Genomic DNA, 115,070 nt, shown 5'->3' with positions numbered 1-115,070 from the left:
AAATCAAGGTCAAGTCGGGTCCAGTCAATCTGACGCAGATTGGCAATGCGGACGTTATGGGGTTTTCCCATGATATTGACCGTCAGGCTGTCCCCCACCGCTGCACCGATTGCCTGTGCGACACCGGCGTCGATGGATGCCAGACCTTCGTTAACGCTCTCTGGCGGCCACCACTGGCCATCTGTAAGCGTGCTTTCGGTCATGTATGCTGTCGGACGATCCGTCCATGACATGCCCCGGTCGCCGCGCAGGAACCAGTGATAGCGCCGTGGTACTTGGGCCTGCGTCAATGGCACGCCGTTCAGATGCGTGACCCGACCGTGCAGAAACGGCATCTGGGTGATGCTTTGAACACCATCAGCGCGCAAAATATCCGCCTGAAAGGCGTCTTGTTCTGTGGGCGGGATATCGAAAAACACCACATCCGGGGTCTGGAACGGCAAGACAGATTTCAAATGCTGACTCGCCAAGCTGCCAAATAGCATAACCGCGGTCAGGCATGCCATCGCCAGGCCAAAGGACGCGGTGATGGTCACGGTCGGCGCAGATGGTCGGGCGATATTGCGCAATGCCAAACGAAGGGTGGGGGAAAGGCGATGTCGTGTTGATAACTTTCCTGCGATGGCCCGGATTATCCGCCCGAGACCGACGAAAAGAAGCTGACATCCGACAAGAACCGCCAACAAGACAAGCGAAAACCAGCCAAGGTCAATCAGGGCACTGGCAATGCCAAGCAAGCAGGCTGCAATGAGGGCCTTTATGATCATGAGTTTGGTTGAACGGCGTTTTATGGTGCCCTGCGTTTCACGGCGATCCTGATGGCGAAACAGGCAGGCCGGCGAAGCTTCACTGGCATCGCGGATCGGGTTGATAGCAACAAGGGCAACAAAGCCGAAAACAAAGCCCGCAATCAACGGGCCATTCTCGAAAGTTGGCCTTGCGTCAAAGCCAAGCATTTCGGCGAACAACGGACCAAGCATCTCGCCCGCGATTACAGTTAAAACAACCGCAATCAGGATAGCCAACGCAGTAACAAGTCCCATTTGCCAGATAATGCTGGTGGCAACTTCCTGTGGCCGGGCGCCCAGACTGCGCAGGGTCGCAAAGCGAGGGCGTCGGGCGGCAAGATCGGCTGTCAGGGCATTTCGGATCGCACTTGTCGCGATGGCAAAGATCGCAATTCCCATCAGGCTGACGAAGGCAGACGCGAAATCCCCGATGCGTTCGAGCCCGGGGACGCCGTCCGCAGCACTGACAATCCGCCATCCGCTGTCAGGGAATTGGTCCTCGATGATCGCAATAATCTGATCCGGCGATCTCGTGTTATCCGGTGGCAGCTTGATCCGCAAATACCAGTAAACCTGCTTGCCCGGTACCAAAAGTGGGCTGTTGCGATACGCATCTAGCCCGACAATCACGCGGGGGCCGAGCGAGAACAGCCTGAATTTGCGTTCGGGCTCGGCGGCGATGCCCGCGCGGATCTGATAAGGCTGACCCCCAAGATAAAGAGTATCGCCAACCCTGTACCCACCGCCTTCAATCAGTTCGGGGCCAACAACAATACCGGGTTTGCCATCGCGGGTGCCAAGGGCTTCTGAAAGGGGAATGTCTGGCGACAGTTTCAGATGACCAAAAAGCGGATAGGCGGCATCAACCGCCTTCAGTTCGGAAAGCACTGCCGGTTGATTACCGGATGGCTGAACCATCACCCTTTGTTCGATTGTCAGGCTGAGCGTGCCAAGCGTTTCAAGAAAGGCAACTTCATCTGTCGTCGGTGCCCGGTGAAACAGACGCAGCGAGATATCCCCGCCGATGGTCTGTTGTGCAGACTGGCGCAACCCATCGCGAACCGACTGGGTCAGACTGACGGTCAGCACCAGAATGGTCGCGGCAAACACAAGGGTTGCGAACAGGGTAACAATGCCGATACCGGGCTTGCGCAATTCACGCAGCGCAAGCCGCAGGCTGGTCGGGATGGACTGGGATGTCAAAAGCAGAGATGTCGAGCGGCGCACGGCAGTCTCTCTGGCAGGGGGTTACGGCGTGGGGGTCAACGCCAGTCCCAGCCAGAAGGATTCGATCATTTTCATCAGTTCGATGAATTCTGTCACATCAACCGGTTTGCGCAAATAACAGTTTGCCCCGGCAGCATAGCACAGATCGACATCATGCTCGGCACCGGACGTTGTCAGGACGATTACCGGAATGGATGCGCAATTGGGATCATTGCGGATATCGCGCAACATTTCGCGGCCATCCTTGCGCGGCATGTTGAGGTCCAGAAGAATCAGGCGTGGGCGCGGTGAATTGCGATACGGACCATCTTGCTGCAAAAACTGCAGTGCAGTCATCGCATCCTTTACGTGATGCAATTCAACCGGTTGTTTGAATTCCCGAAGTGCTTCGCGCACCAGGCGCGCATCACCAGGATTATCTTCAATCAACAACAGGTTGTTTATTGAACCGTTCTTTTGATCCGGCATGCTGATCCGCTATCCTTAGGGATGAGCTTTTGGTGCGCATGGTCATCCCTGATCTTTTGTTTTGTGAGCCTGTCAATATATTGATCCTAAAGAAAAAGATGGCCCCCACCATCGAAAGGTATTCTTTGGAATCACATATATGAGGTATTTCTTATCTATTCTTAAGTCTTAATTTCATACCTCAGCACGAACTTCAATTCAATAAGACTTCAGTAAAGTTGCAGATATTATCCGACTGTATGGGATATAATGGTTCAAAAGTGCAGGGAAAAGAGTTTCCGCAAAACAATTTTTATCGGCAATATTACCGATAAATGCCTGCTCAGTTCGCCGAGATGCCGATTTCCTGTGCCAGCGAGTCGAATCGGGCAATCAACTCCGGCTGGTCGGCAAACACCGTGCTGGCCTTCTCGAACGCCGCCTTGGCATCGTCTTCCCGGCCCAGCACCATATAGGCCTGCATCAGGCGGGCCCATCCGTCGGGATTGTTCGGCTCAGCCTCCAGCCGTTCGGCCAATCCATTGACCATCGACTTGATCATTTGCTGTTGCTCTTCAGGTGTCATTTCCTGCGCGGCGGCAATATCTTCCTGACTTGGGCCGGGGGACGTGTTTTCGGCAAGGTTCAGGCGTCCTTCAATGTCGATCCCCTGGGCAAGGGCGGCTTCGTTGATCCGGCCAACCACCATCGGCAACCACGGGGCATCGCCCGGTGCCTCATTGGCAAGTGCGATCCAGCGATCAACCGCGGCACCGACATTGCCTTCCTGCGCATCGGCAAGGCCAAGATAAAACTGGATGCGCGGATCGGTACTGTCAGTTTTTTCGGCTTCGCGCAGCACGCCGCGCGCGGTTGTGTTGATTTGGCCATTATTGCTGCGGATCAGGCTTTCGGCATACATGGCCAGATAATCACCGTCACGTCCCGATCGCTTGACGGTTTCAAGAAACGCGGTTTGTGCTTCTTCCGGGCGACCAAGCGCCATCAGGCTGGCGCCCAGCAATTCCCACGCCCGCAGATCATCTGGATTTTCCAAAAGCCTTTGCGACAGGTCGCTAACGGCACGATTAAGCACCGACTGGCGGTCTTCATCCGCCGTCTGGGCCATCCGCACGGCATTGATTTCATCGGTGCGGCTGGTGATCGGGCGGTCTGGCATGGTCGGATTGCCAAGATCAAGATAAAGCCCGAACCCGCCTGCGATGAACAGCACGATAAAGCCGGCGGCAATGGCCCGGACCGGCTTGTTTGCCGATGTCTGCTCGATGGTATCCGTGGGTTGTTGCTTTTTGATGCGCTGATCGGCCGCCAGAATACGGCGCTGAACTTCGGTGCGCGCGGCATCGGCCTGCTCGGCGCTTAGAACCCCGCGCTCAATGTCCCGGTCAATCTCGGAAAGCTGATCACGATAAACCGCCAAGTCGCGCGAAAGCTCGTTTTCCGGGCTGCCATCTTCAAGCTCCGATGCAGAGGACGCATCGCTTGTCTCATCCGACGCCGCTTTACGGTTACCGCCAAAAATCGGCCACAGAATGAACCCCGCAAGCAGCAGGGTAATCGCGCCAAGAACAATCCAGATGGTCATTATTTAGGTATCCTGTCCTTGGCTTATTCTGCGGGCACTGCTTTGGCGGCAGTCTTGTGGGAACGGGTCGGTGCCCCGATGCGATAACGACGATCCGAAAGCGACATCAAACCGCCAAACACCATGACAAGTCCGCCAAACCACATCCATGGGATCAGCGGTTTGACGTAAAACCGCGTGATCCATTTGCCGCTTTCATCCTGATCACCGATCACGGCATAGATGTCACCGGTGAAGCTTGACTGAATGCCGGCTTCTGTCGTTGGCATGCCTTCGACCGTATAGACGCGTTTTTCCGGCGTCAGGACAACGGTGCGTTCGCCCGGTGTGGTGATGGTGATTTCCGCTTCACGGGCGGCATAGTTCGGGCCCTGATATTCACGGATACCAGACAGGATAAAGGTATGCCCGGCAAGTTCGGTGCTTTCGCCAACGGCAAGTGACTGAACGGCTTCTTCGGTCCAGGCCTGTGATCCGGTGATACCGGCCACCACGATTGCCACACCGGCATGGGCCAGCATCGTCCCATGGGCCGACCGCGGCAGATTGCGCATGCGGCGCAGGCTGGTGCTAATTGGCTCGCGGAACAATTTGATGCGGCCCGACCATTCAAGGATCGATCCGACAAACAGCCAGGCTGCCAGCCCCATCCCGAACAGGGCAAAGGCCGGGCCACCCGAAAGCCAAAGTGTCACCAGCACGACACCGGCGGCAACCGCAAGGGCGATCTTGAGCTTGTTAAACACGCCCAAAAGGTCGGCACGTTTCCACGGCATCAATGGCCCAAAGGCCATCGCGACAATCACCGGCGTGATGATCGGAACGAAGGTCGCATTAAAGAACGGTGCACCGACTGAGATTTTTTCGCCAGTCAGGGTTTCAAGCAGCAACGGATAAAGCGTGCCGAGCAACACCATGGCTGCGGCAATCGACAAAAGGACATTGTTAAAAATAAGCGCCCCTTCGCGCGAGATCGGCTGAAACAGCCCGCCGCCCTTCAATGTCGGTGCCCGCCAGGCATAAAGTGTTAGCGACCCGCCAACGGCAATGAACAGCAGGAACAGGATAAACACCCCGCGCGTCGGATCGGTGGCAAAGGCATGCACCGAGGTCAGCGCACCCGACCGCACAAGAAAGGTCCCCAGAAGCGAGAAGGAAAACGCCAGGATCGCCAGAAAAATGGTCCAGCTTTTAAGCGCGTCACGCTTTTCCACTACGATGGCCGAATGCAAAAGCGCGGTTCCCGCAAGCCATGGCATGAAGGATGCGTTTTCAACCGGGTCCCAGAACCACCAGCCGCCCCAGCCAAGCTCGTAATAGGCCCACCAGGAACCAAGCCCGATGCCGGCGGTCAAAAATACCCAGGCTGCCAGCGTCCAGGGGCGCACCCAACGTGCCCAGGCCGGATCAACCCGGCCTTCAATCAGGGCTGCCACCGCAAAGGCAAAGGCGACTGAAAAGCCGACATAGCCGAGATAGAGGAACGGCGGATGAATGGCGATGCCCGGGTCCTGCAACAGCGGGTTCATGCCTTCGCCGTCAAGCGGCGGGTTCAAGACGCGCTCAAACGGGTTCGACGTCAGAACAATAAACAGGATAAAGCCAGCCCCGATCAGCCCCATCACACCCAGCACACGGGCCAGTAGCGTCGGTGGCAAATTGCGACCAAATGCCGCAACCGCCCCACCAAACAGGGTCAGGATCAGCACCCAAAGCAGCATTGATCCTTCGTGATTGGCCCAAACCCCGGTGATCTTGTAGATCATCGGTTTGGAGGTGTGGCTGTTAGCCAGAACGTTAAGGACCGAGAAATCAGAACTGACATAGGCATAGGTCAGCGCAAGGAAACTCGCCGCGACCAGTGCAAAGCATGCCAAAGCCAACCGTGGTGCGACGGCCAGAAGTGCGGCGTCACGCCGCGATGCCGCCAGAAACGGTACGGTGGATTGGGCAACTGCCATCACCAATGACAGTATCAGCGCGTAATGTCCGATCTCTACAATCATATTATCGTTTCTCGTCCCTAGCAGGCTTTACAGTATCAATTATGTGCCCAGATGCGACATATAATCCCTTTAAAAAGGCTTGGAAACCTTGCGGAATATCAAATATGCGCTATTTGCTGCCCTAGGACGGGCGAAAATATGGCAATAGACATTACATATTGTACGCAAACAGGCTATAAAACGGTGGTCAGTAAGCGTATTGGTAGGCCAGAGGTTGACAGCTGATGAGTCAATGTCCCGTCATTGACATAGCACAGAAAGAGACTTGGGCGCGTCGTGCAACGACGGCCTCCATTGTCATTGCTGCGACACTGATCCTGATCAAGGCTGTCGGCTGGTTCCTGACCGATTCCGTCAGCCTTCTATCTTCCATGATTGATAGCATGCTTGATGTTGGTACCTCTGTGATCAACTTCATGGCGGTGCGTTCGGCCTGGCGTCCGGCCGATTACGATCACCGCTTTGGCCATGGTAAGGCAGAACCGCTGGCGGGGCTTTTCCAATCGGCCTTCATGATTGGCGCGGCGATCCTGGTTCTGGCAGAGGCGGCATCGCGCATCACCGAACCCATGCCGATTTCATTTGCCGTTGAAGGCCTTTGGATCATGGGCGTTTCGCTGATCATGACCATTGGCCTGGTTTTGCTTCAGCGCAAGGCGGTGCGGATTTCAGGCTCGGCCGCGGTCGAGGCGGACTCGCTTCATTACAGCAGCGATATTCTGTCCAATCTGGCGGTGATGATTGCCCTGTTTGGCGGGATGTCTGGCCTAGCCTGGGCCGATCCGGCGATTGGTGGACTGGTTGCGATCTTCCTCCTCTATTCCGCGGTCAAGGTTGGTCGGACCTCGGTCAAGGTTCTGATGGATGCGGAACTGCCCGAATCTGATAGCCAGCGCATCATCGAACTGACGATGAAAAACCCCGATGTCATCGGTATCCACCGTCTGCGGACCCGTTCATCGGGCGTGCATCGCTTTGCCGAGATCGAATTGATCATGGATGGTGGCATGCTGATGCGCGAATCGCACACCATCTGTCATCAGGTGATGGACAGCATCCGTGCCGAATATCCCGATCTCGATATCACCATCCATCCGGAACCGCCCGAAGACATCCATCTTGATGAATTCAGCGGCTATACCGAGGATCCGGAATTCTGGCACACCGGCCGCGCCAAACGTGCTGGCCAACATGACATCCCGGTCAATAACAGTGGCGGCGAAGTTGCGGCCATGGGGCGCTAGGCGCCAGCCGGTTTCACAGATGATCACAAAAAAATGGCGGACCCGCTCGGGCCCGCCTTTGTTTTATGCAGTGTTTTTGCAGTTTGCTGTGTTGAAACCTAAAGAACGGTCAACATGCTTGCGACCAGCGGGTGACGGACAATGTCCTTGTCACGCAGCTGGACACAGGCGACATCCTCGACATTTTCAAGACGTTCGGACATTTCCGAAAGACCCGACATTTCAGGCAGAAGGTCGGTCTGGTCCGGGTCGCCGGTCAGGATCATGGTGGAGTTCCAGCCAAGGCGGGTGACCAGCATCTTAAGCTGTCCGTATGTGCAGTTCTGCGCCTCGTCGATCACCACAAAGGCGTTGTTGAGTGTTCGACCCCGCATATAGCCGATCGGTGCAATTTCGATCGTGCCGTCCGAGATATAAGTCTTAAGGCGCTTCGCACCCAGTCGGTCATTGAGCGCATCATAAAGCGGGCGCAGATACGGGGCCATTTTGGCTTCGACGTCGCCTGGCAGGAAGCCGATATTTTCCCCGGCCTCAACCGCCGGGCGGGCCAGAACGATGCGGGCGATGTCGCCGTTATCAAGCGCTTCGACTGCCTTGGATACAGCGATATAGGTCTTGCCGGTGCCGGCCGGGCCAAGGGCCATGACCAGATTGTAATTGTCGATGGCATCCATCAGGGCTGCCTGATTTTCACTTTTCGGGCGGATGTTGCGGCGGTAGCTTTGATCGCGTTGTCCTTTCTGTTCTGTTCCGGTCTGATCCGACCCGCCAAGCGGGTGCCAATCAGCATTGTTTTCATCAAACAGTTCATGAACATTGTTATTAGACTGCTGCGGACGGTTACGACGACGTGCTGCGCGCTTACCCATGACAATCACCTCAACAAAGTGGCCAAAAAAGCAAAACGCGCCATTCCGTTATGGAAAGGCGCGCATTCAATTTTCATCTCGCGATGGAAGTGGCGGTAGGAGTTTCCGCCGGTCACAGCATGTTGCATGTGCGATCCGGGGGGCGAAAATTCTCGGTTTAAGACGCTTTTTCGCGGCACTCGGGAACTCCTCCTGCGGTCCAGTTATTGACCGTTAATTGGAATCGTACCCCTATATGCAGTGTCTTGTCACGGCTTTTTGCGCGATTAAAGTTTCATGAATTCGCTTTATGAGTCTTTTCAGGTATTTATCCCGCATCTGCGAAGGAAGTTTTTTCCAATCAACCGTGCGTTGGTGTCGCTGAGCGCGATGGCAGGGCGCTACTGATCACCCAGGCGAGCGTTAAAAACGCGATTGATGTCACAAGGCATCCGACCAACCCGCCATAAAGATACGCCACCCCCGAAAGCACCGTTCCGGTCAAACGCCCGATGGCGTTCGACATATAATAGAACCCGACATTCATCGCGACCTTGTCGCCCTCGGCATAGGCAAGGATCAGGTAGGAATGCAGCGATGAATTGATCGCAAAGACAATCCCGAACACCAATAATCCACCCAGAACGGCAAGTTCCGGGGCAAAGTCCTGTGTGATGGCGATGGCAATAGCAGCAGACACGGCAATAAGGGCGGCGATCCAGATTTGCGCGGTGCGGCCATCCGGTTCGCGGGTTTTGGCACGCAGCATCTTCGGCGCAATGGCCTGAATAAAGCCATATCCGATCACCCAAAGAGCCATGTAACTGCCGACCTCGATATGGCCCCAGCCAAGCTCGGACGCCAGAAACACCGGCAGGCCCACGACAAACCAGATATCGCGCGATCCAAACAAAAACAGACGGGCGGCGGACAGCACATTGATCTTGCTATCACGCGAAAAGACATCGCGAAATTTCGGCTTCATCGCGCCGGCCGGGCCTGCCATCGCAGAGCCGAGCGATATCGCAACCGCAATCAGGGTCAGGGCAAGGCCCGCGGCCATCGCCAAAAGCGCACCTGAAAAACCAAGCCAGGACAGCAACGCACCACCCATGAAAAAGCCCACACCCTTAAGCGCGTTCTTTGACCCGGTCAAAAGTGCGACCCAGCGGAAAAGCGCCCCTTCGGCATGGGCAGGCACCAGAACCTTGATCGCCGATTTGCTCGACATCTTGGTCAGATCCTTGGCCACCCCCGATGCCGCCTGAAGCCCCATGACATAGGCGACCGAAATCGCGGGGAGCCAATCGGGGTTGGTAAATGAAAGCGCGGTCAGCGATGCGATTTGCAATGCCAGTCCGGCAAACAGGGTAAAACGCAATCCGCGTGCCTGCGCCAGCCATCCACCGACCAGATTGGTGACGATCCCGGCCACTTCATACAGGATGAACAACAGCGCGATTTCAAATGCCGAATAGCCCAGCGCATGAAAGTGCAACAGCACCAGCATACGAAGCGCCCCGTCGGTCAACGTAAAGCCCCAATAGGCCCCGGTGACCAGCGCATAGTTGCGGATTGCGGCCGACATTTTTGCTATTTCCCCAACAGGTGTTGCGCGACTTTGGCCGCCAAATCCGCCATCCGGCAGACATATCCCCATTCATTGTCATACCAGGCCAGGATTTTGACCTGCCGCTTGTCGATCACCATGGTCGATCCGGCATCGATAATCGAAGAACGGCTGTCATTAAGGTAATCGGCACTGACCAGCGGGCGTTCTTCATAGCCAAGAATACCCGCAAGATAGGTTTCAGATGCCTCGCGCATCAGGCGATTGATGGTTTCGACATCGGTGTCTTCTGCGACTTCAAACACGCAATCGGTCAGCGACGCATTGAGCAACGGGACACGCACGGCAATACCGTTCAGCTTGCCCTTGAGTTCCGGGTAAATCATTGTGATCGCGGTCGCCGACCCGGTGCTAGTCGGGATTAGCGATTGCAGGCAGGACCGCGCACGGCGCAAATCCTTGTGCGGCAGATCGACAATCGTCTGGGTGTTGGTCACATCATGAATGGTGGTGATCGATCCATGCACGATGCCAAGTTTCTCATGCATGACCTTGACCACCGGCGCCAGACAGTTGGTCGTGCAGCTCGCCGCGGTCAAAAGGTGATGCTGCGTTGGGTCATAAAGATCATCATTCACGCCATAGACGATATTAAGCGCACCTTCTTTGACCGGGGCGGCAACGATGACTTTCTTAACCCCCTGATCAAAATAGGGCTGCAATGTCTCGGGCGTTTTGAACTTGCCGGTGCATTCCAGGACAATGTCACATCCCATGCCGACCCAATCGGTTTCTCCGGGGGTGGCATTTTCGCTAAAACTGATTTTGTGCGTTTGATCGATCACGACGTGATCATCGATGCTGGCAACTCCATTGCCCCAGCGGCCATGGACCGAATCAAATTCCAGCAAGTGGGCTGCGGTAACAGCCCCGCCCTTGATTTCGTTGATATGGACAAACTCAAGGTCCGGGTGCCCCCATCCTGCGCGCAGAACCAGACGGCCCATGCGGCCGAAACCATTGATGCCAATGCGGATTTTGCGGCTCATATTAGGGCTCCGTTAGTTTGCAATTTTTGATGGGGTGAACCAGCCACGGGTGCGGTTGGCAATGGCGACAAGTGACAGCATCACCGGCACTTCGACCAGCACACCGACCACGGTGGCAAGGGCCGCACCCGACGAAAAGCCAAACAACCCGATGGCGGTCGCCACAGCCAGTTCAAAGAAGTTCGAGGCCCCGATCATAGAAGACGGGGCGGCGATCTTGTGTTCCACACCCAGCACCTTGTTGGCGACATAGGCGATGGCGGCGATGAAATAGGTCTGCAAAATGATCGGCACCGCCAGAAGGGCAATGATCATCGGCTGCGCAATGATCTGCTGCCCCTGAAAGGCAAACAGCAGAACCAGCGTGCTGAGCAACGCAATCATCGATACGGGTTTGAGCCTGGCGTCAAAGCTGTTGAACGCCGCGACCCCGCCTTTCATGATGCGGTTTCGGATGATCTGCCCGGCAATCACCGGAATAACGATAAACGCCACAACCGAAATGGTCAGCGTTTCCCACGGAATGGTGATTGCCGAAATGCCGAGCAACAGGGCCACAATCGGCGCAAAGGCAAAGATCATGATCGTGTCATTCAGTGCCACCTGGGTCAGCGTAAAGTTCGCATCCCCCTTGGTCAGGTGTGACCAGACAAACACCATCGCTGTGCAGGGGGCTGCCCCCAACAGGATCAGACCCGCGATATAACTTTCGATTTGTGCCTCGGGCAAAAGCGGACGGAAAAGAAAGCCGATAAACAACCAGCCAAGGGCTGCCATGGTAAACGGTTTGATCAGCCAGTTCACACCAAGCGTGACACCGATCCCGCGCCATTGCCGACCGACCTCATGAAGCGCACCAAAATCGACCTTCATTAGCATTGGCACAATCATCAGCCAGATCAGTACCGTCACTGGCAGATTGATCTCATAGGCGGTCAGGTTGCCAATCGCCTGAAACACGCCGGGGAACATTTCGCCCAAGACGATGCCGACCACGATGCTGACAGCAACCCAGATGGTCAGAAAACGTTCGAAAATACCCATCTAGCAGCATCCTTTTTTATTATCGACGGTGGCAGAACGGCTTGGCAGCCCGCACAGTTCGGGGTGCCCCTGACAGCAGTCATCGGCAAGAAACCCCAGAAGATCACGCATGGCATCGGGAACGATCCGGTAAATGATCGACCGGCCTTCGCGGGTGCTGGTAATCAGCCCGGCCTGACTAAGTGTGGTCAGGTGTGATGACATGGTGTTGTGCGGAATGGATATCTGCCGGGCCAGTTCGCCTGCGGCAATACCGTCATTCCCGGCCCGGACCAGCAAGCGGAATGCTGCCAGTCTGTGTTCCTGTGCCAGGGCGCCAAGGGCGCTGATTGCGTGTTTTGTTTCCATATGTCGGGAAATATCGACATATATTGGCGCTGGCAAGTGACATTTGTATTGCAGTGGTGGTCATGCTCAAGCCTGATGCCAAAAAGGATATTTGAATCAGCCAGATACGGGAGCTGTAGAAAATGTATTTAAATAACTAGAAATATAGTTATAATGACGGCATGAGCGAAAAAACCATTGCACCGGCCTTTGCCGCACTGGGCCACGAAGCCCGTCTGAAAATCTATCGTCTGCTGGTCAAGGCCGGGGACGAGGGACTTAATATCGGCGATATCGGGCGGGTGCTTGGCCTTCCGGCATCGACCCTTTCCCATCATCTGGGCACCCTGGTTCAGGCTGGTCTGGTCAAACAGGAAAAACTGGGGCGCGAAACCCGTAATCGGGCGGATTTCGATGTCATGCGCGATCTTGTCGGCTTCATCACCGACGAATGCTGCAGCGGTGTCGATCTTGATGTCGCCGGTGAAACGGAAAAGGCCTGCTAGGTAGGGTCTCTTTTTTTGGATCAATATAACTAATTTTCTAGGGATATAGATATGAGTGCCCGGACATTTCAATTGCGCCGCATCGGCATTTCTGCCCGACAAACAGATCGGGTTTTGCTGGCAGCCTGCATCATCCTTGCTGCGATCTTTATCTTTGACGCGCCGCAATTTGTCCCAAGTTTGCAGTTCACGGCTGAGTCCTTTGTAAGCACGGCACCGTTTCTGGTGCTCTCAATCGGTATTGCCGCCTATGCGACGGCAACCGGGGCCGATAACCTGATTTCGCGCGCCTTTGCCGGGCGGCCTGTGCGAATGGTGTTTACCGCGGCCGCCTTCGGGGCACTGTCGCCATTTTGCTCCTGCGGGGTGATCCCGCTGATTGCGGCCCTGCTTGCCATGGGGGTTCCACTGGCGCCGGTCATGGCGTTCTGGTTGGCGTCACCCGTGATTGATCCGGCGATGTTTGTTTTGACTGCGGGCACGCTTGGGACCGAATTCGCGGTGATTAAAATGATCTCGGCGATTGGTCTTGGTCTGATGGGCGGCTTTGTCACCCTATGGCTGGGGTCGCGGGGCTTCCTTGCCGATCCGTTGCGTGACGGGGTTGGCAATGGTGGCTGCGGCGGGGCAAAGGTCCGCTCCCACAAGGCGGTTGTCTGGGCGTTCTGGCACGATGATGAACGGATCAAAAAGTTCAGATCGTCTGCGATTGCCAACATGATCTTTTTGGGCAAGTGGATCGCCTTTGCCTTCCTGCTTGAAAGCATCATGGTCGCCTATGTCCCGGCTGAAAATGTCAGTGGTCTGCTTGGTGGGGACGGGATTGGCCCGATTGCCATTGCCACCCTTGTCGGGGTTCCGGCCTATTTGAATGGCTATGCCGCCCTTCCAATCATGGAAGGCCTGATTGCGCAGGGTATGCAATCGGGGGCGGCAATGGCGTTTCTGGTGGCTGGCGGGGTATCGTCCATCCCGGCGGCGATTGCCGTTTTTGCGCTGGTCAAAAAGCCGGTCTTTGCGCTGTATCTGGTTTATGCGCTGGTCGGTTCGTTCGCAATTGGCGTTATTTCGCAAGCCTGGCTGGGTTAAACCGCCTGCTTCATGTCCGATATGATGATTTCACGGTGGCAATGACGTTAAAAATCGCTACATTGCGCGCCAAGAAATTCATATCGGATTAAAGTTGATAACCATGTCGATGATTGACAAGCAGGTATCGCGTCGCCGTACCTTCGCTATCATTGCTCACCCGGATGCGGGTAAAACCACCCTGACCGAAAAACTGCTTCTTTTCGGGGGTGCCATCCAGATGGCTGGTGCAGTGAAGGCGAAAAAGGAACAAAAGGGTGCCCGTTCGGACTTCATGAAGATCGAACAGGATCGCGGTATTTCCGTGTCCTCTGCCGTCATGACGTTCGAGTTCGAAGAAAATATCTTCAACCTGCTTGATACGCCGGGCCACGAAGACTTTTCCGAGGATACCTATCGCGTGCTGACCGCCGTTGACTCCGCTGTCATGGTGATTGACGGTGCGAAGGGCATCGAGGCCCAGACGCGCAAGCTGTTTGAGGTCTGCCGCCTGCGTGACGTGCCGATCACGACATTCGTTAACAAGCTTGACCGTGAAGCACGTGATTCGTTCGAACTGATCGATCAGATCGAACAGGATCTTGCCCTTGATGTGTCGCCGGTTACCTGGCCGATTGGCTCGGGCCGTGATTTCCATGGCTGCTATGATCTGGTCAATGATCAGCTTCTGTTCATGGAAAAAGGCGGCAATGTCGTCAAGGAAGCCATCCCGATCAAGGGGCTTGATGATCCAAAGCTTGATGAATTGATCCCGGATTACCTTCTGGAAAAGCTGCGCGAAGAAGTCGAAATGGTGCGCGAAATCTGCCCGCCATTTGATTTGCAAAGCTACCGCGAAGGGCATCTGACTCCGGTCTTCTTTGGGTCGGCGGTCAATAACTTTGGCGTGCGTGAATTGTTGCGCGGCATTGGCGAAATCGCCCCGACCCCGCGCCCGCAAGAAGCGGCAACGCGTCTGGTCGAAGCGGTCGAGCCAAAGGTTGCCGGCTTCGTGTTCAAGGTACAAGCCAACATCGACCCGAACCATCGTGACCGCATTGCGTTCATTCGTCTGTGCTCGGGCCATTTCAAACGCGGCATGAAGCTTAAGCATGTGCGTGCTGGCAAACTGATGGCGGTGCATAACCCGATGCTGTTCTTTGCCAACGAACGTGACATTGCCGAAGAAGCCTGGCCGGGCGATATCATCGGTATTCCGAACCACGGCACCTTGCGCATTGGCGATACCCTGACCGAGGGCGAAGATCTTCGCTTCCGCGGGGTTCCGGCCTTTGCCCCGGAATTGCTGCAAAAAGTCCGTCTTGATGACCCGCTCAAGGGCAAGCACCTTCAGCGCGCCCTTGAACAGCTCGCCGAAGAAGGCGCATCGCAGGTCTTCAAGCCGATGATGGGCGCGGACTGGATCGTTGGCGTGGTCGGACAGCTTCAGTTCGAGGTCTTGAAAGAACGCATCTCGGCCGAATACGGCATCAAGGTGCATTTCGAACCGACGCCTGCCTATGCCGCCCGCTGGGTGGTGGGCGATGATCCGCTTGAAATCAAGAAATTCCGGGATGCCAACCAGTCGGCGCTGTTTGAAGACCATGACGAAACACTGGTCTTTATTGCGCGCAACGCCTGGCATCTTGAAACCACACAACGCGACTGGCCGAACCTCAAGTTCGAGGCCACCCGCGAACAGAACCTGATTGCTGCGTAAGTTTCGCACGCAGCCAAACGCAAAAAGCCGCCTTCATCCGAGGGCGGCTTTTTCTTGTGGGTCTTCGGCGGTTGTCTAGTTGCCGATAAAATATCGGCCAACACCGACCAGAACCATGCCCACCGCCATGGCGGCAAACAGGTTGCGGGCAACAGCCATGGTAATCACTGTGGCTGCCGCCCCGGCAATGCCGATGGCCCCTGCCGAAAGCGCGCTTGGTACCCAGACGGAAATCAAAACCGCACCGGGCAGGCGTTCCAGCACATGCGCCCAGCGGCCATGTTGCGGCAAACGATCGGCCATCAAAAGCCCACCCAGACGCATGCCATAGGTCACCGCCGCCATGCCAAGGATGGTCAGAACGGCCTCGAAGCTGAAACTTGTCAGATCAGGGAATTGGGTCATTGGCCCGTCTCCGTCGCAGGTTTGACGGATGTGCTGTTGGCGATGCCTTCGGGCGCGCCATAGGCATCGCGGCCCTCCACGGCAAACTCGGCCTCAAGGCTGTCATCATCCATGTCTTCGCGCCATGTCAGGGCGGCGACAAGGACACCCGCACCCGCACCGGCCAGGATCGACCAGGTGCCGGGCAGGGTGTAGTGGCCAATGACGGATCCGATCGCGGCGGCAATCCATGGCAAAAGGTCAACCTTGCCCTTCCACATGCCAATGGTCAGCGCGGCAAAGACGGCGGTGAAGGCGAAATCAAGCGCATAGACTTCCGGATCGGGAATGCCCCCACCCAGAAGGTAGCCCACCGTATTGCCGGTCGCCCAGACCACCCCCAGGAAAATCCCGCCGCCCAGCAAAAAGCCCGGATTGGCCAGATCCTTTTGCGTCATGGACACGGCCCAGTTTTCATCGGCGACCATATGCATACCGGTCACCTTGACCCACAGCGGGCGACCGCGAAACACCGGGCGCAGCGACGCCCCGATCAGGATATAGCGCATATTGATCACTGCCGTTGCGATGATGATGGTCGCACTCGGAATGGTTTCGCGCCAAAGATCGACCGACACGAACTGTGCCGATCCAGCAAACACCGCCAGGCTCATGAACAACAGCTCGCCAAGTGACAAGCCGCGCTGTGCGGCCAGCACACCAAGCACCGCACCAAAGATGATGGTGCTGGGCAAAAGCGGCAGGCAGGCAAGGGCACCGCGCCGGATGGTGTCCGCGTCGAAATGCCCGGTCTGGGTATGGGGCTGGTTTTGGGTCTGGTTCTCGGTCTGACTTTCGGTCTGTCCGGGGCGTGACATTTCCGACGTTTCCTGTGGTTGTTGGTGCCGGTTCGTTTTGGCGACCTGCACTTTCATGGGCGTAAACGGGTGGGCGAGGAGCCATCATTTCAGGCGCCATACTGCCCGATATCAAATAGGCGGTATTGGACGATATTGCTATCGGTTGTTGCTGCCGGTTTTGGGCCTGCGGCTCAGGCCGGGGCGGTGGCGAAATCGGCGATCAGCATATCAAGGAACAGCTTGGTGATCGGATCGGGTTGTTTGCTGTCATCAAGGCTTGCCTGAAAGGTGACTTTGACCTTCAACCGATCGGGCAGGACCATGCGCATGCGCCCGGCCTCGACAAACTGCCTGGCGTAATGTTCGGGCAGATAGCCCAAAAATGCGCCTGACAGGATCAGGCGTGCCTCGGCCTCCATGTCCGAGACGGTGGCATGCGGGCGGGAAATCGCGAATTCCTTCAAATCCCGACCCAGCCATGATTTGCGCCCGATCAGGCGATAGCGCCGGATTTCATCAATATCGATGTCCGCATCATCCAGCGCAAAAAGCGGATGGTCTGATCCGCAATAAAACCGGTGGATCTCGTCATAAAGCGGGATATAGCGCAGACCCAGCACGGTCTTTGGAAAGCTGCAAATACCGATCTGGATATTGTCGGTCACCACTTCGCGCAGCAGGTCATTGGGCGGAAAGGTCACGACATTTAGCGTCACATCCGGTGCGCGTTCCATAAACCGCGCGATGGTCTTTTCGATCCGCCGCGCCCCCGGATCGGTTATGGTATTATCGGTAAGCCCGATGGTCAGTGTGCCGCTCAGCTTGTCACGCAACGCCCGCATCTTGGTTTCATATTGCGCGACCGATTTGAAAAGCCGGTGGGCTTCTTCAAACACCACCTGGCCTTCGCGTGTCAGGGCAAAACCACCCCGCCCGCGTTTGCAAAGCGTAAAGCCCAGCCGTGTTTCAAGGGCGGTGACATAGCTTGAAATTGTTGAAAGTGACAGATTGAGATCACTTTGAGCCGCGGCAAATCCCCCGGCCTCAACAATGGTCAGGAAGATGCGCAAAAGCTTGAGATCGGCCTGTTCCGTGATCATCGGGCGGGGTCCATGGGTAAGCGGTCATTACTTTGGGAATTACCAAAGTAAAGTTCAGAGATACGTGATTTTTAACGGCCGCGCAATTTGATCTGATCGGGCCAACAAAAACATCCGGCCATTGGTTCAGATCGTATCGAACCGATGTGCCACTTCAGGAGGTCCCATGTTCACCGACGACAAGCTTACAAAACTGCGTGAAAAATACGGCAACGCCAAGGGTGCCGACATCTTTGATCCGCATTTCCGCGAAGTGGCGGCATCGCAGTTTTCAGAAAGTGGCGGGCGCAAATGGCCGTTTGCCGGGGTGCCGACTTTCCTCGATGCGCCATTTGCCGCCGATGCCGAGAAAGATAATTTTGCAGACCTCGACATCGCACTCGTTGGCGTGCCGATGGATCTTGGTGTCAGCAACCGTGCCGGTGCCCGTCTGGGCCCACGCGCGGTGCGTAATATCGAACGCATCGGGCCGTATGAACATGTCCTGCGTATGGTGCCCGGTGCCATGGCGCGCATTGCCGATATTGGCGATGTCCCGTTCAGAAGCCGCTATTCGCTTGAAAGCTGCCACGAAGATATCGAGGCCTATTTCAGCAAGATTGTCGGCGCAGGCGTTATTCCGATTGCGGTCGGCGGTGATCATTCGATCAGCTATTCGATCCAGAAGGCGGTGGGTAAGGATCGCCCCGTTGGCATGATCCATCTTGATGCCCATTGCGATACCTGCGGTGCCTATGACGGGTCGCGTTTCCATCATGGCGGCCCGTTCCGCGAGGCGGTGATGGATGGCGTGCTTGATCCGGAACGCACCATTCAGATCGGTATTCGCGGCGCGTCAGAATATGTTTGGGAATTTTCCTATGACAGCGGCATGACCGTGATCCACGCCGAAGAAGTACCGAAAATGGGCATTGATGCCGTGATCGCCAAGGCCCGCGAAGTGGTTGGCGATGGCCCGGTTTATCTGTCCTTTGATGTGGACTGCCTGGACCCGTCCTTCGCACCAGGCACCGGCACGCCGGAAGTCGGTGGCCTCACCTCGCGCGAGGCACTGGCGATTTTACGCGGGCTCAAGGGCCTTGATTTTGTCGGTGCCGACGTTGTCGAAGTCGCCCCGCAATATGATGCCACCACCAACACCGCCCATATCGCCGCACAGGTCCTGTTCGAAGAACTGTGTTTGGTGGTCGATGCGATGAAGCGTCGCGGCGCTGGCGCGTAAATACAACTGATGTCGCCTGCCCATGCCATTGGTCTGATGGGCAGGCGACGTCGGCTTTGTGCCCGATTAGGGATCAAGACTTGCGATAAACGCACCGGGGCTGACGCCCCACATCGCCTTGAAATGCCGGTTCAGATGACTTTGATCGGCAAAGCCGGTGGCCGCCGCCGCATCGGCAATGCTTGCCCCGTCAAACAGCAGCCGCTTGGCACGCCGTAACCGCATGTGGTTGAAATAGGTATGCGGTGGAAGCCCGGTTGCGGCGCGAAACACGCGCAGCAAATGAAACCGGCTGAGCCCGGTAATCATCGCAAGATCATCAAGCGATATGTTCGCATCCAAGTGCGCTGCCATATAGTCAATCACCGCCCGAACACGTTTGTCCTCTGACCCCGGCTGATAGAGATAAGGCGGGGCATCGGCATGGCGCAGTGCAAGGCGGGCAGCACTGTAAAGAAGCTGACTGTCGCGTTCCAACAAGCTGTTGCTGCCGTTGCTACCATCGTCATTCGGGCGAAACAGGCGGTGCAGGCCTTGCAGTTGCAAATGCAATTCCGGGTCGTTGACGACACAGGATCCGAAAAACGGCAGGCCGCTGTTTTTGGGCGAAAGCTCCGTCACCAGATCGCCAAACACCTTCGGATCGATGAACATGATCTGGTATTGATAGCCATCATCGGATGCCGGGCTACCATCATGCACCTGCATCGGGTTCATCATCAAAAGCTGCCCACGGGCGGCGACGTAATTTGTCCCGCGGGTGGTAAACCGCTCCGCCCCGTTCAAGACAGTGCCAAAGGCGTAATAATCGTGGCTGTGTTTTGGGAAAGAGAAATTCTTGTAATCGGCTTCGAACATATCAATGCCGTCGGCTGCTCGCCAGTGGCGGGCAATCTCGCGGGGGCGGCCGGTCGCCGGTCGCGATGACGTCTGGCGACGCTGGGCTGCCGTGTTCTGTCGCGCAGCACTGTTCATAAGGCCATTATAGCGCCAAGGCCGGGTGCCAGCTTGTACAATATTGTCATCGTGACATTTTAGTTGGCATCATTCCAAAAAATCACCGGACACCTGCGTAACCTTGCGGCGGAGGGTCGAGTCGCGGTCGATTTTCGGAAATCTGCCGGTTTGAAGCCCTTCGAAACGGATAATGACCTTCGTCCAATTGTATAATGCGATGTTCATATGAACATTTTCGGGTGGCCGGAATGTTGTTTTGCGCAGCGCAAATCACCATCCGGCACCTTGTTTGATCGACAAATGCGGGTTTCATCCAACTGTTACAAAACCGCGCCCTGCACACATGTATGAATCGCGCCAAACGTAAATTTTGCTGTTTGGATGTCCCATGTTTCTTGATCGCATTCGTATCGGATCGCGCATCTTCGCCGGTTTCTTTGTTCTGGTTGTTCTGCTGGTTGGCCTGTCTGCCCTGTCATCAACATATCTTCTGGGCTTTGGCGCACATGCAGACCGCATTGCCAAAAGTACTGGTCTGGTCGGGCTTGCCAATGACTATGCACTGCGTCTGGAACGTCTTTCCAACCAGGTCCTGTTGTTTGCCCAGACGGTTGATCCGCTTGACCGCGAAGGCATCACCACCATGCGCCAGGCCGCCGAGCAAAGCGGTGCCACCCTTGTGACCCAGCTGCGTCAAAATGGCGATACGGGCCGTGCAGATGCGCTTGAAAGCCTCAGTGCTGATTACATCGCAACGCTGGAACCGCTTGTGCTGCGGGCGGAAAACCTGTCGGCAGCATCGGAAACCATGCTGCTTGGTGCCAATCAGCTTGGCAAATCCGCAAGCCAGCTTGAAGATTTCATCGCCAAACGCGATCCGGTGATCGCAGAGAAATACGCAGACAAGCTTGGCGCGGCCAACTTGGCGGCCATCGTCAATTCCCTGCAATTCCCGATCCTGCGCACCGCGGACTCACTTGATGCCGCCCGCACGCAGACCTCGGCCCTGACCGATCTTCAGGAAGAAATCAAAGCGTCCTTTGACGGTCTGACCCGGAACGAGAAAAAGCTGTTCTCCTACGCGATCCGCGACAATGATTTGCTAAAACAGGGTGCGAACCAGCTCGAAGCCTCCATCGCCGGGTTCCGTCAATCGATGGACGACTTCAAATCGGCCGTCCGTGAAGTCCAGACCATCACCCAGAATATCCGAACAGACGCCATGACCAATCAAACCGCCCTAGTCGAGGCCGCCCATAATCAGTCTGAAAACTCGGCCCTTACCAACATCGTGGTTGCCGCCATCGGGGTTCTGATTGCCGTCGCCCTTGCCCTTGGTATCGCGATGAGCATCCTGCGTCCGCTGCGCCGGGTGAATGGTGACATGACGAGGCTGAGTGAAAACGACACTGATATCGCGCTTGCCGATATCAAGCGCCGCGATGAATTCGGCGCGATGTCGCGCACCGTTGCGATCTTCCGCGAAAACGCGCTCAAGATCGAAAAAATGGCCGAGGAACGCATCACCCTTCAGCGCATCGAAGAAGAAAAACGTCGTGCATCGCTAGGTGCAATGGCCGAAACGATTGAGGGCGAGACCACCGGTCTTGTCAAATCGGTCAATCATCAGGTGACCCGCATGCGCGAAGCCGTGGTCGAAGTCGCCGCCGCCGCCGAACGCGTCACCGGTCAAACCGAAACCGCAACCAGTGCCGCACATGACAGCCAGTCACATTCCAATGCCATCGGCGATGCAGCCAACCGTCTGCGCGAAGCCATCGTCTCAATCGCCAATCGCGTCGAACATCAACGTGAAATCGCCCAAAGTGCTGTCGGCTCCACCGAGGAATCGGCAAAGGCAGTCGATGATCTGCGCGAAGTCGCCACCAGCATCGAACAGATTGTCGACCTGATCCGGGGCATTGCCGGACAGACCAACATGCTGGCTCTGAATGCCACCATCGAGGCCGCCCGTGCGGGGGATGCTGGCAAGGGCTTTGCCGTTGTCGCGGCAGAGGTCAAAAACCTTGCCAGCCAGACCGAACGCGCAACCGAACAGATCACCGAACATGTCAACGCCATGGGCGCTGTTACGGATCGGTGTGTTGCCTCCATGGAGGATGTCGGCGTCACGGTGCGGTCGATGATGTCAATTTCCGAAGAGGTCGCAGGCGATGTTGAACATCAACGCCGCGAGACCGAGGAAATTACCGGTGCCATCGCCCTTGCCGGCGATGCGGTGCGCAATGTTGCGACCGCCATCGGTGCGGTATCCGAAGACATCGAAGTCACCCGCAAGCTCAGCCTTGATCTTAACCGTCGTGCCGACGAGGTTGATCGAAATGTGACCGAACTCACAGCATCCCTTGACCGTGCGGTGGCGTCTGCGGCTGGCAACGAAGACGCAGATGCCGCTGACGACAACGCCGAAGACACCACCATATGGCACGATGATAATCTGGTGGTCTTCCCGCAAACGCAACAGCGCGGTGCCGCCTGATTTGTCGGCATCAGCCCGCGGTTTCGTTGCTGAAATTCAAAATTGAACAACAAAGGCCTGCACACCGTATAGAGGGTGTGCAGGCCTAATGCATTTGCTCAGTGCTATCGGCGCAAAACGCAGGAATTGTCAGCAGTTAAGATACAAACTGCGACGTTTCTGATACACTTTTTGTGTGGTTCTCACTGGCGGGTTGCAATATCGTTCGGGGCAACGGTATTTCATCAAAAGCATAAAGCCTACTATTCGGTACTGAATTGAAATACCGGCACTTTCCCGGCGCGGGAACAGTGTCATTTGCAGTAAGGTTGTTTGGTCAGCCCGACTTGGAAGTATCAATGTAATGGCGCGTAAATCAACGCTTCTGATCGCAGGTGTTGCACTGATTGTTGTTGCGGCCTCTGCCTATATCTTTGCCAAAGACGACATCACGGCGTTGATCGCGCCCGATGCGCAACCCACAAGCACCGGGCAGCGCGGTGGCGGCGAACGCAGTCTTCCGGTGATTGCCGAATATGCCAGCCTGATGGATGAAAAGACCGTTGTCGAAGCGGTCGGCACGGGCAAATCGGCCCTGGGTGTTTCAATCTATCCGGCGGTGTCGGGCGAAGTTGCAGATGTGCTTGTGCGCGCCGGTGACAAGGTGACCAAAGGACAGGTTCTTGTCATTCTGGACTCTGATCGCGAACGCCTTGCCCGCGATCTTGCCGCTGTTCAGGCCCGCGATGCCGAACAACTTCTTGCCCGCTATGAAAAGGCCCGTCCGCTGGGTGCCGTTGCCGAAAGCGAAGTCGACAGTGCCCGCACCGCCCTGGCCGAGGCCCGCATCGCCCTTGATCAGGCAGAGGTCAATTTGGCCGATCGCACCATTCTGGCCCCGTTTGATGGCATCGTCGGCATCCCGCAGGTCGAGGCCGGCGACCGTGTTGACAGTTCCACCGCCATCGTGACGCTTGATAACATCGATAGCATTCTGGTCGATTTCGAAGTTGCCGAAACCCGGTTTGACAATGTCCGTCCCGGCCAGTCGGTCCGGGTTGAAACCTGGAGCCTGCCGGGCGAAGAATTCACCGGTGTGGTTGAATCTATTGGCAGCCGTATCGATCCCGAAAGCCGCACCTTTGCTGTGCGCGCCCGGGTGCCAAACCCCAATAGTCGCTTGCTCGCCGGGATGTCCTTTGCGGTTTATGTCGACATCGAAGGCAAACAATATCCCGCAGTTGCCGAAATCTCGGTGCTTTGGGGTGATGAAGGCACCTATGTCTGGCGGATTGATGATGAAGACAAGGTCTCGCGCGTTCCCGTCCGTGTTGTGAAACGCACCAATGGCCGGATCCTTCTGGATGGCGGTATTGCCGAGGGCGATCTGGTCGTGGTCGAGGGTGTCTTGCGTCTGCGTCCGGGCCGGACTGTTTCGGCAACCATTCGCGGTGATAACCCCGCGCCTGAAAATGCGCCGTCTGATGCGGGCGGCGTTGCCACCCGCGAAGGCGCTGGCGAGGGGTCCTGATCATGACGACAGGAAGCGAAAATCACGATCATAACGACCTTGCGTCGCTAAGTATCCGCCGCCCTGTTCTGATCAGTGTGGTGTCGATGCTGATCATCCTGGCCGGTCTTGCCGCGATGCTGGGTGTCGAAATTCGCGAACTGCCCAACGTTGACCGCCCAACCATTACGGTGACCGCGGACTATGACGGCGCATCGCCGGAAACGGTCGATTCCGAAGTTACCGGGATCATCGAAAGTGCGGCATCGCGTGTCAGTGGCATCAAGGAAATCAGTTCGCAAAGCGAAGAAGCCAACGCCCGCATTCGCATCGAATTCTACCCCGATGTTGAAATCAACGATGCCGCCAGTGACATCCGCGAAGCCATCAGCCGTGCGGAACGCAGCCTGCCCGACGGGGTGGAAAACGTCCGCGTGGTCAAGGCCGATGCCGATGCCAGTGCGATCATGCGCATTGCGGTTGTCAGCAACAGCCTGACCGAGGAAGAACTCGCCAACATCGTCGAAGACCAGATCAGCCCGTCCTTGCTGTCTGTGCCCGGCGTGGCCGAGGTCGGGGTCAACGGGGATCGCGAACGTGTTTTGCATGTGCGCATCGACCCGCTGCGCATGGCAAGTTATGGCCTGTCGGTTCAGGATGTCGCCGACCTTCTGCGCACCGCCCAGTTTGATATTCCCGCCGGCAGTTTTGAATCATCCGATCAGAAACTGTTTGTCCGTGCCGATGCATCCGTCTGGGAAGTTGACAGACTGAACCAGATGCTGGTGCGCGACGGTGTCCAGATGGGCGACGTTGCCGATATCTATTACGGCCCGGATGATGCGACGTCCTATGTACGCCTCAATGGTCGCACCGTGATCGGGCTGAGTATTACCCGACAGGCACAATCCAACACCATTGCGATTTCCAATGGCGTGCGCGATGTCGTTGAACGTCTTAACGATCAATATGACGATCTTGATGTTTTCGTGAACTCCGATGATGCGGTCTTTATCGAAGGCGCGCTGTGGGAAGTGATCTTTAGTCTCGGTCTTGCCATCGCGATTGTGATCGGGGTGCTTTATCTGTTCCTCAGATCCTTTACCGCGACGCTGATCCCGACCATCACCATTCCGATTGCCCTGATCGGCACGGTTGCCGCCATCTGGGCGATGGGCTTTTCGATCAACATCCTGACCCTTTTGGCACTGGTTCTCGCAACCGGCATGATTGTCGATGACGCGATTGTTGTGCTCGAAAATATCCAGCGCCGCCGTCATCAGGGGCTTGGGTCGATGGCCGCCGCAGTGCTTGGCTCGCGCCAGGTGTTCTTTGCCGTGATCGCCACGACGCTGACACTGATTTCGGTGTTCGTTCCGATTTCTTTCCTGCCAAGCACGGCCGGGCGTCTGTTCCGTGAATTCGGTTTTGTGCTGGCCTTTGCGGTGGTGGTGTCATCCTTTGTCGCACTGTCGCTGTGTCCGATGCTGGCATCGCGCCTGAAACATATCGATCCGCATGATGGTAAGGTCGATGATGCCCCCAACATGCTGGAACGTTTCGGCTTTTTCTGTGCCGGGATTTATCGCCGCATTCTCGAAGCCGCCCTTGGCAGCCCGATCATTACGGTAATGATTTGTGTCGTTGCCGGTGGGCTTGCCTTTGGCGTCTATACCAATGTGACGCAGGAATTGCTGCCCGATGAGGATCGCGGACGTATTCTTGTTTCCATGCGGGGCCCGGACGGGGTCGGCATCGACTATATGGACCGTCAGGTCGAGGCGGTTGAAGATATCCTGCGCCCGGTGGTCGAGGCCGGTGATGCCTATAACATCTACACCATTGTCGGCCTGTGGGATCCGAACCGCGCCCTTGTGATCGCCCCGCTAAAACCGTGGGAAGAACGGTCCCGCTCGCAACAGGAAATTACCGCATCCATCCGTGGGGATCTTAATGCGCTACCGGGTGTGCAGGCCTATGTCTGGCAACCCAACAGTCTCGGCTTGCGCGGTGGTACGGGCGAGGGACTTGAATTTGCCCTGACCGGGACAAGCTATCGCACGCTTGCCGAAAATGCCCGCGCCATGCAGCAGGAGATCGAGGCAAACTATCCCGGCCTCACCGGCCTTCGGGTATCCTATCAAACCACCCAGCCGCAGCTTCTGGTCAATATTGATCGCAAGCGCGCCTTTGATCTCGGCATCCCGATCGAAGAACTTGATACCACGCTGCGTGCGATGATCGAGGGTTATGAAGTCACCGAAATCAATGTCGATGACCAGAACGTCCCGATCAAGCTGCGCAGTGCGCTGGGCAGCATCAACGACCCGTCGGACCTCGAAAACCTTTTCGTCACCGGTACCAATGGCCGCATCCTGCCGCTGTCTTCTGTCATCACCTTGACCGAGGAAGCCGTTGCCTCCGAACTTGAACGCGAAGGCCAGCAACGCGCCGTCACCATTTCGGCCAACCTGGCACCGGGCTATACCCTGGCCGAGGCGGTCGCGGATGTGAACACGGTCGGCGATCAGTTGCTGCCACCCGGTGTCGGTATCCTGTTCCTGGGTAATGCTGCAGCGTTGGGTGAAACCGCCAACGATGTGCAGATCACTTTCCTGATTGCCGTTCTGGTTGTGTTGTTGGTTCTGGCTGCCCAGTTCGAAAGCTTTACCTCCGCCCTTGTGGTGGTTTTGACCGTGCCGTTTGGTCTGGCGGCTGCGATCTATGCGCTGGCGCTGAGTGGCACCTCGATCAATATCTACAGCCAGATCGGGTTGGTGATGCTGGTCGGGCTGATGGCCAAGAACGGGATTCTGGTTGTCGAATTTGCCGATCAGTTGCGTGATGCCGGTAAATCCGTGCGCGATGCCGTGCATGATGCCGCAATGGTGCGTTTGCGCCCGATCATGATGACCATGATTTCCACCGTACTGGGTGGCTTGCCGCTTGTCCTTGGCACGGGTGCCGGGGCAGAGGCGCGTGCGGCCATCGGTTGGGTGGTGTTCGGCGGTCTTGGCTTTGCCACGGTCTTTACATTGTTCCTGACCCCGGTGCTGTATTTGTTGCTCGCCCCCTTGGTGTCGGCCCGTGCCGATGGCGGCAAGAAACTGCAATCGCAACTGCGTGCCGCCGAAGCCATTCCCGATCACGGCGAGGCGGCATCACATGTTGCGGCGGAGCCCGGAAGTGGCGGTCTGCAAGGAAGTGCGAAGTAATATGAATAATCCTCACATTTCTGCGATTTCGGGAATTGCCCTTCTGGTCGCACTGGCCGGGTGTCAGTCTGTCGGGCCGGATTATACCGCGCCGAACTTCGACCTTGTCGGGGCCTACACCCCGGAAATCCCGGTGATTGCCGCCAATCAAAGCAAACAGGACCGCTGGTGGGAAAGCACCACTGACCCGGTTTTAAATGGTCTGATTAATGAAGGGGTCGAAAACAATATCGATCTTCAGATCGCAATCAGTCGCATCCGTGCGGCTGCGGCGACTGCACGTGGCGTTGCCGGGGCCAATGGGCCGCAGGTTGGCGCGTCGGTTAACGGATCGGCCAGCCGGTCGACCTCCAGCCGCGCCAATGGCGATCAGGTGACCGATATGGGCTATGGCGCGGGCATTGATTTGTCCTGGACCGCCGATATCTGGGGCGGTCAGTCCCGCGAGGAAGAAGTCGCCGAGGCAGATTACCTGCAACAGGTTTACCTGCGTGAAGACGTCTATCGCACGATGATTGCGGATATCATCCGCAACTATATCGAACTGCGCGGGGCGCAGCGGCGTCTCGCCCTTTTGCGGGACTCGCTTGATCTGCAACGCCAGACCAGCAACATCGTGCAGGTCCGTTTGCAAACCGGCCTGGGTTCCGAGCTTGATCTGTCGCGTGCACGCGCCGAAGTCGCCGATCTTGAGGCAACAGTTCCGATCCTGCAAACCACGATTGACCGGTCGATCAATGCGATCTCCATTCTGGTCGGCGCACAGCCGGGAACCCATCGTGATCTGTTGCTTGATGCATCGCCACTGCCCGAATTTCAAAGCAGCCCGCCAATTGGCATCCCGGCCGATTTGCTGCGCCGTCGGCCAGATGTCCGTGCGGCCGAGCTGGCGCTGATTTCCGCGACCTCGCAAATCGGGGTGGAAACCGCAACGCTGTATCCGGAATTGACCCTTGATGGGTCACTTGCCCTTGGGGTCACCGGCTATGGCACCGGGCCGATTGTCCGAACGGCCATGGCGGCCATTGGGGCACTGATTGATGCGACGCTTTATGATGGCGGCGAACGGCGTGCGAATATCACCGTTGCCGAGGAAGAGGCTGAACAAGCCTTCCTCACCTACCGCCAGACGCTTCTGAGCGCGATTGAAGAAGTCGAAAGCGCGATCTACGGCTATGTCGGGGCGGTGGCACAGCGCGATTCCCTGATCGCATCGGTGCAATATCATCGCGATGCCTTTGAACAGTCCCGTGTGCGTTATGTACAGGGCCTTTCAGACTTCCTTGATGTGCTCGATTCCCAACGCAGCCTGACCACATCCCTGCAATCATTGGCCGATTCCGAGACCGATCTGGAACTTGAAACCATCAATCTTTATAGCGCGGCCGGGCTGAGTGTTGAGGATGTCGAACGTTATGCCAATGAGGCCGGTGTGGCGTTGGTAAACGGCTAGAACCTGTTGCGGCAAAGCACATATAAGCAAACTGTGGCTTGAGTTTCGGCGCCGTTCATCCTAGGTCTTTGGCAATCTGCATTCCGGGGAAAACCATGACCGGCGATCTGTTTGCCAATGAACCACCACGCAACCTTTTGCCCTTTGATGGCGAAGTGTTGTTGCTGCGTGACATCATGGATGTTGATGAAGCCGACAAAACCTTTGCCCGGCTTCAAAGCAACATCGTCTGGCAACAGGAAATCGCCAAACTCCATGGCAAGGAAATTCCGGTTCCGCGCCTGACCGCATGGTATGGCGAAGTCGCCTATCGCTATAGCGGGGTGTACCACCCGGCAAGTCCGTTCCCCTCTATCGTCGCCCCTTTGCGCAGCTTGGCCGAAGAACTGGCAGGGGCGTCGTTTAACACCGTGTTGCTTAACCAGTATCGTGATGGGCGTGACAGCGTGTCCTGGCACGCCGATGATGAGGAAGTGCTGGGCGAAAACCCGGTGATTGCCAGCCTGACCTTCGGGCAGGAACGCCGGTTTCATTTCCGCCATAAGAAAACCGGTGATCGCCTCAGCATCGATTTGCCGCATAACTCGGCCCTGATCATGTCCGGCGCGACCCAGCATTGCTGGCTGCATCAATTGCCAAAGACCGCCCGGCAAGTAGGACCACGGATCAACCTGACCTTCCGCAGTACCCGCCCCGAAAGCCGATAAGTGATCGTGTCCTGACGTGGTAATGCGTTCTGGTAGTATCGTGCTGGTTCTGGCTATAGTGTCGGCAATTCAACTGGGTAAAGATCACACACGACAGCTTCGGGGATAAGGCACGCATGGCAAAACGCGTAAAACTTCTGGATGTCGCCAAGGCGGCCGGGGTTTCGCAAGGGACAGCCTCCAATGCGTTTGGCAAGCCTGATCTGGTCCGCCCGGAAGTCCGCGAACGCATCTTCGAAGCCGCGCGCGAACTGGGCTATCGCGGGCCGCATGTGATGGCGCGCATGCTGCGCACCGGTAAGGCAGGCGCGCTGGGTGTCGTTTTCCCTGACAATCTTGAATATGCCTTTACCGATCCGGTGGCGATTGAATTGCTGCGCGGGATCGGGCGCGAATGCGCGCGCCATGGGGTCAATGTCATGATCATTTCGGCGGAAAACCCCGAACAGGCGATTGCGGCGGTCAATAATGCTGCGGTCGATGCCTTTCTAGTGCATTGCTATTCCGATAATAACGACATCATCGCGGCCATCCAGCGTCGCAATCAGCCACTGATCAGTATTGATACCGACATTGCCGGGGCGGCGGGCACAGTGGTGCTCGATGACTTCTCGGCGGCGAAAAATGCGGCCCAGCATTTACTTGATTGCGGCGCCACGAAATTCGCCATTTTGTCGCTTCAGGCAACCGAGCACGATCATTTCGGCCCGATGAGCCCCAACCGACTGGGCGCGGCCAGCCACCGGGTGGTGCGCGAACGGCTGGCGGGCTATCACGCGGCGCTTGAGGCCGCCGGAATTGCCGCAAGTGATGTTGTGCATATCGAATGCGACAACCAGTCCGAACAAAGCGCGCAAATGACGACAGAGCTTCTGTCAAACCATCCCGAAATCAACGGCATTCTCGCCATGTCGGACGTGATTGCCATCGGCGCAATTGACGCTGCGCGTGCTATCGGGCGCAACGTGCCGGGCGATCTCAAGGTCATTGGCATTGATGGTATTGTCGCTGGCGAACGCACCGACCCGCCACTCACCACCATGCATCAGGATTCGGTGGAAAAAGGAAGGCTTGCTGCCGAAATGGCGCTGTCCGATGAACCGGGCAAAACCATCACTCTTCAAACCAGCCTGTTGCTGCGCGGTTCTACTCAGGCCCCGAACTAGGAGAGCTCGGCATAGCGATAACAATCCTTGGTGTGGTCCATCACGATACCGGTGGCCTGCAGGAAGGAATAGATGATCGTGGTGCCGACAAATTTCATGCCGCGTTTTTTCAGATCTTTGGAGATTTTGTCACTGAGGTCGGTCGAAACCGGTACGTCTGACATCTTCTTCCAATGATTGATCACAGGCATTCCTCCTACAAATGACCAGATGTAGGAATCGAAGCTTCCGAACTCTTTTTGGATGGCGATGAATGTTTGCGCATTTTGAATAGACGCCGCGACTTTTAATTTATTTCGAATAATCCCGGGATCGGCCAGAAGGGCTTCCTGCTTGGCCGCGTCATAGGCCGCGACCTTGTTCACATCGAAATTGTCATAAGCCGCGCGATAGGTATCGCGCCGTGCCAGAATGGTCAGCCAACTCAGGCCCGCCTGCGCCCCTTCAAGGATCAGCATTTCAAAGAAATGTCGGTCATCATGCACCGGCACACCCCATTCCGTGTCGTGATAATCGACATAGAACGGCTTGTCGGCATGGCTCAGGGCCCAGCCGCAGCGCGGGTGGTGCTGGTGGCGCAGGTGATCTTGGTTCTGCATGCTAAATCCTCCTTGTGGCGTGCGCATTCTGGCCGTGGAGCACGCGAACCCGCAAGCTGTAATCGGGGTGCGCCTGACATCTCCTGACAGTTTCTGGCAAGGGTTTTGGCAAGCCGGTTGGTGAGCATGATCACAAAGCGATGAAAACTTCCCCTCATTTGCGGCAAAATCAACGCTGTGTGCTTGCGTTGGGGGCAATTGCCGACTAGGTTTTGCTGCGTGCAAACATCTTTCCGGGCCCAAAGCATCCGTGCGCCCGGCGATTGTAAGGAGCGGCGATGCTGGCGATTTTTTGGCTTATTGACACTGTGGTGGGAATCTACATTTTCATGCTGATTGCATCTGCAATCCTGTCATGGCTTGTGGCGTTCAACGTGATCAATACCAGCAACCGGTTTGTTTATTTGGTTGGTGATTTCCTGTATCGGGTTACCGAACCGGTATTGCGCCCGATCCGGCGGATCATGCCCGATCTTGGCGGCATTGATATTTCGCCGATCATCCTGATCCTGATTTTGCAGTTCGCCAACATGCTGATCCAGACCGATGTCCGGATGGCGCTTGTCGGCTATTGATGTCTCATTTCGCCTAGTAAAATGTCTCATTTAGACAATGTCTGATCACTCGCCCGTGTTACGGTCCGAGCCATCAGGGGTTCGGCTGTTTGTTCGGTTAACACCAAAGGCATCGCGGAACGCGATTGGCGATGTGGTGGCCGACGCTGACGGGCAGCAGTGGCTTAAGGTGTCGGTGACGGCCGTGCCGGAAAACGGCAAGGCCAATCAGGCGCTGATAAAACTTTTGGCAAAAGCGGCCAAATGTCCTAAATCGTCGGTCAGGATTGTTTCCGGGCAAACTGATCGCACCAAAACGCTGCTGATCGACGGAAATCCCGAAGAGCTGATGGCGAAAATATCCCAACTCACGGGGCGGACAGACATATGAGTGACGCGAAAATCATCGACGGCAAGGCATTCGCAGCCAAACTGCGCACCGACATCACAGCCGAAGTGTCGAAACTTAAATCCGAACATGGCGTAACACCGGGTCTGGCCGTCATTCTGGTCGGCGAAGACCCCGCCAGTCAGGTCTATGTCCGCAACAAGGGCAAACAGACCCTTGAATGCGGCATGAATTCCTATGAGCACAAGCTCCCGGCGGAAACCAGCGAGGCAGACCTTCTTGCCCTGATCGCCAAGCTGAATGCCGATGAAAATGTTCATGGCATCCTGTGTCAGCTTCCAGTGCCCAAGCACATCAACGAACAGGCCATTCTGGCCGCCATTGACCCGGCCAAGGATGTTGACGGCTTCCACGTTGTAAATGCTGGCGCACTGGCGACGGGCGGCGAAGGTTTCGCGCCTTGCACGCCGTATGGCTGCCTGATGTTGCTCAAAGACACCCTTGGGGATCTGTCGGGCAAACGTGCCGTCGTGGTGGGCCGTTCAAACATCGTTGGCAAGCCGATGGCGCAGCTTTTACTCAAGGAAAGCTGCACGGTCACCATCGCGCATTCGCGTACCCGCGACCTGCCTGAGGAAGTCCGCCGTGCCGATATCGTCGTTGCCGCTGTTGGCCGCCCGAACATGATCAAGGGTGACTGGATCGCCCCGGGTGCCACCGTGATTGATGTTGGCATCAACCGCGTTGAAGGTGCTGAAGGCAAAATGAAGCTGGTCGGCGATGTCGAGTTTGAAACCGCATCCAAAGTCGCCGGTGCCATCACCCCGGTTCCGGGCGGTGTCGGCCCGATGACCATTGCGTGTCTTCTGAACAACACCCTGATTTCGGCTTGTCGTGCCAATGGCCTTGAAGTGCCGAACCTTGGTTTTGACAGCTAAGCCACGTGAGCAAATTGAAACTCAAAAGGGCAGCCATCGGCTGCCCTTTTTTCGTGGTATTTTTGCAAGCTACTCCGGCTTGACGAAAGCATCAACAACGTTTGAAATATGGTAAGCGACTGGGGTGTTTTCCGACATTATTACCTTTCCATCCACTATAAAGATGAGATGAAAAACGTTTTCTTCTGTTTCCATAACCTCGTTACGTACTTCGTCGTTAGCAAACAGAAGTTTTAGGGCCTTTCTCGAAAAACGATCAATACGGCCCATGTTGCCGGAGTCAGAATTATCTCGTGCTTGGTAAACAGTGAGGGCCTCATCGGTAAACCGCTGCTCGTCTTCTATTGGCTTTTTAACGAGATCATATGAAACGGCTCTGACCAGCTTCTCTGCTTCAGATGATGTTATATTGAACTGTTGAATAACTACACCACCGTCTTGAACGATGTTGTTTATTTGGGAGCCTGTGTCTTTCGCGATGGGCTTGAAAATATTCAGATAGTTTTTTAATTGCGGTTTTGAAGCGGAGAAATTTTCAATCTTTTTGTTGCCTAGATAGTGGTGTGCGATTTCACTAAGATGAGAGGCAAAGCCAGCTAAAACTTCTCGATGCTCCAGAATTATTGATGCTTGTTCTGCAAGACTTATGAAGTCGGCGATTATGCTACCTGTTCGTATTTCCTGAACATATAGCTGTACATTCTCGCCCGCGGTATCGTGGCCTGCTGACTGCGCAAATCGTTGGTACTCTTCTGCATACGCGGAAAAAGATGCAGTTAATTCAAGCAACTGGACTGGGCGTTTGTTCTTGATTTCGACTGTTAAGCGTAGTGAGTCCGGCTTTGACATGCAACTTAACCTCAAAGGCTATAGAGTGTTTATCTAATACAACCTTATATGGAATAAGTTTTGGTAGGAAATATTTTCGACAGCGTTTTCCTGTGGTTTATTTGCTGCCGTGATTGCTAAAGCGGCCAGACCCACAGCAGCATCGGCACCCCAACAGCGACAACGATGATTTCAATCGGCAGGCCGAGGCGCCAGTAGTCGCTGAAGCGGAAGCCGCCGGGGCCGAGGATGAGGGTGTTGTTCTGATGGCCGATGGGGGTGAGGAAGGCGCAGGATGCGCCGATGGCAACCGCCATCAGGAACGGGTCGGAGCTGGCATCGAGTTGGGCGGCACTGCCAATCGCAATCGGGCACATGACGGCGGCGGTGGCGGCATTGTTCATGAAATCCGAGAGCGTCATGGTGACAATAAGGATCAGGGCAAGGGCAACTGGCGCGCTTCTTTGTGCGACGGTATCGAGCAGGAAGCGCGCAATCAGATCGGCACTGCCGGTACTTTCCATGGCGTTGGCGACCGGGATCAGGGCGGCCAGCAACACCACCACCGGCCAGTCGACCGCGTCATAAAGTGTGCGCGGCGAGACCACACCCACCAGCAAAGTGGCAAGCACGCCAAGTGCGAACGAAATGGCGGCAGGCAGGATGCCAAAGGCCGCAAGCGCAATCGCAACGGCCATGATGGCGGTGGCCTTAAGGGCCTGTGTCTTGTCGCCCAAGTTGAGCGACCGTTCGGCCAGCGGCGCGCAGCCCAGGCGATTGCCAAATTCGTTAATGGCCGCAGGCGTGCCTTGCATCAAAAGCACGTCCCCGGCCTGCATTTTCATGGTGCGCAAGCGTGACATCGAACGGTGTCCCTGACGAGACAGGGCCAGCAAGTTGATGCCATAGCGGCTGCGAATGCGGATATCGGCCGCAGATCGCCCGATGAAGGAGGCGTTTGGCAGGACCACGACCTCGATCAGGGAGATATCGTCGGACTGAAGGGCTCCTTTCTTTGTATCAGACTCCTTCTTGTCCGATTTGGAGGCGTCTTCCTTTTCGGCGTCAGCCTTTGGTGCGTCGCCGGATTTTTCGGCTGCCTTTTGCGCCTTTTGCGCGCGGACCTGTTCCTTGGCTTCTTCCTTTTGTTCGGCGTTGGCTTCTTCGCTGCGGAGTTCGGCTTCAAGGGTCAGTTCAAGACCAGACAGGGCACTTGCCAGTCCTTCGGGTTCGGCTTCGATCAGCAGAATGTCGTCTTGTTGCAGTTCGCGATAGGGGCTTGGTGCCGGAATGCGGCGTTCGTTGCGGATCAGGCCGATCACCTGCGCGTCCGACTTTTCAAGCTCGTCATTGATGTCGCGCATGAACATGCCGATGGCCTTGCTGCCCTCGGTGATGCGGGCCTCGGTCAAATAGGATCCGGTCTCGAACCCTTCTGCCCCGGCGCGTTGGCGGGTCGGCACCAGAAAGCGGCCCAGCAGAATGACAAATAGCAGTCCGGCAAGGGCGATGGCAACGCCGACCGGGCTGTAATCAAACATCGAAAAGCCTGCCCCGTTTACCTCGGCCCGAAAGCCCGAAACGATCAGGTTGGGGGGCGTGCCGATAAGCGTCGTCATGCCGCCAAGGATTGAGCCAAAGGCAAGCGGCATCAGGATTTTGCCCGGTGGCAGGTCCTGTTTGTTGGCGATCTGAAGCGCAATCGGCATCAAAAGGGCCAGTGCCCCGACATTGTTCATGAAGGCTGAGAGGATGGCGGCCAGAAGACTGAGCGCTGCCATGGTGACAAACGGCCCGGCCGATTGCGGCAGAACGGTGCGCGACAGGGTATCAACCGCCCCTGACCTTTGCAGGGCGGAAGACAAGATCAGGATACAGGCGACCGTGATCACAGCGGGATGGCCAAATCCGACAAAGGCACCGTCGGTCGGAACCAACCCCAGAACCACACAGACCAGAAGGGATGCCATCGCCACCATATCATGGCGCCAGCGCCCCCATAAAAACAGCACGACGGTGCCAAGCAGCACGGCCAGAATCATGATTTGCGGGGTGGTCATTCGGGCTGTCCTGTTTGTTGGGGCGCTTTTGTCGCGATCAGGATTGAAGCCTATGAGGGCGGTGATGCGTGGTCAAGTTCGTCCGTACGAACGACGGCAAAATCATCCTGCCAGAATTGTCAGGAGCCTGTGTTAGCATGCACCTGTTTTTATTCGATTTTCCAAGTGTGTCCTGATGCCGATTGACAGTGCTGCCACCCCGTCCCCGACCGTTTCGATATCTGCCAAACAGGCGCGTAATCTGGCACTTGTCGGGCAGGGCTTTGCCGCCAATCCTGACTGGGATGTGACCAAGCGCCAGATCCTTAAAACCATCCGCGCGACCAATATGTTGCAGGTCGATAGTGTCAATGTCCTGACACGGGCGCATTACATGCCGATCTTCTCGCGGTTGGGCGTTTATGACCCGAAGATGCTTGATGAAATGGTCTGGGGAACGGCGCGCCAGCGCAAGCTTTTTGAATATTGGGGCCATGAAGCATCGATGATCCCGGTTGAGGATTATCCGCTTTATCGTTGGCGGATGCGAGATGCCGAACGGGGCATGGGGACGTGGGGACGGATCGCGCGGGTTCAGCGCGAACAACCCGATCTGATTGACAACATCCTGCGCCATATTGACCAAGAGGGCGCGGTCGCGGCCAGTTCCCTTGAGACCGAGGGGCGCAGCAGCGAGAAATGGTGGGGCTGGTCGAATACCAAAACCGCGATGGAATACCTGTTCTGGAGCGGACAGGTGATGGCGCGCAAACGGCGCAGCAGTTTTGAGCGCGAATATGATTTGCCGCATCGGATCATTGGCGACGCAGCACACGAACCCGACCGGGATCGACAGGATGCGATGTGCGATCTGATCTGTCAGGGGATTGCTGCCATGGGGGTCGCCGCCGAGATTGATTTGCGCAAATATTTCCGTCTGCCAACCGATGAAACCAAGGCCTGTCTGGCGCGACTGGTCGAGGAGGGCCGGTTGGTGCAGGCCGACGTCGAAGGCTGGAAACAGCCGGGTTATCTGTGCCCGAAGGTTAATCCGCGGTCACGTGCCAAGCCGACATGCCTGATGGTGCCGTTTGATCCGGTGATGTGGGAACGTGATCGGGTGGAGCGGATTTTTGGCTTCAACTACCGGATCGAGATTTATGTTCCGGCCGAGAAACGCCAATACGGCTATTACGTTTTGCCATTCATGTTAAATGGCGAGTTTGTTGCCCGGGTGGATTTGAAATCAGATCGGCAGGCCGGGTTGCTCAGAGTGCAGAGTGCGCATCTTGAAGACCATGTGAGGGCCGCCGATGTTGCCGGGCCGTTGATGGAAAACCTGCAACGGCTGGCGGTCTTTCTGGGACTGGGCGGGGTCGAGGTGATGCCCGCCAATGACTTTTCAAAGTATATAGGGTCAGCACCCATTAATTTGGTTTAAATGGTTAAACAGATTTGTGTGGATACGCGGAGCAAAGCCGCAGGAAGATATGCATCTTTCAAGGTTTTGCGACAAAGTAGCCCGTGCAAATCCGTTTAATCCTTAGGACAGGCGTTAAATTTGCAAACTCCTGCGTCAAAATCCTTGCGCGGGATACCAACCCGCTCGGCGGACTTTTCCTTGGATTTCGCAAATTTAACGTCTGCCATTCAAATCAAATTAATGGCTGCTGACCCTATCCAGTGTACCCATAAGGTAAACGGGGCGCAGGTCCCACATCCGCGCCCCGTTTATCCGTCGAACTGGCTGACCACAAAAGCTTCAGGACAATGTGGTCATATTGTTTCACCTGGCCTTACCAGCAGGTGTAACCCCCATCTGCCAGAACGATGGACCCGGTCATCAGGCTGGAAGCATCAGATGCGAGGAACAGAACAACCGATCCGATTTCTTCGGTCAGGCCAAGACGGGCCATCGGGGTGCCGTTGATCCATGCGTCATACATTTCCGGCTTGGATTTTACGAATTCATTGAGCGGGGTTGCGATATAGGTCGGTGCGACGGCATTGACGCGCACGCCACGGTTGCCCCATTCGGCCGCCAGCGACTTGGTCAGGTGATGGACCGCTGCCTTGGAGGCATTGTAATAGGCCTGTTCCTGCGGCTTGTTGACGATGAAGCCAGACATGGAACCGACATTGACGATGACGCCGTTTTTCTTTTCAAGCATCTGCTTGCCGAATTCACGGCAGCACCAGAAGGTGCCGTTCAGGTTGACGTCAATGACATTGAGCCAATGTTCGTCGGTGACGGTTTCTGCCGGGGTTTCCGAACGTGCGATACCGGCATTGTTGACCAGGATATCAACGCCGCCCTGCTTGGCCATCTTTTCGGCACTTGCACGGACCTGATCGGTGTTGGTGACATCCATGATGTCGATATCAGCCGAGTAACCTTTGGATTTCAGGTAATCGCGGCCTTCTTCGGCAACACCTTCGCTGATGTCACCGATGATGACATGGGCGCCGGCCTCTGCCAGAGCTTCGCAGCAGGACAGGCCGATGGCACGACCGCCGCCAGTGACATAGGCCCGACGGCCGGTAAGATCGAACTTTTTCAGATACATTTTGGACTCACAAGTGGCTTGGTTGGTAAGACGGGATCGCAATGTTTGTGGGACATCGCGATCCGGTTTTTGCACGTATCAGGATTTGGCCAGCGCCAGCCCTTGGGCATCAAAGCGATGGATGCGATCCTGTTCCGGGGTCAGGAAAATCTTGTCATGTTCGCCAAGCGGGATTTCCCCGGTGGCACGGACCGTCATCGGACCGAGACCGTCGGCTTCGACATGAAGATATGTTTCGGCACCAAGGTGTTCGGCGATCTTGACGGTTGCCGGAATTTCACCCTTTTCGGTGCTGACCGCGAAGTGTTCCGGGCGAATGCCGATTTCGTGGCAATCGTATTTTTTGGCAAGCTCCCCGCCCAGGAAGTTCATTTTCGGTGACCCGATAAAGCCTGCGACAAACTTGTTTGTCGGGTTGTTGTAAAGTTCCATCGGCTTGCCGACCTGTTCAACACGGCCCGCCTGAAGGACCACGATCTTGTCGGCCATGGTCATGGCTTCGACCTGATCGTGGGTCACGTAGATCATGGTGGTTTTCAGTTCCTGATGCAGACCGGTGATTTCGAGCCGCATGTTCACACGCAGCGCCGCATCAAGGTTGGAAAGCGGTTCGTCAAACAGGAAGGCCGCCGGGTTACGGACAATCGCGCGGCCAATGGCAACACGTTGACGTTGACCACCCGATAGTGCGCCCGGGCGACGTTCAAGATAGTCGGTCAGGTTCAGGATCTTGGCCGCAGACTGGACTTTCTCTTCGATAACTTCCTTGCTTTCACCTGCCATTTTCAGGCCAAACGCAATGTTGTTATAGACGGTCATATGCGGATACAGCGCATAGGACTGAAAGACCATGGACAGGCCGCGTTTGGCCGGGGCCTCGTTGGCGACATCGGTTCCGTTGATCAGGATTTTGCCATCGGTGACGTCTTCAAGGCCTGCAATCAGTCGCAGAAGCGTTGATTTGCCACAGCCCGACGGACCGACGAAAACCACGAATTCACCGTCATTGATATCAAGATCGACACCGGGAATAACATCGAGTGTGCCGAAGGTTTTCTTGACTTTTTCCAGTCGGATAGCACCCATTTTGGTGTTCCTTCTTTCCAGATTGCTATCAGGCTGCGGTTACTTGACCGCGCCGAATGTCAGACCACGAACCAGCTGTTTCTGAGAGAACCAGCCAATCACGAGAATTGGGGCAACCGCGAGCGTCGATGCGGCTGAAAGCTTCGCCCAGAACAGGCCCTCGGGGCTTGAATAGGAGGCGATGAAAGCCGTCAGCGGGGCTGCATCGGACGTTGTCAGGTTGAGCGTCCAGAAGGCTTCGTTCCATGCCAGAATGATGTTGAGCAGCATGGTCGATGCGATGCCGGGAACCGCCATGGGCAACAGCACAAAGATGATTTCCTTGGGCAGGGTTGCGCCATCCATGCGGGCCGCTTCGAGGATGTCGGTCGGGATTTCCTTAAAGTAGGTGTAGAGCATCCAGACCATGATCGGCAGGTTCATCAAGAACAGAACCATGATCAGACCAAAGCGGGTATCGAGCAGTCCCCAATCGCGGAACACAAGATAGATCGGGACCAGAACGCCGACCGGCGGCATCATCTTGGTCGACAGCATCCACAGAAGGGCGTCCTTGGTCCGCTTGGTCGGGTTAAAGGCCATTGCCCATGCGCAGGTCACGGCAAAGACCAGACCGACCAGGGTGGAACCGACCGCGAGGATCACCGAGTTCATGGCGAACTTGAAATAGTTCGAGCGTTGCTGGACCTCGGCATAGTTTTCAAGCGTCCAGTCGAACGAGATGAAGCTCGGCGGGATGGACACCGCTTCGAGTTCGGTCTTGAAGCTGGTCAGCACCATCCAGAAGATCGGGAAGAAGATCAGAAGACCCACGATCCACGCGAAGACCGAGAAGCTGACATAGCCAAGGGGTGTTTGTTTGCTTTCCATGTCGTGCCCCTATTTGTCCAGGTTCTTGCCGATGAGGCGGATCAGGAAGATCGCCACGATATTGGCCAGAATGACCGCGACAATGCCGCCGGCAGATGCGCCACCAACATCGAACTGCAACAGCGCCTGCGTATAAACGAGGAAGGCGATGTTGGTCGTTGCCAGGCCCGGGCCACCACCAGTGGTGACGAAGATCTCGGCAAAGACGGTAAGCAGGAAGATGGTTTCGATCAGAACAACCACCGTGATCGCACGGCTAAGGTGCGGCAGGGTGATATAAAAGAAGATCGCGACCGGACCGGCACCGTCCATCTGGGCGGCTTCTTTTTGATCGCGGTCAAGCGATTGCAGGGCAGTCAGCAGGATCAAAACGGCAAAGGGCAACCATTGCCAGGACACCATGATGATGATCGAGGTCAGCGGTGCATTGGTGAACCAGTCAATCGCGGGCAACCCGAACAGGCTGGCGATCCAGGCAAACATGCCTGACACCGGATCCATCAAAAGGTTCTTCCAGACCAGCGCATTCACGGTCGGCATGATGAAGAATGGTGCAATCACCAGAAGGCGCAAGACACCGCGCCCGAAGATCGGCTGATCAAGCATCAGACCCAGAAGGATGCCACCCACCACCGTGATGACCAGAACAGACCCGACCAGCAAAAGGGTGTTGGTAAGGGACGCGAAGAACGCCGGATCTGTCAGGAAGAATTCGTAGTTAAGTGTACCGATCCACTCTTCCGTTCCCGGCGACAACAGGTTGTAGCGCAGGAAGGAGAAGTAAATCGTCATGCCCAGCGGGACGGCCATCCACAAGAACAGGACGATGATCGACGGTGCGGACATGATACGCCCGGTAAGGGTCGAGGCCCGTGTCGACATGATGTGCTCCCCGAAATTGTCGTTTCGATCCTTAGGCCCTGAGCCTAGTCTTTAAGGGAAAAAAAGGGTGGTGTGTTTTGCAACCACCACCCAAGTTTCTCTCAGGTCAAGGAGGTTCAGACCGGACATCGCATCAAGGACGGAAGTCCGGTCTGGGTAGTGTATCAGTAGTAACCAGCCTTGCGCATGGTGCGATCGGTGCTGGACTGAGCGGCCGAAAGGGCCTCTTCAACACTCATCTGACCTGCAAGGGCTGCGGAGAACTGCTGACCGACCGTGGTGCCGATACCCTGGAATTCAGGGATTGCAGCGAACTGAACGCCAACATACGGCTTCGGTTCCAGGGTCGAGTTGATCGGGTCTGCGCTATCGATCGCCAGAAGGGTCTCGTCTGCGAACGGTGCCGCTTCAAGATATTTCGGGTTCTGATAAAGCGACATACGGGTGCCCGGCGGTACGTTTGCCCAACCTTCTTTGGAGGCAACCAGTTCCAGATAGGCTTTCGAGGTCGCCCAGGAGATGAACTTCTGAGCAGCTTCTACTTTCTGGGAACCCATCGGAATGCCAAGGTTCCAAGCCCAGAGCCAGTTGGCGCCGGTGCAGGTTACAGCGCACGGAGCTTCGGTGAAGCCGACCTTGTCTGCAACTTTGGATTCTTTGGGGTTGGTCACGAAGGATGCAGCAACGGTGGCGTCAATCCACATGCCGCACTTGCCGGAGTTGAACAGCGAAAGGTTTTCGTTAAAGCCGTTCGAGGTCGCACCGGGAGGACCGTAGTTACCAAGGACGTTGGTGTACATGTCGAGGGCATTTTTCCACTCGGCACTGTCGAAGGTCGGGTTCCAGTTCTCGTCGAACAGGCGTGCACCAAAGGCATTGCCCATGGTGGTGATCAGCGCCATGTTTTCACCCCAACCGGCCTTGCCACGCAGGCAGATGCCATAGACACCTTCGTCAGGCTTGTGGAGCTTCTTGGCGATTTCAAGGGTCTGGTCCCAGGTCAGGCGACCGTTGATTTCAATACCGGCAGCTTCGAACAGGTCGGTGCGGTACATCATCATCGAGCTTTCGCCGTAGAACGGTGCAGCATAAAGCTGACCATCGTTGGAAACGGCAGAGCGGATGGCAGGCATCAGGTCATCGACGTCATAGTCGGAGCCAAGATTATCGAGCGGTGCGAGCCAGCCTTTTTCAGCCCAGATCGGCACTTCGTAGGTACCAATGGTCATGACGTCATACTGACCGCCTTTGGTGGCGATGTCAGTGGTAACGCGCTGACGCAGGGTGTTTTCCTCGAGCGTGACCCACTCAAGGGAAATGTCAGGATTCTTGGAGGTGAAATCATCCGTCAGCTTCTGCATGCGGATCATGTCACCGTTGTTGACGGTAGCGATGGTCAGTTTCGTTTCGGCATTGGCGTGTGCAACACCGCCTGCCAGCAGCGCACAAAGCGCTACTCCCATTACGCGTTTCATATTTCCTCCCAAAGGACTATTTACCCGCTGAGCAACTTCGGTTGCCCACATTGATCATTTGTTCAGGTAGTGAGCATTCACTCAATTTCACCATTGCTTGTCAAACAAAATCGTTTTTGCGGCGCACAAAGAAACGCCCTGCCGACATGGGGGGCAGGGCGCAGAACTAATTGCTGTGTGGGTGAAAAATGCCGCGTGCTAGCGCAGCAAACTTTCCGCAGTGGCTTCGTCGGTAATCAGCGTTGAAATCAATTGGCCACGCATTGCACCGCGAATCGCGGCAACCTTTTTCGCACCCTTGGCGACCGCAATGGTGTTGGTTGCTGGCTGGACAGCCGGAGCGCTGGTGACACAGTGATTGACCGGATGATCGAGGATATTGCCGTCCTGATCAAAGGACCAACTGATCACTTCGCCGATGCCGCCACTTTCGCGCAGCGACACCAGCTCATCTTTCGAGATAAAGCCGTCAATATGCAGCGGTGCGTCATCGCCCAGATGCCCGACCCCGATAAAGCGGATGTCAGCTTCGCGCGCGAGTTTGAGGATATTGTCCATCGGGGGCTGTTGCTGCATGCGTTCGCGCATCTGCGGATCGGCAATGATCACCGGGATGGGTAACGGGTAATGCGGCGCACGGGTGCGGTCGGCAAGATCGGTCACCGCGTCATAGAAACTCGCCGCCCCGTCATGGGCGATGGTGCCTACAAGGGAGACGATCTTGTGATGATAGGCATCAATACGCCCGATTTCATCGACCATGGCGCGCATGGCGCGCCCGGTACCAAGCGCAATGATCTTTGGCTCGGTGGAATGCAGCGCACGTTCGAGATAGTTTGCCGCGGCCTGCGCCATGCCAAACATCGCATCGGGTGCCGCCGGATCGGTTGGCACCACATCACAACCGGCAATGCCATAGGTCTCGCAGATCGCCTTGCCCAGTTCCATGCAACGCGCAATCGGGTGATCAAGGCGAACCTTTACCAGCCCCTCACTGACGGCTGCAGACACCAGACGCTGTGCGGTCGGGCGTGACACGCCAAGCTTCTGGGCGATTTCATCTTGCGTGTTGCCAGCACAGTAATAAAGCCAGCCAGCGCGGGCGGCTTCATCGAGGCGGGCCGCTTCCTTGCGGGTGCGTTTGACCATCTCATTCCCCGGACTTTTTGATCCGTTGCCAAAAGGCGAACAGGCATTTTTTGATTTTGAAAATTTGTCTTCTTTTTCCCTAGCGCCTTTTGGCGGTCCTGACCAGTGCGAACCGTTTTACGGGATGTCAGAACCTTGAACGGCTTCTTTCGTTGAACTGCTTATGCTGATGTTTCGCGCGGAACACCGAATTCACCGGCAAGGCTTGCAAGCTCGTCATGGAACAGGTTCATCAGGTCCATCTTTGCTGATGCCATACGCTGTACAACCCCTATCTGGCGATAAACTTGCGGATCACCAAATGGCCGGATCAGAAGATTTTCATTATGCCCCTGAACGGCAATGTGGGGCACAACCGTGGCTCCAAGCCCGGCAACAACACATTCGACAATGGCACTGATCGTATCGATCTCCGCGGTGTCGGTTGTAACGATCCCCATCTTTGAGAGTTCCAGATCAATCAGATGGGCCAGCGGAACATTGGCGCGAAATCGCACGAACGGAAGTGTTTCGAGGATTTCGCGAGCATCCATATCGGGCGTGCCAAGAGGGGCGATCACGATAAGCGGTTCGCGAATAAACGGTCGCCAGACCATACCTTGCGGAATACCAAGATGTTCGGCAACGATCGCCATATCCAGGCGCCCGGCCTGAACATCGCTAATCATGGAACTCGACAAACCGACACGCAAATTGATGCGGAAATCGGGATAGGTCGAGCGCAGCGAAACGATGGCTTTTGGCAAAAGCCCGATGGTACTGGTGCGCACCGATCCGATGCTGAGCGTTCCGCTTTTGCGTTCACCGTGCAGGGCACTTCGCGTTTCTTCAACAGTGCGCAATACGGAATGCGCGGTTTCAAGCAATTGGAGGCCATGTGCATTCAGCGTCGGTGGGCGTGTGTCACGGTTAAACAGGCTGACACCCATTTCCTGTTCGAGCGCCTGCATTTGCTGGCTGACAGCCGATGGCGTGAGGTGGACGATTTCGGCAGCGCGGGCAAAGGTACCTTGTTCTGAAACGGCGACCAATGTCTTTAGTTGTCGAGTATCCATAAATTGCACCAGATTTTCTTAATTTATGCGGAAATATTATTCGCTGTAATATAAAAAATCTATTGTTAATCTTCCCTAACGCCGAAAAGGCAAAACAAACAAGAATCAAATTAGGGAAGAAACATGCAGGGTGACCTCTATCCACGCCCGTGCGAGGGAGTGGGCCAATGACCGAGCCTGTAAACATCCTCGTCACCGGTCCGGACCTGGATCCGGCAGCATCGGCACTGATTGAGCAGGCTGATATTAATCGTATTCATACCCCGCCTTACCCGACAGACGACGTGCTGACCGATCACCTTGCCCGGTTCCGCCCCCAGGGCGTTGTATCTCGGATGGGAAAATTCGGTGCGCTTGCCATGGATGCGGCCCCCGATCTCAAGGTTATTTCCAAGCACGGCGCGGGTGTTGACAACATTGATGTCGATGCCGCAACCGAGCGCGGGATTGCCGTTGTGCGTGCGCCGGGTGCAAACGCCCTTTCGGTCGCCGAACATACCATTGCCCTGCTGCTTGCGACGGTAAAACAGATTGTGCCGCTGGTGTCTGGCCTACGCGACGGGCGCTGGGAAAAGCCGGGTTTCCTCGGCGTAGAGATTGCCGGGAAAACCCTTGGCTTGGTCGGGTTCGGTGCCATTGCACAGCACACGGCTCGCCTTGGACGCGGACTTGGACTGAATGTTGTTGCCTATGACCCGATGGCACAGGACAGCGTATTTGCCGCAGAAGGTGTGCATCGGATAGCGAGTGTCGACGAACTTCTTGCCATCGCAGATATCGTTAGTCTGCATTGCCCGTTGATGCCTGCGACACAGCACATGATCAACGCGCAAAGCCTGCAGATCATGAAGCCGCAAAGCTATCTGATAAACACCGCACGTGGCGGCCTGATCAGTGAGACCGATTTGCTGATGGCGCTACAAAGCGGACATATCGCCGGTGCTGGTCTTGATACGTTCGAGCAGGAACCACCGTCGCCTGATAACCCGCTGATGAACGAGAGAACAGTTGTTGTCACCCCGCATGTCGGCGGGGTTACGGCGGCGGCCGGTCGACGGGTTGGTCTTCTGGCCGTAGAGGGGATCCTTGATTTGCTGGCGGGCAAGAAAATTGCTGCAGAACGCATCGTCAATCCCGAGATTTTTGCTTCGGGAACAGCCCGACTGTTGACGTCAGGTTTAGATGCAAAACTGTTCGAGAAAGGGTGAGCAGAATGACTGTCGGAAATCGTATTTTTCCACGTAAACACAGAATCTCGGCAGAGCTGGTGGAAAAGTTCCGCGTCTTGCCGGTCGCCAATGTTAGCGATTGCATGAGCCGTCTATATGCGGGCGGTACCAACCTGCGTCCGATGCACACCGATGGTGTTCTTGCCGGTCCGGCACTTACGGTCAAATGCCGTCCTGGTGACAATCTGATGCTGCACAAGGCCATTGATATTGCAGAGCCCGGCGACGTCATCGTTGTTGATGGCGGGGGGGATCTGAACAATGCGCTGATGGGTGAGCTGATGCTCGCACATGCGATCAACCGCGGCGTTGCCGGCTTTGTTCTGTATGGCAGCCTGCGCGACCTTGATGCGTTCAGAAGCGTCAATCTGCCAACTTATGCGGTCGGGGTTACCCATCGCGGCCCTTACAAGTTCGGGCCAGGTGAGATCAACGCGACCATCTCGATTGATGGCATGGTCATTGAAGCCGGTGATCTTGTCCTGGGTGATTCTGATGGTGTTTTGGCAGTGCCGGTCAACGACGCCGAAACCGTCCTTGAGGCCACCTTGGCGAAGCAGGCCGCCGAAGAGCGTCAGATGCAGCAGATTAAAGAACGCACCAACGACCGTTCTTGGGTCGACAAGGCGCTGGCTGCCGCAGGTGTCGAGATCATATCAGCCTGATTTCGAGTTTGAAGTGCGTTAAGTATTTGGCATTTATGAATTGTTCAGGGTGCCAAGATCAAGAGATGTCAATGATGTCTCATATGTAGAGCGAAAATGCCTGCATCATAAAATAAGAAAAACTGTTGAAAGAATGAACTTATATTCACTTTCATAAATAAAAATTCGTGATGTAGGGTTGAATTAATCAATCGGGAGGAAACCAAAATGAAATTCAAAACGATTATTGCATCTGCGTGCCTTGTTGCTGCTTTTGCATCCAACGCGCATGCAGAATATCCGGAAAAGAAAATCGAAATCATCGTCGGTTATTCCGCCGGTGGTGGTACCGACGTTATGGCACGTACGGTTGCACCGTTCCTTGAGCGTTATCTGGTTGATGGTGCCACGGTTGTTGTCAAAAACATGCCCGGCGCAAGTGGCCAGATCGGTGTGACCGAAGTTGCCAATGCTGATCCGGACGGCTACACGCTTGGCACCTTCAACCTGCCGGGCATGATGGCTCGTACGCTTGACCGCAAGGCTGATTATTCCGCCGACAGCTTCACCTATCTTGCCAACGTCGTTGACGATCCGAACGTGATCGTGACTGCAAAGGACAGCAAGCTCGACACCATGGAAAAGCTGATGACTGCTGCCAAGGCAGATCCGGGTGCAATCACCGTTGGCATGTCGAGCCTGGGCGGGGATGACCACTTCTTCCTGATGCGCCTGCAAAATGGCAGCGGTGCTGAATTCACCATTGCGCCGTTCAAGGGATCCGCACCGGCACGTACCGCTGTGATGGGTGGTCATGTTGCTATGGGCATCTTCAACCTTTCGGAAGTTCTCGGCTTCCGCGAAGAGCTCAACATCCTTGGTGTTGCCACCGAGGAGCGTTCAAGCCTAGCAGATGACATTCCGACCTTTACCGAGCAGGGAGTAAACGTTGTAAACGGTTCTCTTCGTGGCTTTGTCGCACCGCTAAATCTACCAGAAGATGTACGTGGCAAACTTCTGGATGCCTTCCAGAAGGCATATGATGATCCTGAGTTCTCTAAGGCGATGCTTGCATCTGGTAATCCGGTGAAACTGACTCTTGGCGACGACTTCAAGGCGCTTAATCAGGAACAGTATGACTTCGCCAAATCGGTTTGGGAAACCACTCCCTGGAAGTAATCCTTCGAGGTAGATTAAGGTTCCACGATGACAGCCAAAGAGGTGCGATGTGCCTCTTTGGCGATTTCCCAAAACAGACCTGAATTGCGTCATTTGTCTTGCACCAGACGGGATCAATACTACCCGTCGGATCCACATGACCAAGCATTCGGGTTCAAATCAGTCGAGACCAGCAAAATGACGAACCAAATCGGTTCACGCATATTGCAACCTGACAACATTGCCGGTGTTGTAATGATTGCTGCCTGTGCGTGGCTCCTCACCAAAGTTACCGACATGCCCGAAATGAGCGCATTGTTGCCGGTGGCGATGCTCAGCACGATTATCGCGCTTTCGGTGTTGATGATTGTGCGTAATCTGATCCGGAGCGAGGCCATCGGGGTCAAGCCGGTCTTTTCCTCGTTACCGCGGTTTCTGCTCGTGGTGTTTTGTGTCGGACTCTACGTTCTGGCTGTTGCGACAATCGGCTTTTACACCTCGACATTAATCATGCTGCCTGCGGTCGCCTGGCTTTTTGGCTATCGCAATCCCAAGGGTATTGCCCTTGCGACGCTGATTTTTGTTGGCGGCATCGCATTGATCTTCCTGGTTCTGATGAACCAGAGCCTTCCGCCAGAATTCTTCCAGTCCTGACGCCGGAGAGCCTTTATGTATGCGAATTTGATTGATGCTCTGCCGAATGTTCTGGGTTGGGCCAATGTTCTTTCCGTTGTCGTTGGCGTTATCGCCGGGATTTGCGTTGGTGCACTTCCGGGGCTGAGCGCCACGATGGCGATTTCGGTTTTGATCCCGTTTACCTTCGGCCTTGATCCGTTGGTCGCACTTGGCATGATGGCCGGGATATATAACGGCGCAATGTATGGCGGGGCGATCCCGGCAGTATTGTTGCGCATTCCTGGCACGCCGGCCGCTGTTGCGACCAGTTTTGATGGTTACCCGATGGCGCAGTCAGGCCGCGGGGGTTTTGCGCTTCAGGTCGCGGTTGTTTCTTCGGCCATCGGCGGAATTGCATCGGCAATTGTTCTTATGTTGCTGGCACCGCCACTCTCGAAGGTGACCCTGCTTTTCGGGCCTGCCGAGATTTTCTGGGTCGCGGTGTTTGGTCTGTCGTCAATTGTCTTCCTTCTGGGCGGCGATCCGATCAAGGGGCTGATCAGTGCCGCTTTCGGTGTCACGGTTTCCGTTGTCGGTTCGGATACGATCACCGGTTACGAGCGACTGACCTTTGATCATCTTGAACTGCTTGACGGGATCAATATCGTTGTCTTGCTGGTTGGGCTTTATGCCTTGCCGCCGGCAATTGATCTTCTGGAAAATGCTGATTTCGAGACAGTGAAGGGCAAGTTTAATCTGGGTACTGGCAGTATCTGGAAAGCCATCCCAAGTATGCTTGGTTTCTGGAAAACATGGCTGCGTTCCAGTGTGATCGGGGTGCTGATCGGTATCCTGCCCGGAGCAGGTGGCTCTATGGCTGCGTTCCTTAGCTATAACGAAGCACGTCGGGCATCAAAAAACCCCAAGGCGTGGGGTAACGGCGAACCAGAAGGCGTTGCCGCGGCCGAAACCGCGAACAATGCCGACACCGCATCGGCCATGATCCCCGCCCTGACTTTGGGTGTTCCGGGAACGTCTGTTGCTGCTGTTATGCTTGGCGGCTTGCTTATCCACGGCTTGCAGCCCGGACCGATGTTGTTCCGCGACAATCCTGACCTGGTCTTCGGCTTTATGTGGCAGTTCCTGTTCGGGGCAATCCTTCTGATATTCCTTGGCGGGTCACTTGCTACCAACAGCTTTGCTCAGGTTTTGCGTCTTCCGCGCCCGATGCTTGGCGCGATTATCATCGCACTTGTCTTTATCGGTGTGTATTCCATCAACGGACGAATGTTTGATGTCTACCTGACGCTTGGCTTCGGGGTGGTCGGTTATTTCATGGACAAGCTGAAATTCCCGCTGCCGCCCGTGGTTCTCGGTCTCATTCTTGGCAGTTTTGCCGAAGAGAACCTGCGTCTTGCGCTTCGAATTGGCCGGAATGACTGGTCGACACTGTGGCAGAACGGCACGAGCCAGATCATCATCGCCGTTACCGTATCAGTTATTGTCGGACCGCTTGTCATGCGCGTGATCCGCAAACGGAAATCGGAAGATGATTCTGCAAAATGAGCAGATATCTTTGTCTGGATGATTTTGAGGCGGCTGCAAAAAGCCGCCTCCCGCATCCTCTATTTACCTATATCTCAAGTGCTGCTGAAACGTCTTCGTCGCTGCGTGACAACCGGGATGTTTTCGGCAAATGGGGTTTTGTGCCCAGGGTTTTGCGGGGCGTGTCAGGGCGATCCATTTCGTGCGATCTGCTGGGCAAGACCTATGACGCGCCGTTTGGTATTGCCCCGATGGGGATATCGGCCTTGATGGCCTACGACGGTGATCACGCGCTTACCCGTGCAGCGGCCAGCCACAATATTCCGATGGTGCTCAGTGGATCATCATTGACCCCGATGGAAGCGGTTCATGAGGCCAATCCAGATAGCTGGTTTCAGGCCTATCTTCCTGGCGAGGACGACAAAATCCTGGCTCTTGTTGACAGGGTCAAGCGGACCGGCTTCAAGACGCTGGTTTTGACCGTTGATACCGCGGTTCTGGCTAATCGCGAGAATAACCTTAGAGCCGGGTTTTCAACACCCTTGCGGTTAACCCCGAAAACACTGTGGCAATTTGCCACCCATCCTAGGTGGGTTTTGGGAACTTTCGCGAGAACCCTTATGACAAAGGGTATGCCACATTTTGAAAATTCCTATGCGACACGCGGTGCCCCGATCATGGCACGCAATGTCATGCGTGATTTCGGCAGAAAAGATCACCTGAATTGGGACCATTTGCGCCTGATTCGAGATCATTGGCAGGGTAAGCTGATTGTCAAAGGGGTTTTGGCTGCTGCTGATGTACGCGAAGTTGCCAAAGTTGGGTGCGATGCCGTCGTCCTGTCGAACCACGGTGGTCGGCAACTTGACGGAGCCGTTTCGCCGATGCGTGTCTTACCCAATGCAGTGTCGGTTGCAGGCAACATGCCGGTTATGGTCGATGGCGGCTTCAGGCGCGGGACAGATATCCTTAAGGCACTTGCCCTTGGGGCTGCATTTGTATTTGTCGGGCGGCCGTTCTTATACGCAGCGGTGGTTGACGGGGAACGTGGCGTCAGTCAGGCAGTTGAGATCCTGAAAAGCGAATTGCACCGTGATCTTGGACTTCTGGGGAAAACTACCCTGTCCGAGATTGAGGCCGATATTCTGATGACACATTAGGCTCATCACTTGTGGTTCAGTCCACGACGGTTAGCAAAAACAAAAGAACCCGCCCTCTCAGGCGGGTTCTTTCTTATGTGAATGAATGCAGACTTTGAATTATTTCTCCGGCAGGAATTCTGCGACCAGTTTTTCGGCAATCTGAACGGCATTGAGGGCAGCACCCTTGCGCAGGTTGTCGCCAACACACCACAGTGACAGGCCGTTTGCGACGGTCGGATCCTTACGCACGCGCGAGACAAAGACATTGTCCTCGCCCTGGACTTCCTGCGGGGTGACATAGCCTTCGTCCTGACGGTAGTCGACAACCGAAACACCGGGGAAGTTTTTCATCGCCTTGCGGGCTTCTTCGACCGTGATCGGTTTTTCGAACTCGATATTCACCGCTTCGCCATGGCCGACAAAGACCGGGACGCGTACGCAGGTGGCGTGGACTGCGATTTCCGGCGCAAGAATTTTGCGGGTCTCGACCGACATCTTCCATTCTTCGCGGGTCGCACCATCATCCATGAAATTGTCGATATGCGGGATGACGTTAAAGGCGATCTGTTTGGTGAATTCCTCCTTCTTGGGCGGATCATTCACATAGATGCCTTTGGTCTGGTTAAACAACTCGTCCATGGCGGCACGACCGGCACCCGACACCGACTGATAGGTCGCAACAACGATACGTTTGATCGTTGCGATGTCATGAAGCGGCTTAAGGGCCAGAACCATCTGAATGGTCGAGCAGTTCGGGTTGGCGATGATGTTCTTTTTGGCGTATCCGGCCAGCGCATCGCCATTGACCTCGGGCACGACCAGCGGAACACCCGGTTCCATGCGCCAATAGCTGGAATTGTCGATGACAACGCAGCCTGCCTCGGCAGCCTTGGGGGCCAGTTTCTTGGCGGTTTCACCACCGGCCGAGAACAGGGCGATATCGGCCTTTGAGAAATCAAAGGTTGCGGCATCAAGAACACTGATCTCGTCATCTTCGCCATAGCCCACGGTGCGTCCGATGGATTTCGACGATGCCAGCGCAAAGATTTCATCTGCCGGGAATTTGCGTTCGGCAAGGGTGTTAAGCATCTCGCGCCCGACATTTCCGGTCGCGCCGACAACGGCGATTTTGTAGCCCATCAGGGTGCCTCTTTCAGTCTTGTCGGCATGGTTATCAAAATGGTGCCGGAACGGGAAAACCCCGTGCGACAACGGATGACGCAGCGACCATGCCTTTGGGTAATGTCTGATAATCTGCGGCGAGATGTAAGGGTTTCTCGGCGATTGCGCAAGCATGTCGTTGCCAATGTGATCATGATTACTACTTGAGATCGCAGAAAAATCTGGCAGAATTACCAAAGGGGTTCATGTAGCGAACCTGAAATCAGAAACGTTTTGCATCTTGCCAGGTTGATTTCTGAATTTCTGCCTGGTTGGCGTCCAAGCCACCAATGTGACCACCTGAGGATCCTCCGGACGGCCAGACAAAACGATCCTGATCACGGGTTCATTACAGATATGCGGCATTGCTGCATATGGGGCGATCACTATTCGGACTTTTATCAAAAGGACGGCCAATGACGTACCCGATGAGTTTGGATTGGACACAGAAAAAGGTTCTCGATTTCTTTCGGGAACATGTCACGCGCGGGACCTTGGTATTCCGTGTGGATGACAAGCACGAAATCGTGCTGGGAGATGGATCAGAGCCGCGGGCGGGTATGACCGTCCCGGATTGGACCAACACACTTAAAATGGCACTGAGCCCGGACCCGGGCTTTGGCGAAGCCTTCATGCATGGCGGGTTCGACCTTGTGAACTGCGAGATGGAGGACCTGATCAAGGTGCTGCGTCTTAATTTCGAAGGCGGGCATTCGACCAGCGGGTTTGGCAGCTTTATTGAAAAGCTGCAGGCGCTGAAATTCCAGATCGGGCAGTTCACATCGGTCAGGGCCGCCTCACACCGCGTGCGCCATCACTATGATATCGGCAATGATCTTTACACCCGGTTCCTTGATCCGGAGATGCAATATTCATGTGCCTTCTGGGATGATGGGGCCCAGACCCTTGAAGAAGCCCAGCATCGCAAAATGAGCCTGACCACTCAGCGTCTCAAGATCAATGAGCCGGGCCTGCGCGTGGTCGATATCGGTTGCGGCTGGGGCGGTTTAAGCCGCTTTATCCACCGTGAAACCGGGGCAGAGGTGCATGGCATCACGCTTTCGACCGAACAATATAACTGGGCGCAGGAAAAACGTTCGGAGATGGGCGGCAATATGAAGGCGGGGCTTGATTACCACCTGCTGGATTATCGGCTGTTTGCCGATGCCAATGCCGGGAAGTATGACCGCGTGGTATCGGTTGGCATGTTTGAACATGTCGGTCGCCATCAGTTCAAAACCTATTTCGAAAAGGTCAGTGAGCTTCTGAAGGCCGGCGGGCGGGCCGTGATCCATACCATCATCAAGCCGCGGGCTGAGTTTACCTCGCCATGGATTGATAAATATATCTTCCCGGGCGGGTACATTCCGGCGGTGCATGAAGTGATCGAGGCCGCCGAAAATGCCAACCTGACGGTAGAGGCCTCAAACTTCCATGCCGGTCGCAATTACGCCCAGACACTGATTGCGTGGCGCGATCGGTTCCGCAAAGTCGCCGATGAACTTGACCCTGAAAAGTACGACGAAGAATTCAAACGCATGTGGGAATTCTATCTGGCCGGATGCATCAATGCCTTTGATGCGGGCGAGGGCGGCGGCGGCATGCGGGTCGGCCAGTTCGTCTTTACCAAGCCGGGCTTTGAATATGCCTGAGGGTCGCAATGATAGAGGGCGGGGAGCGATGGTTTCCCGCCCTGTTTGTTTTCTGCTTGCTGCTTCCCATATTCAATAAAGAGCCGTGCGACCCTGTTGCGGCGAAATGCACCGCATGACTGCAAATCAAAATCAAAACAAAGAAGATCAAAGACGTGCCTTCTAACCAAGCCACATCGCGTGATGGACCGGCACGACAGATGTGAAAAGCGACATACCGGTCATTCAGTCGGGAGGAAACGACATGTTTGAAATGATCAACCGGGATGACGCGACCCGCGCCAGAGGCGGTGACACGGCACTTGCCCCGCATATCGGACGGCCTGAGGACTATGTCCGGGCCTTGGCCGAAATAGAAATGTCGAGCTGCGAACGTGATATGCTGCGTGCGCACGCCAAAGCGCCGGGGCGCAAGATTACCGGGCTGAAGCTGGCCGAGACCGTCGGGCATTTCGGATGCCGTATTGGGAATAAGAAGTATGGCCGGCTTGCCGCCAAGATTGCGGCCGCAGCAGACCTTCCGATGTGCAAGAGTGATGTCAGTGATTATTTGGCGGCGATATTCACCCTTGCCGAGGGAACGCAAAGTGATGGTGAGGACTGGACATGGGTGATGCATGACAATGTCGCCCGCGCACTTGAGGATGCGGGCATCGTCTGAAATCCCAGATTGCTGATTTCATAAATTTCGAATTTTGCGGGCGTGTCGTGTAACGCGGGCTGCCCGTGTTTCGTCCTTGTGGGCAGAGGGGGATTTTTCCCCGTTATTCCTCGTGTCACCAAGGAGAATTGCCATGTCCCGCTTTGCCTTTCATGAAGTCAGCCCGAAACTGTTCCAGGCCCAATTTGACCTTGCCACCAAGCTTGGCGAAAACCCGCTGATTGCGCCGGTGCTGCGTGATCTTATTGAATGTCGGGTATCGCAGATCAATGGCTGTGCCTATTGCGTTCGGATGCATTCTGACAGCTTTGCCAAACATGGCGGCGATCCGGTCAACCTTGCGATGTTGCCGGTTTGGCAGGGTGCCGAAGGATTTACCGAGGCAGAGCGTGCGGCACTGGCATGGGCCGAATGCCTGACCCGGGCGGAATGCCAAGTCACGATTTCGAAATGCCATCGGGTGCTTCTTGATCATTTCGAAGAAGCCGAGATTTCGGAGCTGACCTGCATCATTGCCACGATGAATGCATGGAACCGGTTGGGTATCGCGCAGCATGAATTTGCATGATCGTCGCAAGCTTCCTGACGGAGGCGTAAAAACCCCTTACAATCGGAGACACACAGCGATACGGGATTTCCCCGTATCGCTTCACGCGTTTGGTGGGACGTCTGTGGCAGATCGGATTTTTGAACAACACAGGGCACGGTTGACCGCGTTGGCTTATCGTATGCTGGGCAGCCACGCCGATGCCGAAGATGCGGTTCAGGATGTCTGGTTGCGGTGGCGCAATCAGGATCATGAAACGATCAATGACGCCACCGGCTGGCTTGTCCGGGTGTGCAGCAATATCTGTCTCGATGTTTTGAAATCAGCCCGCCGCCAGCGCGAAAACTATGTGGGTCACTGGCTGCCTGAACCATGGTTGCCGCCCGAACAACCCAAAGCCGAAACGCAACTGATCGAACAGGACGGCCTTGGGCAGGCTTATATGTTGATGCTTGAACGTCTTGCCCCGGTGGAGCGGGTAGCACTTGTGCTGCATGAAGTTTTTGATTGGATGCATGACGATATCGCACCCCTGATCGAACGCACGCCGAATAATACCCGTCAGATCCTGTTCCGCGCCCGGCGCAAGATGCAGCGCGACAGTGATCGCGATGCGACGCCCGAACCGAATGCAACGGCCTGTGATCGGGATCGGCTGGATGCGTTTGTCACGGCCATCGGGACGAGTGACGTTGGCCGGTTGTTAGATCTTCTGGCACCTGATGTGATTTTGCATTCCGACGGTGGCGGTAAGGCGCTGGCGACGGCCAATCCGCTGTTTGGCGCCGATCATGTGTCGCGGTTCTTTCTTGGTGTATGGGGCAAGCGCAGCCCGGGCGAGCGCATCTTTGGCGTCACGATCAAGGATCAATGCTGGATCCTTATGGCCGAGGACGGCGTTGTGGCCACCGCACTCTGCGCGACCGAACGCGACGGGAAGATTGTCGATCTGTTTGTCCACCGAAACCCGGACAAGCTGGCGCTGTTTTCCGGCATTCTTGCCGACGCCGTCGAGATTGCCCAATAATGCAAAAAGGCCGGATAGTTATCCGGCCTTTTTAATATCGGGATTGTTGGAAACGATCAGACGAGCTTGTCGAGTTCGCTGATCAGCGACTCACCCATAACCGTGGTCGAAACCTTGGCCATGCCCGGCTGCATGATGTCTGCGGTACGCAGGCCACCCTTAAGGACGTTCTGTACGGCGTCTTCGATCAGGGTGGCATCATCGCCCATATCAAACGAATAACGCAGCATCATGGCGAAGGACAGGATGGTTGCCAGCGGGTTGGCGATGTCCTGACCGGCGATGTCCGGGGCGGAGCCGTGTACCGGCTCGTAAAGCGCCTTGCGCGCGCCGTTTGCATCGGCCGCACCAAGGGATGCAGACGGCAGCATACCAAGCGACCCGGTCAGCATGGCGGCACAATCGGAAAGAATGTCGCCAAACATGTTGGTGGTGACCATCACGTCAAACTGTTTCGGGTTGCGCACGAGCTGCATGGCGGCGTTATCAACATACATGTGGCTCAGTTCGACTTCCGGGAAGTCCTTGGCAACACGTTCGACAACTTCGCGCCACAGAACGGTGGATTCCAGAACGTTGGCCTTATCGACAGAGCACAGGCGCTTGTTGCGTTTCATTGCCATGTCAAAGGCAACGCGTGCGATGCGTTCGACTTCCGGTTCGGAATAGACCAGCGTGTTGAAGCCGTGACGGACACCGTCGCGTTCTTCGATGCCGCGCGGCTGACCGAAATAGATGCCACCGGTCAGTTCACGCAGGATCATGATATCAAGACCCTTAACGACGTCTTCTTTAAGCGTCGATGCACCGACAAGGGCATCAAACACCAGTGCCGGACGCAGGTTGGCAAAAAGGCCCATTTCCTTACGGATTTTGAGCAAGCCACGTTCCGGTTTGATGTCGAACGGCATGTCGTCCCATTTCGGACCACCAACAGCACCCAGCAGAACAGCGTCGGCTGCCATGGCATCCGCAAGCGTTTCGTCGGTCAGCGGGTTTTTGTGGGCATCAATGGATGCGCCGCCGATCAGACCTTCGGTGATTTCGAAATTCACGCTGCGCTTTTTCGCCATCCAGTCCATGACGCGCTGAACCTGACGCATGACTTCCGGGCCAATTCCGTCGCCCGGCAGCATCAGTACTTTTTTGGTGGTGCTCATAAATGCTTCCTTCCCATATTTTTGGGGCCGCTCACCCCGTAACGATCAGAAAACGGGCGGCAAACCGATGGTTGCCGCCCGTTTTTGCAATTACAGCGACAGCCAGGGCTGCGATGCAGCGCGCTTGGCTTCGAAATCGTTGATGGCATCGGCCTTCTGCAGGGTCAGGCCAATGTCGTCGAGGCCATTCAGCAGGCAATGCTTGCGGAATTCTTCGACTTCAAACTTGATGCAGCCGCCGTCCGGACCGGTGATTTCCTGATTTTCAAGATCAACGGTGACGGTGGCATTGGCACCGCGTTCGGCATCAGACATCAGTTTGTCGACATCTTCCTGCGGCAGACGGATCGGAAGGATGCCGTTCTTAAAGCAGTTGTTATAGAAAATGTCGGCAAAGCTTGGTGCGATCACGCAGCGAATGCCGAAATCAAGCAGCGACCACGGTGCGTGTTCGCGCGACGAGCCACAGCCGAAATTGTCACCCGATACAAGGATCTTGGCATTGCGATAGGCCGGTTTGTTCAGAACGAAATCCGGGATTTCGTTGCCGTTATCGTCGTAACGCATTTCATCAAACAGGTTCTTGCCAAGGCCCGAACGTTTGATGGTTTTGAGGAACTGTTTGGGAATGATCATGTCGGTATCGACATTGATCATCGGCAGCGGTGCTGCAACACCGGTGAGCTTGGTGAATTTTTCCATTATCTTATCCCTTGCTTCCAGTTTCCCAGGCCAGACCGAGTGCTTCGATCAATTCTTCGGTCGCGTCGAGTTCCTGGGCCACGAAGTCCGGCAGGTTGATGCCGGTCAGTTGCGGCAGGAGGTGCTCAAGCACCGGTGCGCGGCCCAGACGAGGGGCACTTTCGCGGAAATTGATCAATGTGTGATCGGCCATGGGGAACCTTCCTTAACCGAGTTTGCGAATGTCGGTCAGATGACCGGTGATCGCAGCCGCAGCTGCCATGGCCGGGCTGACGAGGTGGGTACGACCACCACGGCCCTGACGGCCTTCGAAGTTACGGTTCGAGGTCGAAGCGCAACGCTCGCCCGGGGCCAGACGGTCCGGGTTCATCGCCAGACACATCGAGCAGCCCGGCTCACGCCAGTCAAAGCCTGCTTCGATGAAGATCTCGTGCAGGCCTTCTGCCTCTGCCTGTTCTTTCACAAGGCCGGAGCCCGGAACGATCATGGCATTGACGGTTTCGGCAACCTTGCGGCCCTTGGCGACTTCGGCAACGGCACGCAGGTCTTCGATACGACCGTTGGTGCAAGAACCGATAAAGACGCGGTCGATCTTGATTTCCTCGATCGGGGTGCCGGCGGTCAGACCCATATATTCCAGCGAACGGGCAATGGCCTTTTGCTTGCCGGCATCCTTGCCGTCAGACGGGAACGGAACGGTGCCGGTAACCGGAACGACGTCTTCCGGGCTGGTGCCCCAGGTAACCTGCGGGACGATTTCGGCGGCATCGATTTCGACAATCTTGTCGTAATGTGCGCCTTCGTCAGACGGCAGGGTCTTCCAGTATTCAACAGCCTGTTCGAACGCGGCGCCTTTCGGGGCCATCGGGCGGCCCTTGATATATTCAAAGGTTTTCTCGTCCGGGGCGATCAGACCTGCGCGTGCGCCGCCTTCGATCGACATGTTGCAGACCGTCATGCGGCCTTCAACCGACAGCGAACGAATGGCCGAGCCAGCATATTCGATGACATAGCCTGTACCGCCAGCAGTGCCGATGCGACCGATGATCGCCAGGGTGATGTCCTTGGCGGTCACACCCGGATGCAGATCGCCTTCGACCTTGACCAGCATGTTTTTGGCCGGTTTCTGAACCAGCGTCTGGGTGGCCAGAACGTGTTCAACTTCTGACGTGCCGATGCCAAATGCAAGTGCGCCGAATGCGCCGTGGGTCGAGGTGTGGCTGTCACCGCAAACCATGGTCACGCCAGGAAGGGTGAAACCTTCTTCCGGGCCGACAATGTGCACGATGCCCTGACGGAGATCGTTCATCGGGAAATAGTGAATGCCGGTATCCTTGGCGTTCTGATCAAGGGTTTCAACCTGAATGCGGCTGTCTTCTTCCTTGATGCCTTCGGAACGGTCAGAGGTCGGAACGTTGTGATCCGGCACGGCAAGCGTCAATTCCGGATGGCGCACTTTGCGGCCCGAATTGCGCAGACCTTCGAAGGCCTGCGGGCTGGTCACTTCGTGGACGAGATGACGGTCAATATAAAGCAGGCAGGTACCATCATCCTGCGTGTCGACCACATGGCTTTCCCAAATCTTGTCAAAAAGGGTTTTAGGTTGACCCATCTCGACCTCCTCATAATACATCGATCTTTTGAGCAGCAACGATTAAGCCGCTGGGTGCGGTTCTGAATGGGACGAAGATCGCGGCAGTACCTGCTTTTTACGGCGGGTGGGGCTTGGCGTTTCTCCGGCGCAACCGGCTTTATCCGGTTTGCGAAATTTTATTATCCAGAACCACGCGGGTTTGTTCGTTTTTGCCGCGGGAGTGCCTTTATACACGCCGCCTTCCAAATCGCAAGGCGTCGGGCGCGTGTTTTTGGATGATGTACACTTTTAAATAGAGTGCGCCATTTTACAGCATCCCAGAGTAGCCAAATTAGCCTTTAACAATATAGGTAAGGGATATCTGATATAATGAAAGCTGATAAATTTATCGTCGGATTTCTGCGGGGCTGCATTCTTTGAGGTTAAATCCGGCGATTCGCTATAATGCAACCAATGAGTGTATTGGGCGGTTTCTGGTCTCGCCTCGACTGAGGGACTGAAACGAAAACGGGCCCACCCGAAGGTGAGCCCGTCTTTGTTCTGATGCTGAAAACAGCGAAGAATTACTTCTTCTTGCGTTCTTCGGCGGTCAGTTTGCCTTTGTGGCCGGTGGTCTGCTCGGCGATACGTGCAGATTTACCGGTACGGCCACGAAGGTAGTAGAGTTTCGCGCGACGTACGTCACCGCGGCGAACGACTTCGATTTTGTCGATGGCCGGGGAGTACGACTGGAAGATACGCTCAACGCCTTCGCCCGATGCGATTTTACGCACGGTGAAGGAAGAGTTCAGGCCACGGTTCTTACGCGCAATGCATACGCCTTCGAACTGCTGGATACGCTCACGGGTACCTTCAACGACTTTCAGGTGTACACGGACGGTATCACCTGCATCGAATTCCGGAACTTCGCGCTGCGCAACGATTTTGTCGAGCTGCTCTTTCTCGAGCTGCTGGATGATGTTGGTCATGGTTTAACCCTCTTTGATGTTCCCGTTTGCCACGTACCGGTCCCAAAGGTCCGGGCGTCGCGCGCGGGTAATTTCTTCTGCCTGAGCATGCCGCCAGGCTTGTACCTTGGCATGATGTCCGGAAAGCAAGATCTCCGGCACTTCACGCCCGTTCCAGTTGGCCGGGCGCGTGTAATGCGGATATTCAAGCAACCCGGTTTCAAAGCTTTCCTCGTCGACAGACTCGGTCTTGTTGACCGTTCCCTCGATGAGGCGAATGCACGATTCAATCAGGACCATGGCCGGCAGTTCGCCGCCCATGAGGATGTAATCACCGATGCTGATTTCCTCGGCCTCGTGTTCATCCAGAACCCGTTGGTCGATACCTTCGTAACGACCGCAAAGCAGGATGGCACCCGGGCCTGCTGCCAATTCGCGGCAGCGTTTCTGGTTCAGCACTTTTCCCCGCGGGCTGAGATAAATCAGCGGCAACTGCGGTGCAGAGCCACGCAATTCACGCAGGGCGGCGTCGACAATATCCGGGCGCATGACCATGCCGGCCCCGCCCCCGAAGGGATTGTCGTCTACAGTGCGGTGGCGGTCGGTTGCATGATCGCGGATGTCTTTGACATCAAGCGACCAGATCCCGTTTTCAAGCGCCTTGCCAGCCAAAGACTGACCAAGCACACCCGGAAACATTTCCGGGAACAGGGTTGCAACTTTTGCCTGCCACACAGACATCGATCAGGCCTCCTTCCCGCTGCCGGTCGCGGTTTCCGCGCCTACTGCATCGGCAGTAACGGCATCAGAATCGCGGTCGGCCTGAGAGTCCTTGCGGGGTTTGTTCGGACGACGGTTACGATTACCGGGCCCGTCCTCATCCTGCAGTAGCCCCTCGGGCGGATTTACCACCATCTTGCGTTCCGAAAGAATGACCTCGGGCACGACTTCCTTGGTGAAGGGAAGAACAACTACCTTGTTCTTGGCTTCTTCGAGCGCGACTTCGATTACGTCGCCAGCGCCAAAATCAGCCACACCCCGTACGGTGCCAAAAACCGAACCATCAATGTGGAACGCTTTCAGACCGACAAGGTCAGCAAGGTAGAATTCATCTTCTTCAACCGTGTCAGGCAGTGCAGCACGCGGTACATGCAGCTTGGTGCCCCGCAGCCGTTCGGCAGCGTCCCGGTCGTCCACACCTTCGATCTTGGCGATCAACTGGTCGCGGACATGTCCGACAGGAGACAGCTTGTATTTCACGCGTCCCTTGGCGTCGAACAACGGGCCGTAACCGACAAGGTTATCCGGATCGACGGTATAGCTTTTGACGCGCACGGCACCACGCACCCCGTGCGGGGCGGTGATCATGCCGACGCAGACATAAGCTTCGTCGTTTTTGGATTTGCGGGTATCAGCCATTTCGGTTCACAAGTTTCCGGTATCTGATCAAAGCGTGCCTTCAGCGATTACTCGCCTGCAGCTTCTTCTTCAGCAGGTGCTGCTGCTTCGGCAGCGGCTTCCGCAGCAGCGGCAGCAGCAGCTTCGGCTTTCTCAGCTTTCTCACGAAGACGTTCCTGAGCTTTCGCTTTCGGAGCAGACTTCTGCGGCTGTTCGGTCGGTTTGAACGCGTCAGCCAGGCCAGCTTTGCCCAGGAAACGTGCAACACGATCGGTCGGCTGTGCGCCAACGGACAGCCAGTATTTGATGCGCTCTTCTTTGAAGGTTACGCGGTTGTCAGCATCCTTCGGGAGCATCGGGTCGTAGGTACCGACGCGCTCGATGAAGCTGCCGTCACGCGGGGCACGAACGTCAGCAACTACGATACGGTAGTACGGACGCTTTTTGGCACCGCCACGGGAAAGACGAATCTTGACAGCCATTCGGATAAGTTCCTTTCAGCTTGGGTTTGTAGTCTTCTAAATCATGACCCCGAGGGGCCTATTCACTTGGTCTTTGATCCGGCTTTGTGGGCCGGTTTTGGTTCCTAAGAGGAATTCTTGAAGAACCCATTTCAGAACCGGGGGCTTGGCTATTTCTTTTTGCCGAACCCCGGGAATCCCGGAGGCAAGCCACCGCCGCCTCCCAATCCCGGCAACCCGGGCGGCAAACCGCCCCCGCCACCGGTAAATCCTTTTGGCAAGTTGTTGAGGTCGGGCATATCGCCGCCCTCAAGCATTGCCGGGTCCATTTTCGGCATGCCGCCAAACAGACCCTTTTTACCCATCTTGCCCATCTTTTTGATCATGGTGGACATGGTCTGGTATTGCTTCAGAAGCTTGTTCACATCCTGAACGCTCAAGCCACAGCCGGCGGCAATACGCTTTTTGCGCGATGCCTTGATCAGGGCCGGGTTTTCACGTTCTTTCGGCGTCATCGACAGGATGATCGCTTCCTGGTGGGTCAGAAGTTTGGGATCAAGCTTGGTCTGCGACATCTGTTTTTTCAGCGCGCCCATGCCCGGCAGCATCCCCATGATGCCGGAAAGATCACCCATTTTCTGAAGCTGTTTGAGCTGTGCCAGAAGGTCGTTCAGGTCAAACTGACCCTTGCGCAGCTTCTTGGCCATTTTCTCGGCGTCTTCGGCCTTGATGTTTTCGGCAGCCTTTTCAACCAGGCTGACAACATCGCCCATGCCAAGAATACGGTTGGCGATACGATCAGGATGGAAGGCTTCCATCTCGTCGATTTTTTCGCCAATACCGATCATCTTGATCGGGCAGCCGGTGATCTGACGCATCGAAAGGGCGGCACCACCGCGCGCATCACCATCCACACGGGTCAGAACGATACCGGTGATGCCGACCTTGTCGGCAAATTCCTTGGCAACGTTGACCGAGTCCTGACCGGTCATCGCATCGGTGACCAGAAGGGTCTCGACCGGGTTGACCGCATCACGGATCTGGGCGACTTCGCTCATCAGTTCCATGTCGATATGCAGACGACCGGCGGTATCAAGGATGACCGCGTCATAGCCTTCCTTGCGGCCGGTATCCATCGCACGTTTGGCAATCGAAACCGGCTTTTCGCCCATCACGATCGGCAGGATGCCAAGACCGTTATCGTCGGCCAGCACTTTCAGCTGCTGCTGGGCGGCCGGACGATAGATATCAAGCGATGCCAGAAGGACTTTCTTGTTGCGCTTTTTGGTCAGGTTCAGCGCGATCTTGGCGGAACTGGTGGTTTTACCCGAACCCTGCAGACCGACCATCAGGATCGGAACCGGCGGGGTGGAAGCGAGATTGATTTCCTCGCCTTCGCCCAGCATGTTTTTCAGTTCGTCATGGACGATCTTAACAACCATCTGGCCCGGCGTGACCGAGCGCAGAACATCGGCACCAACTGCACGTTCGGTGGCGTTGGAGATAAAGGTTTTAACGACCGGAAGTGCCACGTCCGCCTCAAGCAGGGCGACGCGTACTTCGCGCATGGCCTCCTTGACGTCGGATTCTTTCAGCGCGCCACGTTTGCGCAGCTTATCGAGAACCCCGCCAAGGCGATCGCTTAGTCCTTCAAACATTCCAAATCCCGTCTGTGTTGCTGGTGTTTCCACCGTGTGCGCACAAAAAACTAAAACCCAGTGCTCGAAACTCGAGGACTGGGGGAGTCACCTCTTGGGCGACCTTTGGTGGGGAGGGTTTATTGGATCAGGGGGGGGGAGTCAAGCGCAATCGGGCGCAAAAGCGCGTTATTCTGCGCTTTTCATCCTGTTTGGCGCGCAATCGGTGATTCCGCCACTGTGCCCGGGTGTTTAACCGGCAGTCATGCCCGGTTCATGCCGAGGATTACGCAGGTTCAATCGCGTGATTGTCAATCAGGCGCGCCTTGCCAAGCCGGGCAGCAACAAAGATTCGGGCCGGTTTTGTCACCGTATCACTGATCAGTTCCAGCGTATCGGCATCGCGGACTTCAAGGTAATCAATCGGATCAAACCCGGCAGACAGGATATCTTCGCGCCCCTTGGCCAGAAGCGGGCCAAGTTCGGCACCAGTGGCGGCCTTGGCGGTGATGTCGCCCAATACCTTGTTGAGTGTCGGGGCAATCGCACGTTCGTCAGGTGTCAGATAGCGGTTGCGCGATGACATCGCCAGACCGTCATCTTCGCGCAGGATTTTTGCGCCGATGATCTCGACCGGAATGTTCAGATCCGTGCTGAAGCGCCGGATGACCATCAGTTGCTGATAGTCTTTTTGTCCGAAAATCGCACAATCTGGCAGGGCCTGAAGCAGCAATTTGGTCACAACCTGTGCCACGCCATCAAAGTGGCCGGGCCGTGCCGCCCCACACAGCACATTGGTCATCGCGCCATCAACAGAGACCTTGGTGGCAAAACCGTCGGGATACATTTCCTCGACCGAGGGGGCAAAGCACAGCTCGACCCCGGCGTCACCCAGCAGTTTCTGATCGGCTGGCAGGGTGCGGGGATAGGCGCCGAAATCCTCGTTCGGGGCGAACTGGGTCGGATTGACGAAAATCGAAACGATCACCCGGTCTGCATGTTCACGGGCCAGATGTGTCAGGCTGATATGGCCATCATGAAGCGCGCCCATGGTCGGAACCAGGGCGACACGCAGGCCTTCGGCGCGCCAGTTGGCAACAGTCGCGCGCAGATCAGCGACAGTGTGAACAGTCGTAAGGGACATCGTTTTCGTCGTATCGAAGATTGCAGAAAATCGCGGCGGTCTGGATCAGACCGCGCGCAACTTACCTTTTTTCGCTAACCCAAAGCAATGTTCATCCGTCGGGAACTGACGGGTGCGCACTTCGTCGGCGTATTGGCCGGCGGCCTCAGATACCGCATCGCCAAGATTGGCGTAGCGTTTGACGAATTTCGGCGTGAAGTCGGAAAACAGGCCGAGGATGTCTTCGGTGACAAGAACCTGCCCATCACAGGCGACCGAGGCACCAATGCCGATGGTCGGGATGTCGATGGCCTCGGTGATCTGACGTGCGACGGGTTCAACCGTGCCTTCGACGACAACCGAAAAGGCACCGGCCTTGGCAACCGCCTTGGCATCAGCAAGGGTCTTGCGCGCGGTTTCTTCGTCACGGCCTTGGCTTTTGAAGCCACCCATGGTGTTGACCTGTTGGGGCATCAGGCCGATATGGGCCATGACCGGCACGCCGCGCATGGTCAGAAATTCGATGGTTTCGGCAAGTTCGGCACCGCCTTCAAGCTTGACAGCGGCACAGCCGGTTTCAGCCAGAATATGGGATGCCGTGCGGAACGCCTGTTCCTTGGATTCCTGATAGCTGCCAAAGGGCAGATCAACAACAACACAGGCATTCTTTGATCCGCGCATCACGGCCTTGCCATGGTTGACCATCATATCGACGGTCACGGCAAGCGTGCTTTCCATGCCATAGACAACCATGCCCAGTGAATCACCGACCAGAAGCAGGTCGCAATGTTCATCAAGGCGTTGCGCCATCGGCGCGGTATAGGCCGTCAGGCAGACAATCGGATCTTTGCCCTTACGGGCACGGAGTTCTGGGACGGAGGTTCGGCCCATCTTTTTGCTGGTGGCACTCATGACGTTTCTCCCCCGGTACAACCGGATTTCTCTGCCCGATCTTTGTCGAGCGTGCGGTCATGTTTACAATATCATGACCGCGATCGGGAAACCTTTTTTGCAATCGCAAAATAGGCAATTTGGCCAATAATCGGGATTTCGGGCGTGGTTTGGCTGATCGTTCGAAGGATCAGCGTCCTAAATTGCTATTGGCCGATTACAGGCACGCAGAAATCACAGACCTTCGGCAAGATCTTCAAGCATGTCGAGACCGACCGCCTCGATATGGCGGTTATCCTTGAGCGTGATCGTTGCTTCCTTGCGCAACTGGGTCAGGGTACGTGACACGGTTTCAATGGTCAGACCCAGATAGTCGGCAATGTCGGAACGGCTCATGGGCACGTTGATGGTCTCGCTGCTTTCGCCGCGGTGTTCCTGACGGCGGGCCAGCATCAACAGGAAGGATGCGACCTTTTCCTTGGCCGTCTTGCGGCCAAGCAGAAGCATCTGATCCTGTGCGGCAGCCAGTTCATCGACCGCCATGCCCAGCATGCGTTTTTCAAGATGCGGAAACTTGTCGAACAGTTTTTCCAGCTTCTGGCGCGGGAACCGACATGCGGTTACCGGTTCAATCGCCTCGGCGGTGTAGCTGTAATTGGCATTCAGAGCGAGGCCAAGAAAGTCACCGGCAAACAGGAAACCGGTGATCTGACGACGACCATCGCCGAGCAATTTATACAGCTTTACAGAGCCGGATGTGACGTTGAAGACGTAGTCTGCGTCTTCTGCCTCGTGGAAAATCGTCGTGTGCGGGTCATAATGTGCATGCGTAAGCAATTGACGCAGCTGATCATGTTCATCGCCATGCAATGCGGAGCAAAAAGTTAAGTCCTTGATAGAACAGGCTTCGCAGATTTGGGGGCGGACTGCCATCGTAGACTCCGATGCTGGTGACCCGGTAGGCGGATTGTAAACAAATCTATCCGATGAGATAGCCCTGTTTCAAGCAATTCTAACTATCGCCTTGATGGAACTTCTTTGAGTTCCCCGGAGGCGTGACGTCATCGTCATCAAACAGAATGCGATTTGCCGCACCTTCCATATCGTCAAACTGCCCGGAACGCAACGACCACAAGAAGGCTCCGAGGCCCAGAAGGCCCAGAAACAATGCAATCGGGATCAGGAGAAGGAGGTTGCTCATGGCATTATATCCCTGCCTGCTGCGACAACGTGGTCGCCGGTTTGATGCCGACCCCGTCAGACTTGCCCGATTTTGCGTGTAAACGCAAGGCATTGGCGATCACAATCAGGGATGAGGATGACATGGCGATTGCCGCAAAAAGCGGGGTGACAAACCCTGATACCGCCAGCGGGATCGTGATCACGTTATAGGCAAAGGACAGGGCAAAATTTTGACGGACAAGTCGATCAGCCTTGCGCGCGACATCAATTGCCTCGATCACGGCGCCAAGCCGATCACCCTGAAACACGATATCGGCCGCATTTTGCGAAATTTCAGCAGCCGTCGCCGGGGACATTGATGCGTGGGCGGCGGCAAGGGCCGGTGCGTCGTTGATGCCATCGCCGACCATCAAATCATGGTTGCCGCGATCAGCGCGGGCCTGAATATGGTTGGCTTTTTCGGTCGGCGACATCCGTGCCATCCAGTTGGTAATGCCAAGTGTTTCGGCAAGCTGGCGCACGGTGCTTTCGCGGTCGCCCGACAGCAGGGTCATCTCAAAGCCACGCGTGCGCAGGGTGTCGATCACTTCGGGTGCGTCGCTGCGCATCGTATCGCGGAAGACAAACCGGGTTGGGGCAATGCCGGGTTCAGATAGCCACAGTTCCGGCCCGGTAATATCGGATGGTACATCGGCGTTTTCGGCAACATCGCAGAAAGCACGACTGCCAAGCCGGATCGGACCCGCGGGACCCTGCATCATCAGGCCGAGACCTGCTTGTTCGGTAACATTGGTTTGCGGGGGCACGTTTCCGGCGGCACGCACCAGTGCGCGGGATAACGGATGATTGCTGTTGGCGGCCATACCGGCGGCAAGCATCAGTTTGTCTTGCTGTGGCTGGCCGACCAGTTCGGGTTTGCCCGTGGTCAATGTGCCGGTTTTATCGAAAATGATGCCGGTGATCTTGGTCAGTCGTTCAAGGGCGGTTGCCGATTTGACAAGAATGCCCGCACGCAACAGACGCCCGGTGGCAATCACCTGAACCACCGGAACCGCAAGCGCCAGCGCACAGGGACAGGTAATGATCAGAACGGCGATGGCGTTCATCAGCGCATCCTGCCAGCCAATCCCACCAATCAGCCACCAGCCGATGAAGGTCGCCAGCGACAAGGTATGAACAACCGGCGCATAGGCCTTTGCAACCCGATCAGCAATGGCGACATACTTGGCACGGCCCTGTTCGGCATTTTCCATCAGGCGCACGATTTCCGAAAGCAACGTATTGCCACCGGTTGCCGTGACTTCGATACGAAGCGGGGCGGAAATATTGGTGGTTCCAGCAAATACGGTGGTGCCCGGACGGGTCAGGACGGGGATGCTTTCACCGGTAATGATGCTGGTGTCGACATCAGATTGGCCGTCGATCACCTTGCCATCGATGCCGATCCGTTCACCGGCCGCAGCCAGAACGATCATGCCCGGTGTGGCCTTTTGCGGTGCGATCAGGCGCCGCGTACCATCAGGTTCAATCACGGTGATCGAGCGGGCATTAAGCGACAGAAGATGTTCAGCCGCCGAGCGTGCCTGCCCGCGCGCACGACCATCAAGATAGCGCCCGATTAGAAGGAAGAATAAAAGGGTAATCGCACTGTCGAAATAGGCATGCGGTTCGCCGCGAATGGTTTGTGCCAAGCTCATGCCAAGTGCCAGAATGACGCCCAGACTGATCGGCACATCCATATTGACGCGACGATTGCGAATGGCCCCAAGGGCGGATCGATAAAACGGCAATCCGGCATAGGCCGCGGCTGGCAGTGCGATCAGGGCCGATATCCAGTGAAACAGATCGCGGGTCGCCCCGCCCATGCCCTGAAAATACCCGGCCCAGACCGAGACCGACAGCAACATCACGTTCCCGGCTGCAAACCCGGCAACCGCCAGACAGCGCAGCAATTCCTTGTTGCGCGATGTTGTTGCCTGTTCAAGGGCAGCCGGATCAAACGGGATCAGGCGATAGCCCATCTGCATGACCGGGCGAATGATGTCTTCGATATCGGAAATATCGCCTTGCCAGCTCAGGCGAAGGCGGCGTGTCGTCATATTGACCCGGGCCTGCAACACGGCACTGTTTCGTTGCAGCAGGGTTTCGATCAGCCAGACACAGGCGGCGCAATGGATGCCATCGACCATCAGGTTCAGATGATGATGGCCGTCAGTATCGGTGCTGGCCAGTTCGGTGAAATCAAAGCTTGCGATTTCGTCTTCGTCCGGGCGAAGGGCCCGGACCTTGGGATCAAATGCGCGTCGGTTGTAATAGGATGTCAGCCCCATTTCGCCCAATAGCTCAAAGGCACCAGCACACCCGGCACAACAAAAGTCGGGCGCGGCAGGTGACATGGCTGTCACCGGTTCGCCGCAATGGCGACAGGGCTGAAGGGCGACGTTCATGGATTTACGACGACATACTCGACAGTTTGATAATCATCCCCCATCGCATTGGCGATGGTGCGCAATTGCCAACGACCATAAACCGGGAAGGCAGCACTTGCACGATATTCACCCGGTGCGATTTCGGCCATCGCGATGGTGGTATCAAGATCATCACGGTCTGCCCGCGACATCACAATGGACATTTTCGCCCCGGTGATCGGGTTGGAATCTTTGTCGCGGAACAGGACGTTGATGGTGCCGTTTTGATCAATGACACCATCGACACTAAGTTTGCTGCGCCAGCCAAGTTCTTCCTGACGGGCAGCACCGGAAATGGCCGCGTTATAGTTGTTGCCCTCTTCGAAGGCATGTTTGGTCACAAGGCCATTCCAGCTGGTCATCGAAAAGGTGATCAACGAGATATTGGCAATCAGCATGACGGCGAAGCCGCCGACAAAATACCACGGAATCCAACGATCCGACTTGCGCGGGCCATTCTGATCTGTGGAAGGTGATGTCATCTGCATTGCCATATCTTGTCTCCTGAACTGAAACGCGTCTGCGATCAGCGGTCGTTTTCCGGACCGGCGAACACTGTATCATATGTTTCGGTGTTACCGGTTTCCTTATCGGTCACCGTGAATTCAAATGGTGTCGATTTACCATCAAGTGTTTGGGGATCAGCTGCCACAAAGACACGGAAACTGCCGACCCGGTCCGGGGCCACGTCCAGATCATAGGTGCCGTCCTGGTTCGGGGTCAGGCCGATGATCTGGAAATCAGTTGCGTCAATCCCTTCAAGCGACAGAACATAGGTTTTTTCTGCCTGTTCCTTGTTGAGAACCTTAAGGGTATAGCCGTTGCGCACGTCACCATCAGACAGGGCGACGAACAGCGGGTTACGGTCGCGCAGAACATTGAGCTCAAGCACCGAACGGTTGGCCAGACCAAACATCATGACCACGGCAATGATCACCAGCAGCAATGAATAGAAGATTGTGCGCGGGCGAATGATGCGCACGCGGGTCGCCTTGCCCTGTGAACGAAGCTGGGAGTTCTGGACCGAGTCGAACCGAACCAGATCGCGCGGGAATCCGACCTTGTCCATCATCTCGTTGCAGGCATCGATGCACAGCCCACAGCCAATGCACTCCAGTTGCAAGCCGTCGCGGATATCGATGCCGGTCGGGCAAACGTTTACACAGGCGTGGCAGTCGATGCAGTGGCCGGTTTCGGGCACTTCGCCGCGCATAAGGTTTTTACGTTTGATCGGACCACGTGTTTCACCGCGCCAGCTTTCATAGGTGACGATCATGCTTTCATCATCAAGCATGGCGGACTGGAAGCGCGGCCACGGGCACATATAGGTGCAAACCTGTTCACGTGCCCAACCTGCCAGAAGGTAAGTCGAGCCCGTCAGGAATGCGATGGTGACATATGTGCCAAAGGTTGCATTGGCGGTGAAGATATCGACCATCACGGTCGGGGCGTCATGGAAATACAGGACAAAAGCACCACCGGTCGCCATGGAAATGACGATCCATGCCAGATGCGTTGCACTGATTTTCCAGATTTTTTCCAGCGTCCATTTCGATTTGTCGAGGCGGACACGGGCGTTGCGGTCGCCCTGAATATAACGTTCAACCAGCATGAACAGATCCGTCCACACCGTCTGCGGGCAGGCATAGCCACACCAGATACGCCCGAAAAGGGAGGTTGCGAGGAACAAGCCCACAGCGGCCATGATCAGGATGCCGGTGATGTAATAGACTTCCTGTGGCCAGATTTCGATGAAGAAGAAATAGGCACGCCCCAGATCCATATCGATCAGAACGGCCTGATCCGGTGCGCTTGGCCCACGATCCCAGCGCAGCCAAGGCACGACCCAGTAAATGCCCAGAAGTGCAATCAGCGCAAACCACTTCAGGTTCCGGAAACGTCCTGAGACGCGCTTCGGATAGACTTTGTCGCGTTTTTTATAAAGCGGGACTTCATCGTAATCGCCCTCGTCGACGATGTGCGGGACGTTTTTGGGTTCGATATCTGGTTGCTGCAAAGTGGACATGGCCATGTTCGCTACCTGGTTGTTGCTCTGAACCTTGCGACTGCTCTCTGTGCGGGGCGAACCCGCCAGTCGCTTTGAAGGTTGGTCTGTCAGGAGAACTTGGGTTTCTGGCAGCTTTGCAGAGCAAACTCTAATTATTCAAATCTCAGGCAGAAAATACGAGAGACCCGGCTTGCTCACCATGACACATGTCAATTTATTAGCCGATATTGGTATGAATTGTTGTGGGTGAGCCGCCCGGTAAAGAAAAAGGCCCGCGATTACAAATCACGGGCCTTTTTGGAAAAGTTGTATTTGAACGCGGACTTACTGGCCGCCACCGAGCGAGTGGACATAAACCGTCAGCATTTTGATGGTTTCTTCGTCCAGACGGCCTTCCCATGCCGGCATGACGCCGCGACGGGAATTCATGACCGTTTCGGTGATGGTTTCTTTCGAACCACCATAGAGCCAGATGGCGTCCGTCAGGTTCGGTGCACCGAGATCTTGAATGCCTTTGGCATCGTCACCGTGGCAAGAAGCGCAGTTTTCCTCAAAGACCACCGCACCGCGATCGGCAGCAGCGGCGTCAGTTGCACGGTCCGTGAAGGACAGAACATATTGAACCACATCTTCGATCTGGTCGCGTTCAAGCAGTTCGTCACGCCCAAATGCCGGCATATCATTGAAGCGGGTATCTTCATTGGCATCCCAGCGCACGCCGACATGCAGTGTCTGGTTGATGGCATCAAGCGTCCCGCCCCAAAGCCACGCATCGTCCTGAAGCGACGGGAAGCCCGGGTTACCCGAACCACCGGTGCCGTGGCACGGTGCGCAGTTATCGGCGAAAACGGCCTTGCCACCAGCCATGGAGAAGTTCAGAAGTTCGCTGTCATTGGCGATTTCCGATACATCCAGGGCAGCCAGACGTTCCATGTAAGGTGCACGTTCGGCCGCAACACTGGCCATGGTTTCGTGCAGTTCGGTACGGTTGGTGGTGCCAAACATACCTTTGAGGTAGTCATTGGCAGTCGGCCAGGACGGGTAAACCACCCAGTAACCAACAGACCAGATGACGGTGATCCAGAAGACATAGACCCACCAGGACGGCAGCGGAGTATTCAGTTCCTTGATGCCATCCCATTCATGACCGGTGGTATCTGTGCCCGATACCTGATCTTTCTCGACTTTTGTCGACATTGCTCTGTTCTCCCCTCAATCCTGATCCCGGAAGGGGATCTGCGCATGCGATTCCATGTCCTTGTTGCGCTTTTTGCTTGGCCACATGACCCAGGCAATAATCGCGCCGAACAGCAGCATCAGCCACAGACCCCACAGAGGGCGGAAAAAGTCAGCGAGTTGCGTAAAGAATTCCATGACGATCCCCTTGCATTAGCGCAGGTTCATCTGCGGGTTGTAGGTGGTGAAGTCGACCATCCGGCCCAGGACCTGCAGGTATGCGACAAGCGCATCCATTTCGGTCAGTTCTGCCGGGTTGCCGTCAAAGTCACCTGTTGCCGCATTCGGATAGCGCGCGAGGAAATCATCATCATAGGCCGCATCCTCGCTGGCCTGCAGATACAGGTCTGCCTTGGCTGCCTCGATCATCTCGTCTGTGTAGGGGACACCTACCATCTTGAGGGTCTCGAGATGTGCCTGAGCGTCATCGAAATTCAGTTTGCGTTCCGCCAGGAATGGATAACCCGGCATGATCGATTCCGGCACAACAGCGCGCGGGTCAATCAGGTGGGCCACATGCCATGCGTTGGAATATTTTCCGCCGACACGTGCCAGATCCGGACCGGTTCGTTTTGACCCCCACTGGAACGGATGGTCATACATCGATTCTGCTGCAAGGCTGTAATGGCCATAACGTTCGACCTCGTCACGGAACGGACGGATCTGCTGGGAATGGCAGTTATAGCAACCTTCGCGGAGATAGATGTTACGACCGGCCTGTTCGAGTGGTGAATAGGGACGGACACCTTCCACTTTCTCAATGGTCTGTTCCATCGTGAACAACGGTACAATCTCAACGATACCGCCGATGATGATGGTCAGGAAAATACCAAGGATCAGAAAGAAGACGTTCTTTTCTACGATATGGTGTTTTTTAAGAAGCATCTCTGGTTCCCCCCTTATTCGGCTGCAACGGGTGCAGGTGTGCCGATTGGTGCTTCGTTACGGAGGTCACCCTTGATGGTCTTGTAGATGTTCCAGACCATCAGCAGCGAACCCAGCAAGAACAGCAGGCCACCGGTTGCACGAATGATGTAGTAGGGATGCATTGCCTCGACAGTTTCGATGAAGGAATACTGCAAGAAGCCAAGGTCGTCATAGGCGCGCCACATCAGGCCCTGCATGATCCCCGAAACCCACATCGAGGTGATGTAAAGAACGATCCCGATGGTACCGAGCCAGAAGTGATGAGCCACAAGGCGCATCGAATACAGGCGTTCACGGTGCCAAAGGACCGGGATCAGGAAGTAGATCGCACCGAACGATACGAAGGCAACCCAGCCAAGCGCACCGGAATGCACGTGACCAATGGTCCAGTCGGTATAGTGCGACAGGCCGTTGACCGCCTTGATCGACATGACCGGGCCTTCGAAGGTCGACATGCCGTAAAAACCGACAGCCGCGACCATGAAACGCAGAACCGGATCCGTGCGCAGTTTGTCCCAGGCGCCCGAAAGCGTCATCAGACCGTTGATCATCCCGCCCCATGACGGCATCCACAGCATGATCGAGAAGGTCATGCCAAGGGTCTGTGCCCAATCCGGAAGTGCGGTGTAGTGCAGGTGGTGCGGACCAGCCCAGATATACAGGAAGATCAGCGCCCAGAAGTGGATGATCGACAGGCGATAGGAATAAACCGGACGTTCGGCACGTTTCGGAATGAAGTAGTACATCATGCCGAGGAAGCCAGCCGTCAGGAAGAAGCCCACAGCGTTATGGCCGTACCACCACTGGGTCAATGCATCCTGCACGCCAGAGAACATCGAATAGGACTTCGTGCCCATAAACGAGACCGGAATGGCAAGGTTGTTGCCAAGATGGAGCATCGCAATGGTCACGATAAAGGCCAGATAGAACCAGTTCGCGACGTAAATGTGCGGCTCGGTACGTTTCAAAAGGGTGCCGACAAACATTGCCAGATAGCAAACCCAGACGATCGTGATCCAGATATCAACGAACCATTCCGGTTCGGCATATTCACGACCCTGGGTCACACCGGTGACATAACCGATGGCTGCCATCACGATGAACAGCTGGTACCCCCAGAACACGAACGCCGGAAGTGCGCGGCCGCCATAAAGCGGTGCGCGGCAGGTACGCTGCACGACATAGAATGACGTTGCCAGAAGCGCGTTACCGCCAAAGGCAAAGATCACTGCCGAGGTGTGCAGCGGACGCAGGCGTCCGAAGTTCAGAAATTCTGTATCAAAATTGAGAACCGGAAATGCGAGCTGCCATGCAATGACATCGCCCACCAAAAATCCGACTACTCCCCAAAATACGGTCGCAAGTGCGGCCCAGCGCACAACGTCCATATTATAATTGACAGCAACTGAAGGCGATGCTGCCTGTGCCATGCTCCCCTGGCTCATGCTTGACTCCCGTTCAAGGTGGTCGGGTGAACTGCCCAAAACCCTCTCGGGCAGTTTCAATAGTCCCGATGAACCGACGACCTTTTTGATCTTCAGTCCACCTGCACAAAAAGCCCCACCCAAAATGCACCTTGTCTGAAAGTCAGGGCGCGTTATTCCGGGCGAGGTTTCCCAATTCGTTCGGCGAGTATGCGGACAGTTCATCCAAAAGCCATTGACCTACGTCAATCTCGGCTTGCAAACCCGTCAGAAATTCAATCGGCGGAAACGTATTGGCCCTTCGGCTGGGTACTTCTGTACTGGCTGTGTTTATGCGCGCCAAACCCTCAAAAGGTGTTGATGCACATCAAGGTGGGGCCGATTTATTTGCGGCATGATCTGCTAAATTCCAGAGGGCAGGATCATGTCAGAAGCCTATAAGTCACTTCCACTTACAGCACAGACAGCGGATATGACATATCCGCTGGTTCAGATGTTGAAAGTCGACATGTCTTTTGACCGTTGGCGTGCATTCGTCGATCAGTATTGCATGCCGGTTAACAAGGATTCCGTTGGTGCAGGCACCGACGGTGATGACATCCTCTGGCAACGTGAGCGCGGCATCATCGTGATTGCCAACGAGCGTGGCTATATCCATGGACTGTTTTCGTATTATGTCCGCGATGACATGACCGATGGCGTTGTCTTGCATGTCGACAATGTGATGGCAGTTGAAATCGTATCGGGCGACTATGTCCTTGATGCGATGCGCGATGCCATGAGCCGTTTGGCGCGGGTGCATGATTGCAGCAATGTCTATGTCTCGCTTGGTGAACCGGACGAACGTCTCAGGGCTTATTTTTCCCGGGCCGGATATGCGCCAAGCAAGGTGCGTTATTGTGCGCCGACAACCCCGCGGCTTTCTGCCTGATTTATCCTTTTTCGGATGCGCGACAGTGCAATTGGCGTAATGCCGATAAAGCTTGCGATCTGTGCCTGAGTCAGGCGCGGGACAATATGGGCGTAATCTTCAAGAAACCCCTGATATCGATCCTGGGCGGACAGGCACAGGAATTCGTATTCGCGCTTTTCCTTGCGCATGCTGACCTGTTCGTTGAAATCAAAAAAGATGGCCATCAGGTCCGGTGCACGCGCGGCAAGTTTGCGTAAGCCGTCATAGGGTACGGCTGTAATTTCGCAGTCCTCAAGGCATGTGATGGCAAAGTGGCTCGGCTCGCCCAGGATCTGGCAACGCCTTGCTCCCATGATCGCATTTTCCGCAAAGAAGCTTTTGATCCATTCCTTGCCTTCGAATGTGACATAGGACATCTGGGCGAGGCCTTTGCGCAGAAAAATCACATCCCCGCAAACCTCACCCTGTTTGATGATCTGGCTGCCTTTGGCATGGGTTGTGGTCCGTATCTTTGGTGCCAGATCCGGATCAGCCCTGAGCTGTTCGATCAAATCGTAAATGTTCATGCCCAATAAACCCGGGTTAATGCCAGTCCCACTGCGTAATGGCCAACTGTCGCTGATCTGAACACCAGACTACGCGGATGGGAAGCCAATATGAACACACAATCAGGAACTGTCCTTATAACCGGCGCAACATCGGGAATCGGACGCGAATTGCTGGGCATTTATCATGCGCAAGGTTTTAACGTGATCGCGCATGGCCGATCCGAGGTGAAGCTTCATGACCTCAAAGACCACTATCCGGGGTTGCAAACCGTGTGTGCCGATCTGGCGCATCCTGCATCCGTTGATGCGATGATGGCCGATATTTTGCGCGATGTTCCACGCCTTGACCTTGTGATCAATAACGCCGCCGTGCAGGAAAGGGGCGTTTTGACAGATGTGGAATTCAGCGCGTCTCTGGCGGATCGGGAAATTGCGATTAACCTGCAGGCGCCCATCCGCATATGTCATGCGGTGATCAAGGCATGGACAGAACAGGGCCATACCGGCACACCGCAACGGACCGGGGTCTGGAGTCGCATCGTCAATGTGTCTTCCGGGCTGGCCTTTTTCCCCAAGACGGGTAGTGCGATCTATTGCGCCAGCAAAGCTGCGCTTCACAGCTTTTCGCAAAGCCTGCGTTACCAGCTTGTTGCCGCAGACCTGCCGATTGCCATCAGCGAGGTGTTCTTGCCGGTGGTCGACACCCCCATGACCGCAGGCCGCGAAATTGCCAAGATCCCGGCACAGCAGGCCGCCCTTGCCATCCATGACGGCATTCTTGCCGGGCAGAATGAAATCTATGTCGGCAAGGCACGGTTGATCCCGGTGGTCACCCGGTTGTCGCCGTCCCTGATGAAGTCAATTTTGCGCAAGGGGTAGGCAATCATGAAGGATCTTCTGAAAACCGGACTGGTGCTTGCGACCTGCTTTGCGGCGACCTTCGGGATATTGATCGCAACCGGGCTTTTGCAACGCGATGATGTCGTGCGCTGGCTGGAATATGCCCAGCAAATCGATGCGTGGCTTGTCGCGACGATTGTCATTGCGCTTCTGGTGGCGGATTTGTTCATTGCTGTGCCGACCATGACGGTCACCGTGTTGGCAGGATATTTTCTGGGGCCACTTGGTGGTGCATTGGCAGCTGGAACCGGCATGATCACCGCCGGTGCAATGGGATATGGGATCAGCACGAGATTTGGCCGTTCAGTTCTGCGCCGAATCATTTCCGATGAAGAGCGTCTCAGCGAGATGGAGGAGGTCTTTTCACGCTATGGCCTGGTTGTCTTGATGATTTGCCGTGCAATGCCGATCCTGCCCGAAGTGTCATGCTGTCTGGCCGGCGTGACACGAATGCGATTTGTGAAGTTCGGATTTGGCTATCTGATCGGCACGGTTCCATACGTGATTGTGTGTGCCTGGCTCGGCGCGCAAAGTTCGGCGACCGATCCGATGCCTGCCATTTGGGGGGCTGCGACAGTTTCGGTTGTCATGTGGTTATGCTGGTTTTTCCTGATCCGTCATCACAGACGGGCGCATCGCCGGGTTTGATTGGGGCGAGGTTGCGCGACACTGTGAATAACCCACATATGGACGTGCTTTGGAATCACGACTATAAGGCGGGTATGAACGGTATTCCTTTTGTCAAAATGCATGGTTTGGGAAATGATTTCGTTGTCTTTGACGGACGACGCGATCCCGCTGTGCTTGATCTTGATGACGCGACCGCTGCCCGTATTGCCGATCGCAAAACCGGGGTCGGTTGCGATCAGTTGATCGTCATCGAACCGGCCCGCGATGATCTGGCCGATGCCTTTATGCGCATCCGTAACAATGATGGTGGCGAGGTACAGGCGTGTGGCAATGCGACCCGCTGTGTCGCCAATATCGTGATGGGCGAACTTGGCCGCAAAGACGTGATCATTGAAACCGTTGTCGGGTTGCTGGATGCCAATGGCTTGGCCGATGGCCGTGTCACGGTTGATATGGGGCAGGTCAAACTGGATTGGCGTGATATTCCGCTGTCCGATGCGGTCGATACCAATCACATTCCGCTTTCACTCGGACCACTTTCAGATGCCGTAGGTGTCAATGTCGGTAATCCGCATGGTGTTTTCTTTGTTGATGATGCCGAGTCCATTGATATCGAGAAATTCGGTCCGGTGCTTGAACATCACGAAATGTTTCCGGAACGCGCCAATATCGAAGTTTGCAGCATCATTGATGAAAACAAGATCCGTATGCGTGTTTGGGAACGCGGTGTCGGCGTGACCCGTGCATGCGGGACTGGCGCTTGCGCGGCTGGTGTTGCGGCGGCACGTCGTGGCCTTACCGGTCGCAAGGTCGAAGTGATCCTTGATGGCGGGCCACTGACCATTGAATGGCTGCCCGATGATCATGTGTTGATGACCGGCCCGGTCGCGACCAGTTTTTCTGGTTTTTTGCACGCGTCCCTTCTGGGAAACCATTGATCAGGTTTTCCTGATTGGTCTTTTTGCCGATTTGATCTGGCCTTGCGTCGGATGAGGTGATCGGGCAAAACAAGGCGTATCAGGATTTGGTTCAATCCATGTCGGGACACCCAATCCCGTCTTTTGTGAAACTCAAAAGCAGGTTCAGATAATGGCTGACTTCAATACGCTTGACGGTGTCAATGTCGCTGGCAAGCGCGTTTTGCTGCGCGCTGATCTTAACGTTCCGATGAAGGATGGTGTTGTTGGCGATACGACTCGTATCGACCGCACCGTACCGGGCCTGATCGAACTGGCGGATGCCGGGGCGAAACTGGTGGTGATTACGCATTTCGGTCGTCCCAAAGGTGCGCGCGTCCCGGAAATGAGCCTGAAACCGGTTGCCGATGCCCTTGCCAAGCAGCTTGGTCGTCCGGTGAAGTTTGCGGATGATTGCATCGGTGACGCGGCGGAAAGCGTGGTCAACAGCCTGAAAGACGGCGAAATCGCCCTTCTGGAAAACCTGCGTTACCACGCCGAAGAAGAAAAGAACGACCCGGCTTTTGTTGCTGAGCTGGCAAAGCTTGGCGATATGTATGTCAATGACGCGTTTTCCTGTGCGCACCGTGCACATGCCTCGACCGAGGGTCTGGCACGCGCGCTTCCGGCCTATGCCGGTCGATTGATGCAGGCTGAGCTTGAAGCGCTTGGCAATGCGCTGGAAGCGCCGAAGCATCCGGTGATGGCGATTGTTGGCGGTGCAAAGATTTCCACCAAGCTTGATCTTCTGGGCAATCTTGTTGCCAAGGTCGATCAGCTGGTGATTGGCGGTGGCATGGCCAACACCTTCCTGGCAGCCAAGGGTGTCAATGTTGGCAAGTCACTGTGCGAGCATGACCTGCTTGATACCGCGCGCGAGATTTTCAAAAAGGCCGAAGCCGCCAATTGCGAAATCGTCCTGCCGGTTGATGGTCTGGTGGCCAAGGAATTTGCCGCCAATGCGCCGCATGATGTTTGTGACATCAACGACGTTGCCGCAGAGGGCATGATCCTTGATGCCGGTCCGGCAACCATCGAAGACCTGAACAAGCGTCTTGAGACTTGTGAAACGCTGGTCTGGAACGGCCCGTTGGGTGCGTTTGAAATTACCCCGTTTGACACTGCAACCGTTTCGGTCGCCCAGCATGCAGCAGAACTGACCAAGGCCGGCAAACTTTTGTCGGTTGCAGGTGGTGGCGACACGGTTGCGGCCCTGCGTCATGCCGATTCTGATCAGGCATTTTCATATGTCTCGACCGCGGGTGGTGCGTTCCTGGAATGGCTGGAAGGCAAGACCCTTCCGGGTGTGGCGGCCCTTCGCGCCAGCTAAGCCATTTGGTTTGGGCACAAAACAACAAACCCCGCCAAGTTGGCGGGGTTTTCTTTTGCGGCGCGCCTAGGAAACCTAGTCCTTTTTGACGTCAGGCAGGCTGTTTTGGGCCGTGCTTTGCATGATTTCATCGCGTTCGGTCAGGAAGCCTGCATAGCCGTTTTCCATCATGGCTCCGCCCAGTTCGATATAGACGGTAAACAGGCGCGATAAGGTATCGGCCTCGTCCGTATCAAGAACCGACAACAATTCACCCGATCTGGCTTGCCCGGTTTCGAAATGCTCCCAGGCATGTTCGAGCAGGATTTTACCGAGATAATCGAGATCACCATATTTGCCCTGACCGATGGCATTGCGGATTTCACCAAGGGTGATGTCGGCAGCGATCAGGACTTCCGAGGGGATGGTGACAAGGCGGTCGGGGCCTTTGATGTCTTCGGGCAGGTCGCGCAGGATGTGAATGATATAGCAAAAGATCGCCATGTCTCGCGCGTGATAGAGCGGCGGGTTGGTCAGTGGCGAGGTGTAGCCGATCTCTGCGTCATATCGGGCGGACAATAGATAAACAAAAATCGATGCCGGTGCCGCGGTTGCCCCTTCGCAATAGGCGATAAAATCGTCCCATTCGTCCATCGGTTCTTCGGCGATGTCACGGTGAAGCGCATCTGCCAGTTCGATCCATGGATCTGCGGGAAGGTCGCTGCGTCCCAAGGTCAGGCGCAGGGCCTGATAGACCTCAGACGACAAAGGGCCGTTTTCGGGCAGGGGATTATCCAGATCTGCCTTGGCGGCGATGACCTGTGCTTGCCATTGATGAATGGTTTGCAGGACAAATTCGCGTTGGGCATCGCGCTCGGCATCGGGAAGTTCAAGGAACCCGTCATCGACGATATCGTCGATCACACGCATCGAGGCATAGGCTGCCAGAAAGAAACGTTGCCGTTCGGGCGAAAGGCGCATTGCGGCACGATACAGGTTGGCATTCTTTGCGGCTGCCAGTTCGTTGCAGGCATCGAATGGTGGTCCAAGTACAGCGTGTTCAGGAGGGAGCGAATGGCTCATGCGTGTCTGGATGTCCCGTTGGTTTGCTTTCAAACAGTCATACAGCACTGCCAGCGCTGCGCAACATCCGAATTGGAATTGTCAGGGGCGTTGGCATACGGTGCGCTATTACAATATCAGAACTGGATCCGGTATCTGGCCGTCAGCCCCAACATGGCATCAATGCCATCAAGTAGACCGTCACTGGGGCTCGTTGTGGTCAAATCACGTGAAACCGAGCCATGCAGACCGATCCAGATATCTTCGAGCGGCATGTAGGACAGTGAGCCAGCAAGTCCGGCATCGTTGGTCAGGCCTGTGCCGGTAAAACCGAACCGTGGACGTGCACGATGTTGCATACCGAATGCATCGGTCTGATAAACACCGAAATTGCCCGGCGTCGCGGCATCAAGATCAACGAACGGTCCGACGGTAAAACCGACATCAGGAGACGGTGAATAGCCAAACCCGATTTGCGCATTCATGCCGTGATCAGAACGCGGCGTGCCACCAAATTCAAGCCAGTACTGTGCCGGATTGTGGGGATCTGTTGCATCGGGACCAAGCGTCAGGCCATAGCGTGCCGACGGGGTAAAGCTGCGATCAAAGCCGGTTGGGTTTGAGGATGAAATACCGCCGGGGCCAAATGCGCTGCCACCCGGGATCAACGTGACGCCGGTTTGCGATGTTGGTTCAGTTTGAAGCGACTGGGCAAAAGCCGAGGGGTTCTGAACCAGACCCGCATGCAGCAAAGCCGTCAGAAATATCCATATCCGGTGTCTTTTTGCCCAATTTGGCCAATGCAGCTTTTTCATGTCGCCTGTGCCCACAGGTGATCAAACAACCACAGCAATCGAGGCAACAGCCAGACTGCGTCCTTTGCCGGACGCTTGAATGGTTTGATTTTGTTGGTCCCAACCAACAACCGTTGAACCCTTGCTGCGTTCTTGGCGCGTAGCAAACTTTATCGGGTTCTTGACGGACGGGGTTTTCAGGCGTGACTTGATCCTGCGATTTGCCGGGCGTTGGCCGGTCAGGATGTGCTCGTGCTCAGAAAGTCCCGAATTGCGTCGATTTGCGCTTTATCATTTAAGTGGGGTGCGTGCCCGCAGTTCGCCACTGCAAAAACCGGCATTTGTGGTTTTTTCTGTTTCATTTTATCGACGATGGACTTTGGAATAAGATCGGACTGTTCGCCGCTGATCAGCATGACCGGGCAGGGCAGGGCTTCAAATTCGGCCCAAGCATCAAAGTTATCAATATGTTCGGCGAAGACCCGCATCACTTGCGGGTCGTAGTGCATCATGAAATTGCCATTGGGCAGGCGACGTACGGAACGTGATGCCAAAAAGGCCCATGTCGCATCATCGGCCACGCCGAAGGATGCATAAACCAGACGAACAAGCTGTTCGACCTCGTCGATGGTTTCAAATTCCGGGGACGCCCCAACGTAAGATTTGATCCGCGCAACCGCAGCGGGATCAAGTTCGGGGCCAATGTCGTTAAGCACCAGCCGTTCGATGCGTCCGGCAACTTCGGTTGTGGCATAAAGACCAATCAGGCCGCCCATAGATGTGCCGATCCAGTCGCAGGTATCGATATTGAAATGATCGAGCAGTTCAAACATCTGCGCGACATAGAACGGCACGGTGTATTCCGTGTCCGGATCGCTGGCCCAACCGGAAAATCCCCGCCCGATCATTGATGGGCAAAGAACATAGTATTTGTCGGTGAAATGCGGCGCGACATGATCAAAATCATCGGCCAGCCGGGCAAGCCCGTGCATCATCAGAAGCGGCCGGTTGGCCGGATTCCCCCACGCCCTGACATGGACTTCATAGCCACAGCATTTGACGAAATGTTCGCGAAAATCGGCCATGGGGTGCTCCTTGTCAGGGATGTGTTGTTCGGATCGTCAGGCGGACTTCTTGCGGGCGATCATGAACAGGCGATTGAACGGAAACAGGGTACGTCCGTCATCGCGTGACGGATAGACCTGATTAAGCCGTTCCTTGTATTTCGCAGTGAATTTCGCGCGCGCTTCATCATCGGGCAGGGCATCCATGACGGGACGCAGGATGGTTGAACTGGTCCAGTTATAGACCGCGTCTGGCCCGGTCAGCACGTGACAATATTGCGTCTGCCAAAGGTCGACTTCATCACATGCGGGTGTCAGCACATCGAAATAATCACCCGGGCGCATGATGCGGGCCGCATGCATCGCGGTTGCCACTTCCTTGCGCCAGTCCATCCCCGCTTCGCCGATCAACTGGTGGCTGGGTGCCAGGAAATTGTTGGGCACCTGAATGGCGATAATGCCGCCGGGGCGAAGATGTTCAAGAAGGCGCGGAAACAGCTTTGAGTGATCCGGTACCCAGTGCAGGGCCGCATTGGAAAACAGCAGATCAACGGGCGCGTCCGGTTGCCAGTCGGCGATGTCGGCCTTTTGCCAGGTGATGTTTTCACCCCGCTTGCGCGCGGTTTCAAGCATCTCGTCTGACGAATCAACACCTGTGATACGTGGTCCGTCAGGATCGCTTGAACCATATGCATCGGCAAGTATCGCTGTTACCGAACCCGGGCCACAGCCGAGGTCGACAATATGACGCGGAGAAAACCCGCTTGCCGGTTTGGGCAAACGTGAAATCAGATCGATGGCCGGTCGCAGGCGTTCATTGCCAAACAAACCGTAACGGGCGGGATCCCAGTGTGTATTGCTCATGGGGAAAGTCTTATCGCGTTTCGGATGTCATTTGAAGCATCGAGGAGAGGTGCCGACAAAAACAAGCGCCCCAGACCAGAGGTTGGGGCGCAGAAATCCGATGACACATCAAACGCAGAGATCAGTGATCGGACGCTTCAAGCTGGTCATAATGGCCCTTGATCAGATGGAACATGAACAGCACGGCACCAATGAACATCGCAAGCCCGACGAAGTAGGAATAACCGTCCTGCGAACCTGACGCGTAAAACAGGCCGAAAAGACCGACCACGATGGTCAGAACACCAAAGATCAACCGATCCATACCCATGTTGGAACTCCTCTAAGCCGAATGTTTGTTATTCAAATTTATCGAAAACTGTACTGCGATCAAACCGCAAACATCGTCTTATGCCTGACCCTTTTCGCGAATTCTTTGCGGTATATCATGAAACTCGGCGGCAATTTGTAAATAAACCGGCCTTTTGAACGGCACGATAAGGTCCGGCAGGGTCGCCAGATCGTTCCAGCGCCAGCTGTCAAATTCCGGATCCGGGACATCAATGTTGATGTGTTTGTCCTTGCCGGTAAAGCGCATGGCGAACCATTTCTGTTTCTGGCCGCGATACTTGCCCTTGAAGGCCTTGCCGATCAGGTGTTCGGGCAGGTCATAGGTCAGCCAGTTCGGTGTTTCGGAAATGATTTCGGCCTTGTCGGTGCCGATTTCTTCCTTGAGTTCGCGCATGGCGGCCTCAATCGGCGTTTCGCCGTCATCAATGCCGCCTTGCGGCAGTTGCCAGGCGCCTTCAAACCCGAAACGGTTCCCCATCCAGACCAATCCGTCTGCATTAAACAGGGCAATACCGACGCATGGCCGATAAGGAAGATCATCTGCCGTGACTTTGTCTGCGTTCGGGGTGTCGGACTTCTTTGCCATGACTGCTCCTGACTGACAGAGCCGGGGTACCGGCATCTGTCATTAGTTCTCGATTGTGTTGGCGGGTTCGTCGGGCTCCGCCGGATCGGCAGGTTCCGAAAGTGCTTCTTCCTGCTCAGCCTGTTCGGCCATGACCTCACGTTCGCGTTCTTCGGCTTCAAGACGGGCGGCCTCCGCCTCGTCGGCAGATTGCGGCGTGACCTGCTGGCCGGATACGGCACTAACCGGGACCAGAACAACGCCCTGACGTTTCAGGCGGAAGGCCCAGTTGCGCAGTCGCTGGATCGTCACCGGATAGGATTGCGCAATCCCGACGGCAACGCCATTGCGTTTGGCGATTTCGACCAGTTCGGCCAGTCGCCTGTCGATGTGGCGGCGGCTTGGCGTGTCATCAATGATGACATTGCTGATCGCATTCGGTGTTCCGTCGTTTGCTGCCAATTGCGCGCCATAGCTGGCGACACCGCTTCCGGTACCTTCGACATACATCAGACCAGTACGCGAAATGAATTCGATCACCGGGCGAATGGCGCTGTCCAAGCTTCCGAATTTCGATCCCTGACGGCTGACCAGACCGGCATAGCCTGGGAAGCGTGCCAGCAACCATTCCAGACGGACAAGGTTTTCACCCTCTGAGAGGGATGTCAAAAGTGCGCGCGGCCCGGGGTCTGATAGCGGGAAGTCTGCCGGTTCCATCGGAAGTTCAAGGAAGACCTCGTGGCCCATGGCGCGTGCTTCGCGGGCAACCGTTTGCAAATCGCGGGCATAGGGCGAAATCGCCAGTGAAATGTTCAGGGGCAGATCATTGATGGCCGCGTCGGTGCGCTCTTCGTTCAGGCCAACACCGGTCAGCATGACGGCGACAACCGGGGTCCCTTCGGGCAGTTCGAACGGGCGTTTGTAGGCTTCAAACGGTGTGGTGCCATCATCGCCGATGCGCGGGATGCGGCCAAAACTGCCTTCCTCGTCAAGACCGGGCAGCGGCGCCGGGCGCAAGGGATCGGGTTCGATCGGTTCGTCAAACGATCCTTCTTCCTCGATCAGGGCGGCGAGTTCTTCTGGTGTCGGGGCGCCATCACCGGTGCCATCGGTTGCCCCCGGTGTTCCGATCAGGTCGGAAACGCCATCAAGGTTGCCGGCAATGTCTTCGGCCGACGGGCCTTGGCCATTTGCGCCATTGGCAGCCTCCATCGCGGCGCGGTCGCGATCCTGAATGTCCTTAACACCGCGCGCGATTTCTTCTTGCAGTTCGCGTTCGGTGCCCGGAACCGTGATCGTGGCTTCCGGTCCGCCAGCATGAAACAGCCGCCAGCCGGTTTCCGGATCAAGCACCGGGATCATCGCGACCGCTGTTGCGCAAAATGGCGACAGGAACAGGGTAATGATCAGCAGTTTCGAAAGCCAACTGCGCCGTGATTTCGGCCGCTTCGGCATTCGTTTGAACTGTACTTCGATCGGCAGTTCATTAAAGGGCAGGTCATCGAGATTGACGTTGTCTTCATCGTCGTCGGCGTCAGTCATCCCGTCGCCAAGGTCGTCGGCCAAATCACTGGCCATGTCCTCGTCGATGTCACCGTTCTTTTTCTTTCGGAACGGCAAGGAATTTAGGATTTTCCTGAACACGCGCAACTAGTCTCTCACGATGCCGGGTCCAACCTTACCCATTCGGACGCGGGCCAAACAGCGAAATACCCCGGATCATGTCAAGCGCACGCGACAGCTGATAATCATCAATCGCCAGCTGTTCGGCCTCGTCACGGCGGGAATTTGCATCCTGTTCCGCATCTGTGATGCCTTCGTCCTCGTTGCGAAGGGCGCCACTAAGCGATGCTTCGGAGCGACGGGTATCTGCCTCGATGCTTTCGACGCGTGCCTGCGGAACGATGATGTCCGGCACAATGCCGACTTCCTGAATGGATTTGCCTGACGGCGTGTAATAGCGCGCCGTGGTCAGACGAAGTGCCACGTTTCCGGGCATCGGAAGGATGGTCTGGACCGACCCCTTGCCAAAGCTGCGCGTGCCCATAATGACCGCACGGCGATGATCCTGAAGGGCGCCTGCGACAATTTCGGATGCCGAGGCAGAGCCATCATTGATCAGAACCACAATCGGCAAACCTTCGCTGAGGTCACCGCTGCGTGCGTTGTACCGTTCGGTGTTTTCGGTATCACGCGGACGGGTCGATACGATTTCACCCTTATCAAGGAAGGCATCGGAAACCGAGATCGCCTGATCAAGTAGGCCGCCCGGATTGTTGCGCAGGTCAATCACCAGGCCCTTGATTTCAGGGCCGATTTCTTCGCGCATGTCGGCAATAGCGCGCTGCAGGCCGCTGGCGGTCTGTTCGTTGAATTTGGTGATACGGATATAGCCGATATCGTCTTTCGGTTCGGCGCGGACCGACTGGATTTTGATCACTGCACGGGTCAAGGTGACATCGAACGGTGCCTGTTCACCCTTGCGAATGATGGTCAGGACGATGTCGGTGTTGACTTTGCCACGCATCATCTCAACCGCGTCATTCAGCGTCATGCCGCGAATGGCGGTGCCATCGATATGCGTAATGAAGTCGCCCGGCTGGAGGCCAGCCTTTTCGGCGGGCGTGTCATAGATCGGTGCGATGACTTTGACAAAGCCGTCTTCCATCGTGACTTCGATGCCAAGACCACCGAATTCGCCGCGGGTATCGACCTGCATTTCCTCGAAATTATCCATATTCAAATATGAGGAGTGCGGATCAAGCGATGTCAGCATGCCGTTGATGGCCGCTTCGATCAGTTTTTTGTCATCGACGTCTTCGACATATTTGCTTTTGACCTGTTCGAACACATCGCCAAACAGGTTGAGCAGCCGATAGGTCTCAGCCGAGGAGGTTGAAGATTGCGCCAAAACTGGCGACGCAAGGCCGATAGTCATGCCGGTCGCGAGTGCGAGTACTGCCAATCGTGAGGTTTTCATCCACTTACCTTGCCGTTTTTCGAGGCCAGCCATGGAAGCGGATTGATTGCTTCCCCGTTCTGGCGCATCTCCAGATATAGTTTTGGCGAAGTTTCACCCATAATACCAACAGGTTCGCCCGCCAATAGATATTGTCCTACCACACTGTCCAGCCGATCAAAACCGGCGATAAGGCTATGGTATCCTTCGCCGTGTTCGATAATCAAGAGCCGGCCATACCCGCGGAACGGGCCAGCAAAGACAACTTTGCCGTCAAAAGGCGAGACAACCTGCGCATTTGCGCGTGTGCTGATCTCAATTCCCTTGGACCTGTTTACGGTCAAACCATCCGGGCCGCGTGATTTTTCACCAAAAAGTGTAACCACTTTACCGCTGGCGGGCATACGCAGGTTGCCTTGTGCCAGTGTGATCGAACTGCCAACAGCGAATTCTTCGTCACTTGTGCCGGTGCGACCGGTCTTGCCCGCATCAGATTTGCTTTCGGGCGGCGGTGGCGGTGTGTTTTTGGCAATTGTTGTCGCACCAAGCGTGTCTGCATCCGGTTCGGTACGTGTCGCAACACGAACTTCCGGACGCGCGCGCGGGCGTGGCAGCCCTTCGGCACGATTTTCCAGATTGCGCAAAAGTTCGCCCAGTGATTTGGCTTCATCGGCAAGCACACTTACGGCCTTGGCGGCTTCCTCGGCTTCGGCCTCTGTCTGGGCGCGCAGGCGGCGCTTTTCATCCAGAAGGGCGGCAAGGGACGCGCGTTCTTGCTGCAATTCCTGGGTGGCTGCGGCCAATTCGCTGCGGCGATTGCGAATATCTTCGCGCAGCGTGGCAATCTCGCCCAGTTCCTTGCGCAGATCGCGGGCGTGCTGTTCGACACCGGGCAGGGCGGCCTTAAGCAACACTGCCGAACGCAACGTATCCTGCGGCGATGTCGGCAGGGCAATGACCGCTTCGGGCGGGGTGGTCGACAGGCGCTGCAGGGCCATCAGGATACGGGCATATTGCCCGGCCTTGTCTTCAAGGCTGGTGGCCGCGACCTTTTCACGTGCTTCAAGCGTTTCGAGCTGATCTTCCAGTTCGGTCAGCGTCGTTTCAAGGCGCTGGGTGCGTCTGGCGACAGATATCGCCTCGGACTGAAGGGCTTGTTCCTCGGTCCAGAGTTCCCGTGATTTGCGTGACAGGAACTCTTCCTGTTTTTGCTGTTCGGAAAGCTGGTTTTCAAGTTGATCAAGTTGCTGATCAACCTTTTGCAGCGATTGGGCAAAAGAAGGCGCAGCCCCGCCTGCAGCAAAAACCGCAAAAGCGATCAGCGCAGGCAGGGCGATCTCATAAGCTAACTTAGCTCGCAAGAAGCGCGTCATTCTGTTTCAGGCCCTTAAGCAAGGGTTTACCGGTCATCTCGGCCGGTTGCGGCACGCCAAGCAATTGCAGCAAGGTCGGTGCGACATCGGCCAAACGACCATCTTCCAATGTTACCCCTTCCGGACCGTTAACAAGGATGGTCGGAACGAGATTAAGTGTATGTGCCGTGTGCGGTTCACCGGTTTCCGGATCGACCATCACTTCGCAGTTGCCGTGATCGGCGGTGACAAAGGCAACGCCACCGACAGATTTGATCGCGTCGATCACCTTGCCAAGGCAGGTATCAACCGCCTCGGCGGCCTTCATCGCGGCTTCAAGGATACCGCTATGGCCGACCATGTCCGGGTTGGCAAAGTTCAGGATGATGGTGTCGTATTTTTCCGACTTGATGGCAGCGACCAGTTTTTCGGTCACTTCCGGTGCCGACATTTCCGGCTGAAGGTCATAGGTCGCGACTTTGGGGGAGGCGACCAGAATGCGGTCCTCACCCTCGAATACCTGTTCTTCGCCGCCGTTAAAGAAGAACGACACATGCGGGTATTTTTCGGTCTCGGCGATGCGAAGCTGCTTCATGCCGGCCTTGGAAACCACTTCGCCAAAGATATTTGGCAGGGTCTGCGGCGGATAGATCGCATCCATGTATTTCGCATGTTCGGACGAATATTCGACCATCCCGGCTTGAACTGCGAACTTGACCGGCGTGCCGCGATCAAAGCCGTCAAATTCCGGTGCGCAAAGGGCTGCAAGGATTTCACGTGCGCGATCCGCCCGGAAATTGGTCATCAGAAGGCCGTCGCCATCCTTTATGCCGTCATAATCGCCAATCACGGTCGGCAGAACGAATTCATCGGTGGTGCCGGCTTCATAGGCGTTGGCAATCGCGGCCTCCGCACTGTCAGCACTGCGACCATCGGCGTAATTTTTGCCCTGAACCATGGTGAAATAGGCCTGGCTTACACGTTCCCAGCGATTGTCGCGGTCCATGGCGTAATAACGGCCGGTGACGGTGGCGATTTCAACATCGGCATCACCGATCAGGGCGCGGAATTTCTCAAGGAACTTGGCGGCACTTTTCGGTGCGGTATCACGGCCATCAAGATAGGCGTGAATTTTTACCGGCACACCGGCACCTGCAATGATCTTGGCCAGGGCCGCCATGTGGGCCTGATGGGAATGCACACCACCGTCGGACAGAAGGCCCGCGATATGGCAAACGCCCTTGGAATCGGACAGTTTGGCGATGATCTTTTTGACGGTGTCGGTATCGGCGATGGTGCCGGTTTTTACGGCCTCGTCAATTTTGGGCAGTTCCTGCATGACCACACGGCCAGCACCCAGGTTCATGTGACCGACTTCCGAGTTGCCCATCTGACCTTCGGGCAGGCCAACATCCAGACCGCAGGCCTTGAGGAACCCGGTCGGATTGTTGGCATAAAGGTCATCCCAGACAGGCGTGTTGGCAAGGGCGACAGCGTTGTCCTTGCTTTCTTCGCGATAACCCCAGCCGTCCAGAATGCACAGCACCACAGGGCGCGGGCGCTTTACGGAATTCGATACAGTCACGTTCATAAACCCCACAGATAAAGGAAAAGGCTGAATGTCCCGTAAATATGGTGACTTACGGGCTCTTTCGCCATCAATCCCGCCATGCGGACAGGGTGGGTCAGTCTTCGCGCACGACAGGTACATCAACTACCCGGGCAATTTAGCACGATTACCGTTGCTTAACAGCATCTGCCGCAGAAAATTTTGCAGATGCAAACCAGTTCTTTTGACAGTGTCTAAAGACGCAGATAGTGTTCAATCTGACGGTGAACCTCTGAGGTGGCAGAAATGTTATCTCGCACCGTGACGGGAGAGTTCGGATATCACGCGATTTGCATGATGTGCGGCGCCGAAGGAGCAATGCCTCATAAACACTCTCAGGCAGATGGACCGTCACGGAAGAGGCTCTGGAGAGAGAAACCAAAAAGCGCCTGGGAGAAAGCGCTGGTCAGGTTTCCACCGAAGGATGAACGCCTCAAGCCGATCTTGATCGGGCAGGGCGGATAATCTCAGGTCAAGGGACAGAGGGGGCAAAAACACCGGTTCGTAAACAGCGCGAAAACAAGCGCGTTATTGAGCCGTGAAGGAGGCCCTTGATGACAAATCCCGCGACCGATCCCGCTTCGGGATCGCAAAAGAAATCCCAACATGACGTCAACCTTTCGGTTGTCGACCTTTACACGATTGGTATTGGGCCATCGAGTTCGCATACAGTTGGCCCGATGCGTGCGGGATATCGTTTCTGCCTTGAGCTTGAGGCGCGCAATCTTTTGCAAAAGACCGGCAGCGTCGTGGTTGATCTTTACGGATCGCTTGCCCTGACCGGCAAGGGTCACGCAACCGATACCGCGGTGATCATGGGCCTGAATGGCAAGCGCCCGCGCAATATCGATCCTGATGATATCTCGCCGACTGTGAAGGCGATTTATGAAACCAGCCAGTTGCAGCTTTATGGGCAGTATCCGGTTGCATTTAACCGCGATACCAACCTGGTGTTTCATTTCACCGAAACCCTGCCGCAGCATCCCAATGGCATGCGCATTACCGCCTTTGACCACGATGGCGTGAAAATCCATACCCAGGAATATTTCTCGGTCGGGGGTGGCTTTATCGTATCCAGTGACGATCACGGTGCGGAATATTCCGGCGATAACATCACCTTGCCATTTCCGTTCTCGTCCGCCGATGAACTGATGGAAATCTGCAAGCGCGAAGGCCGCTCCATCGCGGAAATCATGATGGAGAACGAACAAAGCTGGCGCAGCGCCGATGAAACCATCGCCTTTGTTGATCGCGTTCATGACGCGATGATGAGCTGCATTGACCGTGGCATCCGCACTGACGGTATCTTGCCCGGTGGCCTGAATGTCAAACGTCGGGCATCGAACCTTTATAAGGAACTGACCGAAAAGCCCGAAGCTGGCCTGCGTGATCCGCTGACGGTGATTGACTGGGTCAATCTTTATGCCCTTGCCGTAAACGAAGAAAATGCCGCAGGCGGTCGGGTTGTGACCGCACCAACCAACGGGGCGGCCGGCGTTATTCCCGCCGTTCTGCGCTATTACGAAAAGTTCGGTGCCAACGCCAATCAGCACAAAATTCGTGAATTCCTTTTAACTGCGGCGGCCATCGGGTCGATCTATAAAAAGCGCGCCTCAATCTCCGCGGCCGAAGTTGGCTGTCAGGGCGAGGTCGGTGTTGCCTGTTCAATGGCGGCTGGCGCGTTGTGTGCCGTGCTGGGCGGAACGCCCGAACAGGTCGAAAACGCCGCCGAGATCGGGATGGAACATAACCTTGGCCTGACCTGCGATCCGATTGGCGGTCTGGTGCAGGTGCCCTGTATCGAACGCAACACCATGGGTGCGGTCAAGGCGATCAACGCAGCACGTCTGGCATTGCGCGGTGACGGACAGCATACCGTGTCGCTTGATAAGGTGATCGAGACCATGCGCCAGACGGGACTCGACATGCAAAGCAAGTACAAGGAAACCAGTCAGGGCGGTCTTGCGGTCAATGTCAACGTAGTCGAGTGCTGATCCCAACTCTTAAGAATAGGGCGGAAAACCGGGCTTTTTGACATCTGCAATATAAATTAGGCGGTTTTCTGCTTTTGTTTATTGCGACTTGAGGTTGGTGTTTTGCTATGATTTGCCGACTAAAAATAGGGGCAAAGACCCCAATATCGGTTGGACATAGACATGAGCAAAAAACTGTTCCGCATTTACATCGCGGTCAGTCTGGATGGCTTCATTGCGCGTGCTAATGGTGCGGTGGACTGGTTGGGGGAATATGACCCGGCCGAGTTCGGCTTTGATGACTTTTTGGACTCCGTTGGTACGCTGATCATCGGTCGAAACACCTTTGATCAGGTGATGGAATTTGGCGACTGGCCCTATGAGGCCCGCCGCACAATCGTTCTGACTTCACGCGAACTGCCCAAAGATCGGCCTGCCAATACTGAGGCCTATGGCGGCAGTATCATCGAACTGGTCGATCAATTGCGCGACCGGCGGTCGGCGGATGGTGACATCTGGGTCGTCGGCGGGGGCAGTGTGGTCACACAGTTCCTGTTTGGTGGCTTTGCCGATCAGCTTGATATCTTTACGATCCCGGAAGTGCTGGGCTCTGGCATTTCATTGTTCGGGCGTGATGCCGGGGGGATCAAACCCCGTCTTCTGGCGTCCGAGCGATACAATTCCGGTGTTGTGCGCAGCCAGTACGGTTTGGCCTAAACCCGAAAACAAACAAAGCCCGCATCTGGTGAACCGGATGCGGGCTTTGTCGTTCTATGCCATTTTGCGCGGGATGAAGGCTTAGATCTCTTCAAGTGCCTCAAGCGATTCTGGCAGGATCTGACCGCCATCGACCACGATCTGCTGGCCGGTGATATAGGCCGCTTCATCGGATGCAAAGAACAGGGCTGCATTGGCGATATCCTCGACACTGCCCAGACGTTTCAGCGGGATCGAGTTTGCCATCGAGCTCAGATATTCTTCGCCAAGATCGGCCAGACCCTCTGTCATGATATTGCCAGGCATAACGGCATTGATTGTCGTGTTATAGCGCGACAATTCCATGGCAGCCGTCTTGATAAAGCCAAGCTGGCCGGCCTTTGACGCGCCATAATGCGACCATCCCGGATAACCGGTAACCGGCCCGGTGATCGAGGACGTGATCACCACGCGGCCCTTGCCGCTTTTTTCGAAATAGGGAATGCAGGCCTTTACGCACAAGAAGCTGCTTTTAAGGTTGGTCGACATCACCTGATCCCAGTCATCCGCCGTCATATCGACCATCTTGACCTGTGGAAAGATGCCGGCATTGGCGCACAGGATATCAATCCCGCCAAAGGTCTTGGCCGTGTAGTCGGCAAGCGCGCTTACCTGATCAAAATCCGAGACATCACACAGGAACATATCGGCGGTGCCCCCGGCGGCCTTGATTTCATCCACCGTCGCGGCTGCGTCCTTTTCGGTGCGGGCGGCGATCATAACCTTTGCGCCCTTGCTGGCAAATACCTTGGCGATGCCCTTGCCAATGCCCTTTGAGCCACCGGTGACGATGACGCTTTTGCCGGAAATCGAAGTCAGCATGGTCGATCCTTTCGTGAAGTCATTGGGCAATGCGCCAGCTTCGCGGTGTGCTGCGGATTGCCGGTTCCCTGATTGTGCGCTGCGTTATGTTTTCTTGATGATTGGTCGAAATATTCCGTGATGCAACAAAAAATGTTGCAAGTTACACATTTTGTGCCGCATTATTCACAAAATAGCACTGAGACGGTCCTGAAACGGGGCGCAACGCCCGTTTCAAGGCGGTCACGAAACAGCGACAGGAGGCATCAATTGGGCGGCATTTACGATGACAACATGATTGATGTCCTGAAAGAGGGCGCCATATCAGTCCTTCCCGGTTGGGGCATGGGGCCGGATGCCGAGGTGTCGCTTTTGACCGTTTCGGAAAATGCGACCTTTTTGGCAACCGATCCAAATAGTGGTGCAAAACTGATCCTGCGTGTTCATCGGCCGGGCTATCACACCCGTGCGGAAATCGAGTCTGAACTCGCCTGGATCAATGCGCTTCGGGCCAGTGACATTGTCAAAACACCCAAGCCACGCATGCGTAGCAACGGGTCACTGGTTGCCGAGTTTGATCAGGGCGGGGTCAGTCGCCATGTGGTCGCGTTTGATTTTATGCGTGGCACCGAACCGTCCGCTGATGAGGCGCTGGTGGATGGATTTTTCAAGCTGGGCGCGATCAGTGCGCGCCTGCATGGTCATGCGCGGCAATGGACGCGATCGGTTAATTTTGTACGCAAAAGCTGGACATTCGATACCACCCTTGGCGCCAATCCGTATTGGGGGGATTGGCGGGACGCACCGGGCCTTGATAACGATGGTCTGGCGTTGCTTGAACGTCTGTGCAGCCATCTTGATCAAAAGCTTGCGTCTTTCGGAATGGGCAATGATCGCTATGGTCTGATCCACGCCGATTTGCGTCTGGCGAACCTTCTGGTCGATGGCGACCGGCTGGGTGTGATTGATTTCGATGACTGCGGGTTTGGCTGGTTTGGCTATGACTTTGCCGCCGCCATCAGCTTTATCGAGCTTGATCCGATTGTCCCGGCGCTCAAGGAAGCCTGGGTCGAGGGATACCGGACCGTTGCACCGTTTTCGGCCAGTGACGTGGCGATGCTTGATAGCTTTGTTATGCTGCGTCGCCTGCTTTTAACCGCTTGGATTGCCAGCCATCCGGAAACACCGACCGCGCAGGAAATGGGCACGGGCTTTACCGCCGGGACCCTGCAAATGGCGCAGGACTATCTGACAGCCGAGAATGTGAAATGAAGCCTGTGCGCCCTATCCTTGATATGAACGCCTATGATGGCAAAACGTCTTTCGCGCAGACCAAGGAGGGCGATGACCTTTTGTCGCGCCGCATCCGGAACTTTGGCGCGGCATCGGTTCTGTTTTACCGCGATCCGATTGAAATGGTGTCGGGATCAGGCTGCTGGATGACGGCGGCGGATGGCACCAGCTATCTGGATTTCTATAACAATGTGCCCTCGGTCGGGCATTGCCACCCGCGCGTTGTTACCGCCATGGCCGAACAGGCCGCGAAGCTTAATATCAACAGTCGTTATCTGCATCAGACGACCGAGGAATACCTCGATCAGCTCAAGGCGACATTTCCGAATTACCTTGAAAATATCGTCCTGACCTGCAGCGGCAGTGAGGCCAATGACCTTGCTCTGCGCATTGCACAGCGTGCGACGGGTGCGCGTGGTTTTATCGTGACTGAGTCCGCCTATCACGGCAACACGGCGGCGGTAACCGACATTTCGCCATCGGCGTTGAAACGTGGCCAATTGCCTGATCACGTGATTGCCATTCCGGCCCCCAGCAAGCTTACATACGGCGATGATATCGCCGCTGGTTTTGCCGATGAGGTCAATAAGGCCGCACTTGTTTTGCAGGATCGCGGATACGGGGTGGCGGCCCTGATCGCCGATAGCATTTTTTCCAGTGACGGTGTGTTTTCCAACCCGCGCGGTTTCTTGCGTCTGGCTGTCGCGATTGTGCATCGGGCAGGCGGGCTGTTTATTGCCGATGAAGTGCAGCCGGGTTTTGGCAGAACCGGTGATGCCTTTTGGGGCTTTGCCCGACACGATGTCGAACCCGATATCGTCAGCATGGGTAAACCGATGGGCAATGGTTTCCCGATGGCGGGCATTGCGGTGCGGCCGGAATTGCTCAGCGCATTTTGCGACGATGTCGGATATTTCAACACCTTTGCCGCAAGCCCGGTGGCCTCGGCGACGGGGCTGGCCGTTTTGAATGTCATCCGCGATGAAAACCTTCAGGCCAATGCAGCACTTTGTGGCAAATCATTGCGTGAAGGGTTGCTGCATCTGGCTGATATTGATGGCCGTATCAGCGATGTGCGCGGGGCTGGGTTGTTTATCGGTGTTGATCTGTCACCCGATGGTGATCCAGCCAACCCTAGCGGGCAACTGGTCAGTGACATCATCAATGCCATGCGCGAGAACCGGGTTCTGATCGGGGCGGCCGGGAAATACGGCCAGACATTGAAAATCCGCCCGCCACTTTGCTTGAAATCGTCCGAGGTTGATTTCTTTATCGAGGCGCTGGCGAAGTCGCTGCGCGCCTGTCGCTAAGCGTCCGGACTGCGATTTAGGGATCAGTTACGCGTCGCCGCCTTGATCATGCAGCCACCGGCACGGATGGTTTCATCAAGAACCCCCATCGGGCTTTCATCAGTCACCAGAACATCGACCGACGTCCAGTCGCAATAGCGCGCCGGGAAGGCCTGATTGAACTTGGTGTGATCGGCAACGATCATGCTCCGCGTCGCGCGTTCCATCATGACGGAATAAACGTCAGCTGCCTCAATAAGGGCATCACTTGCCCCGTCACCGTCAAGGCCACTGGCACCCAATATGGCCCATTCCACCCGATAGTTTTCGAGAAAACGCACGGTCTGCGCGCCATGCATCGCACCTTCCTGTGCGTGATAAAGGCCGGGCGCCATGATCACCCGGATCGTCGGGTTGATGGCAAGAACCGTGGCAACGCCAAACGAATGGGTGATGACGGTGAGATCCGTCATGGTCACCGCCAGTCGTTTGGCGACATGAACCGTGGTGGCCCCTGATCCGATCATGATATGGCGCGCCCCGGCCAGAACCGGCACGGATTGTTTGGCGATGCTTTCGCGTTCGGCAATGTGAAGCTGATGGCGTTCATTCAAGCCCGGTTCGCTGGCCTGACGACGGACAGCACCGCCATAGGTACGGTTGATCAGCCCTTGCGACGTCAATTCGTCAAAGTCGCGTCGAATGGTTTCATTCGAGACATTCAAACGTTCGGCCAGATCCGCGATCCGCAATGACGGTTCGAGGTCCAGTTCGCCAAGAATGCGTTGTTGTCGAAGGGATTTCTTGTTTGCTGCCATGACGCGATGATAGTGCCCGGACCATCATCGCGCCAGCCGTTTTAAGCAATCCGTCAATCGGAATTCAGCCCGTATTTACGGCAGTGGGCGTGGTAGCTGCTGGCAAGTTCATCCGCCCCGATCAGATTGCCGGCTTCGTCCTTGTAGGTCAGATGATGTTCAATCGGCTGACCCTGCCAAAGCTTTTCAATCTCGGCCCGTTTCGGCGTCTTGCGAAAATCGGCAATGAAGTCGTTGATGGCGCAAAGCAACGGATAGGACGCAGGTTCCGCTGCGACCGCCGCGACATAGAAGAACGGGTGCGGCAGGATCGGCTTGGGCAGAACTTCCAGACGACCATGCCACCGGCTTTGCGGGTTTTTCGATGCCCAGTAAAACACAGGATGGTCCCCGGCAAAGGCATCAATCGCCCCGTCGGCAACCGCGTCATGCACACGCGAAATATCGCCATAGGCGATCATGTTCGAAAGCTTGGCAATACCACCGGGTTTGTTTTCATTATCCGCCCAGCGAAGGCCGACGTCTTCAAGCACGGCAAGGGCAGCGGGGTCATTAACCGTGCCCAGTACCTTCCCCTCAAGATCGGCAATGGTGTTGATTGATGTGTTGTCCGGGCGGCGGATCAGCGAAAAGTTCAGATAGGTGTAGGTATCTGAAAACGCGACACCCTTATAAAAGTCGCTGGGCGGCAAGGCACACCAGACAACATCGGCGGGTGGTTGTCCGGCCTTTTTGCCAACAAACAGAAGTTCGGTCAAAAGATCCCACGGATGTTCAATGAACTCGCACTCAACGCCGATGGATTTGGCAAAGGCCTCGGCATAGTCGATATCAATACCATGTAGCGGCCCGCCTTTTTGCGGGTGGAATGATGCCCCGACCAGTGCCGGGTCAATCGCGATGCGGATTTTGCCGCGCGCCTTGATGTCGGCAAGACGGTCATAGGCCGGATCTTCGGGAATGTAACTGGCGGCCAGAAACTGCGAAAGCTTGGTCGATACGTTTGCTGTATCGGTGGTGCAGTTTGACAGTTTGGCGATTTCGCCTGACGCCCAGCTTACTTTGCTGCGTGTGCGGGCTGATGAGTCTTTGCTGGCATCGAGTAGTTCAAACACGACCTGGTTGTGGCCGCTGATATGTTCAAGGCGTCCCGACATCTGGGCAAAGCGATCCTTAAGCCCGCCAAGCGCCTCTTCGATTTCACCACCCAGGCTATCAAGGTCATTGCCGATATTGCCCATGCTTTCGCGCAAAGATTTGGTGACATCGGACAGATCAATCAGATCGACGGCCTCGTTGGTGCGCTGCATGGTGCTTTGCGCCAGATTGCCAACCTCCTTGGCCACCACAGCAAAGCCGCGGCCATGTTCACCGGCGCGGGCGGCCTCGATCGTGGCGTTAAGGGCGAGCAACTTGATCCCCTTGCCGATGTCTTCAATCGCACTCAGAACCTTTGCAGCACCTTCGGCCTTGGTTTCCAGGTCCTGACTGATCTTTTCAAGATCGCCACGAATGGCATCGGTTTTCGACGATACCGTTGCACGCGTGCTTTCCTGCACGTCGTTGGCGGTATGGGTGCTTTCTTCGATTTCGCGGCGTGTCTGTTCAAGGCCGGTGCGCAGATTGTTGGATCGCACATCGATCTCGCGCATCAGGCTGTCTTGGGTTTCGCCCGCCGTATTGGCGAATTTCAGAAGATTTTCAATGTAATCAAGGGCCGTGGAAATACCGCGCATCAGCCCGTCAAGTTGGTCGGCTTGTGATGGTGGTGCATCCGCCTGCATGGGCTGAGTGTTTGATGATTGTTGCGACCCGTCCTGATCGACCAGGTCCGCACGCGGCGCCAAGATGGTTTCTTCCATTTTTCAAAGCCTCACCACTGCCACTGAATTTTGTGAATTTTTATTTCTTATAAGGAAACTCTATCGTCGGGCGGAAAATGTTGCAAGGCAGCATATTATGAAAGTTGATAACAGGTGCTGTGATGCCTTGAAGTTGCAATGCTTTTCGAATCTCGCAGGGCGCCTGGCACCGGCACACCAGAATTTTGTGCTGCGTTGCAATGCCTAGTGCTCGGCAATGCCGAACTTGCGGCAATGAGCGTGATACAGGGTTGCCAGTTCATCAGCGCCGATCAGGTTTCCGGCCTCGTCCTTGTAGGTCAGGTGATGCTCAAGCGCCTGGCCCTGCCACAGTTTTTCGATGTCGGCGCGCGCAGACGTGCCACGGAATTCGGCAATGAATTCGTTGATCGCACACAGCAATTTCCAGGATGCCGGTTCGGCGGCGACCGCGGCAGTATAGTAATAAGGCAGCGGCAGGATATTACCCGGCAGGACTTCAATACGGCCATGCCATGGGCTTTCCGGGTTATTTGCGGCCCAGTGGAAGATCGGCTGATCGACCGCAAAGGCATCAACGGCCCCGTCGGCCAAGGCATCGTGCAGGCGTGTCTGGTCGCTATAGGCAATCAGGTTGGAAAGTTTGGCGATACCGCCCGGCTTGCTTTCATTATCCGCCCAGCGCAGCCCCTGTTCTTCAAGAACCTGAAACGCCACCGGATCGTTGATGATACCCAACACCTTGCCATCAAGATCAGAAAGGCGATTGATCGCCGTATTCCCGGCCCGCCGACAAAGCGCGAAGTTGAGATACGTGTAGGTATCAGAATAAGCGACACCCTTGTAAAAGTCGCTGGGGGGCAGGGCGCTCCAGACCACATCGGCGGTCGGTGCACCGGGCTTTGCGCCAACAAAAAGAAGCTCTGTCAGAAGATCCCAGGGATGTTCAACAAATTCACATTCAACGCCCAGCCACTTGGCAAGTGCCCTTGCGTAATCGGCATCAAGGCCGCGCAGCGGATCATTTGGCTTCAGGCGGAATGACAGCCCGACAAAGGCCGGTTCAATGGCAATGCGGATTTTGCCGCGCGCCTTGATATCGGCCAGTCTGTCATAGGTTGGACCATCATGCAGGTGATGGGACTTCAAAAACTGTGCAAGGTTGTCATGCGCCAATGTCGCATCCGAAAGGCTTGTGCTTAGTGCCTTGGTATCATTGTGTGCCCAGGTGACCTTGCCGCGTGTGCGGGCCGATGCATCCTTGCTGCCCGCCAGCAATTCAAACACCACCTGATTGTGCTCGGAGATGTCAGATAGCCGTTCCGACATGTTGGCAAAGCGTTCCTGAAGGGTGGTAAGCGACCCTTCGATTTCATTGCCAAGGCTATCAAGGTCATTACCGATACTGGCCATGCTTTCGCGGAGCGCCTTGGTGACATCCGAAAGATCGATCAGGTCAACCGCCTCGTGGGTGCGCTGCATGGTGCTTTGCGCCAGATTGCCGACTTCCTTGGCAACAACGGCAAATCCACGGCCATGATCACCGGCGCGCGCAGCCTCGATCGCGGCGTTAAGGGCCAAAAGCTTGATGCCCTTGCCGATATCCTCAATCGCGCTCAGGACCTTGTTCGCACCTTCGGCTTTGGTTTCCAGTTCGGCGCTGATGCGTTCAAGGTCGGTTCGGATGGCATCGGTCTTTGCGGCGACCGTGGCGCGGGTGGCTTCCTGAACATCATGGGCAACAGATGTGCTGTTTTCGATCTCGCGCCCGGTATCATCAAGCCCTGCACGCAGATTGTTTGATCGCATGTCAATTTCGCGCATCAGGCTGTCCTGGGTTTCGCCCGCCGTATTGGCAAATTCCAGAAGATGCTGGATGTAATCCAGTGCGCTGGAGATCCCGCGCATCAGGTCTTCGATACCAGCACTGGTTTGGGCGACCTTGCGCGCAGTTTCGCCGTCCCGCGTAGCCAAAACGGTTTGTTCCATATTCAACGCCTTACCATTGCCCAAGAGTTATTCTTTGATTTTGGGAATATTTTTTTCTTGTGGGGAATGTTAGCGGCGCTGTTTGTATGTTGCAAGGCAGCATGGGTTAAAACGAGAAAATATCTTTATTTTCTCGGGCTTAAGTTGAGCTACGGTATAGGGTGCCTTGCACTGCAGGTAGGGCCTGTCCCTATCTTTATGCCGCGATGCGGCATTATTCGCGGTGATAAGGATGATTGGTCTGAATGGCGTGGGCGCGAAACAGCTGTTCGGCAATCAGGGCACGCACCAGCATATGCGGCCATGTGGCCTTGCCCAGCGACCAAAGCGTATTGGCCCGTGATTTCAGGGCCGCGCCATGCCCGTCCGCCCCGCCAATGGCAAAGGCGATATTGCCAGCATATTGATCCATCCAACCTTCAAGCTTTTGCGAAAACTCGATCGATCCATACTCCTTGCCGCGCTCATCCAGCGCGATCAGGAAGGCATTTTCAGGAATGACGCCAAGCAGAAGCTCTGCTTCACGGTCTTTAAGCTGATTGGGGGGGAGTTTCTTTTTTTCTTCGACTTCGCGCAACACAAAGGGCCAGCGCAGTCGGGCGGCGTAATGGTCAAAAAGATCTTTCTCGGGGCCGGCTTTCATCCGTCCCACCGCAGCAAGGGTGATTTGCATGTCGTCGATCCAGACCGTTACGCAAGATACCTGTTTGGCGCCGTTACCCGCCTTGCTTGGGCAGGCGCCAAACAGCGCGGGCTGTTAGTACAGCCGCGCTGCCTGCTGTTTCAGAGCCGGGTTTTCAACGCCCCACATCTCTTCGATGTTGTAAAAGGCACGAACTTCCGGACGGAAAAGATGAACGATGACATCGCCCGTATCGACCAGAACCCAGTCACCCTGTTCCTTGCCTTCGGCCAATGCACGGCCCTGACCGGCATCCTTGATGGCTTCGACAAGGTGTTCAGCCATGGATGCGACCCGGCGCGATGACGAGCCGGTTGCGATGATCATGTGATCGGCAAGGGAGGTTTTATCGGTCAGATCAATGGTAACAAGGTCTTCGGCCTTGTCATCTTCGAGCGTTCTCTGGATCAGCGAAAGCATTTCGCCGGAGGTCAGAGTCTGTTTTGCGGTACCTATGGTCGCCACCTTAATGTTTCGCGCGAAGGCCGGACTTCACCGGCCAAATACATCGCTGCGATGCTTACACCTGCCATCTGCCTTCGGCGCGAATTGCGGTCGAAGAGGCCGGATGGCGCTTGATTGGCAGGTATACCCAGGCCGGAACATCCAGATCGGCCAGCAAACCCGCCCTGTCCATGGGAATGCGCCAGCGTTCCATACGGCGCGCGGCGGTCCCGGACAATGCGTTGTTAGAATACCCTTCACGGTCGAGAACCGCAATGGGAGCACGTAAAATCAACCTTTCCCACCATTTCCATTTATGGAACTGGGCCAGGTTGTCTGCTCCCATCAGCCAAACGAACTTTGTTCGGGTAAAACGGCGTTGCAAGGCTGCAAGAGTGTCGGCCGTATAGCGGGTTCCAAGCTCGGTTTCAATTGCAGAAACAACAATGCGGGGATGCTTTGCCATCATCAGTGCCGAATCAAAGCGGTCGGCAAGGTCGGCCATGCCGGTTGATGACTTAAGCGGGTTTTGTGGCGAAATCAGCCACCAGACCGCATCAAGCTGTAGGCGTTTCAACGCTTCGAGCGATATGTGAAGGTGACCTTCATGGGCGGGATTGAACGACCCGCCCAACAGGCCGACCCGTGGTGGGGCCGCATGTGATCTGGGGGCAGATGACGTCATGGACGGGTCTGACCGTTACCACGAACAATGTATTTATAGCTGGTCAGCTGTTCGACTCCGACCGGGCCACGTGCATGCAGCTTGCCGGTCGAAATGCCGATCTCGGCCCCCATGCCAAATTCGCCACCATCTGCAAACTGGGTCGATGCGTTGACGATGACGATCCCGGAATCCACCCCGTTGAGGAAGGTGGCCGCTGCGGTGGCGTTTTCGGCAACAATCGCATCGGTATGGTGCGATCCGAACGTGTTGATGTGATCAACCGCCTCTTGCGCGCCCGACACAACCTTGATCGACACAATCGCATCAAGATATTCGGTGACCCAATCGTCGGCGGTGGCCGGTTTGATGCGGCCATCAATCGCCTGTGCGGTTTCATCACCGCGAAGTTCGCAGCCCTTGGCAACCAGTGCCTCGGAAATGCGGGGCAACAGACGGCCTGCGACCGAACTATCGATCAGGATGGTTTCCGTCGCACCGCAAATCCCGACACGGCGCATCTTGGCATTGACGACAATGTCGACCGCCTTTTGCGGATCGGCACTGGCATGGACATAGGTGTGGCAAAGCCCTTCAAGATGCTTGAACAGCGGAATGCGGCTTTCATCCGTGATACGTGCAATCAGCGACTTGCCCCCGCGCGGGACGATGACATCAATGTAATCCGACAGTTTCAGCATCTCGCCAACGGCGGCACGATCCGTCACCGGGATCATCTGAAGGGCGTTTTCAGGAAGGCCCGCTTCACGGATGCCAGCCACCATGCAGTCAAAGATCGCACGCGATGAGTGGAAGCTTTCAGACCCACCGCGCAGGATGGCGGCATTTCCCGACTTGATGCACATCGCACCGGCATCGGCCGTCACGTTCGGGCGGCTTTCATAGATGATGCCAATCACGCCAAGCGGGACAGATACGCGTGCGATATCAAGGCCGTTATGTTCCGGGCTCCAGCGCGCCAGCTCACGACCGACGGGATCGGGCAGCTCGGCAACGGCCTCAATCCCCTTGGCAATGCCTTCGATGCGATCAGAATCCAGTGCCAAACGGTCCAGCAACGCCGCCGTAAGGCCCTTGGCGCGACCGGCTTCCATGTCCTTTGCGTTGGCGGCAAGGATGGTATCTGCGTTTTCGCGCAGTTTGGCGGCTGCGGCCTTAAGGGCGGCTTCCTTTGGCTCGGCCGGGACCTGTGCGAGTTCGAGTGCCGCCTTGCGGGCCTTGATTCCCATATCGCGCATCAGTGCTGCGATATCCTGGCTTTCGATACTGGCAAGCGCCGTCATGGTCCTGGTTCCGTTCCTGTCATTCTGGCCAGTGCAAAACGCACTTGGCCAATTGTTCTGAGATTTTATCAACAAATTGGCAAAATAGACATCAAACCGGCTATCTGCAATGTCCTTGAGTGGATAAAGCACGCTGAATGCTTGCCAAATAGTGCGTAGCGGTCCATCTGTTGATGACACAAAGAGATGACATGCCGTGCACATACCGCAATGCTGCCCGGTTGCTGATTGGGGATAAGGTTTTGAAAAATATGGGTTCCGATCAACCGACTGCGCGTGCAGAGTTCGGCGTTGTGAAGACGTTCCTGCCCTATTTGTGGCCGCGCGGCGAGTTTGAGCTCAAGGTGCGTGTTGTTCTGGCTCTGCTGTTTCTGGTCGGGGCCAAGGTGGCAAACGTTTATATCCCGGTGCTGTACAAATACGCGGTCGATGCCCTTGGCGGTGGTGACAAGGCTGGTGATGCGGCGGCAAACGCCGCCCAGTCGGGATCAACAGATACCACAGCCCTGATTGTCGTGCCGGTGGCGCTGATTGTCGGTTATGGCCTTGTGCGGATTCTGGTTTCGGCCTTTGGCGAGATGCGTGATGCGGTCTTTGCCAAGGTGGCCCAGCGCGCCATCCGCAGATCTGCGCTGAGCGTTTTTGAACATTTGCATGGATTATCCCTTCGGTTCCATCTGGACCGTCAGATGGGCGGGCTTTCGCGTGCGATTGAACGCGGGGTGAAGGGCATTGAATTTCTTTTGTCCTTCATGCTGTTCAACATCCTGCCGACCTTGCTTGAGATCTTCATGGTCTCGATCATCCTGTGGGCGCTTTATGATGTCTGGTTTGCGCTGATCACCTTTACCACCATCGTGATTTATATCGTCTTCACGCTGGTGGTGACCGAATGGCGCATGAAGTTTCGTCGCGAAATGAACAAGCGCGATGACGAGGCCAATACCAAGGCCATCGACAGTCTGATCAACTACGAAACCGTAAAATATTTCAACAACGAAGCCCATGAATCGACCCGCTATGACAAGGCGCTGCGGGGCTATGAAGTTGCCGCTGTGCAGTCGCAAGTCTCGCTTTCCAAGCTCAATGTCGGGCAGGGTGCGATCATTGCCGTCGGCCTTGTTCTGAACATGCTGCTGGCCGCGCAAGGGGTTAAGGACGGCACCATGACGGTCGGTGACTTCGTTCTGGTGAATACCTATTTGCTGCAGCTTTACATGCCGCTCAACTTCCTTGGTTTCGTTTATCGCCAGATCAAGCAGTCGCTGACCGATATGGAACGCATGTTCTCGCTTCTTGATGTCGAAAAGGAAGTCGAAGACAAGGCGGGTGCCAAAAGCCTTGCCTGTGATGCGGCAACCGTCCGGTTTGAAGATGTGCATTTCTCCTACAACCCGGATCGCAAGATCCTTAAGGGGGTCAGTTTTGAAGTGCCGGCGGGCAAAACCGTTGCCGTGGTCGGGCCAAGCGGGGCGGGTAAATCGACCCTGACGCGCTTGATGTTCCGGTTTTATGATGTGTCGGGTGGCAAGATCACGATTGATGGTCAGGATATCCGTGACGTCACACAGAATTCGCTTCGTCGCGAAATTGGCATCGTGCCGCAAGATACCGTCCTGTTTAACGATACCATTGCCTATAACATTTCCTATGGCCGGCCTGGTTCGGAACAGGGCGAGATCGAAAATGTTGCCAAGCTTGCCAGCATCGACGGATTTATCGCAGGCCTTCCCGACGGCTTCAAAACCATGGTTGGCGAACGTGGCCTGAAACTTTCGGGCGGTGAAAAGCAACGCGTGTCGATTGCGCGCATGTTGCTCAAACGTCCGAAAATCATGATCTTTGACGAAGCGACGTCTGCCCTTGATACCCGCACCGAAAAGGATATCCAGCAGGCGCTTCGTGAAGTTTCGCGCGGGCATACAACCCTGATTATTGCACACCGACTGTCCACCGTGATTGATGCCGATAAAATCATCGTGCTGCGCGATGGGCAGGTGGCCGAACGTGGCCGCCATCAGGAATTGCTGGACCGTGATGGTCTGTATGCCGAGATGTGGGCCCAACAACAGGAAATCCGCCAGGCCGAGGAAATCCTCGCCCACGCGGGAGAAATTCCGGGCTGATTTTTCTGCGGGCAGATTTGAAAATGTGGTTTCGGGCGGTTGCCTAAGGCAATGGCCCGAATACCGCGGTGCTATCAAGCAACCAAAGTGCCGTGCTGATGGTGATAAAGGACAGCGATGTGGCTGCCATCAGGGATGCCGCGCCCATTGCTTCGTGCCCGTAGCGCTGACAATAGATCGGGTAGACGCTCAACATCGGGGCACAGGCATAACCGACAGCAGCGATCTTCATCACCGGATCAAGATCGGGGACAAGTCCCAGCAAAAGGAAAATGATCAACGGGTGCAGCACAAGTTTGCCAAACACGATGCGCGCCATGTCGAAACGCAAACCGCGCAGTTTGAGCCCAACAAGTCCTCCACCGATGACAAACAGCGCCACCGGGCCCGACGCCGAGGCCAGCATATCAATCACCGAAAAGATTGGACCGGGCAACGTGATCCCGGAAATCGAAATGCTCATCCCGATCACGATGGCGACAATGATTGGATTGCGTGCAAGCCGGGTAAAGGTCTTGCGCAGAATTTGCCAACGACTGGTGCCCTCTGCCTCGGCACTATCGCCTAGTATCAGGGTTAGTGGCGTGATCACCAGATTTTCGATGATAAAGCAAAGTGCCAGTGCAATACCCGCCGTCGGACCAAGCAGCTGCAGAACAATCGGATAGCCGATAAAGCCGCTGTTGGACATCGACATGCCCATGCCTTGCAGGGCGGCATTCTGTTGACTTTTCTTGGCGATCAATCGGGCAAAGAAATAGCCCAGCGCAAACACGATCAAGGACCCGCTGCCATATGCCGCCAGATAGTTGGTGTCGAACACCTTATTGATATCATGGGCGATTACGGTGCGGAGCAAAAGGCACGGCAAGGCAAAGTTAATGACAAATGCCCCCATGCCACGCGCGACCGTTTGCGCAACGATGTTGCGATAGACAGCGATATAGCCAATGGCGATGATCAGGAATATCGGCGATGTAATTGCAAGAATATCAAGCATCTGGGCCAGAGGCTTTCATTGTGGTAAGGCCATCATCAGCTAGCCCTCTATTGACCCAAGGTCAAGAAACAGAATGATTTCAAACATGAACCAAACGGTAATGGATTGGCCAGAAGGACTGGATGGCAATAGCTTTTCCGGGGTGGCCCGGCTTGCGAATGTGTCTCCTCGTGGGGCACGCGCGGCCGAAATTCTTGACCATCACCGGCTACTTGATTGTTTGGCGGCGTATCAGCCCGAGGTTGTCGGGACCTTGCCGCTTGCGATTGATACCCCGGATTCTGACATTGATATCCTGTGCAACGCCCCTGAATTGATGGTGTTTTCTGAATTTTCAGACCGGGCGTTTGGTCATTTTGATGGGTATCGTCTTCACAAGCGTCCTGCAACCAGCCATGTCGCGGCAGCATTGGTTGTCCGATTTGAATGTGACGGGCTGCCTGTCGAAATCTTTGCCACCGATTGTCCGACACGCTCGCAATACGGTTTTGTCCATATGCTGGTTGAGGCGAGGATATTATTTGTGATGGGCGGTGAATTTGCCAGTCAGGTCAGGGCGCTGAAGCAAGACGGGACCAAGACAGAACCAGCCTTTGCCAAGCTTCTGGGATTGTCTGGCGACCCGTATATTGAGATGGCTGAACTTGTCAGCCTTTCGCCACCACAGCTTTGCCAACGGCTTGGTGTTGGTGGAAACTAGGTTTCCTCGGTCACCGGATCACCAATGGTCATTTTGCCACCTGCGATCACGCGACAGGTCACACCACCCCGCCAGTCTGGTCTCAAAGCTTCTTGCAGTCCCATGGCAACCGCATCCATACGATTGCACGGGTCAGTTTCACCGGTAATTTCAAACACGACGTCACCGATTGAAAGTTTGCTGCCTTTGCTGCGTGGCAAGGCAATCCCGCGGACAAAAAGGTTGGCGCGGCGTTCGGTCCAGTGAATGTCATCGCGGCCGATTTCGTGGCATGCCGCCTGCCAGTCTTCTTCGGCCAGAATGGTGACCTGACGTCGGCGCACTTTGCCGCGAAAATCCCCATCGATACCAAGTTCGGTTGTGACTGCGACGCTTTCAAGGCTTTCCATCGGGGCACGCGGGCGTGCCTTGCGCGCGATACCTACAAGTTTGGCTTTATCGACCATTCAGGTTTTCCATTGGCCGGAGATCACCCAACGACCTGCGAAGTTTTCCGGCACCAGAATGGTCTGGCGCGGCGTGCCACTTTCATCAAGATCAGGGTAATCGGTGGTGTAATGCAGCCCCCGACTTTCGCGACGCCACAGGGCAGACTGAATGATCAGCTTGGCAACGACAGACAGGTTACGCAGTTCGAGAAGGTCATTGGTCACACGGAAATTGCCGTAATATTCATCGATTTCCGATAACAGCAAATCAACACGGTGCTGAGCGCGTTGCATCCGCTTGGTAGTGCGCACAATGCCGACAAAGTCCCACATTACGTTGCGCAGCTGTTCCCAGTTATGGGCAACAATGACTTCTTCGTCGGAATCCGTGATGCCGGTTTCATCCCAGTCCGGGATCGGTTTGAAAAGGTCCTCGACCGGCAGGGCTTCGATAATGTCCTTTGCCGCGGCCTCGCCAAACACAAGGCATTCCAGAAGCGAGTTCGATGCCAGGCGGTTCGCACCATGCAAACCGGTGCCGGCGCATTCGCCAATGGCATAAAGCCCGGTCAGATCAGTACGCCCGCGCAGATCCGTCAGAACCCCGCCGCAGGTATAATGGGCCGCCGGAACAACCGGGATCGGTTGCTGGGTCATGTCGATGCCGTAGCTCAGGCAATTTTCATAGATGGTCGGGAAGTGTTCCTTGATGAAATCTGCCCCCTTGTGGGTGATATCAAGGTAAACACAATCCGCACCCAGACGTTTGAGTTCATGGTCAATCGCGCGCGCAACGATATCACGCGGGGCCAGTTCGCCACGTTCATCAAACCGGTCCATGAAGCGTGTGCCATCAGGCAGCAAAAGCTTGCCACCTTCACCACGTACGGCCTCGGAAATCAGGAAGGATTTGGCTTGCGGATGATAAAGGCATGTCGGGTGGAACTGGCTGAATTCCATGTTCATTACCCGGCAACCCGCACGCCAGGCCATGGCGATACCATCGCCCGTTGACCCGTCCGGGTTGGAGGTGAACCGGTAAACCTTGCTTGCCCCGCCGGTGGCAAGAATTACGGTGCGCGCATTGAATGACTTGACCTTTCCGGTACCAAGATCAAGCGCATAGGCCCCGATGCAACGGCGGCCTTCGCCGCCGAACTTGCGATCGGTCACCAGATCAATCGCCAGATAGTTTTCAAAAACATCAATATTCGGATGATTGACCGCCTGCCCCTGAAGCGTCGTCTGAACCGCACGCCCGGTGGCATCTGCCGCGTGCACAATGCGCCGGTGGCTATGACCGCCTTCGCGGGTAAGGTGGAACGGCTGATTGTTATGCCCATTGGGATCACGGGTCAGTTGAATGCCAAGTTCATCAAGCCAGGCAATTGCCTTTGGCGCATTGGTAGCGACGAATTCGACGGTTTCGCGTTTGCAAAGGTCGGCCCCTGCAACCAGCGTATCACGCACGTGGTTTTCGATGCTGTCGGCGGCATCAAGGACGGCGGCAATACCGCCTTGCGCCCAGTTGGTCGATCCATCATCGATCTTTCCCTTGGAAAGAACGGCGACTTTTACATGCGGGGCAAGTTTGAGTGCCGTGGACAAACCGGCAGCACCACTGCCGATAATAAGCACATCATACTGGAAAGAATTTTCGGACATTTTTTCCCATCGCTTTCGGGCGGTGCCAGATGGCGGAAACTGGCGCGGTGGCGTCAACATCGGGCTCCGAACAGAGGCGCAGAATAGGACTGCTTTTAGCCAATCTCAAACATATTTGTCTGAAATGGTGTGATGATTTCTGTCCGCCTGTGTCAGATTTATTGCGCGTTGCTTGCAAATGGCCGCGAAGCAGACAGATTAAGAAGGACCACCCAATACCAACCAGGGGAGTTTGCTGTGGGCAATTCTGCGCACAAGGAGACGGTTTATCGCGGTGGATGTCATTGCGGCGATGTCCGTTATGAAGTTCACGGGCCGATTGACGATGCCGTGATGTGTCACTGCGAACTGTGTCGCAAGCTGCACGGACATGTCAGCTCTTATGCCCGCTTTGACCGCCATCACCTGAAACTGGCCAAGGATGACGGGCTGCGGTGGTATCGCATGTCTGATAAAACCGATCGCGGATTTTGCAAGGAATGCGGCACCGCCCTGTTCTGGCGCCCTGTGCGCAACGACAATATGGCGCTGATGCCCGGAACTCTTGATGATACAAAGGGTATGACCACTGTCGGGCAGATTTATTGCGCAGATAAAGGGGATTACTATCCGCTTGATCCGGCAATTCCCCAACATGATCACTCAGACAAGGCCGAAAATGCTGCCGTTGCTGATCAGTCCTGATCGGTAACGCCAGGCACCTTCATCCAGGTCAGTTCGTGCTTGTTGTTATACAGATGCACGACCTTCGATCCGGGAATATCGGCAAACTGGGTGATCGCGGAATAGTCCGTATCACCCTGCAATTTGATGGTGCAGATGAAATTGGTTGCCATCCCGGCATCCATCCACTGATTGACCAGCGTAAACAGGCGATCCGGATAGCAAATCACGTCCGAGCACAGCCAATCAATATAGCCGATTTCTTCAGGGTTCAGGCCAAAGGCACTTTCCTGACGGAAATCAACGCGGGGCAGATTGGCGATCTTTGCATCAAGGCGGGCCTTGTCGATGGAAATCACGTCGGTGCCGAATTCATGCAAAACCCAGGTCCAGCCGCCGGGGCTTCCGCCCAGATCCATGGTGCGATCACCGGCCTGCGGATAGGCGCCAAGCCGGGTGAAGGCCTCCCAAAGTTTAAGGTAGGCACGATTTGGCGGGGTGACCTTGTCTTCTTCAAACTCGACCTCACCGTTTTTCCACGGGCTGGAACAATCGGCCGATGCAATGATCGTATCGGGATCAATCAGCGTCCATGATCCAAGCGGTGCGGTCGGTGCCGGTTCGCCAAATACCTGACGTTTTGCCGAAACATGGGGCAGGTGGCCTTCGATCAGTTTGGCGCGCGAAAAATGGTCGAACTTGAAAAGCGCCCAGTTGCGCTGATTGAACTTCAGGATTTTGGCCGCACCCTTGATCGACGGGATGGCAATGCGCACCGGATTGCGCCAGACATTCTGCGCCCAGAATACACGCCGCTCCGGACCGGGCGCGAACATCAACCGGTCATGGCGTTCAATGACGTCGCCAAGTTCTGCTTCAAGTTGATCCTCAAAGCCGACAGGAGCGAGGTAGCCGGTGGCATCCATCGGCTCGATTACGGCATTAACGCCGTCCGGGGTATCGAATGTCTGTGTGTTTTCCATCATGGGCCTGCTTTTACGCCGTTTTGACCCAATAAAAAAGCGGGAAAGCTGCATGACAGCTTTCCCGCCTGTGATTGTCGAGAAGTAAGACGACAGATCAGAATTTGTCAGCCTGAACCAGACCGTCGATCAGGATAACCTTGGTCAGATCGCCCTTGATGCCAAAGTCATTGTCGTTGATCATCGCAAGTGCACCGTCGCCCATGATGGCAAGGCCTTCAAGCTTGTTCGGGGCTTCCGGGTAGTCGGCGCTGTCAAAACGAAGCGTCTTTGAAACCGCGGTAAGATTGATGCTGCCAAGATCGTTTTGCTGTTCCAAAGTCGGGCTGGTCGACATGTCATCCCAGCGGGTGGCAAGGATGTTGGTCGCACCTTTAAGTTCGACTTCATGCAGCTTCGTGGTCTTGTCAGTGCGTTCAAGCACCAGAAGACGGTCATTGCCCAGGGCGAGAACTTCGGAAATACGCGGTGCGTTCTGTTTCTTGGACGGATCGTTGCGGAAGCTCTGCGGGTCATCCAGCTGATAGACATATTCGCCGCTCAGTTTTGACGCGGCGCGATCATAAACGAACAGGCGCGTGTTCTTGGCCGCCTTGTAGGCATCGGCATTTGGGTTGGCCAGCGGATTCTGAACCATGAAGTAAAGCTTGGTTTCATCCGGTGATACCGCCATGGATTCAATGCCGCGGTTGGTCTGACGTTTGACCAGAATGGCCGGAAGGCCACCGGTGACTTTATAAGCCGAACCTTCGAAATCCTTTTCCGAACCAGCCGGAACGATGCGTTCGATAACGGTGCCATCCGCTGCCACATGCAGGATTGACGGACCGTTTTCTTCACCAATCCAGTAGGACCCGTCAGATAGACGAACAATGCCCTCGGCATCGATCGAGGACACCGACTGTTCAAGCGGATTGCCATTGGCATCGACCGGCTTTTCGGTTTTCGCCACTGTCAACTTGTTGGTCAGGCCGGTCAACGGCACACCATTTTGATCTTTCAGCGTAATGACGTCCTTGACGTCAAAGCTGCCATCATCATTCAGGAAGATGGTGTAGATCGAGGGCGAATAATCTGGGGTCGGATAAACGCGGACTTTCTGGCCCTTGCAAACCTGATCGGCCGAAACACCAAGGACGGCTTCAACATCGCCACAGACAAAGTTCGGGCCACGGTCAGAAACGGCATAGAACATGTTGGCCGGATCGCCTGGGCGGCGGTATGCGCCGGAACCAAAGCCGACGGTAAGCGCGCGTGCCTTGCCGCCATCAACCATGACGGTTGAAAGGTTGTTGATCGCGCTCTTGGTTTCAAAAACCTTGGCCTCGGCTGCCATGGCAGAACCCGCCATCAGCATGGCGGTAACACCGAAAAGACCGGCTGCAAACGTCCGTTTCATCACTGGGAATTCCCCGAAAAATTTCACAAAAACACCTAAGCTCAAGCCCGCAATGTTCGGGCGAACTGTGTTCCTGTTCACATTAAGGGTTCTGTGTGACAGTTTGTTTGCACTTGAGCGTCGCTTTGATGAAACAAATCAGACGCTTGGCCAGGTTTGGAATGTACTACTTCCAGAAATCCTCGCGCCGGACCGTGAAGGTTTCCGAAACGCTGGCATATTCCTGATAGCCAAGCCGCGCGAGCGGTTCAAACAGGGTAATATCAACCATACCATCGCGAATGATGTCATCATCAATATGCAGGCCCACAACGGTTCCAATCACCATTGCGCACGGGCGATCCGGATTGGCGCTTGGCAGATCGACAATCTGGAACACTTCGCATTCCATATGGATCGGCACGCCCTTGATCAAGTGCGGTTTGACGCATTTAGCCGGCAGCTTTTCCAGCCCGGCATATTCAAACTCATCTTCGCCCGGCGGCAACGGGGCGGAGGAAAAATTAAGTTCTTTCAGCATCGCCTTCGGCGCAACGCCAACAACGAACTCGCCGGTATCGCGCGCATTGCGCAAACTGTCGACCGACCCGCCCGACGAAAACATTACCATCGGCGGATTGCCATGCACCGCATTGAAAAAGGAATAAGGCGCAAGGTTGGCCCGGCCTTCTTTATCGAGTGTCGATACCCAGCCAATCGGACGCGGCGCCACACAGGCCTTGAACGGATCATGTGGAAGGTTGTGGGCGGTTTTTCCGGGCTCGTAAAACATCGGGACGTCCGTTTTTGGTTGGCGGTGTCTTTTATCCGACTGCAAAAAGCAATCAGATCACTTGATCATACGTCATATTTCATTGTCCCGGCGCGTATTCGTGTTCGCGTACATGATCCGGGCGGTCGGATAGATGCAGGCGTGTCTGCGCCATTGGCGTTTCGGCGATGATCTTGCCCCGGCGGATAACGA

The 115,070-nt window shown here is 55.6% G+C and carries 107 protein-coding genes and 1 riboswitch (2 of these 108 running past the window's edge); of the genes, 37 read left to right on the top strand and 70 right to left on the bottom strand.

Annotated elements, in window-relative coordinates; all coding sequences use genetic code 11:
• The 4 genes from TH4_RS11580 to TH4_RS11565 form a co-directional block, all read right to left on the bottom strand.
• Positions 1–2,015 carry the 5' portion of an ABC transporter permease gene (locus tag TH4_RS11580; RefSeq protein WP_157097745.1) on the bottom strand. Its footprint begins 568 nt before the window's first position, so only the first 2,015 of its 2,583 coding nucleotides appear in the window; it begins with the start codon at positions 2,013–2,015; the stop codon falls past the left edge of the window.
• Positions 2,016–2,036: 21 nt separating this feature from the next.
• Positions 2,037–2,483 carry a response regulator gene (locus TH4_RS11575; RefSeq protein ID WP_008889767.1) on the bottom strand — a complete coding sequence of 149 codons (447 nt, stop codon included), beginning with the start codon at positions 2,481–2,483 and terminating at the stop codon, positions 2,037–2,039.
• Positions 2,484–2,805: 322 nt separating this feature from the next.
• Positions 2,806–4,068 carry a c-type cytochrome biogenesis protein CcmI gene (gene ccmI, locus TH4_RS11570; RefSeq protein ID WP_064781213.1) on the bottom strand — a complete coding sequence of 421 codons (1,263 nt, stop codon included), beginning with the start codon at positions 4,066–4,068 and terminating at the stop codon, positions 2,806–2,808.
• Positions 4,069–4,091: 23 nt separating this feature from the next.
• A complete protein-coding gene (locus TH4_RS11565; protein WP_064781212.1) occupies positions 4,092–6,074 on the bottom strand; it encodes a heme lyase CcmF/NrfE family subunit in 1,983 nt (660 codons plus the stop codon).
• Positions 6,075–6,298: 224 nt separating this feature from the next.
• Between TH4_RS11565 and TH4_RS11560 the strand changes: the two genes are divergently transcribed.
• Positions 6,299–7,318, top strand: coding sequence for a cation diffusion facilitator family transporter (locus TH4_RS11560; protein WP_008889770.1), 1,020 nt, complete (start codon positions 6,299–6,301; stop codon positions 7,316–7,318).
• A 98-nt stretch (positions 7,319–7,416) separates the two neighbouring features.
• Here TH4_RS11560 and TH4_RS11555 read toward each other — a convergent pair whose 3' ends face one another.
• The 5 genes from TH4_RS11555 to TH4_RS11535 all read right to left on the bottom strand — a co-directional run bounded on the left by TH4_RS11555 (position 7,417) and on the right by TH4_RS11535 (position 12,177).
• Positions 7,417–8,187 carry a PhoH family protein gene (locus tag TH4_RS11555; protein WP_008889771.1) on the bottom strand — a complete coding sequence of 257 codons (771 nt, stop codon included), beginning with the start codon at positions 8,185–8,187 and terminating at the stop codon, positions 7,417–7,419.
• A gap of 340 nt (positions 8,188–8,527) precedes the next feature.
• On the bottom strand, positions 8,528–9,754 hold the full coding sequence (gene arsJ / locus TH4_RS11550; RefSeq protein WP_064781211.1) for an organoarsenical effux MFS transporter ArsJ: 1,227 nt from the start codon (positions 9,752–9,754) through the stop codon (positions 8,528–8,530).
• 5 nt (positions 9,755–9,759) lie between these two features.
• Positions 9,760–10,785, bottom strand: coding sequence for an ArsJ-associated glyceraldehyde-3-phosphate dehydrogenase (locus TH4_RS11545; RefSeq protein WP_064781210.1), 1,026 nt, complete (start codon positions 10,783–10,785; stop codon positions 9,760–9,762).
• Positions 10,786–10,797: 12 nt separating this feature from the next.
• Complete coding sequence (gene arsB / locus TH4_RS11540) at positions 10,798–11,829, bottom strand: ACR3 family arsenite efflux transporter (RefSeq protein ID WP_064781209.1); 1,032 nt, start codon at positions 11,827–11,829, stop codon at positions 10,798–10,800.
• Positions 11,830–12,177, bottom strand: a complete 348-nt coding sequence (locus TH4_RS11535; protein WP_064781208.1) for an ArsR/SmtB family transcription factor — start codon at positions 12,175–12,177, stop codon at positions 11,830–11,832.
• 161 nt (positions 12,178–12,338) lie between these two features.
• On the opposite strand from TH4_RS11535, the gene TH4_RS11530 reads away from it, so the two are divergent.
• The 3 genes from TH4_RS11530 (at position 12,339) to TH4_RS11520 (ending at position 15,450) form a co-directional block, all read left to right on the top strand.
• A complete protein-coding gene (locus TH4_RS11530; RefSeq protein ID WP_063089224.1) occupies positions 12,339–12,662 on the top strand; it encodes an ArsR/SmtB family transcription factor in 324 nt (107 codons plus the stop codon).
• 51 nt (positions 12,663–12,713) lie between these two features.
• Positions 12,714–13,751: a permease gene (locus TH4_RS11525; RefSeq protein ID WP_157097744.1), complete on the top strand. Its 1,038-nt coding sequence runs from the start codon at positions 12,714–12,716 to the stop codon at positions 13,749–13,751.
• Positions 13,752–13,854: 103 nt separating this feature from the next.
• A complete protein-coding gene (locus TH4_RS11520; protein ID WP_008889778.1) occupies positions 13,855–15,450 on the top strand; it encodes a peptide chain release factor 3 in 1,596 nt (531 codons plus the stop codon).
• 75 nt (positions 15,451–15,525) lie between these two features.
• On the opposite strand, the gene TH4_RS11515 is transcribed toward TH4_RS11520, so the two are convergent.
• From TH4_RS11515 to TH4_RS11505, 3 genes are all read right to left on the bottom strand, one after another.
• Positions 15,526–15,855: an AzlD family protein gene (locus TH4_RS11515; RefSeq protein WP_064781206.1), complete on the bottom strand. Its 330-nt coding sequence runs from the start codon at positions 15,853–15,855 to the stop codon at positions 15,526–15,528.
• Positions 15,852–16,712, bottom strand: coding sequence for an AzlC family ABC transporter permease (locus tag TH4_RS11510; protein ID WP_064781301.1), 861 nt, complete (start codon positions 16,710–16,712; stop codon positions 15,852–15,854). The genes TH4_RS11515 and TH4_RS11510 overlap by 4 nt, the downstream gene beginning before the upstream one ends.
• Positions 16,713–16,885: 173 nt before the next feature.
• A complete protein-coding gene (locus tag TH4_RS11505) occupies positions 16,886–17,794 on the bottom strand; it encodes a LysR family transcriptional regulator (protein ID WP_064781205.1) in 909 nt (302 codons plus the stop codon).
• A 166-nt stretch (positions 17,795–17,960) separates the two neighbouring features.
• Here TH4_RS11505 and speB point away from each other — a divergent pair, with 166 nt between their 5' ends.
• On the top strand, positions 17,961–19,016 hold the full coding sequence (gene speB, locus TH4_RS11500; RefSeq protein ID WP_064781204.1) for an agmatinase: 1,056 nt from the start codon (positions 17,961–17,963) through the stop codon (positions 19,014–19,016).
• Between the two features lie 66 nt (positions 19,017–19,082).
• On the opposite strand, the gene TH4_RS11495 is transcribed toward speB, so the two are convergent.
• Complete coding sequence (locus TH4_RS11495; protein ID WP_008889783.1) at positions 19,083–19,991, bottom strand: AraC family transcriptional regulator; 909 nt, start codon at positions 19,989–19,991, stop codon at positions 19,083–19,085.
• A gap of 370 nt (positions 19,992–20,361) precedes the next feature.
• Between TH4_RS11495 and TH4_RS11490 the strand changes: the two genes are divergently transcribed.
• The 6 genes from TH4_RS11490 to TH4_RS11465 all read left to right on the top strand — a co-directional run bounded on the left by TH4_RS11490 (position 20,362) and on the right by TH4_RS11465 (position 30,503).
• Positions 20,362–22,473 (top strand): methyl-accepting chemotaxis protein, encoded by a 2,112-nt coding sequence (locus TH4_RS11490; protein ID WP_064781203.1) that lies wholly within the window; start codon positions 20,362–20,364, stop codon positions 22,471–22,473.
• A gap of 343 nt (positions 22,474–22,816) precedes the next feature.
• Positions 22,817–23,983 carry an efflux RND transporter periplasmic adaptor subunit gene (locus TH4_RS11485; RefSeq protein ID WP_064781202.1) on the top strand — a complete coding sequence of 389 codons (1,167 nt, stop codon included), beginning with the start codon at positions 22,817–22,819 and terminating at the stop codon, positions 23,981–23,983.
• A gap of 2 nt (positions 23,984–23,985) precedes the next feature.
• The gene (locus TH4_RS11480; protein WP_064781201.1) at positions 23,986–27,177 is read left to right on the top strand and encodes an efflux RND transporter permease subunit; all 3,192 of its coding nucleotides are present in this window, start codon (positions 23,986–23,988) and stop codon (positions 27,175–27,177) included.
• Between the two features lies 1 nt (position 27,178).
• On the top strand, positions 27,179–28,630 hold the full coding sequence (locus TH4_RS11475) for an efflux transporter outer membrane subunit (protein ID WP_064781200.1): 1,452 nt from the start codon (positions 27,179–27,181) through the stop codon (positions 28,628–28,630).
• A 95-nt stretch (positions 28,631–28,725) separates the two neighbouring features.
• Positions 28,726–29,337, top strand: a complete 612-nt coding sequence (locus TH4_RS11470; RefSeq protein WP_064781199.1) for an alpha-ketoglutarate-dependent dioxygenase AlkB family protein — start codon at positions 28,726–28,728, stop codon at positions 29,335–29,337.
• Between the two features lie 116 nt (positions 29,338–29,453).
• Positions 29,454–30,503, top strand: a complete 1,050-nt coding sequence (locus TH4_RS11465) for a LacI family DNA-binding transcriptional regulator (protein WP_064781198.1) — start codon at positions 29,454–29,456, stop codon at positions 30,501–30,503.
• Here the strand turns inward: TH4_RS11465 and TH4_RS11460 are convergent.
• Positions 30,500–31,102 carry a DNA-3-methyladenine glycosylase I gene (locus TH4_RS11460; protein WP_064781197.1) on the bottom strand — a complete coding sequence of 201 codons (603 nt, stop codon included), beginning with the start codon at positions 31,100–31,102 and terminating at the stop codon, positions 30,500–30,502. The two genes, TH4_RS11465 and TH4_RS11460, sit on opposite strands and share 4 nt — an antisense overlap.
• A gap of 278 nt (positions 31,103–31,380) precedes the next feature.
• On the opposite strand from TH4_RS11460, the gene TH4_RS11455 reads away from it, so the two are divergent.
• From TH4_RS11455 to folD, 3 genes are read left to right on the top strand one after another with little or no spacing between them, the layout of a single operon-like run.
• The gene (locus TH4_RS11455; RefSeq protein WP_008889791.1) at positions 31,381–31,677 is read left to right on the top strand and encodes a YggT family protein; all 297 of its coding nucleotides are present in this window, start codon (positions 31,381–31,383) and stop codon (positions 31,675–31,677) included.
• A 37-nt stretch (positions 31,678–31,714) separates the two neighbouring features.
• Complete coding sequence (locus tag TH4_RS11450; RefSeq protein WP_064781196.1) at positions 31,715–32,047, top strand: DUF167 family protein; 333 nt, start codon at positions 31,715–31,717, stop codon at positions 32,045–32,047.
• Positions 32,044–32,943 carry a bifunctional methylenetetrahydrofolate dehydrogenase/methenyltetrahydrofolate cyclohydrolase FolD gene (gene folD, locus TH4_RS11445; protein ID WP_064781195.1) on the top strand — a complete coding sequence of 300 codons (900 nt, stop codon included), beginning with the start codon at positions 32,044–32,046 and terminating at the stop codon, positions 32,941–32,943. Before TH4_RS11450 ends, folD begins: the two co-directional genes overlap by 4 nt.
• Positions 32,944–33,012: 69 nt before the next feature.
• Here folD and TH4_RS11440 read toward each other — a convergent pair whose 3' ends face one another.
• The gene (locus TH4_RS11440) at positions 33,013–33,792 is read right to left on the bottom strand and encodes a hypothetical protein (protein WP_064781194.1); all 780 of its coding nucleotides are present in this window, start codon (positions 33,790–33,792) and stop codon (positions 33,013–33,015) included.
• Positions 33,793–33,908: 116 nt separating this feature from the next.
• Entirely contained in the window at positions 33,909–35,831 is a 1,923-nt protein-coding gene (locus TH4_RS11435) for an SLC13 family permease (RefSeq protein ID WP_064781193.1), read from the bottom strand.
• 175 nt (positions 35,832–36,006) lie between these two features.
• Here TH4_RS11435 and TH4_RS11430 point away from each other — a divergent pair, with 175 nt between their 5' ends.
• Positions 36,007–37,251, top strand: coding sequence for a winged helix-turn-helix domain-containing protein (locus TH4_RS11430; RefSeq protein WP_064781192.1), 1,245 nt, complete (start codon positions 36,007–36,009; stop codon positions 37,249–37,251).
• A 355-nt stretch (positions 37,252–37,606) separates the two neighbouring features.
• On the opposite strand, the gene TH4_RS11425 is transcribed toward TH4_RS11430, so the two are convergent.
• The 7 genes from TH4_RS11425 to TH4_RS11395 form a co-directional block, all read right to left on the bottom strand.
• A complete protein-coding gene (locus TH4_RS11425; RefSeq protein WP_008889797.1) occupies positions 37,607–38,377 on the bottom strand; it encodes an SDR family NAD(P)-dependent oxidoreductase in 771 nt (256 codons plus the stop codon).
• Positions 38,378–38,455: 78 nt separating this feature from the next.
• Positions 38,456–39,463 carry an ABC transporter ATP-binding protein gene (locus TH4_RS11420; protein WP_063089204.1) on the bottom strand — a complete coding sequence of 336 codons (1,008 nt, stop codon included), beginning with the start codon at positions 39,461–39,463 and terminating at the stop codon, positions 38,456–38,458.
• Positions 39,464–39,502: 39 nt separating this feature from the next.
• The gene (locus TH4_RS11415; RefSeq protein ID WP_008889799.1) at positions 39,503–40,333 is read right to left on the bottom strand and encodes a carbohydrate ABC transporter permease; all 831 of its coding nucleotides are present in this window, start codon (positions 40,331–40,333) and stop codon (positions 39,503–39,505) included.
• A gap of 9 nt (positions 40,334–40,342) precedes the next feature.
• Positions 40,343–41,215, bottom strand: a complete 873-nt coding sequence (locus TH4_RS11410) for a carbohydrate ABC transporter permease (protein WP_064781191.1) — start codon at positions 41,213–41,215, stop codon at positions 40,343–40,345.
• 164 nt (positions 41,216–41,379) lie between these two features.
• Positions 41,380–42,690, bottom strand: a complete 1,311-nt coding sequence (locus TH4_RS11405; RefSeq protein ID WP_040823061.1) for an ABC transporter substrate-binding protein — start codon at positions 42,688–42,690, stop codon at positions 41,380–41,382.
• Positions 42,691–42,888: 198 nt separating this feature from the next.
• Positions 42,889–43,839, bottom strand: coding sequence for a sugar-binding transcriptional regulator (locus TH4_RS11400; protein ID WP_063089203.1), 951 nt, complete (start codon positions 43,837–43,839; stop codon positions 42,889–42,891).
• 161 nt (positions 43,840–44,000) lie between these two features.
• Positions 44,001–44,894, bottom strand: a complete 894-nt coding sequence (locus tag TH4_RS11395; protein WP_064781190.1) for a LysR substrate-binding domain-containing protein — start codon at positions 44,892–44,894, stop codon at positions 44,001–44,003.
• 167 nt (positions 44,895–45,061) lie between these two features.
• On the opposite strand from TH4_RS11395, the gene TH4_RS11390 reads away from it, so the two are divergent.
• From TH4_RS11390 to TH4_RS11365, 6 genes are all read left to right on the top strand, one after another.
• Entirely contained in the window at positions 45,062–46,102 is a 1,041-nt protein-coding gene (locus TH4_RS11390; protein WP_064781189.1) for a hydroxyacid dehydrogenase, read from the top strand.
• A gap of 5 nt (positions 46,103–46,107) precedes the next feature.
• A complete protein-coding gene (locus TH4_RS11385; RefSeq protein WP_064781188.1) occupies positions 46,108–46,788 on the top strand; it encodes an RraA family protein in 681 nt (226 codons plus the stop codon).
• Between the two features lie 207 nt (positions 46,789–46,995).
• Positions 46,996–47,946 carry a Bug family tripartite tricarboxylate transporter substrate binding protein gene (locus TH4_RS11380; protein ID WP_064781187.1) on the top strand — a complete coding sequence of 317 codons (951 nt, stop codon included), beginning with the start codon at positions 46,996–46,998 and terminating at the stop codon, positions 47,944–47,946.
• A 177-nt stretch (positions 47,947–48,123) separates the two neighbouring features.
• Positions 48,124–48,579 (top strand): tripartite tricarboxylate transporter TctB family protein, encoded by a 456-nt coding sequence (locus TH4_RS11375; RefSeq protein WP_064781186.1) that lies wholly within the window; start codon positions 48,124–48,126, stop codon positions 48,577–48,579.
• Positions 48,580–48,594: 15 nt separating this feature from the next.
• The gene (locus TH4_RS11370; protein ID WP_063089197.1) at positions 48,595–50,106 is read left to right on the top strand and encodes a tripartite tricarboxylate transporter permease; all 1,512 of its coding nucleotides are present in this window, start codon (positions 48,595–48,597) and stop codon (positions 50,104–50,106) included.
• Entirely contained in the window at positions 50,103–51,245 is a 1,143-nt protein-coding gene (locus TH4_RS11365; RefSeq protein ID WP_064781185.1) for an alpha-hydroxy acid oxidase, read from the top strand. Before TH4_RS11370 ends, TH4_RS11365 begins: the two co-directional genes overlap by 4 nt.
• 99 nt (positions 51,246–51,344) lie before the next feature.
• On the opposite strand, the gene TH4_RS11360 is transcribed toward TH4_RS11365, so the two are convergent.
• Positions 51,345–52,367 carry an aspartate-semialdehyde dehydrogenase gene (locus TH4_RS11360; protein WP_064781300.1) on the bottom strand — a complete coding sequence of 341 codons (1,023 nt, stop codon included), beginning with the start codon at positions 52,365–52,367 and terminating at the stop codon, positions 51,345–51,347.
• A gap of 437 nt (positions 52,368–52,804) precedes the next feature.
• Between TH4_RS11360 and TH4_RS11355 the strand changes: the two genes are divergently transcribed.
• From TH4_RS11355 to sigJ, 4 genes are all read left to right on the top strand, one after another.
• A complete protein-coding gene (locus tag TH4_RS11355; RefSeq protein ID WP_245227848.1) occupies positions 52,805–54,040 on the top strand; it encodes an SAM-dependent methyltransferase in 1,236 nt (411 codons plus the stop codon).
• A gap of 244 nt (positions 54,041–54,284) precedes the next feature.
• Positions 54,285–54,701, top strand: coding sequence for a hypothetical protein (locus tag TH4_RS11350; protein WP_064781183.1), 417 nt, complete (start codon positions 54,285–54,287; stop codon positions 54,699–54,701).
• A 133-nt stretch (positions 54,702–54,834) separates the two neighbouring features.
• Positions 54,835–55,269: a carboxymuconolactone decarboxylase family protein gene (locus TH4_RS11345; RefSeq protein WP_083997070.1), complete on the top strand. Its 435-nt coding sequence runs from the start codon at positions 54,835–54,837 to the stop codon at positions 55,267–55,269.
• Positions 55,262–56,275: an RNA polymerase sigma factor SigJ gene (gene sigJ / locus TH4_RS11340; RefSeq protein ID WP_209272271.1), complete on the top strand. Its 1,014-nt coding sequence runs from the start codon at positions 55,262–55,264 to the stop codon at positions 56,273–56,275. The genes TH4_RS11345 and sigJ overlap by 8 nt, the downstream gene beginning before the upstream one ends.
• 56 nt (positions 56,276–56,331) lie before the next feature.
• On the opposite strand, the gene leuB is transcribed toward sigJ, so the two are convergent.
• The 20 genes from leuB to ccoN form a co-directional block, all read right to left on the bottom strand.
• Positions 56,332–57,435: a 3-isopropylmalate dehydrogenase gene (gene leuB / locus TH4_RS11335; RefSeq protein ID WP_008889808.1), complete on the bottom strand. Its 1,104-nt coding sequence runs from the start codon at positions 57,433–57,435 to the stop codon at positions 56,332–56,334.
• Between the two features lie 90 nt (positions 57,436–57,525).
• Positions 57,526–58,137: a 3-isopropylmalate dehydratase small subunit gene (leuD, locus tag TH4_RS11330; RefSeq protein ID WP_064781182.1), complete on the bottom strand. Its 612-nt coding sequence runs from the start codon at positions 58,135–58,137 to the stop codon at positions 57,526–57,528.
• A gap of 4 nt (positions 58,138–58,141) precedes the next feature.
• On the bottom strand, positions 58,142–58,330 hold the full coding sequence (locus tag TH4_RS11325; RefSeq protein ID WP_008889810.1) for a hypothetical protein: 189 nt from the start codon (positions 58,328–58,330) through the stop codon (positions 58,142–58,144).
• A 12-nt stretch (positions 58,331–58,342) separates the two neighbouring features.
• Positions 58,343–59,749, bottom strand: coding sequence for a 3-isopropylmalate dehydratase large subunit (gene leuC, locus TH4_RS11320; RefSeq protein WP_008889811.1), 1,407 nt, complete (start codon positions 59,747–59,749; stop codon positions 58,343–58,345).
• Between the two features lie 545 nt (positions 59,750–60,294).
• A complete protein-coding gene (gene rplS / locus TH4_RS11315) occupies positions 60,295–60,699 on the bottom strand; it encodes a 50S ribosomal protein L19 (RefSeq protein ID WP_008889812.1) in 405 nt (134 codons plus the stop codon).
• Between the two features lie 3 nt (positions 60,700–60,702).
• On the bottom strand, positions 60,703–61,419 hold the full coding sequence (trmD, locus tag TH4_RS11310; protein ID WP_008889813.1) for a tRNA (guanosine(37)-N1)-methyltransferase TrmD: 717 nt from the start codon (positions 61,417–61,419) through the stop codon (positions 60,703–60,705).
• Positions 61,420–61,422: 3 nt separating this feature from the next.
• Positions 61,423–62,097, bottom strand: a complete 675-nt coding sequence (gene rimM, locus TH4_RS11305; RefSeq protein ID WP_063089191.1) for a ribosome maturation factor RimM — start codon at positions 62,095–62,097, stop codon at positions 61,423–61,425.
• A 47-nt stretch (positions 62,098–62,144) separates the two neighbouring features.
• Positions 62,145–62,558, bottom strand: coding sequence for a 30S ribosomal protein S16 (gene rpsP, locus TH4_RS11300; protein ID WP_008889815.1), 414 nt, complete (start codon positions 62,556–62,558; stop codon positions 62,145–62,147).
• 149 nt (positions 62,559–62,707) lie between these two features.
• Entirely contained in the window at positions 62,708–64,195 is a 1,488-nt protein-coding gene (ffh, locus tag TH4_RS11295; protein ID WP_063089190.1) for a signal recognition particle protein, read from the bottom strand.
• Positions 64,196–64,460: 265 nt separating this feature from the next.
• Positions 64,461–65,318, bottom strand: coding sequence for a pantoate--beta-alanine ligase (gene panC / locus TH4_RS11290; protein ID WP_064781181.1), 858 nt, complete (start codon positions 65,316–65,318; stop codon positions 64,461–64,463).
• A 45-nt stretch (positions 65,319–65,363) separates the two neighbouring features.
• Entirely contained in the window at positions 65,364–66,209 is an 846-nt protein-coding gene (gene panB, locus TH4_RS11285; protein ID WP_064781180.1) for a 3-methyl-2-oxobutanoate hydroxymethyltransferase, read from the bottom strand.
• A gap of 213 nt (positions 66,210–66,422) precedes the next feature.
• A complete protein-coding gene (locus TH4_RS11280; protein WP_051007599.1) occupies positions 66,423–67,121 on the bottom strand; it encodes a cyclic nucleotide-binding domain-containing protein in 699 nt (232 codons plus the stop codon).
• Between the two features lie 79 nt (positions 67,122–67,200).
• Positions 67,201–67,389, bottom strand: coding sequence for a cbb3-type cytochrome oxidase assembly protein CcoS (ccoS, locus tag TH4_RS11275; RefSeq protein WP_008889820.1), 189 nt, complete (start codon positions 67,387–67,389; stop codon positions 67,201–67,203).
• 4 nt (positions 67,390–67,393) lie between these two features.
• On the bottom strand, positions 67,394–69,766 hold the full coding sequence (locus TH4_RS11270; protein ID WP_064781297.1) for a heavy metal translocating P-type ATPase metal-binding domain-containing protein: 2,373 nt from the start codon (positions 69,764–69,766) through the stop codon (positions 67,394–67,396).
• Positions 69,767–69,813: 47 nt separating this feature from the next.
• Complete coding sequence (locus TH4_RS11265) at positions 69,814–70,332, bottom strand: FixH family protein (RefSeq protein ID WP_064781179.1); 519 nt, start codon at positions 70,330–70,332, stop codon at positions 69,814–69,816.
• 32 nt (positions 70,333–70,364) lie between these two features.
• Positions 70,365–71,870, bottom strand: a complete 1,506-nt coding sequence (gene ccoG / locus TH4_RS11260) for a cytochrome c oxidase accessory protein CcoG (RefSeq protein WP_064781178.1) — start codon at positions 71,868–71,870, stop codon at positions 70,365–70,367.
• A gap of 300 nt (positions 71,871–72,170) precedes the next feature.
• Complete coding sequence (gene ccoP, locus TH4_RS11255) at positions 72,171–73,043, bottom strand: cytochrome-c oxidase, cbb3-type subunit III (protein ID WP_064781177.1); 873 nt, start codon at positions 73,041–73,043, stop codon at positions 72,171–72,173.
• Positions 73,044–73,058: 15 nt separating this feature from the next.
• On the bottom strand, positions 73,059–73,220 hold the full coding sequence (locus tag TH4_RS20470; RefSeq protein WP_008889825.1) for a cbb3-type cytochrome c oxidase subunit 3: 162 nt from the start codon (positions 73,218–73,220) through the stop codon (positions 73,059–73,061).
• A gap of 15 nt (positions 73,221–73,235) precedes the next feature.
• Positions 73,236–73,967 carry a cytochrome-c oxidase, cbb3-type subunit II gene (gene ccoO / locus TH4_RS11250; protein ID WP_008889826.1) on the bottom strand — a complete coding sequence of 244 codons (732 nt, stop codon included), beginning with the start codon at positions 73,965–73,967 and terminating at the stop codon, positions 73,236–73,238.
• Between the two features lie 14 nt (positions 73,968–73,981).
• The gene (gene ccoN, locus TH4_RS11245; protein WP_008889827.1) at positions 73,982–75,439 is read right to left on the bottom strand and encodes a cytochrome-c oxidase, cbb3-type subunit I; all 1,458 of its coding nucleotides are present in this window, start codon (positions 75,437–75,439) and stop codon (positions 73,982–73,984) included.
• Between the two features lie 418 nt (positions 75,440–75,857).
• Between ccoN and TH4_RS11240 the strand changes: the two genes are divergently transcribed.
• Positions 75,858–76,364 (top strand): hypothetical protein, encoded by a 507-nt coding sequence (locus TH4_RS11240; protein WP_064781176.1) that lies wholly within the window; start codon positions 75,858–75,860, stop codon positions 76,362–76,364.
• Here the strand turns inward: TH4_RS11240 and TH4_RS11235 are convergent.
• On the bottom strand, positions 76,328–76,912 hold the full coding sequence (locus tag TH4_RS11235; protein WP_064781175.1) for a Crp/Fnr family transcriptional regulator: 585 nt from the start codon (positions 76,910–76,912) through the stop codon (positions 76,328–76,330). The genes TH4_RS11240 and TH4_RS11235 overlap by 37 nt on opposite strands.
• Before the next feature lie 90 nt (positions 76,913–77,002).
• Here TH4_RS11235 and TH4_RS11230 point away from each other — a divergent pair, with 90 nt between their 5' ends.
• The 4 genes from TH4_RS11230 (at position 77,003) to TH4_RS11215 (ending at position 80,710) form a co-directional block, all read left to right on the top strand.
• Positions 77,003–77,773, top strand: a complete 771-nt coding sequence (locus tag TH4_RS11230) for an SDR family oxidoreductase (RefSeq protein WP_064781174.1) — start codon at positions 77,003–77,005, stop codon at positions 77,771–77,773.
• Between the two features lie 6 nt (positions 77,774–77,779).
• Positions 77,780–78,442, top strand: coding sequence for a TVP38/TMEM64 family protein (locus TH4_RS11225; protein ID WP_064781173.1), 663 nt, complete (start codon positions 77,780–77,782; stop codon positions 78,440–78,442).
• A 74-nt stretch (positions 78,443–78,516) separates the two neighbouring features.
• A complete protein-coding gene (gene dapF, locus TH4_RS11220) occupies positions 78,517–79,362 on the top strand; it encodes a diaminopimelate epimerase (protein ID WP_064781296.1) in 846 nt (281 codons plus the stop codon).
• Positions 79,363–79,513: 151 nt separating this feature from the next.
• Positions 79,514–80,710: a phosphoglycerate kinase gene (locus tag TH4_RS11215; protein WP_064781172.1), complete on the top strand. Its 1,197-nt coding sequence runs from the start codon at positions 79,514–79,516 to the stop codon at positions 80,708–80,710.
• A gap of 75 nt (positions 80,711–80,785) precedes the next feature.
• Here the strand turns inward: TH4_RS11215 and TH4_RS11210 are convergent, their stop codons facing one another.
• From TH4_RS11210 to gpmI, 10 genes are all read right to left on the bottom strand, one after another.
• Positions 80,786–81,772: a squalene/phytoene synthase family protein gene (locus TH4_RS11210; protein ID WP_064781171.1), complete on the bottom strand. Its 987-nt coding sequence runs from the start codon at positions 81,770–81,772 to the stop codon at positions 80,786–80,788.
• Between the two features lie 116 nt (positions 81,773–81,888).
• Positions 81,889–82,503: a hypothetical protein gene (locus TH4_RS11205; protein ID WP_157097741.1), complete on the bottom strand. Its 615-nt coding sequence runs from the start codon at positions 82,501–82,503 to the stop codon at positions 81,889–81,891.
• Between the two features lie 281 nt (positions 82,504–82,784).
• Positions 82,785–83,630, bottom strand: a complete 846-nt coding sequence (locus TH4_RS11200; RefSeq protein ID WP_064781169.1) for an alpha/beta fold hydrolase — start codon at positions 83,628–83,630, stop codon at positions 82,785–82,787.
• A gap of 36 nt (positions 83,631–83,666) precedes the next feature.
• Positions 83,667–84,473 (bottom strand): methyltransferase domain-containing protein, encoded by an 807-nt coding sequence (locus TH4_RS11195; protein ID WP_064781168.1) that lies wholly within the window; start codon positions 84,471–84,473, stop codon positions 83,667–83,669.
• Between the two features lie 121 nt (positions 84,474–84,594).
• Complete coding sequence (locus TH4_RS11190; RefSeq protein ID WP_008889835.1) at positions 84,595–84,783, bottom strand: hypothetical protein; 189 nt, start codon at positions 84,781–84,783, stop codon at positions 84,595–84,597.
• 78 nt (positions 84,784–84,861) lie between these two features.
• Complete coding sequence (locus TH4_RS11185) at positions 84,862–85,389, bottom strand: RNA pyrophosphohydrolase (RefSeq protein ID WP_008889836.1); 528 nt, start codon at positions 85,387–85,389, stop codon at positions 84,862–84,864.
• Positions 85,390–85,431: 42 nt separating this feature from the next.
• Complete coding sequence (locus tag TH4_RS11180) at positions 85,432–86,988, bottom strand: divergent polysaccharide deacetylase family protein (RefSeq protein ID WP_064781167.1); 1,557 nt, start codon at positions 86,986–86,988, stop codon at positions 85,432–85,434.
• 58 nt (positions 86,989–87,046) lie between these two features.
• Entirely contained in the window at positions 87,047–88,348 is a 1,302-nt protein-coding gene (locus TH4_RS11175; RefSeq protein ID WP_064781166.1) for a S41 family peptidase, read from the bottom strand.
• Complete coding sequence (locus tag TH4_RS11170) at positions 88,345–89,700, bottom strand: murein hydrolase activator EnvC family protein (RefSeq protein WP_064781165.1); 1,356 nt, start codon at positions 89,698–89,700, stop codon at positions 88,345–88,347. Before TH4_RS11170 ends, TH4_RS11175 begins: the two co-directional genes overlap by 4 nt.
• Entirely contained in the window at positions 89,678–91,270 is a 1,593-nt protein-coding gene (gene gpmI, locus TH4_RS11165) for a 2,3-bisphosphoglycerate-independent phosphoglycerate mutase (RefSeq protein ID WP_064781164.1), read from the bottom strand. Before gpmI ends, TH4_RS11170 begins: the two co-directional genes overlap by 23 nt.
• Before the next feature lie 273 nt (positions 91,271–91,543).
• A riboswitch (glycine riboswitch) is annotated at positions 91,544–91,649 on the top strand.
• Positions 91,650–91,842: 193 nt separating this feature from the next.
• On the opposite strand from gpmI, the gene TH4_RS11160 reads away from it, so the two are divergent.
• Positions 91,843–93,282 (top strand): L-serine ammonia-lyase, encoded by a 1,440-nt coding sequence (locus TH4_RS11160; RefSeq protein ID WP_064781163.1) that lies wholly within the window; start codon positions 91,843–91,845, stop codon positions 93,280–93,282.
• A gap of 162 nt (positions 93,283–93,444) precedes the next feature.
• A complete protein-coding gene (locus TH4_RS11155; RefSeq protein ID WP_063089168.1) occupies positions 93,445–93,978 on the top strand; it encodes a dihydrofolate reductase family protein in 534 nt (177 codons plus the stop codon).
• A gap of 81 nt (positions 93,979–94,059) precedes the next feature.
• On the opposite strand, the gene fabG is transcribed toward TH4_RS11155, so the two are convergent.
• Positions 94,060–94,839 (bottom strand): 3-oxoacyl-ACP reductase FabG, encoded by a 780-nt coding sequence (gene fabG / locus TH4_RS11150; protein ID WP_064781162.1) that lies wholly within the window; start codon positions 94,837–94,839, stop codon positions 94,060–94,062.
• A gap of 249 nt (positions 94,840–95,088) precedes the next feature.
• On the opposite strand from fabG, the gene TH4_RS11145 reads away from it, so the two are divergent.
• Both TH4_RS11145 and TH4_RS11140 read left to right on the top strand, forming a co-directional pair.
• On the top strand, positions 95,089–96,090 hold the full coding sequence (locus TH4_RS11145) for a phosphotransferase enzyme family protein (RefSeq protein ID WP_083997067.1): 1,002 nt from the start codon (positions 95,089–95,091) through the stop codon (positions 96,088–96,090).
• On the top strand, positions 96,087–97,421 hold the full coding sequence (locus tag TH4_RS11140) for an aspartate aminotransferase family protein (RefSeq protein ID WP_064781161.1): 1,335 nt from the start codon (positions 96,087–96,089) through the stop codon (positions 97,419–97,421). The genes TH4_RS11145 and TH4_RS11140 overlap by 4 nt, the downstream gene beginning before the upstream one ends.
• Positions 97,422–97,444: 23 nt before the next feature.
• Here the strand turns inward: TH4_RS11140 and TH4_RS11135 are convergent, their stop codons facing one another.
• The 7 genes from TH4_RS11135 to TH4_RS11105 all read right to left on the bottom strand — a co-directional run bounded on the left by TH4_RS11135 (position 97,445) and on the right by TH4_RS11105 (position 105,142).
• A complete protein-coding gene (locus TH4_RS11135) occupies positions 97,445–98,218 on the bottom strand; it encodes a DeoR/GlpR family DNA-binding transcription regulator (protein WP_064781160.1) in 774 nt (257 codons plus the stop codon).
• A gap of 53 nt (positions 98,219–98,271) precedes the next feature.
• Positions 98,272–100,080, bottom strand: a complete 1,809-nt coding sequence (locus TH4_RS11130; protein ID WP_064781159.1) for a methyl-accepting chemotaxis protein — start codon at positions 100,078–100,080, stop codon at positions 98,272–98,274.
• Positions 100,081–100,284: 204 nt separating this feature from the next.
• Complete coding sequence (locus TH4_RS11125; RefSeq protein WP_064781158.1) at positions 100,285–102,048, bottom strand: methyl-accepting chemotaxis protein; 1,764 nt, start codon at positions 102,046–102,048, stop codon at positions 100,285–100,287.
• 214 nt (positions 102,049–102,262) lie between these two features.
• Positions 102,263–102,721, bottom strand: a complete 459-nt coding sequence (gene rlmH, locus TH4_RS11120; RefSeq protein WP_044827170.1) for a 23S rRNA (pseudouridine(1915)-N(3))-methyltransferase RlmH — start codon at positions 102,719–102,721, stop codon at positions 102,263–102,265.
• An 84-nt stretch (positions 102,722–102,805) separates the two neighbouring features.
• Positions 102,806–103,195, bottom strand: a complete 390-nt coding sequence (gene rsfS, locus TH4_RS11115; protein WP_051007601.1) for a ribosome silencing factor — start codon at positions 103,193–103,195, stop codon at positions 102,806–102,808.
• Between the two features lie 55 nt (positions 103,196–103,250).
• Complete coding sequence (locus tag TH4_RS11110; protein WP_064781157.1) at positions 103,251–103,859, bottom strand: nicotinate-nucleotide adenylyltransferase; 609 nt, start codon at positions 103,857–103,859, stop codon at positions 103,251–103,253.
• Complete coding sequence (locus TH4_RS11105) at positions 103,856–105,142, bottom strand: glutamate-5-semialdehyde dehydrogenase (RefSeq protein WP_064781156.1); 1,287 nt, start codon at positions 105,140–105,142, stop codon at positions 103,856–103,858. Before TH4_RS11105 ends, TH4_RS11110 begins: the two co-directional genes overlap by 4 nt.
• Positions 105,143–105,393: 251 nt before the next feature.
• On the opposite strand from TH4_RS11105, the gene TH4_RS11100 reads away from it, so the two are divergent.
• Positions 105,394–107,268, top strand: coding sequence for an ABCB family ABC transporter ATP-binding protein/permease (locus tag TH4_RS11100; RefSeq protein ID WP_064781294.1), 1,875 nt, complete (start codon positions 105,394–105,396; stop codon positions 107,266–107,268).
• 43 nt (positions 107,269–107,311) lie between these two features.
• Here TH4_RS11100 and TH4_RS11095 read toward each other — a convergent pair whose 3' ends face one another.
• Positions 107,312–108,268, bottom strand: a complete 957-nt coding sequence (locus tag TH4_RS11095) for an AEC family transporter (protein ID WP_064781155.1) — start codon at positions 108,266–108,268, stop codon at positions 107,312–107,314.
• 85 nt (positions 108,269–108,353) lie between these two features.
• Here TH4_RS11095 and TH4_RS11090 point away from each other — a divergent pair, with 85 nt between their 5' ends.
• The gene (locus tag TH4_RS11090; protein WP_167351214.1) at positions 108,354–108,968 is read left to right on the top strand and encodes a DUF4269 domain-containing protein; all 615 of its coding nucleotides are present in this window, start codon (positions 108,354–108,356) and stop codon (positions 108,966–108,968) included.
• Here TH4_RS11090 and TH4_RS11085 read toward each other — a convergent pair.
• Together TH4_RS11085 and nadB are read right to left on the bottom strand one after the other, a co-directional pair.
• Positions 108,965–109,414: an MOSC domain-containing protein gene (locus tag TH4_RS11085; protein ID WP_064781154.1), complete on the bottom strand. Its 450-nt coding sequence runs from the start codon at positions 109,412–109,414 to the stop codon at positions 108,965–108,967. The genes TH4_RS11090 and TH4_RS11085 overlap by 4 nt on opposite strands.
• The gene (gene nadB / locus TH4_RS11080) at positions 109,415–111,061 is read right to left on the bottom strand and encodes an L-aspartate oxidase (RefSeq protein ID WP_064781292.1); all 1,647 of its coding nucleotides are present in this window, start codon (positions 111,059–111,061) and stop codon (positions 109,415–109,417) included.
• Positions 111,062–111,298: 237 nt separating this feature from the next.
• Here nadB and TH4_RS11075 point away from each other — a divergent pair, with 237 nt between their 5' ends.
• Entirely contained in the window at positions 111,299–111,745 is a 447-nt protein-coding gene (locus tag TH4_RS11075; protein ID WP_064781153.1) for a GFA family protein, read from the top strand.
• Here the strand turns inward: TH4_RS11075 and TH4_RS11070 are convergent.
• The 4 genes from TH4_RS11070 to TH4_RS11055 all read right to left on the bottom strand — a co-directional run.
• Positions 111,736–112,710, bottom strand: a complete 975-nt coding sequence (locus TH4_RS11070; RefSeq protein ID WP_425337455.1) for an SAM-dependent methyltransferase — start codon at positions 112,708–112,710, stop codon at positions 111,736–111,738. The two genes, TH4_RS11075 and TH4_RS11070, sit on opposite strands and share 10 nt — an antisense overlap.
• Positions 112,711–112,804: 94 nt before the next feature.
• On the bottom strand, positions 112,805–114,106 hold the full coding sequence (locus TH4_RS11065) for an esterase-like activity of phytase family protein (RefSeq protein ID WP_064781152.1): 1,302 nt from the start codon (positions 114,104–114,106) through the stop codon (positions 112,805–112,807).
• A 166-nt stretch (positions 114,107–114,272) separates the two neighbouring features.
• Positions 114,273–114,878 (bottom strand): flavin reductase family protein, encoded by a 606-nt coding sequence (locus TH4_RS11060; protein ID WP_064781151.1) that lies wholly within the window; start codon positions 114,876–114,878, stop codon positions 114,273–114,275.
• Between the two features lie 79 nt (positions 114,879–114,957).
• Positions 114,958–115,070 carry the end of an amidohydrolase family protein gene (locus TH4_RS11055; RefSeq protein WP_064781150.1) on the bottom strand. Its footprint extends 1,177 nt past the window's final position, so only the last 113 of its 1,290 coding nucleotides appear in the window; its start codon lies off the right edge, out of view — the gene reads right to left on this strand; the stop codon is at positions 114,958–114,960.

It is taken from the genome of Thalassospira tepidiphila MCCC 1A03514, assembly GCF_001662875.1.
Classification (GTDB): Bacteria; Pseudomonadota; Alphaproteobacteria; order Rhodospirillales; family Thalassospiraceae; genus Thalassospira; species Thalassospira tepidiphila.
This window is presented reverse-complemented; position numbering and strand designations above follow the sequence as displayed.

Bases quoted from the DNA above. Each gene is read 5' to 3' on its own strand.
- TH4_RS11400 (WP_063089203.1), bottom strand. From the start codon at position 43,839: ATGGTCAAACGCACCCGCAAGGAAGCGGCCCGCCTCGATGAAGCCGCC.
- TH4_RS11095 (WP_064781155.1), bottom strand. From the start codon at position 108,268: ATGCTTGATATTCTTGCAATTACATCGCCGATATTCCTGATCATCGCC.
- TH4_RS11435 (WP_064781193.1), bottom strand. From the start codon at position 35,831: ATGACCACCCCGCAAATCATGATTCTGGCCGTGCTGCTTGGCACCGTC.
- TH4_RS11155 (WP_063089168.1), top strand. From the start codon at position 93,445: ATGAGCAAAAAACTGTTCCGCATTTACATCGCGGTCAGTCTGGATGGC.
- TH4_RS11160 (WP_064781163.1), top strand. From the start codon at position 91,843: ATGACAAATCCCGCGACCGATCCCGCTTCGGGATCGCAAAAGAAATCC.
- TH4_RS11060 (WP_064781151.1), bottom strand. From the start codon at position 114,878: ATGTTTTACGAGCCCGGAAAAACCGCCCACAACCTTCCACATGATCCG.
- TH4_RS11520 (WP_008889778.1), top strand. From the start codon at position 13,855: ATGTCGATGATTGACAAGCAGGTATCGCGTCGCCGTACCTTCGCTATC.
- TH4_RS11270 (WP_064781297.1), bottom strand. From the start codon at position 69,766: ATGTCACCTGCCGCGCCCGACTTTTGTTGTGCCGGGTGTGCTGGTGCC.
- TH4_RS11085 (WP_064781154.1), bottom strand. From the start codon at position 109,414: ATGGTCGATAAAGCCAAACTTGTAGGTATCGCGCGCAAGGCACGCCCG.
- TH4_RS11280 (WP_051007599.1), bottom strand. From the start codon at position 67,121: ATGGCAGTCCGCCCCCAAATCTGCGAAGCCTGTTCTATCAAGGACTTA.
- ccoS (WP_008889820.1), bottom strand. From the start codon at position 67,389: ATGAGCAACCTCCTTCTCCTGATCCCGATTGCATTGTTTCTGGGCCTT.
- TH4_RS11555 (WP_008889771.1), bottom strand. From the start codon at position 8,187: ATGGGTAAGCGCGCAGCACGTCGTCGTAACCGTCCGCAGCAGTCTAAT.
- TH4_RS11430 (WP_064781192.1), top strand. From the start codon at position 36,007: ATGCCGATTGACAGTGCTGCCACCCCGTCCCCGACCGTTTCGATATCT.
- leuC (WP_008889811.1), bottom strand. From the start codon at position 59,749: ATGGGTCAACCTAAAACCCTTTTTGACAAGATTTGGGAAAGCCATGTG.
- ccoO (WP_008889826.1), bottom strand. From the start codon at position 73,967: ATGCTTCTTAAAAAACACCATATCGTAGAAAAGAACGTCTTCTTTCTG.
- TH4_RS11385 (WP_064781188.1), top strand. From the start codon at position 46,108: ATGACTGTCGGAAATCGTATTTTTCCACGTAAACACAGAATCTCGGCA.
- TH4_RS11065 (WP_064781152.1), bottom strand. From the start codon at position 114,106: ATGAAACGGACGTTTGCAGCCGGTCTTTTCGGTGTTACCGCCATGCTG.
- gpmI (WP_064781164.1), bottom strand. From the start codon at position 91,270: ATGAACGTGACTGTATCGAATTCCGTAAAGCGCCCGCGCCCTGTGGTG.
- TH4_RS11225 (WP_064781173.1), top strand. From the start codon at position 77,780: ATGAAGGATCTTCTGAAAACCGGACTGGTGCTTGCGACCTGCTTTGCG.
- TH4_RS11440 (WP_064781194.1), bottom strand. From the start codon at position 33,792: ATGTCAAAGCCGGACTCACTACGCTTAACAGTCGAAATCAAGAACAAA.
- TH4_RS11405 (WP_040823061.1), bottom strand. From the start codon at position 42,690: ATGAAACGCGTAATGGGAGTAGCGCTTTGTGCGCTGCTGGCAGGCGGT.
- TH4_RS11420 (WP_063089204.1), bottom strand. From the start codon at position 39,463: ATGGGTGCTATCCGACTGGAAAAAGTCAAGAAAACCTTCGGCACACTC.
- TH4_RS11350 (WP_064781183.1), top strand. From the start codon at position 54,285: ATGTTTGAAATGATCAACCGGGATGACGCGACCCGCGCCAGAGGCGGT.
- arsB (WP_064781209.1), bottom strand. From the start codon at position 11,829: ATGGGTATTTTCGAACGTTTTCTGACCATCTGGGTTGCTGTCAGCATC.
- ccoG (WP_064781178.1), bottom strand. From the start codon at position 71,870: ATGGCCATGTCCACTTTGCAGCAACCAGATATCGAACCCAAAAACGTC.
- TH4_RS11370 (WP_063089197.1), top strand. From the start codon at position 48,595: ATGTATGCGAATTTGATTGATGCTCTGCCGAATGTTCTGGGTTGGGCC.
- TH4_RS11355 (WP_245227848.1), top strand. From the start codon at position 52,805: ATGACGTACCCGATGAGTTTGGATTGGACACAGAAAAAGGTTCTCGAT.
- arsJ (WP_064781211.1), bottom strand. From the start codon at position 9,754: ATGTCGGCCGCAATCCGCAACTATGCGCTGGTCACCGGGGCCTATTGG.
- TH4_RS20470 (WP_008889825.1), bottom strand. From the start codon at position 73,220: ATGGAATTCTTTACGCAACTCGCTGACTTTTTCCGCCCTCTGTGGGGT.
- TH4_RS11515 (WP_064781206.1), bottom strand. From the start codon at position 15,855: ATGACCCAATTCCCTGATCTGACAAGTTTCAGCTTCGAGGCCGTTCTG.
- TH4_RS11175 (WP_064781166.1), bottom strand. From the start codon at position 88,348: ATGAAAACCTCACGATTGGCAGTACTCGCACTCGCGACCGGCATGACT.
- rplS (WP_008889812.1), bottom strand. From the start codon at position 60,699: ATGACCAACATCATCCAGCAGCTCGAGAAAGAGCAGCTCGACAAAATC.
- TH4_RS11410 (WP_064781191.1), bottom strand. From the start codon at position 41,215: ATGTCGACACGGGCCTCGACCCTTACCGGGCGTATCATGTCCGCACCG.
- TH4_RS11170 (WP_064781165.1), bottom strand. From the start codon at position 89,700: ATGACGCGCTTCTTGCGAGCTAAGTTAGCTTATGAGATCGCCCTGCCT.
- rimM (WP_063089191.1), bottom strand. From the start codon at position 62,097: ATGGCTGATACCCGCAAATCCAAAAACGACGAAGCTTATGTCTGCGTC.
- TH4_RS11525 (WP_157097744.1), top strand. From the start codon at position 12,714: ATGAGTGCCCGGACATTTCAATTGCGCCGCATCGGCATTTCTGCCCGA.
- TH4_RS11565 (WP_064781212.1), bottom strand. From the start codon at position 6,074: ATGATTGTAGAGATCGGACATTACGCGCTGATACTGTCATTGGTGATG.
- panC (WP_064781181.1), bottom strand. From the start codon at position 65,318: ATGTCCCTTACGACTGTTCACACTGTCGCTGATCTGCGCGCGACTGTT.
- TH4_RS11215 (WP_064781172.1), top strand. From the start codon at position 79,514: ATGGCTGACTTCAATACGCTTGACGGTGTCAATGTCGCTGGCAAGCGC.
- TH4_RS11195 (WP_064781168.1), bottom strand. From the start codon at position 84,473: ATGAGCAATACACACTGGGATCCCGCCCGTTACGGTTTGTTTGGCAAT.
- TH4_RS11490 (WP_064781203.1), top strand. From the start codon at position 20,362: ATGTTTCTTGATCGCATTCGTATCGGATCGCGCATCTTCGCCGGTTTC.
- TH4_RS11505 (WP_064781205.1), bottom strand. From the start codon at position 17,794: ATGATCACGGAACAGGCCGATCTCAAGCTTTTGCGCATCTTCCTGACC.
- rpsP (WP_008889815.1), bottom strand. From the start codon at position 62,558: ATGGCTGTCAAGATTCGTCTTTCCCGTGGCGGTGCCAAAAAGCGTCCG.
- TH4_RS11230 (WP_064781174.1), top strand. From the start codon at position 77,003: ATGAACACACAATCAGGAACTGTCCTTATAACCGGCGCAACATCGGGA.
- dapF (WP_064781296.1), top strand. From the start codon at position 78,517: ATGAACGGTATTCCTTTTGTCAAAATGCATGGTTTGGGAAATGATTTC.
- TH4_RS11475 (WP_064781200.1), top strand. From the start codon at position 27,179: ATGAATAATCCTCACATTTCTGCGATTTCGGGAATTGCCCTTCTGGTC.
- TH4_RS11415 (WP_008889799.1), bottom strand. From the start codon at position 40,333: ATGGAAAGCAAACAAACACCCCTTGGCTATGTCAGCTTCTCGGTCTTC.
- TH4_RS11545 (WP_064781210.1), bottom strand. From the start codon at position 10,785: ATGAGCCGCAAAATCCGCATTGGCATCAATGGTTTCGGCCGCATGGGC.
- TH4_RS11390 (WP_064781189.1), top strand. From the start codon at position 45,062: ATGACCGAGCCTGTAAACATCCTCGTCACCGGTCCGGACCTGGATCCG.
- TH4_RS11535 (WP_064781208.1), bottom strand. From the start codon at position 12,177: ATGGAAACAAAACACGCAATCAGCGCCCTTGGCGCCCTGGCACAGGAA.
- TH4_RS11380 (WP_064781187.1), top strand. From the start codon at position 46,996: ATGAAATTCAAAACGATTATTGCATCTGCGTGCCTTGTTGCTGCTTTT.
- ffh (WP_063089190.1), bottom strand. From the start codon at position 64,195: ATGTTTGAAGGACTAAGCGATCGCCTTGGCGGGGTTCTCGATAAGCTG.
- TH4_RS11530 (WP_063089224.1), top strand. From the start codon at position 12,339: ATGAGCGAAAAAACCATTGCACCGGCCTTTGCCGCACTGGGCCACGAA.
- ccoP (WP_064781177.1), bottom strand. From the start codon at position 73,043: ATGTCGACAAAAGTCGAGAAAGATCAGGTATCGGGCACAGATACCACC.
- rlmH (WP_044827170.1), bottom strand. From the start codon at position 102,721: ATGCAAATCACCCTTGCTGCGGTGGGACGGATGAAAGCCGGCCCCGAG.
- speB (WP_064781204.1), top strand. From the start codon at position 17,961: ATGTTCACCGACGACAAGCTTACAAAACTGCGTGAAAAATACGGCAAC.
- TH4_RS11470 (WP_064781199.1), top strand. From the start codon at position 28,726: ATGACCGGCGATCTGTTTGCCAATGAACCACCACGCAACCTTTTGCCC.
- TH4_RS11510 (WP_064781301.1), bottom strand. From the start codon at position 16,712: ATGTCACGCCCCGGACAGACCGAAAGTCAGACCGAGAACCAGACCCAA.
- TH4_RS11575 (WP_008889767.1), bottom strand. From the start codon at position 2,483: ATGCCGGATCAAAAGAACGGTTCAATAAACAACCTGTTGTTGATTGAA.
- TH4_RS11455 (WP_008889791.1), top strand. From the start codon at position 31,381: ATGCTGGCGATTTTTTGGCTTATTGACACTGTGGTGGGAATCTACATT.
- ccmI (WP_064781213.1), bottom strand. From the start codon at position 4,068: ATGACCATCTGGATTGTTCTTGGCGCGATTACCCTGCTGCTTGCGGGG.
- leuB (WP_008889808.1), bottom strand. From the start codon at position 57,435: ATGAGCACCACCAAAAAAGTACTGATGCTGCCGGGCGACGGAATTGGC.
- TH4_RS11110 (WP_064781157.1), bottom strand. From the start codon at position 103,859: ATGACGTCATCTGCCCCCAGATCACATGCGGCCCCACCACGGGTCGGC.
- TH4_RS11090 (WP_167351214.1), top strand. From the start codon at position 108,354: ATGAACCAAACGGTAATGGATTGGCCAGAAGGACTGGATGGCAATAGC.
- TH4_RS11125 (WP_064781158.1), bottom strand. From the start codon at position 102,048: ATGGAACAAACCGTTTTGGCTACGCGGGACGGCGAAACTGCGCGCAAG.
- trmD (WP_008889813.1), bottom strand. From the start codon at position 61,419: ATGTCTGTGTGGCAGGCAAAAGTTGCAACCCTGTTCCCGGAAATGTTT.
- TH4_RS11450 (WP_064781196.1), top strand. From the start codon at position 31,715: ATGTCTGATCACTCGCCCGTGTTACGGTCCGAGCCATCAGGGGTTCGG.
- TH4_RS11360 (WP_064781300.1), bottom strand. From the start codon at position 52,367: ATGGGCTACAAAATCGCCGTTGTCGGCGCGACCGGAAATGTCGGGCGC.
- TH4_RS11480 (WP_064781201.1), top strand. From the start codon at position 23,986: ATGACGACAGGAAGCGAAAATCACGATCATAACGACCTTGCGTCGCTA.
- TH4_RS11185 (WP_008889836.1), bottom strand. From the start codon at position 85,389: ATGGCAAAGAAGTCCGACACCCCGAACGCAGACAAAGTCACGGCAGAT.
- fabG (WP_064781162.1), bottom strand. From the start codon at position 94,839: ATGCTGACTTCGATTTCCGGCAAAAGCGTCATCGTCACCGGTGGCTCA.
- TH4_RS11460 (WP_064781197.1), bottom strand. From the start codon at position 31,102: ATGCAGAACCAAGATCACCTGCGCCACCAGCACCACCCGCGCTGCGGC.
- folD (WP_064781195.1), top strand. From the start codon at position 32,044: ATGAGTGACGCGAAAATCATCGACGGCAAGGCATTCGCAGCCAAACTG.
- panB (WP_064781180.1), bottom strand. From the start codon at position 66,209: ATGAGTGCCACCAGCAAAAAGATGGGCCGAACCTCCGTCCCAGAACTC.
- TH4_RS11265 (WP_064781179.1), bottom strand. From the start codon at position 70,332: ATGGCAATGCAGATGACATCACCTTCCACAGATCAGAATGGCCCGCGC.
- TH4_RS11425 (WP_008889797.1), bottom strand. From the start codon at position 38,377: ATGTATCTGAAAAAGTTCGATCTTACCGGCCGTCGGGCCTATGTCACT.
- TH4_RS11240 (WP_064781176.1), top strand. From the start codon at position 75,858: ATGTCAGAAGCCTATAAGTCACTTCCACTTACAGCACAGACAGCGGAT.
- TH4_RS11130 (WP_064781159.1), bottom strand. From the start codon at position 100,080: ATGGAAGAAACCATCTTGGCGCCGCGTGCGGACCTGGTCGATCAGGAC.
- TH4_RS11325 (WP_008889810.1), bottom strand. From the start codon at position 58,330: ATGGCCGATCACACATTGATCAATTTCCGCGAAAGTGCCCCTCGTCTG.
- TH4_RS11235 (WP_064781175.1), bottom strand. From the start codon at position 76,912: ATGAACATTTACGATTTGATCGAACAGCTCAGGGCTGATCCGGATCTG.
- TH4_RS11100 (WP_064781294.1), top strand. From the start codon at position 105,394: ATGGGTTCCGATCAACCGACTGCGCGTGCAGAGTTCGGCGTTGTGAAG.
- TH4_RS11070 (WP_425337455.1), bottom strand. From the start codon at position 112,710: ATGATGGAAAACACACAGACATTCGATACCCCGGACGGCGTTAATGCC.
- leuD (WP_064781182.1), bottom strand. From the start codon at position 58,137: ATGGAAAAATTCACCAAGCTCACCGGTGTTGCAGCACCGCTGCCGATG.
- ccoN (WP_008889827.1), bottom strand. From the start codon at position 75,439: ATGGCACAGGCAGCATCGCCTTCAGTTGCTGTCAATTATAATATGGAC.
- nadB (WP_064781292.1), bottom strand. From the start codon at position 111,061: ATGTCCGAAAATTCTTTCCAGTATGATGTGCTTATTATCGGCAGTGGT.
- TH4_RS11495 (WP_008889783.1), bottom strand. From the start codon at position 19,991: ATGAACAGTGCTGCGCGACAGAACACGGCAGCCCAGCGTCGCCAGACG.
- TH4_RS11485 (WP_064781202.1), top strand. From the start codon at position 22,817: ATGGCGCGTAAATCAACGCTTCTGATCGCAGGTGTTGCACTGATTGTT.
- TH4_RS11135 (WP_064781160.1), bottom strand. From the start codon at position 98,218: ATGGCAGCAAACAAGAAATCCCTTCGACAACAACGCATTCTTGGCGAA.
- TH4_RS11190 (WP_008889835.1), bottom strand. From the start codon at position 84,783: ATGGGTATGGATCGGTTGATCTTTGGTGTTCTGACCATCGTGGTCGGT.
- TH4_RS11375 (WP_064781186.1), top strand. From the start codon at position 48,124: ATGACGAACCAAATCGGTTCACGCATATTGCAACCTGACAACATTGCC.
- TH4_RS11395 (WP_064781190.1), bottom strand. From the start codon at position 44,894: ATGGATACTCGACAACTAAAGACATTGGTCGCCGTTTCAGAACAAGGT.
- TH4_RS11105 (WP_064781156.1), bottom strand. From the start codon at position 105,142: ATGACGGCGCTTGCCAGTATCGAAAGCCAGGATATCGCAGCACTGATG.
- TH4_RS11465 (WP_064781198.1), top strand. From the start codon at position 29,454: ATGGCAAAACGCGTAAAACTTCTGGATGTCGCCAAGGCGGCCGGGGTT.
- TH4_RS11345 (WP_083997070.1), top strand. From the start codon at position 54,835: ATGTCCCGCTTTGCCTTTCATGAAGTCAGCCCGAAACTGTTCCAGGCC.
- TH4_RS11200 (WP_064781169.1), bottom strand. From the start codon at position 83,630: ATGGCCGATTTTCGCGAACATTTCGTCAAATGCTGTGGCTATGAAGTC.
- TH4_RS11365 (WP_064781185.1), top strand. From the start codon at position 50,103: ATGAGCAGATATCTTTGTCTGGATGATTTTGAGGCGGCTGCAAAAAGC.
- TH4_RS11140 (WP_064781161.1), top strand. From the start codon at position 96,087: ATGAAGCCTGTGCGCCCTATCCTTGATATGAACGCCTATGATGGCAAA.
- TH4_RS11560 (WP_008889770.1), top strand. From the start codon at position 6,299: ATGAGTCAATGTCCCGTCATTGACATAGCACAGAAAGAGACTTGGGCG.
- TH4_RS11210 (WP_064781171.1), bottom strand. From the start codon at position 81,772: ATGAGCCATTCGCTCCCTCCTGAACACGCTGTACTTGGACCACCATTC.